The 115,343-nt window shown below is 61.6% G+C and carries 94 protein-coding genes (2 of these 94 cut by a window edge); 49 read left to right on the forward strand and 45 right to left on the reverse strand.

The window, feature by feature from the left end:
• Positions 1–4,326, forward strand: partial view of an NEL-type E3 ubiquitin ligase domain-containing protein gene (locus tag CXQ80_RS12055; protein ID WP_101319698.1) — the 3' portion only. It extends 564 nt beyond the left edge of the window; 4,326 of the gene's 4,890 nt are visible here — the last part of the coding sequence; the start codon falls outside the window, past its left edge; its stop codon occupies positions 4,324–4,326.
• Between the two features lie 8 nt (positions 4,327–4,334).
• On the opposite strand, the gene CXQ80_RS12060 is transcribed toward CXQ80_RS12055, so the two are convergent.
• Positions 4,335–6,800 carry a UvrD-helicase domain-containing protein gene (locus tag CXQ80_RS12060; RefSeq protein ID WP_101319700.1) on the reverse strand — a complete coding sequence of 822 codons (2,466 nt, stop codon included), beginning with the start codon at positions 6,798–6,800 and terminating at the stop codon, positions 4,335–4,337.
• Positions 6,801–7,023: 223 nt separating this feature from the next.
• On the opposite strand from CXQ80_RS12060, the gene CXQ80_RS12065 reads away from it, so the two are divergent.
• A complete protein-coding gene (locus CXQ80_RS12065) occupies positions 7,024–7,722 on the forward strand; it encodes a pirin family protein (RefSeq protein ID WP_101319702.1) in 699 nt (232 codons plus the stop codon).
• Between the two features lie 18 nt (positions 7,723–7,740).
• On the opposite strand, the gene xerC is transcribed toward CXQ80_RS12065, so the two are convergent.
• A complete protein-coding gene (gene xerC / locus CXQ80_RS12070; RefSeq protein ID WP_101319704.1) occupies positions 7,741–8,655 on the reverse strand; it encodes a tyrosine recombinase XerC in 915 nt (304 codons plus the stop codon).
• Between the two features lie 213 nt (positions 8,656–8,868).
• Between xerC and CXQ80_RS12075 the strand changes: the two genes are divergently transcribed.
• A complete protein-coding gene (locus CXQ80_RS12075; RefSeq protein ID WP_101319706.1) occupies positions 8,869–9,516 on the forward strand; it encodes a DUF1345 domain-containing protein in 648 nt (215 codons plus the stop codon).
• Positions 9,517–9,691: 175 nt separating this feature from the next.
• Positions 9,692–9,952, forward strand: a complete 261-nt coding sequence (locus tag CXQ80_RS12080) for a DUF1652 domain-containing protein (protein WP_101319708.1) — start codon at positions 9,692–9,694, stop codon at positions 9,950–9,952.
• On the opposite strand, the gene CXQ80_RS12085 is transcribed toward CXQ80_RS12080, so the two are convergent.
• The 9 genes from CXQ80_RS12085 to CXQ80_RS12125 form a co-directional block, all read right to left on the reverse strand.
• Positions 9,949–12,030 carry a bifunctional diguanylate cyclase/phosphodiesterase gene (locus tag CXQ80_RS12085; protein ID WP_101319710.1) on the reverse strand — a complete coding sequence of 694 codons (2,082 nt, stop codon included), beginning with the start codon at positions 12,028–12,030 and terminating at the stop codon, positions 9,949–9,951. The genes CXQ80_RS12080 and CXQ80_RS12085 overlap by 4 nt on opposite strands.
• Positions 12,031–12,230: 200 nt before the next feature.
• A complete protein-coding gene (locus CXQ80_RS12090; protein ID WP_101319713.1) occupies positions 12,231–13,721 on the reverse strand; it encodes an efflux transporter outer membrane subunit in 1,491 nt (496 codons plus the stop codon).
• Complete coding sequence (locus CXQ80_RS12095) at positions 13,718–16,825, reverse strand: efflux RND transporter permease subunit (RefSeq protein WP_101319715.1); 3,108 nt, start codon at positions 16,823–16,825, stop codon at positions 13,718–13,720. Before CXQ80_RS12095 ends, CXQ80_RS12090 begins: the two co-directional genes overlap by 4 nt.
• Positions 16,822–19,920: an MdtB/MuxB family multidrug efflux RND transporter permease subunit gene (locus CXQ80_RS12100; protein WP_101319718.1), complete on the reverse strand. Its 3,099-nt coding sequence runs from the start codon at positions 19,918–19,920 to the stop codon at positions 16,822–16,824. Before CXQ80_RS12100 ends, CXQ80_RS12095 begins: the two co-directional genes overlap by 4 nt.
• Positions 19,917–21,185 carry an MdtA/MuxA family multidrug efflux RND transporter periplasmic adaptor subunit gene (locus CXQ80_RS12105; RefSeq protein ID WP_101319721.1) on the reverse strand — a complete coding sequence of 423 codons (1,269 nt, stop codon included), beginning with the start codon at positions 21,183–21,185 and terminating at the stop codon, positions 19,917–19,919. Before CXQ80_RS12105 ends, CXQ80_RS12100 begins: the two co-directional genes overlap by 4 nt.
• A gap of 211 nt (positions 21,186–21,396) precedes the next feature.
• Entirely contained in the window at positions 21,397–21,897 is a 501-nt protein-coding gene (gene tpx, locus CXQ80_RS12110) for a thiol peroxidase (protein WP_101319724.1), read from the reverse strand.
• A gap of 167 nt (positions 21,898–22,064) precedes the next feature.
• Positions 22,065–23,357, reverse strand: a complete 1,293-nt coding sequence (locus CXQ80_RS12115; RefSeq protein WP_101319726.1) for a serine/threonine transporter — start codon at positions 23,355–23,357, stop codon at positions 22,065–22,067.
• A 216-nt stretch (positions 23,358–23,573) separates the two neighbouring features.
• Positions 23,574–24,770 carry an amino acid aminotransferase gene (locus CXQ80_RS12120; protein WP_101319728.1) on the reverse strand — a complete coding sequence of 399 codons (1,197 nt, stop codon included), beginning with the start codon at positions 24,768–24,770 and terminating at the stop codon, positions 23,574–23,576.
• A 142-nt stretch (positions 24,771–24,912) separates the two neighbouring features.
• The gene (locus CXQ80_RS12125) at positions 24,913–25,938 is read right to left on the reverse strand and encodes an Ldh family oxidoreductase (RefSeq protein WP_101319730.1); all 1,026 of its coding nucleotides are present in this window, start codon (positions 25,936–25,938) and stop codon (positions 24,913–24,915) included.
• Positions 25,939–26,082: 144 nt separating this feature from the next.
• Between CXQ80_RS12125 and CXQ80_RS12130 the strand changes: the two genes are divergently transcribed.
• The 11 genes from CXQ80_RS12130 to CXQ80_RS12180 all read left to right on the forward strand — a co-directional run bounded on the left by CXQ80_RS12130 (position 26,083) and on the right by CXQ80_RS12180 (position 38,461).
• Positions 26,083–26,955 (forward strand): MurR/RpiR family transcriptional regulator, encoded by an 873-nt coding sequence (locus CXQ80_RS12130; RefSeq protein ID WP_101319732.1) that lies wholly within the window; start codon positions 26,083–26,085, stop codon positions 26,953–26,955.
• Between the two features lie 25 nt (positions 26,956–26,980).
• On the forward strand, positions 26,981–27,733 hold the full coding sequence (locus tag CXQ80_RS12135; RefSeq protein WP_101319734.1) for a transporter substrate-binding domain-containing protein: 753 nt from the start codon (positions 26,981–26,983) through the stop codon (positions 27,731–27,733).
• A gap of 80 nt (positions 27,734–27,813) precedes the next feature.
• Positions 27,814–28,533, forward strand: a complete 720-nt coding sequence (locus CXQ80_RS12140) for an ABC transporter permease (RefSeq protein WP_101319736.1) — start codon at positions 27,814–27,816, stop codon at positions 28,531–28,533.
• Positions 28,530–29,240, forward strand: a complete 711-nt coding sequence (locus CXQ80_RS12145) for an ABC transporter permease (protein ID WP_101319738.1) — start codon at positions 28,530–28,532, stop codon at positions 29,238–29,240. The genes CXQ80_RS12140 and CXQ80_RS12145 overlap by 4 nt, the downstream gene beginning before the upstream one ends.
• Positions 29,241–29,256: 16 nt before the next feature.
• The gene (locus CXQ80_RS12150; RefSeq protein ID WP_101319740.1) at positions 29,257–30,501 is read left to right on the forward strand and encodes an FAD-binding oxidoreductase; all 1,245 of its coding nucleotides are present in this window, start codon (positions 29,257–29,259) and stop codon (positions 30,499–30,501) included.
• A 20-nt stretch (positions 30,502–30,521) separates the two neighbouring features.
• A complete protein-coding gene (locus CXQ80_RS12155; RefSeq protein WP_101319742.1) occupies positions 30,522–31,304 on the forward strand; it encodes an amino acid ABC transporter ATP-binding protein in 783 nt (260 codons plus the stop codon).
• Between the two features lie 310 nt (positions 31,305–31,614).
• Entirely contained in the window at positions 31,615–32,427 is an 813-nt protein-coding gene (locus CXQ80_RS12160; RefSeq protein WP_101319744.1) for a gamma-glutamyl-gamma-aminobutyrate hydrolase family protein, read from the forward strand.
• 357 nt (positions 32,428–32,784) lie between these two features.
• Positions 32,785–33,696 carry a 5-dehydro-4-deoxyglucarate dehydratase gene (gene kdgD, locus CXQ80_RS12165; RefSeq protein ID WP_101319746.1) on the forward strand — a complete coding sequence of 304 codons (912 nt, stop codon included), beginning with the start codon at positions 32,785–32,787 and terminating at the stop codon, positions 33,694–33,696.
• Positions 33,697–33,795: 99 nt separating this feature from the next.
• On the forward strand, positions 33,796–35,163 hold the full coding sequence (locus CXQ80_RS12170) for an MFS transporter (RefSeq protein ID WP_101319748.1): 1,368 nt from the start codon (positions 33,796–33,798) through the stop codon (positions 35,161–35,163).
• Positions 35,164–35,241: 78 nt separating this feature from the next.
• The gene (gene garD / locus CXQ80_RS12175; protein WP_101319751.1) at positions 35,242–36,795 is read left to right on the forward strand and encodes a galactarate dehydratase; all 1,554 of its coding nucleotides are present in this window, start codon (positions 35,242–35,244) and stop codon (positions 36,793–36,795) included.
• Positions 36,796–36,880: 85 nt separating this feature from the next.
• The gene (locus tag CXQ80_RS12180; RefSeq protein WP_101319753.1) at positions 36,881–38,461 is read left to right on the forward strand and encodes an aldehyde dehydrogenase (NADP(+)); all 1,581 of its coding nucleotides are present in this window, start codon (positions 36,881–36,883) and stop codon (positions 38,459–38,461) included.
• A gap of 32 nt (positions 38,462–38,493) precedes the next feature.
• On the opposite strand, the gene CXQ80_RS12185 is transcribed toward CXQ80_RS12180, so the two are convergent.
• Positions 38,494–39,243, reverse strand: coding sequence for a FadR/GntR family transcriptional regulator (locus tag CXQ80_RS12185; RefSeq protein ID WP_101319755.1), 750 nt, complete (start codon positions 39,241–39,243; stop codon positions 38,494–38,496).
• Positions 39,244–39,448: 205 nt separating this feature from the next.
• Between CXQ80_RS12185 and CXQ80_RS12190 the strand changes: the two genes are divergently transcribed.
• A complete protein-coding gene (locus CXQ80_RS12190) occupies positions 39,449–39,778 on the forward strand; it encodes a hypothetical protein (protein WP_101319757.1) in 330 nt (109 codons plus the stop codon).
• Between the two features lie 42 nt (positions 39,779–39,820).
• Here CXQ80_RS12190 and CXQ80_RS12195 read toward each other — a convergent pair whose 3' ends face one another.
• Both CXQ80_RS12195 and CXQ80_RS12200 read right to left on the reverse strand, forming a co-directional pair.
• Positions 39,821–40,747, reverse strand: a complete 927-nt coding sequence (locus CXQ80_RS12195) for a LysR family transcriptional regulator (protein WP_101319759.1) — start codon at positions 40,745–40,747, stop codon at positions 39,821–39,823.
• Positions 40,748–40,767: 20 nt separating this feature from the next.
• The gene (locus CXQ80_RS12200; RefSeq protein ID WP_101319761.1) at positions 40,768–41,742 is read right to left on the reverse strand and encodes a quinone oxidoreductase; all 975 of its coding nucleotides are present in this window, start codon (positions 41,740–41,742) and stop codon (positions 40,768–40,770) included.
• Positions 41,743–41,949: 207 nt separating this feature from the next.
• Between CXQ80_RS12200 and CXQ80_RS12205 the strand changes: the two genes are divergently transcribed.
• From CXQ80_RS12205 to CXQ80_RS12250, 10 genes are all read left to right on the forward strand, one after another.
• On the forward strand, positions 41,950–42,831 hold the full coding sequence (locus tag CXQ80_RS12205; protein WP_101319764.1) for a DMT family transporter: 882 nt from the start codon (positions 41,950–41,952) through the stop codon (positions 42,829–42,831).
• A gap of 199 nt (positions 42,832–43,030) precedes the next feature.
• On the forward strand, positions 43,031–45,214 hold the full coding sequence (locus CXQ80_RS12210; RefSeq protein ID WP_101319766.1) for a type VI secretion system Vgr family protein: 2,184 nt from the start codon (positions 43,031–43,033) through the stop codon (positions 45,212–45,214).
• On the forward strand, positions 45,211–46,098 hold the full coding sequence (locus CXQ80_RS12215; protein ID WP_101319769.1) for a DUF4123 domain-containing protein: 888 nt from the start codon (positions 45,211–45,213) through the stop codon (positions 46,096–46,098). Before CXQ80_RS12210 ends, CXQ80_RS12215 begins: the two co-directional genes overlap by 4 nt.
• Before the next feature lie 10 nt (positions 46,099–46,108).
• Complete coding sequence (locus CXQ80_RS12220; RefSeq protein ID WP_101319771.1) at positions 46,109–48,757, forward strand: T6SS effector BTH_I2691 family protein; 2,649 nt, start codon at positions 46,109–46,111, stop codon at positions 48,755–48,757.
• Positions 48,757–49,953, forward strand: a complete 1,197-nt coding sequence (locus CXQ80_RS12225) for a DUF6708 domain-containing protein (protein ID WP_178080768.1) — start codon at positions 48,757–48,759, stop codon at positions 49,951–49,953. The genes CXQ80_RS12220 and CXQ80_RS12225 overlap by 1 nt, the downstream gene beginning before the upstream one ends.
• On the forward strand, positions 49,919–50,176 hold the full coding sequence (locus tag CXQ80_RS12230; protein ID WP_101319774.1) for a PAAR domain-containing protein: 258 nt from the start codon (positions 49,919–49,921) through the stop codon (positions 50,174–50,176). Before CXQ80_RS12225 ends, CXQ80_RS12230 begins: the two co-directional genes overlap by 35 nt.
• A gap of 68 nt (positions 50,177–50,244) precedes the next feature.
• Complete coding sequence (locus tag CXQ80_RS12235) at positions 50,245–50,928, forward strand: bifunctional 2-polyprenyl-6-hydroxyphenol methylase/3-demethylubiquinol 3-O-methyltransferase UbiG (RefSeq protein ID WP_101319775.1); 684 nt, start codon at positions 50,245–50,247, stop codon at positions 50,926–50,928.
• A gap of 136 nt (positions 50,929–51,064) precedes the next feature.
• Positions 51,065–52,045: an aliphatic sulfonate ABC transporter substrate-binding protein gene (locus CXQ80_RS12240; RefSeq protein WP_101319778.1), complete on the forward strand. Its 981-nt coding sequence runs from the start codon at positions 51,065–51,067 to the stop codon at positions 52,043–52,045.
• A gap of 18 nt (positions 52,046–52,063) precedes the next feature.
• Positions 52,064–53,428 carry an LLM class flavin-dependent oxidoreductase gene (locus tag CXQ80_RS12245; protein WP_101319780.1) on the forward strand — a complete coding sequence of 455 codons (1,365 nt, stop codon included), beginning with the start codon at positions 52,064–52,066 and terminating at the stop codon, positions 53,426–53,428.
• A 133-nt stretch (positions 53,429–53,561) separates the two neighbouring features.
• The gene (locus tag CXQ80_RS12250; protein ID WP_101319782.1) at positions 53,562–54,398 is read left to right on the forward strand and encodes a bifunctional allantoicase/(S)-ureidoglycine aminohydrolase; all 837 of its coding nucleotides are present in this window, start codon (positions 53,562–53,564) and stop codon (positions 54,396–54,398) included.
• Between the two features lie 74 nt (positions 54,399–54,472).
• On the opposite strand, the gene CXQ80_RS12255 is transcribed toward CXQ80_RS12250, so the two are convergent.
• The 3 genes from CXQ80_RS12255 to CXQ80_RS12265 form a co-directional block, all read right to left on the reverse strand.
• On the reverse strand, positions 54,473–54,739 hold the full coding sequence (locus CXQ80_RS12255) for a DUF1652 domain-containing protein (protein ID WP_101319784.1): 267 nt from the start codon (positions 54,737–54,739) through the stop codon (positions 54,473–54,475).
• Positions 54,740–54,955: 216 nt separating this feature from the next.
• Positions 54,956–55,840 carry a pirin family protein gene (locus CXQ80_RS12260; RefSeq protein WP_101319786.1) on the reverse strand — a complete coding sequence of 295 codons (885 nt, stop codon included), beginning with the start codon at positions 55,838–55,840 and terminating at the stop codon, positions 54,956–54,958.
• Positions 55,841–55,948: 108 nt separating this feature from the next.
• A complete protein-coding gene (locus CXQ80_RS12265; protein ID WP_101319788.1) occupies positions 55,949–56,830 on the reverse strand; it encodes a LysR substrate-binding domain-containing protein in 882 nt (293 codons plus the stop codon).
• Between the two features lie 157 nt (positions 56,831–56,987).
• Here CXQ80_RS12265 and CXQ80_RS12270 point away from each other — a divergent pair, with 157 nt between their 5' ends.
• Both CXQ80_RS12270 and CXQ80_RS12275 read left to right on the forward strand, forming a co-directional pair.
• Entirely contained in the window at positions 56,988–57,389 is a 402-nt protein-coding gene (locus CXQ80_RS12270; RefSeq protein ID WP_101319790.1) for a MerR family DNA-binding transcriptional regulator, read from the forward strand.
• Positions 57,390–57,409: 20 nt separating this feature from the next.
• Entirely contained in the window at positions 57,410–58,309 is a 900-nt protein-coding gene (locus tag CXQ80_RS12275) for a hydroxymethylglutaryl-CoA lyase (RefSeq protein ID WP_101319792.1), read from the forward strand.
• Between the two features lie 542 nt (positions 58,310–58,851).
• On the opposite strand, the gene CXQ80_RS12280 is transcribed toward CXQ80_RS12275, so the two are convergent.
• Positions 58,852–59,373: an MgtC/SapB family protein gene (locus CXQ80_RS12280; protein WP_101319794.1), complete on the reverse strand. Its 522-nt coding sequence runs from the start codon at positions 59,371–59,373 to the stop codon at positions 58,852–58,854.
• Positions 59,374–59,500: 127 nt separating this feature from the next.
• Here CXQ80_RS12280 and CXQ80_RS12285 point away from each other — a divergent pair, with 127 nt between their 5' ends.
• From CXQ80_RS12285 to mapR, 3 genes are all read left to right on the forward strand, one after another.
• Complete coding sequence (locus CXQ80_RS12285) at positions 59,501–59,740, forward strand: DUF3203 family protein (RefSeq protein WP_101319796.1); 240 nt, start codon at positions 59,501–59,503, stop codon at positions 59,738–59,740.
• A gap of 120 nt (positions 59,741–59,860) precedes the next feature.
• Complete coding sequence (gene ccoG / locus CXQ80_RS12290; RefSeq protein WP_101319798.1) at positions 59,861–61,270, forward strand: cytochrome c oxidase accessory protein CcoG; 1,410 nt, start codon at positions 59,861–59,863, stop codon at positions 61,268–61,270.
• A 39-nt stretch (positions 61,271–61,309) separates the two neighbouring features.
• Entirely contained in the window at positions 61,310–62,719 is a 1,410-nt protein-coding gene (mapR, locus tag CXQ80_RS12295) for a GntR family transcriptional regulator MpaR (RefSeq protein WP_101319800.1), read from the forward strand.
• Between the two features lie 19 nt (positions 62,720–62,738).
• Here the strand turns inward: mapR and CXQ80_RS12300 are convergent, their stop codons facing one another.
• The 10 genes from CXQ80_RS12300 to CXQ80_RS12350 form a co-directional block, all read right to left on the reverse strand.
• Entirely contained in the window at positions 62,739–63,008 is a 270-nt protein-coding gene (locus CXQ80_RS12300) for a hypothetical protein (RefSeq protein ID WP_157831746.1), read from the reverse strand.
• 268 nt (positions 63,009–63,276) lie between these two features.
• Positions 63,277–64,023, reverse strand: a complete 747-nt coding sequence (locus CXQ80_RS12310; RefSeq protein WP_101319807.1) for an SDR family oxidoreductase — start codon at positions 64,021–64,023, stop codon at positions 63,277–63,279.
• A gap of 58 nt (positions 64,024–64,081) precedes the next feature.
• Positions 64,082–65,617: a DHA2 family efflux MFS transporter permease subunit gene (locus CXQ80_RS12315; protein WP_101319810.1), complete on the reverse strand. Its 1,536-nt coding sequence runs from the start codon at positions 65,615–65,617 to the stop codon at positions 64,082–64,084.
• Positions 65,614–66,807: an HlyD family efflux transporter periplasmic adaptor subunit gene (locus tag CXQ80_RS12320; RefSeq protein WP_101319813.1), complete on the reverse strand. Its 1,194-nt coding sequence runs from the start codon at positions 66,805–66,807 to the stop codon at positions 65,614–65,616. The genes CXQ80_RS12315 and CXQ80_RS12320 overlap by 4 nt, the downstream gene beginning before the upstream one ends.
• Positions 66,808–66,837: 30 nt before the next feature.
• Positions 66,838–67,311: a MarR family winged helix-turn-helix transcriptional regulator gene (locus CXQ80_RS12325; RefSeq protein ID WP_101323035.1), complete on the reverse strand. Its 474-nt coding sequence runs from the start codon at positions 67,309–67,311 to the stop codon at positions 66,838–66,840.
• A 198-nt stretch (positions 67,312–67,509) separates the two neighbouring features.
• Positions 67,510–69,147 carry a phosphoglucomutase (alpha-D-glucose-1,6-bisphosphate-dependent) gene (gene pgm, locus CXQ80_RS12330; protein WP_101319816.1) on the reverse strand — a complete coding sequence of 546 codons (1,638 nt, stop codon included), beginning with the start codon at positions 69,145–69,147 and terminating at the stop codon, positions 67,510–67,512.
• Positions 69,148–69,233: 86 nt separating this feature from the next.
• Positions 69,234–71,495, reverse strand: a complete 2,262-nt coding sequence (locus CXQ80_RS12335) for an ATP-dependent DNA helicase (protein ID WP_101319818.1) — start codon at positions 71,493–71,495, stop codon at positions 69,234–69,236.
• Positions 71,492–73,144 (reverse strand): VRR-NUC domain-containing protein, encoded by a 1,653-nt coding sequence (locus CXQ80_RS12340; protein WP_101319820.1) that lies wholly within the window; start codon positions 73,142–73,144, stop codon positions 71,492–71,494. Before CXQ80_RS12340 ends, CXQ80_RS12335 begins: the two co-directional genes overlap by 4 nt.
• A gap of 25 nt (positions 73,145–73,169) precedes the next feature.
• Positions 73,170–74,579, reverse strand: a complete 1,410-nt coding sequence (locus tag CXQ80_RS12345) for a hypothetical protein (RefSeq protein WP_101319822.1) — start codon at positions 74,577–74,579, stop codon at positions 73,170–73,172.
• Positions 74,580–75,089: 510 nt separating this feature from the next.
• Complete coding sequence (locus tag CXQ80_RS12350) at positions 75,090–76,112, reverse strand: zinc-dependent alcohol dehydrogenase family protein (RefSeq protein WP_101319824.1); 1,023 nt, start codon at positions 76,110–76,112, stop codon at positions 75,090–75,092.
• Positions 76,113–76,324: 212 nt separating this feature from the next.
• Here CXQ80_RS12350 and CXQ80_RS12355 point away from each other — a divergent pair, with 212 nt between their 5' ends.
• The 4 genes from CXQ80_RS12355 to CXQ80_RS12370 all read left to right on the forward strand — a co-directional run bounded on the left by CXQ80_RS12355 (position 76,325) and on the right by CXQ80_RS12370 (position 80,905).
• The gene (locus CXQ80_RS12355) at positions 76,325–77,239 is read left to right on the forward strand and encodes a LysR family transcriptional regulator (RefSeq protein ID WP_101319826.1); all 915 of its coding nucleotides are present in this window, start codon (positions 76,325–76,327) and stop codon (positions 77,237–77,239) included.
• A 1,821-nt stretch (positions 77,240–79,060) separates the two neighbouring features.
• Positions 79,061–79,714 (forward strand): methyl-accepting chemotaxis protein, encoded by a 654-nt coding sequence (locus CXQ80_RS25340; protein WP_371918930.1) that lies wholly within the window; start codon positions 79,061–79,063, stop codon positions 79,712–79,714.
• A gap of 241 nt (positions 79,715–79,955) precedes the next feature.
• Positions 79,956–80,549: a GNAT family N-acetyltransferase gene (locus CXQ80_RS12365; protein ID WP_178080769.1), complete on the forward strand. Its 594-nt coding sequence runs from the start codon at positions 79,956–79,958 to the stop codon at positions 80,547–80,549.
• Positions 80,546–80,905: a cupin domain-containing protein gene (locus CXQ80_RS12370; protein ID WP_101319833.1), complete on the forward strand. Its 360-nt coding sequence runs from the start codon at positions 80,546–80,548 to the stop codon at positions 80,903–80,905. The genes CXQ80_RS12365 and CXQ80_RS12370 overlap by 4 nt, the downstream gene beginning before the upstream one ends.
• A gap of 93 nt (positions 80,906–80,998) precedes the next feature.
• Here CXQ80_RS12370 and CXQ80_RS12375 read toward each other — a convergent pair whose 3' ends face one another.
• From CXQ80_RS12375 to pstS, 11 genes are all read right to left on the reverse strand, one after another.
• The gene (locus CXQ80_RS12375; protein WP_101319836.1) at positions 80,999–83,410 is read right to left on the reverse strand and encodes a TonB-dependent receptor; all 2,412 of its coding nucleotides are present in this window, start codon (positions 83,408–83,410) and stop codon (positions 80,999–81,001) included.
• Positions 83,411–83,495: 85 nt separating this feature from the next.
• Positions 83,496–84,443 carry a FecR domain-containing protein gene (locus CXQ80_RS12380; protein ID WP_101319838.1) on the reverse strand — a complete coding sequence of 316 codons (948 nt, stop codon included), beginning with the start codon at positions 84,441–84,443 and terminating at the stop codon, positions 83,496–83,498.
• Positions 84,443–84,952, reverse strand: coding sequence for a sigma-70 family RNA polymerase sigma factor (locus tag CXQ80_RS12385; protein WP_101319841.1), 510 nt, complete (start codon positions 84,950–84,952; stop codon positions 84,443–84,445). Before CXQ80_RS12385 ends, CXQ80_RS12380 begins: the two co-directional genes overlap by 1 nt.
• A 174-nt stretch (positions 84,953–85,126) precedes the next feature.
• Positions 85,127–86,224, reverse strand: coding sequence for a catalase family protein (locus tag CXQ80_RS12390; RefSeq protein ID WP_101319843.1), 1,098 nt, complete (start codon positions 86,222–86,224; stop codon positions 85,127–85,129).
• A 57-nt stretch (positions 86,225–86,281) separates the two neighbouring features.
• Positions 86,282–86,455 carry a hypothetical protein gene (locus CXQ80_RS12395; RefSeq protein ID WP_157831747.1) on the reverse strand — a complete coding sequence of 58 codons (174 nt, stop codon included), beginning with the start codon at positions 86,453–86,455 and terminating at the stop codon, positions 86,282–86,284.
• Between the two features lie 112 nt (positions 86,456–86,567).
• Positions 86,568–87,209: a hypothetical protein gene (locus tag CXQ80_RS12400; RefSeq protein ID WP_101319847.1), complete on the reverse strand. Its 642-nt coding sequence runs from the start codon at positions 87,207–87,209 to the stop codon at positions 86,568–86,570.
• Positions 87,206–87,907, reverse strand: a complete 702-nt coding sequence (locus CXQ80_RS12405) for a hypothetical protein (protein ID WP_101319849.1) — start codon at positions 87,905–87,907, stop codon at positions 87,206–87,208. The genes CXQ80_RS12400 and CXQ80_RS12405 overlap by 4 nt, the downstream gene beginning before the upstream one ends.
• Positions 87,908–87,961: 54 nt before the next feature.
• The gene (pstB, locus tag CXQ80_RS12410) at positions 87,962–88,723 is read right to left on the reverse strand and encodes a phosphate ABC transporter ATP-binding protein PstB (protein ID WP_217862385.1); all 762 of its coding nucleotides are present in this window, start codon (positions 88,721–88,723) and stop codon (positions 87,962–87,964) included.
• 74 nt (positions 88,724–88,797) lie between these two features.
• On the reverse strand, positions 88,798–89,691 hold the full coding sequence (pstA, locus tag CXQ80_RS12415; protein ID WP_101319853.1) for a phosphate ABC transporter permease PstA: 894 nt from the start codon (positions 89,689–89,691) through the stop codon (positions 88,798–88,800).
• Complete coding sequence (gene pstC, locus CXQ80_RS12420) at positions 89,691–90,656, reverse strand: phosphate ABC transporter permease subunit PstC (protein WP_101319855.1); 966 nt, start codon at positions 90,654–90,656, stop codon at positions 89,691–89,693. Before pstC ends, pstA begins: the two co-directional genes overlap by 1 nt.
• Before the next feature lie 67 nt (positions 90,657–90,723).
• A complete protein-coding gene (gene pstS, locus CXQ80_RS12425) occupies positions 90,724–91,755 on the reverse strand; it encodes a phosphate ABC transporter substrate-binding protein PstS (RefSeq protein WP_101319857.1) in 1,032 nt (343 codons plus the stop codon).
• Positions 91,756–92,137: 382 nt separating this feature from the next.
• Here pstS and CXQ80_RS12430 point away from each other — a divergent pair, with 382 nt between their 5' ends.
• The 3 genes from CXQ80_RS12430 to CXQ80_RS12440 are packed head-to-tail and all read left to right on the forward strand — an operon-like array spanning position 92,138 to position 95,185.
• The gene (locus CXQ80_RS12430; protein WP_101319859.1) at positions 92,138–93,388 is read left to right on the forward strand and encodes an MFS transporter; all 1,251 of its coding nucleotides are present in this window, start codon (positions 92,138–92,140) and stop codon (positions 93,386–93,388) included.
• Between the two features lie 7 nt (positions 93,389–93,395).
• Entirely contained in the window at positions 93,396–94,649 is a 1,254-nt protein-coding gene (locus CXQ80_RS12435; RefSeq protein ID WP_101319861.1) for an arsenic transporter, read from the forward strand.
• A 44-nt stretch (positions 94,650–94,693) separates the two neighbouring features.
• Positions 94,694–95,185: a DUF1543 domain-containing protein gene (locus tag CXQ80_RS12440; RefSeq protein ID WP_101319863.1), complete on the forward strand. Its 492-nt coding sequence runs from the start codon at positions 94,694–94,696 to the stop codon at positions 95,183–95,185.
• A gap of 9 nt (positions 95,186–95,194) precedes the next feature.
• Here CXQ80_RS12440 and CXQ80_RS12445 read toward each other — a convergent pair whose 3' ends face one another.
• Together CXQ80_RS12445 and CXQ80_RS12450 are read right to left on the reverse strand one after the other, a co-directional pair.
• Complete coding sequence (locus CXQ80_RS12445; protein WP_101319865.1) at positions 95,195–96,046, reverse strand: response regulator transcription factor; 852 nt, start codon at positions 96,044–96,046, stop codon at positions 95,195–95,197.
• A 33-nt stretch (positions 96,047–96,079) separates the two neighbouring features.
• Complete coding sequence (locus tag CXQ80_RS12450) at positions 96,080–97,570, reverse strand: aldehyde dehydrogenase (RefSeq protein ID WP_101319867.1); 1,491 nt, start codon at positions 97,568–97,570, stop codon at positions 96,080–96,082.
• Positions 97,571–97,811: 241 nt separating this feature from the next.
• On the opposite strand from CXQ80_RS12450, the gene CXQ80_RS12455 reads away from it, so the two are divergent.
• Both CXQ80_RS12455 and CXQ80_RS12460 read left to right on the forward strand, forming a co-directional pair.
• Entirely contained in the window at positions 97,812–99,194 is a 1,383-nt protein-coding gene (locus CXQ80_RS12455) for an aspartate aminotransferase family protein (protein ID WP_101319869.1), read from the forward strand.
• A gap of 138 nt (positions 99,195–99,332) precedes the next feature.
• Positions 99,333–100,700, forward strand: coding sequence for an APC family permease (locus tag CXQ80_RS12460; protein WP_101319871.1), 1,368 nt, complete (start codon positions 99,333–99,335; stop codon positions 100,698–100,700).
• Between the two features lie 69 nt (positions 100,701–100,769).
• Here CXQ80_RS12460 and CXQ80_RS12465 read toward each other — a convergent pair whose 3' ends face one another.
• The 3 genes from CXQ80_RS12465 to CXQ80_RS12475 form a co-directional block, all read right to left on the reverse strand.
• A complete protein-coding gene (locus tag CXQ80_RS12465; protein ID WP_101319873.1) occupies positions 100,770–101,663 on the reverse strand; it encodes a dihydrodipicolinate synthase family protein in 894 nt (297 codons plus the stop codon).
• 45 nt (positions 101,664–101,708) lie between these two features.
• Positions 101,709–102,944: an SRPBCC family protein gene (locus CXQ80_RS12470; protein ID WP_101319875.1), complete on the reverse strand. Its 1,236-nt coding sequence runs from the start codon at positions 102,942–102,944 to the stop codon at positions 101,709–101,711.
• Positions 102,945–103,091: 147 nt separating this feature from the next.
• The gene (locus tag CXQ80_RS12475; protein WP_101319877.1) at positions 103,092–104,060 is read right to left on the reverse strand and encodes a LysR family transcriptional regulator; all 969 of its coding nucleotides are present in this window, start codon (positions 104,058–104,060) and stop codon (positions 103,092–103,094) included.
• 329 nt (positions 104,061–104,389) lie between these two features.
• Here CXQ80_RS12475 and CXQ80_RS12480 point away from each other — a divergent pair, with 329 nt between their 5' ends.
• The 9 genes from CXQ80_RS12480 to CXQ80_RS12520 all read left to right on the forward strand — a co-directional run bounded on the left by CXQ80_RS12480 (position 104,390) and on the right by CXQ80_RS12520 (position 114,612).
• On the forward strand, positions 104,390–105,544 hold the full coding sequence (locus tag CXQ80_RS12480; RefSeq protein ID WP_101319879.1) for a glycine betaine/L-proline ABC transporter ATP-binding protein: 1,155 nt from the start codon (positions 104,390–104,392) through the stop codon (positions 105,542–105,544).
• A 29-nt stretch (positions 105,545–105,573) separates the two neighbouring features.
• Positions 105,574–106,527 (forward strand): glycine betaine/L-proline ABC transporter permease ProW, encoded by a 954-nt coding sequence (gene proW / locus CXQ80_RS12485; protein WP_101319881.1) that lies wholly within the window; start codon positions 105,574–105,576, stop codon positions 106,525–106,527.
• 63 nt (positions 106,528–106,590) lie between these two features.
• Complete coding sequence (gene proX, locus CXQ80_RS12490) at positions 106,591–107,613, forward strand: glycine betaine/L-proline ABC transporter substrate-binding protein ProX (RefSeq protein ID WP_224786349.1); 1,023 nt, start codon at positions 106,591–106,593, stop codon at positions 107,611–107,613.
• 57 nt (positions 107,614–107,670) lie between these two features.
• Positions 107,671–109,017 carry a dimethylsulfonioproprionate lyase DddP gene (dddP, locus tag CXQ80_RS12495; protein WP_101319885.1) on the forward strand — a complete coding sequence of 449 codons (1,347 nt, stop codon included), beginning with the start codon at positions 107,671–107,673 and terminating at the stop codon, positions 109,015–109,017.
• A 158-nt stretch (positions 109,018–109,175) separates the two neighbouring features.
• Entirely contained in the window at positions 109,176–110,186 is a 1,011-nt protein-coding gene (locus tag CXQ80_RS12500) for a GlxA family transcriptional regulator (RefSeq protein WP_101319887.1), read from the forward strand.
• A gap of 46 nt (positions 110,187–110,232) precedes the next feature.
• Positions 110,233–111,549 carry an FAD-binding oxidoreductase gene (locus CXQ80_RS12505; protein WP_101319889.1) on the forward strand — a complete coding sequence of 439 codons (1,317 nt, stop codon included), beginning with the start codon at positions 110,233–110,235 and terminating at the stop codon, positions 111,547–111,549.
• Between the two features lie 68 nt (positions 111,550–111,617).
• Positions 111,618–112,145, forward strand: a complete 528-nt coding sequence (locus tag CXQ80_RS12510; protein WP_101319891.1) for an MFS transporter — start codon at positions 111,618–111,620, stop codon at positions 112,143–112,145.
• A gap of 72 nt (positions 112,146–112,217) precedes the next feature.
• Positions 112,218–113,120, forward strand: coding sequence for a dihydrodipicolinate synthase family protein (locus tag CXQ80_RS12515; RefSeq protein WP_101319894.1), 903 nt, complete (start codon positions 112,218–112,220; stop codon positions 113,118–113,120).
• Position 113,121: 1 nt separating this feature from the next.
• On the forward strand, positions 113,122–114,612 hold the full coding sequence (locus CXQ80_RS12520) for an aldehyde dehydrogenase (protein ID WP_101319896.1): 1,491 nt from the start codon (positions 113,122–113,124) through the stop codon (positions 114,610–114,612).
• Positions 114,613–114,671: 59 nt separating this feature from the next.
• On the opposite strand, the gene CXQ80_RS12525 is transcribed toward CXQ80_RS12520, so the two are convergent.
• On the reverse strand, positions 114,672–115,343 hold the 3' portion of the coding sequence (locus tag CXQ80_RS12525; protein ID WP_101319898.1) for a benzoate/H(+) symporter BenE family transporter. The gene runs 558 nt beyond the window's last position; the window shows 672 of its 1,230 coding nt (coding positions 559–1,230); its start codon lies off the right edge, out of view — the gene reads right to left on this strand; its stop codon occupies positions 114,672–114,674.

Consider the following 115,343-nt stretch of genomic DNA (forward strand, 5'->3'; position numbering starts at 1 on the left):
CTGGATCTGGGTCGGCAGTATCAAGATCATTTGAGCAGCATTTTCGACGGCGCCCAGGCGAGCCAGCTACGGTCGGCAGCAATCAAACTGCGCCGCGATGAAATGCGCCTGCAGGCCCGTATCGCTTCTGCCAAAGGGCTGCTGAGCCGTCACGGCGCCGCTGCGCTGCACGCGCTCAGTACAGAGGGCGCAACGGCCACTTACGCCGGCAGGCCGCTGACCTGCTGGCAGATCACGCTGTTTGGCATCCCTATCAACGAAGTCATGTTCATGGCGCCGCAGGAGAGCGACAAGTATGACCCGGTCATGCTGTACATCCCAGGCGCAGAAAATCAGCTCGAGGAATTCAAATCGAAGGCCGACAGCTTTACCACACTGACGAAGATGCTGCTGGAGACCAAGGAACGCAACCGTTGGGTTGCCTTCGCCCCTCAGCGGCTGCAACCTGAGTTACGGGTCAGACTCAAGCGCGCTTTGTACGAGAACGGTAATGAGAATGACGGTGAAGCGCTGATCCCGCGCCAGACGGTTCACCTGGATACCGCCATCAAGGCGTTACCCAGCGAGCCATGGTCCACACTCGAAAGCCGGCATTTGACGAGGCTCAAAGGTGATGCCCGCGCGATCGCCGTGCCAACCGCAGACGTCGATGCCATTGTGCGCGCACAGCAACTGCAGCACTGGTTGGAACTGGGCCTGACAGTGCTCGGCGCGGCCGCGTTCTGCATCCCGGTACTCAATCCGCTGATGCTTACGTTGAGCGCGGCGCAGGTAATGGGCAGTGTCTTCGAGGGCATCAGCGCCTGGGAGGACGGCGACAATGCCGAGGCAGTCGCACAACTGGAGTCGATCCTGCTCAATATCGCAGTGGCTGGCGCCGCAGCGGGCGCAGGCGTCGCCCTCAAGAGCTCTGGCTTCATCGATGCCATGCGCAGCATCCGCATTGGCGATGAAGAGCGCCTCTGGCATCCGAGCCTCACAGGCTATGCCAGCGAAATCCGGATGCCTGCCATGCAGTTAGCCGATGAAACGGGCCTGTATCACGTGGACGGGCGAACCTTCGTTCGTATCGACGAACACCTCTACGAGACCCAGCAAGGGGCCGACGGCGCCTGGCGGGTACTGCACCCGCAGGATCGGCAGGCCTATTCGCCGATGCTTGAGCACAATGCCAGTGGAGCCTGGCGGCTGGCCTATGATTCACCGCTGGAGTGGGATCGGCCGATGCTGCTGCGACGGTTTGGGGGTGTGGCGCAGAGTGTGGACGAGATCGATCTGGAGTGTGCCTGGCGCAGCACTGGCCTGGAAGACGGGGTCTTGCAACACCTGCACGTGGCTGGCAAGAAAATGCCGGCACTGCTCGAAGATGCCTTGGCCCGTCTCGACGCGGATCGACAAGTCAGCCAGATCATCGACGCGGTGCGCCACGCGCGGCCGTTGGCAGCGCACAAGAACTTCGCCCTACCCGCTCTGCTGCGACTGCCTGGCTGGCCGCGGGACCATGTCATTCAGATCTTCGAGGGCAGTGAACGTTGGGGTGCATCGACCTTCTACCGTGGACAGGCCGAAGCCTTGGGTGAAGTGGTGATTCAAATCAGCCGCAGTGAGCTGGAAAGTGGTGATCTAGCTGCGGTGGTCCTGTCGCAGATGGAAGACCCCAGCGTGCTGAGTGATGCCAATGTTATCCCGAGCGAACGCCCGCAGGCCTTGCAGAGCCGATTGGCCGAGCAGCTCGAGGCTAGCTGGCAGGATCTGTTCGACAAGCTGTACCCCGGTGCTCAGGCACCTGCCACACGGGCAGTCGTACGGCTGCATGAACAATTTCCTGGCCTGCCCCGACTTGCATGCGAAGAAATCGAGGCCCATGCCAGTGGCCTGGAACGCCAGCTGATGAACGCCGAAACCGGTCGCATTCCACTGCGAGTGCTTGAGGAGGCCCGCCGGATGCTGGCCCGCTCGCGTCTTGACCGAGCGATTCTGGGCCTGCACCGGCCGTTTCTTGCCACTGCCGACAGCGGTCTGCTGCTCGAGGGTCTGCAGGCCCGACAACCGGGGCTGAGTGGTGCAGACTTGTTCAACGCAGCGACAGCAGACCGTGCCGAGGCCGCGCGGTTGATCGGCCAACAGCACATGCCAGCCGGTGTACGTTCGCCCTTGCGTCTGGCTGACGGCCGCATTGGCTACCCGCTGAGTGGCCGTGGAGCGCCGCGGCCTCGCGCCGCACCGCCAGCGCGCCGGCTACAAGCCCTCTACCCTGGCCTGAGCAACGGCCAGATCAGCGAACTGCAGGCTGAGTTGGCGCAAAGCGGCGATCTGGCAACTGCAATCAGACAACTGGAAGTCGAGCAGCGCACCCTTCACCGGGAGTTGGCGCAGTGGATCGACGACGCCGACGCTGACCCCCTCGACCGCGCAGAGCGCCAACAATGTGCCCAAGCGCTGCGCGCCGCCTGGCGCCGCGAAGGCGGCGCAGCACGCGATACACTGACACTTGAGCACATGCGCCTTGCCGAGCTGCCCAGGTTATCGGCGCGCTTTCCCCATATCCGCGCATTGAATATCCGCGAACTGGAACTGCAGCGCCTGGACGCCGATTATTTCGAGCGTTTCCCGAGGCTGGAACAACTCAGTATGGTCGGTCATCCGCAGTTGTCACCTGAAGCGCTTTACGCTGCGCTGCGCAGCGCGCCAGACCTGCTCGCACTCCAGGTTTCAGATTGCGGCCTGAGTGAACTTTCGAGCACGGCCCGGCAGGCCCTGGGCGCAATGCGCAGGTTGCGTATTCTGAACCTCAGTCGCAATCAACTGCACCTGGAAGACGGCCAGATGACCTTCCTGGCCACCTTGCGGATCGACGAACTGAATCTGAACAACAACCAAATCGTCCTTGATCAGGCGCTGGCTAGTCGCTTCCAGGACCTGATCAACCTGCAGGTGCTGCAGCTTGACTTCAACCCGCTGGGGATTGCCCCTGACTTGAGCTATATGGCGCGTCTCAGTCACCTGTCGCTTAACAGCTGCGAACTACAGAGCTGGCCACAGGGCTTGACCACGCTGATGAGTCAACCGCAGTACCAGCTACGCCTCCTCGAATTGTCTTTCAATCGGATCCACAACGTGCCCGACCTCGCTTCCGTGCTGCGCACGCCTTATGCCCGCGACCTCGGTGCCGGGCTTGGCGGACGTAGCTGGCGCTTCAACTACAACGACCTGCAGGCGCAGACACGTGCTCAGTTGCTCAGCATTGGCGTCAGCATTTACGAGCGAGAGCCAGAGATGGCCGAATGGCAGCTATTCTGGCGAGGCAACGCCACGCCCGCGCAGGAGCAGCTGTGGGGGGCACTGTTCGGCCAAGGGGAAAACGGCGAACTTTCTGCTGTCCTGGAAAGCCTGGTGCAGTCAGCCGAGACCCGCCGCGACCCCGAGGCCTTGAACACCCGGGTTTGGGCCCTGCTCGAACAGGCTGGCGCAGACGCCGAGCTGCGTCAGGCCCTGAACGAAGTTGCCCAAGCGTTCCCGCCGACCTGCGGAGATGCCGGCACTGACGGCTTCAGTGCCCTGGAGATCCAGGTCCTCACTCACGCCGCCAGCCGTGACGCAAGCCCGCTGGCGAGCCAATGGCGACTCTACCGCAGGTTGTTTCGGCGGGCTCAGGTCGACCGCCTGGCCGATCGCATCGCCCTGCGTCGAACGCTGCGCAAGGCAGCATTGCAAGACGCTGACACCACGGGGGATGAGATCACGCTACCCCGTCTGGACCCGCTCGACGACGTGCTTGCCGCGCCAGACACAGTGCTGTACGGGGGGCTGATCGATGACATCGAGATTCGTCTTGCGTTACGCCAGCAGTTGGCTTCGACCCTGGACTACCCAGAGCCCAGCAGTGGCATGCTGTATGAGCATGTCGCGATGCTCAATGACACGATTCGCAGCAATGTGTCCCGGGAAGTAATGCGCCTTGACCAGGATCCGCTTTCCCGGCATGCCTGGCTGCTCGAGCAGCCGGCATGGGCACAAAGCGTACGCGGGCAGAACGCAGAACAGTTTCTCGCCCTGACCGATTACTGGCGCGCGGGCCTGGATTACCTCGAACACTGCCTGGATGAAAGCAACGAACCGGTCACCAGGCTGTCTGCTTCGGTAATCACTGCGTTGCAAGAAACGCTGCAGCGACCCTTACTCGACTCGCGCGGCAGTCTGATCAGGGTCGAGCTTAACTCGGCTCAATACCAGGCTGCCATCGATGCGCTGCTACGCGAGCAGAAAGCTGTTGAGCAGGGCCTGCTGGAGAGCATTACCCGCAGCTTTGAAGCCACCAACAACTGACCGAGCCACTAGGTTCCGCGCAGGTCTTCGAAGAAGGCCTGGCGGCCGTCCACCTGGGCAGCCGCGCGTGGCAATTTCGCGATTTCGCCCCGGGCTGCTTCCACATGCCAATAGCAGTGCCTCACCGCTCGGGTCATGGCGACATAGGCGAGGCGCTGCACCTCTTGCTTCTGCGCTATGTCAAATGCTTGCGCATCGCCAGCTCGGCCCAGCCCGGCGATACGGTAAACCTGATTCTTGTAGGGAGAGCTGGTCAGGTACTGACAGTCGCCAAGCATGAACACCGTGTCTGCCTGCAGGCCCTTGGCGCTGTGATAGGTCATCAAGCGCAGCCGACGCTGCTCGGCCGGCAAACTTGAGTCCACCCTGATAGCCTGATCTATATGCTGTAGAATCAATAGCTTATCGCTACTTTTTCGAAAAAGTATCATTATTGATTCGCCGCGGCGATAGTGCTCGATCACGGTCTGGCCAAGTGCAGCCTCGTCGCGCTCAAGCACCTTCACCGACGACAGTGGCAGCGCTGCGGCAGGCCCACTGGCTCTGGCCTTCTTGCCGACGATGGTCGCCATACCTTTGACCATATGCTCTGCCGCATCGATCACATGCTGCTGACTGCGGTAATTGTCGACCAGCATTACCCGCGTGTTGGCCGGCGACGGGAACGTCTTGCTGAACTCGATGAAGTACTTGGGCGAGCTGCCTCGCCAACCGTAGATCGACTGCCAATCGTCACCCACACACATCAGTGATGCATGCTGGGCGTTGCGCCCAACGTGCATAGCCGCGCCACGACGGCGGATCTCGCCAAGGCTCGCGCGCAGCCAGCTGACTATCTGCGGCGAGACGTCCTGAAACTCGTCAATCATCAGATGCGCCAGCGGGCGCAGCAATGGGTCGGGCAACAGCCGCAGATTTTCTGGGTTGTTCTCGCCAAACAAAGCGAACATGCGGTTGTAGCTCATTACCGGCGGAGACTGCGCCAACAGATGTGACTCCAGCGCTTTCCAGAACAACGCTAGCGCCTCGAAAAACACTGCGTCGCTGTCGCCCGGAGGAAAGCTCATGGCCGTCACAGCAGCGCTGACATCCAGCCCAAGATTTTCGATGAACCCGGCAGCGCTGACAAACGCATCGAGCAACGGTGCCGGGGCAAGTTCGCCACTGACCTTGTATTCAAAGCCCGGACCTGCCACGGCATCACCCGCCAAGGTAGCGGCCAGGCGCTTCGCGCTGGCATAGTTATCCAGCCAGATCAAAGGCTTATCGCAGAAAGCTTGAAAAAGAGTGCGCTTCACTGCCCATTCTGCGCGGACGCTGAGTTTGGCTCCGGGCCGCTGATATTGGGCGCTTTCGCTTGGATCAAAGCCAAGTACCACCAGGGCGTCCTGCCCAGCCAGGCGCCCGTGCACGTGAAACTGGCTACCGCGGATCTGCACCGTTTCGCGGCAAGGCTCGATGCCCTTGATCGGCCATGCGCCCGCACCGAACCACAGATCCTCAATCACATCACACAGTTCTTCATCGCGCTGAGCAGCCAACTGGGTAACCTGCACGCGCTTTTGCACATCCGGGTGATCGGGGTCCAAGGCTTTGAGCTGCAAGGCCTCGCGGCGCAGGACCGTGATCAGCTCGACGAAGCGTGGGTTGGCACCGAGCAGGTCGCTGTAACAGCCATTCAGCTGCTGACGCTGTGCATCATTGAGGCGCAGATCGAATGGGTTGCTGTCGGCTTCGCTTGCACCCTGATTGTCATTGCCCAGATTCTCGAACGCACGTAACTGGGCAAACCCCGGCAAGCTGCGCACCAACGGCAGGATGCGCGAATGGAAGGTACGCACCAGTTCGCGCGCAGCAGCGGGCGCCAGGTTGATCTGCCAGAGGGCAAAGATCTGCTGCAGACGCTTGATGAAGTCCAGCCGTGACTCGCGGGTGAAGGTCACCACGGTCATCGCATCCAGCTCGTAGCCGAGATAGTGGCGCAACAACAAGATGCGCAGGACCAGCGAGGTCGATTTGCCGGCACCCGCACCCGCCACCACACAAGTCGACGGCGTGTCACTGAAGATCAGCTTCCATTGCGCGGCGCTGGGCTGCGCGGTCGCTGGCAGGCGCTGGGCAACGTCAGCCCTGAAGCGCTTCTTCAGCTCAGCACTGAGCGGCAGACGCCAGTCTTCGAACAGATTGGTATCCTGTCCAGGGCCCGTGCCGTGCTCTGGTCGGCTATCCCGAATCACCAGCACTTGCCGCCCGGCTTCATAGCCCTCGGCGCGGCCCTGCTCAAAGCCCTCGCGCAAGCCATCGACATGGCCACTGCGCTGCCCGGTGGCGTGGCCGAGAAACCACGAGTCGCGGTGCTGCGCCTGCAGCCGGCTCAAGCCTCGGCCCAACAGTCGTGCGGCCAAACGGCGCAACCAGGGCAACTGGGCAGGTGGAATCAGTTGGGCTGGACTTGGGGGAAGCTCGTGCGACACGGTCACTCCAGTGCGATCAATACATCGGCTTATGGTGGCTGCAACGCGTAAAAATCGCCAGCAATTGCTTGCACATCAGCCTATTAGCCGATGAATCGCATAATTGACTGCAGCTCTATACATCGGCCAAGACGATGGTTTTAAGCCGTTATTTACGCTTATATTCGATTCTTTTTAGCTGCATTATGGCGTCCATCCAACGCTTTTCAGGGAGCCGACTGTCATGCTGCACCTCAGACCTTTTGCCAGCCTGGGCCACGCCAATCACGGCTGGCTCGATGCTCATCATCATTTTTCATTCGCTGAATACTACGACCCAACGCGCATGCACTGGGGCAACCTGCGGGTCTGGAATGACGATCTGATCGCCGCCGGCAGCGGCTTCCCGCCGCATCCGCATCGGGACATGGAGATCATCACCTACGTCCGTGAAGGGGCGATCAGCCACGAGGACAGCTTGGGTAACAAGGGCCGTACCGAGGCCGGCGATGTGCAGGTCATGAGTGCTGGCAGCGGCATCGTCCACAGCGAGTACAACCTGGAGAAGGTCGACACGCGGATTTTTCAGATCTGGATCATCCCTGAACGTGTTGGCGCAGCACCGGCCTGGGACGTTCGCCCGTTTCCCAAAGGCGAACGCGGTGAAGGCTTTGTGACCCTGGCCAGCGGTCGCAGCGGCGACGAGCAGAGTTTGCAGATCCGTGCCGACGCAAGATTGGTAGCCGCCACCTTAAGGGCCGGTGAAACCGCAGGCTACAGCTTCGATGAAGGCCGCCGGGGCTATCTGGTACCCGCCAAAGGCAGTATCGAGGTCAACGGCGTGCGGGTGGAGACGCGTGATGGTCTGGCCATCGAGCAAGAGCCGGTGCTGACCGTGACGGCGCTGGAAGACAGCGAAATCGTGCTGATCGACGTCGCCTGACCTGCATAGCCAAACGCCTCAGTAGTCGAACCGATCCACCGCCCTGCGCCGCTCGTTGTCATCGCGGCGGTCGTAGGCCGCCGTGGTCTGGATATTGGCATGGTGGGCCAGCTTCTGCGCAATCGACAGATCATGCTCTTCAATGACCCGGGTAATGAACGCCCGGCGAAAATCATGCGGCATGATCTTGACCCCGACCTGCGCGCCGCGCTGGCGAGCGATGTAATAGATCGCATGCTTGGTGATGCGCGCGCGGGTAATGTGGTTGCCGCGGCGGATGCGATTGAACAGGAACTCATCATCGGCTTCGCCGACAGGTAGCTGCTCACGGCGCAAGTCCAGCCACGCCTGGAGTTTTTCGAACGCCCAGGCCGGTGCGTACTTGACCAACTGCCGGTTGCCCTTGCTCACTACCTGCAAACTGCGCTCGGTGAAATCGACCTGCGCCAGGTTGATATCCACCGACTCGGACTTGCGCATGCCGGTGCCGTACAGCAGTGCAATGATCGCAGCGTCCCGCACACCTTGCGGCCGCGAGTCGGCGGCGCAGGCATCCATCAGTTCACGAATCAGGCTGCGCCGCAGATTGCGCCCGGCCGGCAGCCGGCTGCCGGTCGCCGGTTTGACCTCACGCATGCGCAGCAGCTGTTCATGCCCTATCAAGCCCTGGCGCCAGGCTTCGTTCATCACCCCACGCACGGCATTGACGTACAGCGAAGAGGTATTGGGCGCGTAACCGTCTGTGCGCAGCGCCGCGACCAGGGCGATGATGTGCCCAGGCTCAAGGCGGTGCCAGGGCACGTCGGCGATATCACAGTCGATGAAGCCGAGCCGGTCGGCGGCGTCCTGCAGAATGTAGCGCATGGTCAGCTGACTGGAAGGCGCCAGCCGGGCGAGATACTGCAACAGGGGGTTTTGCAGAGAATCGGTCAAAACATGAATCCTATTCCTTGAACTTCAAGCTGCAATCAATGCCATCATCTTGATATGCAACAGGTTTGGCCCTTCGAGCTGCCCTGATGGTACCGGAAACACCACGCCGTTGCTGACCAGCAAGTACCCGTGTGCACCGACGCTTGCGATGTTATGCACCGCGCCCGCCCAAAGCGCTAAAGTAAAGCTCACCGCCCCTGCCAGCGAGGCCCTATGGCACTGCACCGTCTGACCCGCTCTCACCCTCGCCTGACGATCGCCACCCTTGCCGGGCTGGTTGGCGGCTGGTTGATTCCGGCCGAAACCCTGATCCAGCACCTGCTGGCCGGCTGGAACCTGGGTGTCTGGCTGTATGTGCTGCTGGTGCTGTGGCTCAGCTGGCGGGCCACACCGGCCAAGGTTCGCCAGGTCGCGCAGATCGAAGACGAGAATGCCGGCCTGGTGCTGTTCGCGGTCTGCCTGGCGGCAATTGCCAGCCTTGCTGCAGTGGTGCTGCAACTGGCAGCCAGGCAAGACCTGCACGGTAGCGAGTTGACGCTGCACTACCTGTACACCGGGCTGACCGTAGCCGGCTCCTGGCTGCTGATCGGCTGCATCTTTAGCCTGCATTACGCGCGACTGTTCTACACCTCGGCACTGCCAGAACCGCCCCTGCGCTTTGCCGATGGCGAGCGCAACCCGGACTACTGGGACTTCCACTACTTCGCTTTCACCCTCAGCGTGGCCGTCCAGACCTCCGACGTCGGCGTTGCCGACCGCGGCATCCGCCGGGTGGTTCTGGCGCAATCTCTGGTGGGGTTTGTCTTCAATACGGCGATTCTGGGGATCACCATCAATATCGCCGCGGGCTTGTTGGGCTGAATATGCCGACGAAAACGTTTGCCTCAATGCGCCAGCCGTGACCGAGGTCAAGCATTGGTATAAATGTCATCTTTTGTACGAGAAACTACCGCCTCAGGTGCTAAGGTTACAGTCCTTGGCGCCAATTGACAGCGCAACACTCAACCCTTTCCTACACAAGGTCGAGGAGGCAAGCATGAACAAGATAACGTTTCCCAATGCTTGCCAGGTGATGCGCTGGCACTTCCATCCTTTGGGCTTTGAAGCCAGCATGGATGCCCCGCGCAGCATGATTGTGCGCCTGTTCGATCGCGAGTCGGGCGAAACCGTGCTGGCCATCGCCGGTATCCCCTGCAGCGCGATCATGGCCGCCAGCGATGTCGAGCGCATCATTGAAGCTGTCGAAGATGAAATGGCCGCTTTCATCCCCGCCTTTGTCCTGCGCACTGCGGTCTAGCTGACCCGAGGCGCTTCGCGCGGCGCGAGCCCTGCCATGAATTGCTCTGCCGGCACCGGTCGGCCCATCAGATAACCCTGCAACGAGTCACAGCCCAGACGGGTGAGAAAATCCTGCTGACTGTCGGTCTCGACACCCTCGGCAACGATACGCAGGCCCAGCGCCTGGCCTAGAGCCACGATTGCCGAGACGATCGCTGCATCGTCGCTGTCATGCTCCAGGTCGCGGACGAAGCCGCGATCGATCTTCAGCTCATTGGCCGGCAGACGTTTGAGGTACATCAGGCTCGAGTAGCCGGTACCGAAATCGTCGATGGAAATATCCACGCCCATATCGGACAGCCTCTGCAATATCAGCAGGCTGGCATCCGCGTCACGCATGGCGGTGGTCTCGGTGATCTCCAGGGTCAGGTTGTTGGCGGGCAGCTGATTGCGCTGCAATGCCTGGGCAACCCCGTCGACCAGACCGGCGTAGCAAAACTGGATGGCCGACAGATTTACCGCGATGCGCCAGTCTTCATGCCCCTGCTCGAGCCATTGACGCATCTGCCGACAGGCTTCGCCAAGCACCCATTCACCGATCGGAATGATCAGCCCGGTTTTCTCGGCCAGGCTGATGAAGCGGTCCGGGTACAGCAGGCCATGTTGCGGATGCTCCCAGCGCAGCAAGGCTTCGGCACCGATCGGCACCCGCCGGACGGCGTCGAACTTGGGCTGGTAATGCAGGCGGAACTGGCCCTGTTGCAGCGCGACACGCAAGTCCTGCAGCAACTGCAACTGCTGGCGTGCATCGCTGTTCATCGAGACGTCGAAAAAGCTGTAGCCGTTCTTGCCAGCGTTTTTGGCGTGGTACATCGCCGCATCGGCGTTGCGCAGCAGCTCGTGCTGATCCATGCCGTTGCCTGGATAAAGCACGATACCAATGCTGGCAGTCAACTGCAGGTCGTGTTCCGCCACTCGATACGGCCGCGACACCAGGTTCACCTGCTTGATTGCGACGCCCATTGCGTCACCCGGCTCTTGCAGCTCGACCAGCAGCACAAACTCATCGCCACCGATGCGCGCCAGCGTGTCCTGGCTGTGCAAGTGGCCACGCAGGCGCTCGGCCACGGCCTTGAGCAACTGGTCGCCGACATGATGGCCGAAGGCATCGTTGACTGGCTTGAACCCGTCCAGGTCGATGAACATCAGGGCAAAGCAGGTGCCCTGCTCGCTCGCCTTGCCGATGGCCTGCTCGATGCGGTCAGCCAACAGCGTGCGATTGGGCAGGCCGGTGAGGATATCGTGCAGGGTCAGCTGGGTCAGCTCCTGGTTGGCCAGCGTCAGCGAGCGGGCGAGTTCGGTAGTCCGCGCAATCAGGCGTGCATCCAGCACCGACGTGAGCAAGGCCACTGCAATTACGGCGAGGGTGGTGATCAGTACCAGGTAGACCAGACCATCGCCTTTCAGGCCTGTGCCAAGCGCGCCGCAGTAACTGCCCTCAGGAAAGCTTGCCGCGGCCATGCCGGTGTAGTGCATGCCAACGATCGCAATGCCCATCAGCACGGCCGCAGCGCCGCGGATTTGCCGCACGTAAGGGGTCTGCCGGCGCAGGCGGAAAGCGATCCACAGCGCTGCTGCGGATGCACATACCGCAATCGCCAGTGAAGCGCTGAACAATTGAGGATCGTAATCGATCCCTGGTTGCATGCGCATCGCGGCCATGCCCATGTAATGCATGCTGCTGATGCCGGTGCCCATGATCAACGCGCCGCAGGCCAGTTGCAGCAGAGGCAGGCTGGGTTGGTTGATCAACCACAGGGCAAAACCTGAGGACAGCACCGCGATCAGCAACGACCCCAGTGTCAGAGTCAGGTCGTAGCCCAGGTCGATCGGCAGGCTGAAGGCGAGCATACCAATGAAATGCATCGACCAGACCCCGCTGCCCATCGCCAGCGCCCCGCCGCACATCCACAGATGAACGGCGCGACCTTTGGCAGTGGCAATGCGACCGGTCAGGTCTAGAGCGGTATAGGACGCAAGAATAGCCACGCACAGTGAAATCAACACCAGCGCAGGTGAATAACTACCGATGAGCATTTTGGTTCCGGCATCGGGCGCAGGAAGGGCCCGGAAAAGCCGCTGATTGTACTCAAGCCATGGCTAAACGCACGGCATTTCGTGGGTATCACTGCGCCGCTTATCGCCCCATTTGCCATCCTAATGCCAGCATTGGCAGAAGGCGTGTCGATACCCGTAAAAACGCCGCACACATGGTGTCGATCCGCCTCATGATTGGCCTACTGCTGCGCCTGGCTGAACGCCTGCTGGCTGTCCCAGCCGCCGCCCAACGCGGCGATCAATTGCACACTGGCGATCAGTCGGCCCTGCAACAGATTAAGCACGCTGCGCTCATTGCTCAGCGCAGTGGCCTGCACATTGACCACGTCCAGATAGCCAATCAGGCCGGCCCGGTACTGGTTTTCGGTCAGGCGCAGCGACTGGCGTGCGGCCTCCAGCGCTTCCTGGCGTACGACTGCTTCATCGCCATAGACCTTTAGCTGGACCAGGTAGTTTTCCACTTCCCTGAAGCCATCGAGCACGGTCTGCCGATACTGCGCCACGGTCTGGTCGTACACCGCGACGGTGCGGTCCACTTCGGCGCTGCGTTTACCGGCATCGAACAAGGTCATGGCCAATGACGGTCCGACCGACCAGAAGCGGTTCGGCAGCTCGATCCAGTTGCTGAAGCTGCTGCTCGAGTAGCCGCCGCTCATGCTCAGGCTCAAGTCCGGGAAATACGCCGCGCGGGCCACGCCGATGCTCGAATTGGCAGCCATAACACTGCGCTCCGCCGAGGCAATGTCAGGGCGCCGTTCGAGCAATTGCGACGGCAGCGCCAGCGGCACCTGCGGCAGCGCCGGGATCGACTTGCTGTCAGCCAGGGCAAAGTCCGCGGGGGCCTTGCCCATCAGCACGGCAATTGCGTTCTCATACTGGGCGCGCTGCCAGATCAGGTCGATCAGGTCGGCCTGGGTGCTTTTGAGCTGGGTGAGCGCCTGGGCGACCGCATCCGGCCCGGACACGCCAGCTCGGTACTGGTTTTCGGTCATCTTCAACGAGCGCTCGTAAGCGGCCACGGTGGCCTCGAGCAAGCGCTTCTGCTCATCGATCACACGCAGTTGCAGATAGTTCTGCACCAGCTCCGACTGCAAGCTCAGGCGCATCGCTGCCAGCTCGGCAAAGCTCGCCTCGGCACTGGCTTCGTTGGCATTGAGGGTTTCACGCAGCTTGCCCCACAGGTCGATCTCCCAGCTCACCCCGAGCTGAGTGGTGTAGGTGTTGCGGATACCGCTGCTGTTGTTCGACAGGCTCGAGCTACTGCTACCGGTGCCCTGCGCCGAACGATTCTTGCCTGCCGACAGATCGAGGCTGGGGAACAACGAGGCGCGGCTGCTGCGGATCAATGCGGTGGCCTGACGATACTGCGCTTCGTACTGGGCAACGGTCTGGTTACTGCGGTTGAGCTCCTCGACCAGGCTGTTGAGCTGGGCATCACCGTACAGCTCCCACCAGGCGCCACGGGCAATCGCATCGGACGGTTTGGCCTGAGTCCAGCCTTCGGCCTGCTTGAACTGGGCAGGCGTGCTCAGCTCGGGCCGCTGATAATCCGGGCTCAAGGTGCAGGCACTGAGCATCAGCACGCAGAGGCTGGCGCCAAACAGGCGCGAGCCACGGCCGCGGCCCAGCAGCTGCAAGGCACGGTGAAGCGGAGTTTGGGCAAAATTCATAGCGGGGTATCCAGTGCAGCGTCGGTACGTACACCGCGCCAATGGTTGAATCGGTGGCGCAGGCGATCGAGGTAGAGGTAGACCACAGGCGTTGTATAAAGCGTCAGCACTTGGCTGAAGACCAGCCCGCCGATAATCGTCAGGCCCAGCGGTTGGCGCATCTCGGCGCCTTCGGCATTGCTCAGCAACAGCGGCAAGGCGCCGAGGATGGCGGCAATGGTGGTCATCAGGATCGGGCGCAGGCGTAGCAGGCAAGCACGCCGGATCGACTCTTCCGGCGATAGGCCTTCGTTGCGCTCCAGTTGCAGAGCCAGGTCGATCATGAGGATGGCGTTTTTCTTGACTACGCCGATCAGCAGGAACAGCCCCAGCAGCGAGATCAGGCTGAACTCGCCGCCTGTTACGTACATCGCCAGCAGTGCACCCACGCCAGCAGATGGCAGGGTCGAGAGGATGGTCAGCGGGTGGATGTAGCTTTCATAGAGAATCCCCAGCACCAGATACACCAGCACCAAGGCGCCGAGGATCATCAGCGGCTGGCCTTCCTGAGTCTTGCTGAACGCGTCGGCGGTACCGCCAAGCTTGGCGATTACGTCTTCCGGCAGGCCCAGCCGGGCCACTGCCCGCTCGACCGCGGCCATGGCCTGATCGGTGCTGTAGCCCTCGGCCACATCAAAAGCGATGTCTTCCGAGGCGAACTGGCCCTCGTGGCTGACTCGGTCGTTGGCCAGACTGTTCTCGTAGCGGGCAAAGGCTGACAACGGCACCCGCGCGCCGTCGGCGGTGATCACCTGGACTTGCTCCAGCGTGCTTGGGTCCCAGGCATACTTGGGATTGATCTCAAGCACTACCTGATATTGGTTGAGGCTGTCGTAGATGGTCGAGATCTGCCGCTGGCTGTAGGCGTTGTTGAGCACCGTGGTGACCATGTCCATATCAATGCCCAGGCGCTTGGCCTGATCACGATCGACCACCAGCGTTACCTGCTGAGTGCCGGCACCGTCATGGGCGTCGATGGCGGTCAGCTCGGGCAGCGCGCGCATCGCCGCAGTGACCTTGGGGAACCACTCGCGCAGCGCAGCCAGATCACCGCTCTGCAGGGTGTACAGGTACTGCGAAGAGGTCTGGTCGCGGCCACCGCCGCCCAGTTGCAGGTCCTGGTCGGCCATCAGGAACAAGCGCCCGCCGGGTACTTTGGGCAGCTCCTTGCGCAAGCGCTCGATCACCTGTTGGGCATTGATCTTGCGTTCGCTGATCGGCTTCAGGCGCACCAGCACCATGGCATTGTTGGTGCCGCTGTTGCCGCCGATGAAGCCGGCCACGCTTTGCACCGCCGGGTCGGCCAGCAGTGCCCGCCGGTAGATTTCCATTTTCGGCTGCATCACGCTGAACGACAGGCCATCGTCGCCACGGACAAAGCCCATCAGTTGGCCAGTGTCCTGCTGCGGCATCAGCGTCTTGGGCACCACCACGTACAGCAGCACATTGACGCCGATGGTCAGCAACAGGCTGAACAAGGTCAGGCGACGATGGCGCAGGACCCAACCCAGGCTGCGGTCGTACCCGGCGACCATGCGCTGATGCTGGCGGTCGCTCCAGCGCTGCAGGCGATTGGGCTGTTGCTCGTGGGGCTTGAGCCAGCGCGCGCAGAGCATTGGCGTCAGCGTCAGCGAAACGATCAACGAGACGATTATCGCCGCCGCCAAGGTGATCGAGAACTCCTGGAACAGGCTGCGCACGATGCCGCCCATGAACAGGATCGAGACGAACACCGAGACCAGCGAGACGTTCATCGACAGCAGGGTAAAGCCCACCTCTTTGGCGCCGAGAAACGCCGCGCGCATGGGCGGTTGGCCGTTCTCGATATGGCGGGAGATGTTCTCCAGCACCACGATGGCGTCGTCGACCACCAGCCCGGTGGCCAGGATCAGCGCCATCAGCGACAGGTTGTTCAGCGAGAAGCCACACAGATACATGACCGCAAAGGTGCCGACCAACGACACTGGCACCGCAAGGCTTGGGATCAGCGAGGCACGCAGGTTGCCAAGGAACAGGTAGACCACCAGGATCACCAGCACTACAGCAATCAGCAAGGTGTGCTCGGCTTCCTTGAGCGTCGCGTTGATCACCGGCGAGCGGTCCATGGCGATGTCCAGCTTGACGCTGGCGGGCAACAGCGACTGCAGCGCGGGCAGTTGCTGCTTGATCTGCGCCACGGTCTCGATGATGTTGGCGTTGTTCTGCCGGTTGATCACCAGCAGCACCGCGCTCTGGTCGTTGAAAAAACCACTGTTGTAGCGGTTCTCGACGCCATCGGTGACCGTACCGACGTCCGACAGACGCAGGATGGCGCCGTCCTTCTGGCGAATCACCAGCGACTGATAGTCCTTGGCTTTTTCCAGCTGATCGTTGGCGCGCACCTGCCAGTTGCGCTCGGCATCCTCGACAAAGCCCATGGGCCGGCGCTGGTTGGCATTGCTCACCGCCGTGCGCACCTCATCCAGCGACAGGCTGTACTGGTTGAGCAGCTGCGGCTCGAGCGCGATGCGTACCGCCGGCAGCGAGCTGCCGCCGATCTGCACTTCCCCTACTCCACTGACCTGGGCCAGGCTCTGCGACAGAATGGTATCGGCCAGGTCGTACAGCTGCCCCTTCTGCAGCACGCTGGAGGTCAACGCGATGACCATCACCGGCGCCTGCGACGGGTTGATCTTCTTGTAGGTGGGCATGCTGCGCATACCGCTGGGCAGCAGGTTGCGGGTGGCGTTGATCGCCGCCTGCACTTCCCGCGCGGCACCATCGATGTCGCGGCCCTGCTCAAAACCGATAATGACCCGGGTCGAGCCCTGGTTGGAACTGCTGGTCAAGGTGGTAACGCCAGCAATGGCACCAAGCTTGCGTTCCAGCGGCGTGGCTACGGTGGAGGCCATCACCTCAGGACTGGCGCCGGCCAGGTTGGCCGAGACCACGATTACCGGAAAGTCCATCTGCGGCAGCGGCGACACCGGCAGCAGACCAAAACTGACCCCGCCCAGCAGCATGATCGCCAAGCTCAGCAGCATGGTCGCGACCGGCCGGCGAATGAATGGCCCGGACAGGTTCATGCTTGCGCCTGCTTGGCGTCATCGCGTGGCCGCCAGCGCTGGGCCAGGCGGTCGAAGTACAGGTAGATGACCGGTGTGGTGAACAGTGTCAGCACCTGGCTGACCAGCAGCCCGCCAACCATCACCAGCCCCAGCGGCTGGCGCAGCTCGGCGCCGGAGCCGGTGGCAAGCATCAACGGCACCGCGCCGAACAACGCCGCCAGCGTAGTCATCAGGATCGGCCGGAAGCGCAGCAGCGCCGCCTGGTAGATCGCATCGTGTGGGGTCATGCCTTGGTTGCGTTCGGCCTCCAGGGCAAAGTCGATCATCATGATCGCATTCTTCTTGACGATACCAATCAGCAGGATGATGCCGATGATGGCGATCATGCCCAGGTCATTGCCGCTGATCAGCAGCGCCAGCAAGGCGCCGACCGCCGCCGACGGCAGGGTCGAGAGGATGGTGATCGGGTGGATGTAGCTCTCGTAGAGCACGCCGAGCACGATATACATCGTCACCACAGCCGCCAGAATCAGCAACAAGGTGCTCGACAGGGATGCCTGGAAGGCCTCGGCAGCACCCTGGAAGCGGGTCTGCACGCCAATCGGCATGGCGATCTCCTGCTGCACCTGCTCGATCGCCGCCACCGCCTCACCCAGCGCCACACCGGGTGCCAGGTTGAACGACATCATCACCGCCGGGAACTGACCGATGTGGGAGATCGCCAACTGCGCCTGGCGCTGCTCGATACGTGCCAGTGCCGACAGCCGCACCTGACCGCCATCACTGGCCTTGACGTGAATCGACTCCAGCGCCGCCGGGCCGATATTGGCGGCGTTCTGCGACTGCAGGACCACTCGGTACTGGCTGGCCTGGGTGTAGATGGTGGAAATCTGCCGCTGACCGAAGGCGTCATACAACGCGTTGGTGATCTGCGAGACGTTGATGCCCAGCCGGCTGGCCATATCCCGATCGATCACCAGGTACACCTGCAAGCCCTGGTCTTGCAGGTCGCTGGCGACGTCGCGCAGTTCGGGCCGCTGTTGCAGGGCCTGAACCAGTTTGCCACTCCAGGTGGCGAGCATGCCGGCGTCTGGCGACGACAAACTGAACTGGTACTGGGTACGGCTGACCCGGTCTTCAATGCTCAAGTCCTGCACCGGCTGCATGAACAGGCGGATGCCGACCAACTTGTCGACTTGCGGCTGCAGGCGTGCGATCACTTCAGTGGCGCTGACGTCGCGCTCACCGTGGGCTTTGAGGTTGATCAGCAAGCGGCCACTGTTCAGCGTGGCATTGTCGCCATCCACGCCAATGTAGGACGACAGGCTTTGCACCGAAGGGTCCTGCAGGATGATCTTGCTCAGCGCTTGCTGCCGCTCGCTCATGGCGGCGAACGAGGTCGACTGCGGCGCTTCGGAGATGCCCTGGATCACCCCGGTGTCCTGCACCGGGAAGAAGCCCTTGGGCACGGCCATGTACAGCACCACGGTCAGCACCATGCTGGCGATGGCAACCAGCAGGGTCAGCGGCTGGTGCCGCAATACCCAACGCAGGCCGCGGCTGTAGTGCTCGATCAACCAGTCGATCCAGGCGCCGCTGGCGCGATAGAAACGGCTCTGCTCTTCTTCCTTGGGCTCGCGCTTGAGCAAGCGGGCGCACATCATCGGCGTCAGGGTCAGCGATACCACTAGCGAAATCAGGATCGCCACCGCCAGAGTGATGGCGAACTCGCGGAACAGGCGGCCGACCACGTCAGCCATGAACAGCAGCGGGATGAGGACGGCAATCAGCGAGAAGGTCAACGAGATCAGGGTGAAGCCAATCTGCCGGGCGCCCTTGAGCGCGGCCTGCATCGGCGTCTCGCCCTCCTCGATATGGCGGGAAATGTTCTCTAGCATGACGATTGCGTCATCGACGACAAAGCCGGTGGCGATGGTCAGCGCCATCAACGTCAGGTTGTTGATGGAAAAACCCGCCAGATACATCACACCAAAGGTACCGATAAGCGACAGCGGTACGGCAATCGACGGGATGATGGTGGCACTGACCCGGCGCAGGAACACGAACGTCACCATCACCACCAGCACGATGGCAATCAGCAACTCGTGCTGTACATCGGTAACCGCAGCGCGGATGGTCTGGGTGCGGTCAGTCAGCACCATCACATCCAGGCCTGCCGGCAGGTTGTCGGTGATCGACGGCAGCAGGTCCTTGATGCGGTCGACCACTTCGATGACGTTGGCGCCGGGCTGACGCTGAATATTCAGCAGTACGGCCTGGTTCTCGTTGGCCCACGCCGCGAGGCGTTCGTTTTCGGCGCCATCGACGATTTCAGCCACGTCTTTCAGGCGCAGCGGTGCACCATTGTTGTAGGCGAGGATGAGGTTGGCGTATTCCTCGGGCGAGCGCAGCTGGTCGTTGGCATCAAGCATCGACACCCGGGTGGGGCCGTCGAAGTTACCTTTGGGCTGGTTGACGTTGGACGCGCCGATCAAGGTGCGTACGTCTTCCAGGTTGAGGCCGTTGGCCGCCAGGGCATCGACGTTGACCTTGATCCGCACGGCCTGGCGCTGGCCGCCGGCAATGCTGACCATGCCCACACCGCTGATCTGGGCAAGCTTCTGCGCAACCCGGGTATCGACCAGGTCGTTGAGCTTGGGCAACGGCATGATCTTGGACGAGATTGCCAGGGTCAGTACCGGCGTATCAGCCGGGTTGACCTTGTTGTACACCGGCGGCGCTGGCAGGTCGCTGGGCAACAGGTTGCTGGCGGCATTGATCGCGGCCTGCACCTGTTGCTCGGCAACGTCCATGTTCATGTCGAGGCTGAAGCGCAGGGTCAGCACCGAGGCGCCGCCGGAGCTGGTCGAGGCCATCTGGGTCAGGCCCGGCATCTGCCCGAACTGGCGTTCCAGCGGCGCAGTGACGGCGCTGGTCATGACCTGCGGGCTGGCACCGGGATATAGAGTCATGACCCGGATGGTCGGGTAATCGACCTGGGGCAAGGCCGCTACCGGCAACAGCTTGTAGGCAATCAGGCCAGCCAGGACCAACGCCAGCATGCTCAGCGTGGTGGCGACCGGGCGCAGGATGAACAGCCGCGAGAGGTTCATGCGCCCGCCTTGCCCGACGTGCCAGCCTCGCTGGTGCCGCTGCCATCCTGGCCTTGCAGATGCTGACCGGGGGTGGTCGGTACTTGCGAGCTGTCCTCCACCACTTCTACCGCGCTGCCTTCACGCAGGCGATCGGTACCTTCCAGTACCAAGCGGTCACCGGCGACCAAGCCGTCGAGGATCACACTGCGCTCGCCATCACTCGGGCCAACCTTGAGTTTGCGGATATTGACCTTGCTCTCTGCGTTGACCACATAGGCAAAGCTGCCATCGTTGCCGAACTGGATCGCAGCCGCTGGGGCCATGACCACCTGTTTGAGGGTGTCGGCGAGCAGGCGCACGTTGACGAACTGGTTGGGGAACAGCGCCTGATCCTTGTTGGCAAAGCTCGCCTTGAACTTGAGAGTACCAGTGGTGGTGTCGATCTGGTTGTCCAGGCTGCCGAGCACGCCACTGGACTGCAGCTTGCTCTCGTTGCGGTCCCAGGCCTCGACGGGCAGAACAGCGCCGCTGCGATAGCGCTCGAGCACGGTGGTCAGTTCGGTTTCCGGCAAGGTGAAGGCGACGCTGATCGGCTCGGTCTGGGTGATCACGACCAGCGCCGTGGTGTCGTTGGCCGCGACCAGGTTGCCCAGGTCGAGCTGACGCAAGCCCAGGCGGCCGCTGATCGGTGCGCGGATCTGGGTGAAGTCGAGGTTGAGTCGGGCATCGCTGACTGCGGCCTGATTGGTCTTGATCAGGCCCTGGAACTGCGCCAGCTGCGCCTCGGCGGTGTCCAGGGTCTGTTTGGCTATGCTGTCTTCGGCGTACAGGCCTTTATAGCGGGCCACGTCAACCTGGGCGTTTTTCAGCTGCGCCTGATTCTGCGCCAGGGTGCCTTCGGCCTGCTGCAAAGCGATGCGGTAGCTGCGCGGGTCGATCTCGGCGAGCAGGTCGCCGGCCTTGACCAGCTGGCCTTCCTTGAAGTGGACCTTGACCAGCTCACCGGCGACGCGGCTGCGCACGTTCACCGTGTTGTTGGCGGTCACGGTGCCCAGGGCCTTGTAATACAGCGGGAAGTCGCCCACCTGCACCGGCTCTACCCGCACTGGCACGGCCTCGGCAGAGCTGCCAAAACCAGGCCGGCCGCTATTGCCCGCGCGCCCGGCTTGATCCTTGGGCGTCGACGCGGCAGGCCACAGCCACCAGGCCAACAGGGCCACCAAGACCAGGATCAGCAGGCCAAACAGCCAGCGACGGGGGGAGCGGGAGACAGGAGCTTGCATGGCTTGAACGAACCTTGTTCGGAAACGGCGACTTGGGAGGGTGAACGATAAGCACTGATATCGGTCTAGCAAAGCAGCTTTACAGGGCATTTACCTTGGGCTGACGTTGCTAACGCGATGAACTATAAATGAAAACGGCCTGGAGCAGGATCCAGGCCGTTTCAGGGTATTGCTTGTTGCGTGCGCGGACCGCAGAGCGGCCACGCTGCGCTTACTTCAAGACAGCCAGGACCGCCTCGTAGTTCGGCTCTTCGGCGATTTCGCCAACCAGCTCGCTGTGCAGCACTTTGTCGTTCTCGTCGATGACGACAACAGCGCGTGCCGCCAGGCCAGCCAGCGGGCCGTCAGCAATCGCTACGCCGTAGTTTTCGAGGAACTCGCGGCCACGCAGGGTCGACAGGTTCTGGACGTTTTCCAGGCCTTCGGCACCGCAGAAGCGCGCCTGGGCAAACGGCAGGTCGGCCGATACGCACAGCACTACGGTGTTGTTCAGCTCGTTGGCCTGGGCGTTGAACTTGCGCACGGAAGTCGCGCAGGTTGGCGTGTCAACGCTTGGGAAGATGTTCAGCACTTTGCGCTTGCCGGCGTAGTCTTGCAGCGACTTGTCAGCCAGGCCATCACCAACCAGCGAGAACGCAGGTGCCTGAGCGCCAGCTTGCGGGAGGTTGCCTTTGACCTGAACCGGGTTGCCTTTGAGGGTCACTTGAGCCATGAGCGGAATCCTTATGCGGGTGTTTGAAAAGGACACCGAGTTAAGCATGAAGAGGCGCTCAAGCCTATGGGTAGCGATGAAATTGTTCGACTGCCGGGGAATTCGTGTGAACAAAAAAATGCCCGGAGCGCAGCAGGCGGTCCGGGCATCCTCTTATATAGAAGCCATCACCAGCCGAGCACGCTGGCGGCCAGCGAGTAGACTACCGAGCTGATCGCGACCAGGCCGACGAAGACCACAAACAGGTTGGACATCGCCCCGCTGTACTTGCGCATCGACGGCACCTTGCGGATGGCGTACATCGGCATCAGGAACAGCAGCGCGGCAATGATCGGCCCGCCAAACGATTCGATCATGCCCAGGATGCTCGGGTTGAGGGTGGCGACAATCCAGCACACCACCAGCATCAGCGCTGCGACCATGCGGTCCAGAGCCTTGGCCCCGGGGCGCAGGCCAGTCTTGCCGATAATGCCTTTGAGGCCTTCGCTGGCACCGATGTAGTGGCCCAGGAACGACTTGGCGATGGCAATGAAGGCAATCAGCGGTGCAGCAAAGGCAATGGTCGGGTTGCTGAAGTGGTTGGCCAGGTACGACAGGATCGACAGGTTCTGCGCCTTGGCTTCGGCCAACTGGGCGCTGTCCAGGGTCAGCACGCAGCTGAACACGAAGAACAGCACCATCGCCACCATCAACAGGTGCGCACGCGACAGGATCTGCCCGCTGCGCTCGTCGGCGTGCTCGCCGTAACGGCGCTTCTGGTCGACAGCAAACGCGGAAATGATCGGCGAGTGGTTGAACGAGAACACCATCACCGGGATTGCCAGCCACACGGTGTGCAGGAACGCCGAGCCCGATGGCACCTGCATCGCGGTATCGAGAATACCGCCACTCCAGTGCGGCACCAGGTACAGCGCCAGCAAGGCCAGGGCGACGATGAACGGGTACACCAGCAGGCTCATGACCTTGACCGTGGCCTGTTCACCGCAACGCACGATGGCCAGCAGGCCGAGGATCAAGCCAAACGACAACAACACCCGCGGTGGCGGGGTCATGTGCAGTTGATGCTCCATGAAGCTGCTGACGGTGTTGGTCAGGGCCACGCTGTAGATCAACAGGATCGGGAAGATCGCGAAGAAGTACAGCACGGTGATCAGCGCGCCAGCCTTGAGGCCGAAATGCTCCTCGACCACCTCGGTGATGTCGCCGCCACGCCCGGACAGCACGAAGCGGGTCAGGCCGCGGTGGGCGTAGTAGGTCATCGGGAACGCCAGCGCGGCGAGGATCAGCAGCGGCCAGAAACCGCCCAGGCCTGCGTTGATCGGCAGGAACAGGGTGCCGGCGCCAATCGCGGTGCCAAACAGGCCGAGCATCCAGGTGGTATCTTGTCGTGCCCAGCTGCCGAGGGTGGCACTGGTGGTTTGTTCGAAGCGTTGTTCAACGCTTGAGGCCTGCTCATTCATCCGGGTGCAACTCCACTCGCAAGACTGCAACAGGCTGAGCGTGGCGAAACACTAGGCTCGCGCACCTCAACCGAAAAAGAGGGGCGCGATTGTGCACTGAAAGGTAGCGCTTGCGAAGCCCTGTCCGAGCGGCGGTTGCACTTGTCATGACAACCAAGGGGCAACCCCGTGTTGCCAGACCGGCTGAAAGGGGCCGATTGCCGGCCCCTGCCCTGATTAGCGCTGGACTGCGGCGAACGCCTCGGCAACCTGGCGCAGGTTGCTAGGACGCAGGCCGGACATGCACACCCGGCCACTGTCGATCAGGTAAACGCCGAACTCGTCACGCAGACGCCGGACCTGCTCGACGCTGAAGCCGGTGTAGCTGAACATGCCGCGCTGTTCGAGGAAGAACGTGAAGTCCTGCCCTGGCAGCAGCTCGCCGAGCAGGTCGACCAAACCTTGGCGCATCTCAAGGATACGCAGGCGCATCACTTCGACTTCTGCTGCCCACTGTGCATTGAGGCTGGCATCGCCGAGCACGCCGGCAACCAGTTGCGCACCGAATGCTGGTGGGCTGGAGTAGTTGCGCCGCACGGTTGCCTTGAGCTGGCCAAGCACGCTCTGGGTGCTGGCCTGGTCGTCGCACACCACCGACAGACCGCCAACGCGCTCGCCGTACAGCGAGAATATCTTCGAGAACGAGTTGCTGACCAGGCACGGCACGCCGGCACGGGCCATTTCGCGGATGGCGTAGGCATCCTGCTCCAGGCCTTCGCCGAAGCCTTGGTAGGCAATGTCGAGGAACGGGATCAGCTCGCGTGCCTTGACCACTTCGACAACCTGCTGCCACTGGTTCTGGTCCAGATCGACACCGGTCGGGTTGTGGCAGCACGGGTGCAGCAGCACCACGCTGTTTGCGGGCAGAGTCTGCAACGCAGCCAGCATGCCGGCGAAGTCGACGCCACGGGTGGTGGTGTCGAAGTACGGGTAGGTATTCACCTTGAAACCCGCACCTTCGAAGATGGCGCGATGGTTGTCCCAGGTCGGATTGCTGACCCAGACTTCGGACTGCGGGAAGTAACGCTTGAGGAAGTCGGCGCCGACTTTCAACGCGCCCGAGCCGCCTACGGTCTGCACGGTAGCCACACGGCCGCCGGTCACTGCCGGGTGGTCGTTACCAAACAGCAGCGCCTGGATCGCCTGGCGATAGCTGGCCAGACCTTCCATTGGCAGGTACAGCGAAGCCTCGTGAGGCTGGTTGGCCAGGCGTTTTTCAACCTCGGCCACTGCCGCCAACTGCGGCACGATGCCGGCAGCATCGTAGTACAGGCCGATGCTCAGGTTGACCTTGGCCGCACGCGGGTCGGCCTTGAAGGTTTCCATCAACGAGAGGATCGGATCGCCGGCATAGGCATCGACATGTTTGAACACAGCGGACAGCTCCTTGGATCAGCACAGTTCGGAAAAGCTTGAGCGAGGATACCCGGAGTCGGGGCAGAGAAACATCACCTTGCTGCAACGGGTCTGTGCAAGGTTGCACGGCCCAGGTATTTCAACCCATGCAACATGACGATCAGCCGAGCAATTGGCGCAGGCCCTGCAGCTCGGTTTCGCTCAGTGCGACACCTTCGCGCTCGGCCGTGGCACGCTCACGATAGCGCCGCTCGCCGGGCATGCGTGACAGGCCGGCCGCCTGCATCTGCTCCAGCAAATGACGGCTGCGCTGCGCAAAACGCTCGCCTTCGGCCTTGCTCGGGTCGATGACGATCAGCAGTTGCCCGGTCCATGGCGTCTTCGCCCCGGGATGCGCCGACCAGTCGAACTCCCAAGAGAAGTTACCGCCGGTCAGCGCCGCCGCGAGCAACTCGACCATCATCGACAGCGCGGAGCCTTTGTGGTCGCCAAACGGCAACAGCGCGCCGCCGTCGAGAATCGCCTGCGGGTCGGTGGTCGGCTGGCCCTTGGCGTCTACCCCCATGCCCAGCGGCAGTTGCCGCCCTTCGCGGGCCGCGATCTGGATATCGCCATGGGCCATGGCGCTGGTGGCCATGTCGAACACGATCGGGTCATGCTCGGCGCAGGGCGCGGCAAAGGCAATCGGGTTGGTGCCGAACAACGGCTGGCGAGCACCGTGCGGGACTACACAGGTCATGCTGTTGACCACGCTCAAGGCCACCAGGCCTTCATCGGCGAACGGTTCGACGTCCGGCCACAGCGCCGCGAAGTGATGCGAGTTATGGATCGCCAACACCGCGATCCCGGCACTGCGCACCTTGGCCAGCAGCAACGGCCGCGCCGCCGCCAGCGCGGGCTGGGCGAAGCCACCGCCGGCATCGACGCGAACATAGCCGGAGGCGACGTCGGTCACCGCGGGCAGCGCCTTGCCGTCAACCCAGCCACTGGCCAGCGTCGATACGTAGCCCGGGATACGAAACACCCCATGGCTATGAGCGCCGTCGCGTTGGGCACTGGCACAGTTGAATGCCAGCGCTGCCGCCACCGGCTCACTGCAACCGTGCTTTTCAAGGATCGCCTGCAATAACGTCTGCAGTTCGGCAAAGGGCATGCGCACGGTACCGCTGGTGGAGGATGCAGACATCAGGAGCTCCTTGTTGAAATTGTTTGGCTCGGAGTGTGCCACGGGTGAAAACTGTCAGCCACATGACAGCTATCTGTCAATTGTTGACTTGATGACAGAAAACATTCATTTTCTATTCCACGCCCTACCCGACCGGAGTCCGACATGAGCCAATCGATCAAGCAACGCCTGGAGAACAGCCTGCACGGCGCAGCTGCCTCAGGCCGCACGATCGCCAGCTACATGCTCGGCAACCTGCATGAAGTGCCGTTCCAGACCTCCGCCAGCATCGCGGAAAAGCTCGGAGTGAGCGAATCCAGCGTAGGCCGCTTCTGCCGCTCGCTCGGCTACGCCCACCTCAAGGCGCTCAAGCAGGACCTGCAGAACGACCTCGGCGACGGGCCGTGGCTGGTCGGTGACCGCTTGCAGGAATACCGCCAGCAGCACGACGACAGCCAGAGCGCCGGCAGCCTGGAGCTGGAAATCGCCGCACTGGTGCGCGTCCATGAATACAGCCGTAGCGAGGCCTGGCACCGGGTTGCTCAGCGCCTGGCGCAGCGGCCACGGGTATTTGTCGCAGGGTTTCAGACCGAACGCGGCGTCGCCCAGTGCATGACCCATTTGCTGCACTACCTGCGCGATGGCGTACAGGCTGTGGATGGCAGCGCCGGGCACTTTGGCGACGTGCTGCTGACCCGCCCCGAACACTGCGCGCTGGTGGTGTTCGAGGCCCGCCGCTATTCGCGCCATGCCCTGCTGCTGTGCCAGAAGGCACGCCAGGCAGGCATCCCGGTCACGCTGGTGACCGACACCTTCTGTGACTGGGCCGATGCCAACGCCGATGAGGTGTTCCGCATCCCCACCGAATTCAATCTGTTCTGGGAATCCACCTCGGCGATGCTGTCGTGGGTGCACCTGATGGTCAACGAGGTCTGCAAGAAGCTCGGGCCGGATGTTGAAAAACGCTTGGAAGCGACTGCCGCTCTACATAACGAGTTCGTCGGCTACACCTCGTGGCCCGCGGACAAACAACAATAGCAAGAGTGCAACCCAGAGGTGCGAGATGAACAAGACCATGGCTATGGTGGGTGCGTGTGCCCTGCTGCTGGCGAGTGCGGCCAGCGCCGAGACCCTGCGTTTCGCCACAGAGGGCGCTTATCCGCCCTTCAACTATGTCGATGCCGATAACAAGCTGCATGGCTTTGACATCGACATCACCCACGCCCTGTGCGGGCAGATGAAAGTCGAGTGCACGCTGGTGGCGCAAGACTGGGAAGGCATCATTCCGGCACTGATGGCGAAAAAGTACGATGCCGTAGTCGCCTCGATGATCGACACCGAAGAACGGCGCAAGAAGATCGCCTTCACCGACCACTACTACCGCACACCACTGTCCGTGGCGGTCGCCAAGGACAGCCCGATCACCGATGCCCAGACCGACTTCAAGGGCTACACGGTCGGCGCCCAGTCGTCCTCGACCCAGGCTATCTATGCCGAGGACGTGTATGGCCCGGCGGGCGCCAACGTCAAGCTCTACCCGACCATGGATGAGGCCAATGCCGACCTGGCTGCCGGCCGCCTGGACGGAGTCATCGCCGACAAGTTTCCGCTGCTCGACTGGCAGCAGAAAAACGGCAAGGACTGCTGCAAGGTGCTCGGTGACGTCAACCAGACCAAGGCCAATGCGGCAATTGCCGTACGCAAGGACGATCAGCAACTGCGCGAGCGGCTGAACAAGGCGCTGAGCGAGATTGTCGCCAACGGCACCTATCAGAAGATCGCCAGCAAGTACTTCGCCTTCGACATCTATAACTGATCGGTCAGCGCAAGGCAGGCTTCGCGCCGTGGGCGCCCTGCCTTGCGCGCCGCCTAGTTCACCTGGCTGGGGAAACACCCATGCTCGATCAATTGTCTTTGTTGTCTTTTGCCAGCGGTGGTTGGGGCCCGGCGTTGCTGGCCGGCGCGCTGGTCACGGTGTCACTGGCGCTGGCCTGCCTGCCGATCGGCTTACCGCTGGGACTGCTGGTGGCAATGGCCGCGCGCTCACGCAAGCGCCTGCCGCGGGCCTGGGCTACCACCTTTTCTACGGTGTTTCGCGGCCTGCCTGAACTGCTCACGCTGCTGATCATTTATTACGGCTGCCAGATCGCAGCGCAAAAGCTGCTGGCGGCGATGGGCTATGAAGGTGAGGTGCTGATCAATACCTTCCTGGCGGCCATGATCGCCTTCAGCCTGGTGTTTGCTGCGTTCTCCAGCGAAATCTGGCTGGCGGCGTTCAAGACCCTGCCCAAGGGCCAGCTCGAAGCCTGCTCGGCCCTGGGGCTGAGCAAACGCACCGGTTTTTTCAAGGTGGTACTGCCGCAACTGACCCGGATCGCCCTGCCCGGCCTGTCCAACAACTGGCTGTCGCTGCTAAAGGACACGTCGTTGGTCTCGACTATCTCGCTGGTCGACCTGATGCGCCAGACCAACCTCGCCGTCAGCGTGACCAAGGAGCCGATGTTCTTCTATGGCGTCGCCTGCCTGGGCTATCTGCTGTTCTCGGCGTTGTCCGGGCGCGTGTTTGCCTTCATCGAACGGCGCTATAGCCGCCACCTGCAAGGAGCGCGGGCATGAGCTTCGAACAATTACTGGCGCTGGTGGTCGACCCCGACCTGTTGCAGCGCTATGGGCCGCGCTTCATCGATGGTCTGCTGGTGACTGCCAAGCTGGTGGCGATTTCGTTCACCCTCGGCGCCGTGCTTGGCCTGCTACTGGCGCTGGCGCGGATCTCCAACAAGACCGTGCTCAATCGCATGGCGGCTGGCTATATCTACTTCTTCCGCGGTTCACCACTACTCGCGCAGCTGTTTCTGCTGTATTACGGCCTTGGCTCGTTCAAGAGCTTTTGGCAGGACGTCGGGCTGTGGTGGTTCTTCCGTGAGGCCTGGTACTGCGCGCTGCTGGCATTCACCCTGAACACGGCCGCCTATCAGGCCGAGATCTTCCGCGGCAGCCTGCTGGCAATCGCCCCAGGCCAATTCGAGGCCGCCCGCGCGCTCAACCTCAAGCGCTCGACCACGTTCTTCAAGGTGGTCATGCCGCAATCGCTGCTGGTCGCCATCGGCCCGCTGGGCAATGAGCTGATCCTGATGATCAAGGCCAGCGCGATTGCCTCGCTGGTCACCATCTACGACCTGATGGGCGTGACCAAGCTGGCGTTCTCGCGCAGCTTCGACTTCCAGATCTACCTGTGGGCCGCCGTGCTCTACCTGCTGATCGTGGAAATCGTCCGGCGCACCCTGAAATACCTGGAAGGCCGCCTCGGCCGCCACCTGAACTGACCCAAGGATACGCTCCATGCATTGCCAAACCATTGTTCTGGGCGCCGGGATCGTCGGTGTCAGCACCGCGCTGCAGTTGCAAGCGCGCGGCCGCCAGGTCGTTCTGATCGACCGTGACCAGCCAGGCAGCGGCACCAGCCATGGCAACGCCGGCCTGATCGAACGCTCCAGCGTCATCCCCTATGCCTTCCCGCGCAACGTCGGCGCACTGCTGCGCTATGGCCTGAACCGTCAGCCGGATGTGCGCTACAGCCTGTTGCACCTGCCCAAGGCGGCGCCCTGGCTGCTGCGTTACTGGCGCCAGTCAGCACCCGGCCGGCTGGCCGGCGCCGCCGCCGATATGCTGCCGCTGGTGCAGCGTAGCGTCGAGGAACACGACGCGCTGATTGACGCTGCCGGGCTGAGCGAACTGGTCCAGGCCAAAGGCTGGATCGAAGTGTTTCGCGACCCGAGGCTGTTCGTTCAGGCCAAGGAGGACGTAAAAAACCTGGCGCGCTATGGCCTGCAGTACGAAATCCTCGAACGTGACCAACTGCAGGCCCGCGAGCAGCAACTGGACGGCGGCGTGGTAGGCGGCATTCACTGGCTCGACCCGAAGACCGTGCGCAACCCTGGCGGCCTGACCCGCGGCTATGCCGCGCTGTTCGTCGAACGCGGCGGGCAGTTCCTCTATGGTGATGCGCGCAGCCTGCGCCAGCTTGACGGTCAGTGGCAGGTGCAGAGCCAGCGTGGCGCGGTCACGGCCGACGAGGTGGTGGTCTGCCTGGGGCCGCAATCGGCCGAGCTGTTCGGCCCGCTGGGCTATCGGTTCCCGCTGGGCATTAAGCGCGGCTATCACATGCACTATGGCACCCGCGGCGACGCGCAACTGCAGCATTCGATCTGCGACACCCAGGGTGGTTATGTGCTGGCGCCGATGGCGCAGGGCATCCGCCTGACTACCGGCATCGAGTTTGCGGCCAGCGACGCCCCGGCCAACGAGATCCAGTTGCAGCGTTGCGAAGCCCTGGCTCGTCGGCTATTCCCCGCGCTCGGCGAACGCCTGGATGAGCAGCCCTGGCTGGGCCTGCGTCCCTGCCTGCCGGACATGCGCCCGATAATCGGCCCCGCACCGCGGCACAAGGGCCTGTGGTTCAACTTTGGCCACGCCCATCACGGCCTGACCCTGGGCCCGGTGACCGGCCGTCTGCTCGCCGAGATGATGACCGGCGAGCAGCCGTTCACCGACCCAGCGCCTTACCGCGCAGCACGCTTTGACTAAACCAGCGGGAGAACAACAACATGACCGCACCTTTGAACCTTGCCAGCCTTGCCCCTGAAGCCGATAGCCGCCCAGTGCTGATCGACATAAAAGGCTTGAACAAACACTACGGCGCCTTCCACGTGCTGCGCGATATCAACCTGCAGGTCCGCGAGGGTGAGCGTATCGTCCTCTGCGGACCCTCCGGTTCGGGCAAATCGACCTTGATCCGCTGCATCAACCGCTTGGAGATCGCCGAGCAAGGCAGCGTTCATGTCGACGGCATCGACCTGGCCAAGCCCTCGCGTCAGGCCGCTCAGGTGCGCAGCGAAATCGGCATGGTGTTCCAGCACTTCAATTTGTTCCCGCACATGAGCGTGCTCGACAACTGCCTGCTGGCCCCAACCAGCGTGCGCGGGCTGTCGCGCAAGGACGCCGAAGAGCGGGCACGGATGTACCTGAGCAAGGTCGGCATCGCCAGTCAGGCCGACAAATACCCCAGCCAGCTCTCCGGCGGCCAGCAGCAGCGCGTGGCGATTGCCCGCGCCCTGTGCATGAAGCCGCGGATCATGCTGTTCGATGAGCCAACCTCGGCGCTCGATCCGGAGATGGTCGCCGAGGTCCTGGATGTGCTGGTGAAGCTCGCCGGCACCGGCATGACCATGCTCTGCGTCACCCATGAAATGGGCTTTGCCCGCCAGGTGGCAGAGCGTGTGCTGTTTCTTGAGGGTGGCCAGATCATCGAAGACAGCCCGCCACAGACGTTTTTTGGCCAACCCAAAACTGCCAGGGCCCAGGCATTTCTCAAGCAGATTCTGCACTGATAAGCCGCAGTGCAAGGGCTGGATCATTGCAGCGCTGCAATGATCCAACTGCGTCGTTAATTATATTTACCAAAACCCCTGCCAAACCCTTGCCAGCCAAGGCTCCGCTTCCCTCAAGCGCCCTGAAACCGGCGCCAAAGCGCTCACGCCTCGTTTGACATATCGAACGGCTCTGGCAAGCTAGAGACAAGCCCCGACCGGCATCGTCTCCTTCAGCGAGCCGGCAGTGCTCGGGGCTCCAGGCCGCACACAAGGCCCAGGCCGTGCGCCTGCACAATATCGACAGGAAGCACCTGTCCCAAGGTGACATATGTCCAACAGCAACATTGGCAACAAGCAAACTTCCCTGCGCAAACCCGTCGTCCTGATGACCATGGGCAGCCAAGAGCGTAAAGGCCATGACTATCAGGTCATGACCCACAAATACATTACCCCCCTGGTCGACTTCGCCGACTGCCTGCCTGTGCTGGTTCCGACCTGCTGCGGCACCGATGACCTCGAGCGTTATCTGGATATGGCCGACGGCGTCTATCTGACCGGCGCTGGCAGCAACATCGACCCGGCCCTGTACGGCCAGGAGAACGAGACGCCAGGCAAAGGCCAGGACAAGAACCGCGATCTGTTCGACATCCCGCTGGTCAAACTGGCTCTGGCCCGTGGCCTGCCGATCTTCGGCATCTGCCGCGGCATGCAGGAAATCAACGTCGCACTGGGCGGCGATATCTACCAGAAGGTGTACGCCGAGCCGGGCTTCAACGATCACCGGGAAAACCCCGAGGATCCGGTTGAAGTGCAATACCAGGCCGTGCACAGCGTCACCATCAAGCCAGGCAGCTGGCTGCGGGATGCCTTGGGCACTGACCAGATCCGGGTCAACTCGTTGCATGGTCAAGGCCTGCGCAAACTGGGTGACGGCCTTGAGCCGATCGCCCAGGCTGAAGACGGTTTGGTCGAAGCCATCCACGGCCCGAGCATCTCGCCCTTCCTGTTCGCTGTGCAGTGGCACCCCGAGTGGCAAGCGGCGAAAAACCCTGACTCGATCAAGATTTTCGAGGCGTTTGGCGATGCTTGCCGTGCTCAGGTCCGCAAGTCTCAGGCCAGCAAGCGCAACCAGGCTGCCTGAGTCCCTGCTTCGTTAGTTTGATCGCGGGGCGGCGCAATGCCGCCCCCGCTTCCCCGGTCACCCTCTGCTGGTCCCAGAACACCTACCGTGGCAGCGCGGGGCGGGCGTGTGCCTGTCCCCGCGATCCTTTTTTCTGCCATCCGTGCAGAGATATGATGACTAACGGCTGCTTTATTATTTCCCTCCATCCCGCGCCCTGACCCACACCTATCCCCCTGCGAGTATCTGCCGCATTTGTGCGGAAAGCGAATACGAGAAAAAATCTGTGGCAAGGGACTAGTCATTTCTTAGGTTGTACGATAACTTACCTCTCAGATTGATTCACCACCCCAAAAGCGCCACAGGAAACCAATAACAATGAATCCACTAGAGCTGCAGTCCATCCTCTCCCACGGTCTGCTGTCGTTCCCGGTAACCGACTTCAATGCCCAGGGCGACTTCAATCAGGCGGGCTACATCAAGCGTCTGGAATGGCTTGCCCCGTATGGCGCGACTGCGCTGTTCGCCGCCGGCGGCACCGGTGAGTTCTTCTCCCTGGCCGCCAGCGAGTACAGCCAGGTGATCAAGACTGCAGTCGATACGTGCGAGCATTCGGTACCAATTCTGGCCGGCGTCGGTGGTTCTACTCGCCAGGCCATCGAGTACGCCCAGGAAGCCGAACGTCTGGGTGCCAAAGGTCTGTTGCTGCTGCCGCACTACCTGACCGAAGCCAGCCAGGACGGTGTAGCCGACCACGTTGAAGCCGTGTGCAAGTCGGTCAAGATCGGTGTAGTGGTCTACAACCGTAACGTCTGCCGCCTGACCGCGCCGCTGCTCGAGCGCTTGGCCGAGCATTGCCCGAACCTGATCGGTTACAAGGATGGCCTGGGCGATATCGAGCTGATGGTGTCGATCCGCCGCCGCCTGGGCGATCGCTTCAGCTACCTCGGCGGCCTGCCGACCGCTGAAGTGTATGCAGCTGCCTACAAGGCGCTGGGTGTGCCGGTGTACTCTTCGGCGGTGTTCAACTTCGTGCCCAAGACCGCGATGGACTTCTACCATGCGATCGCTCGCGAAGATCACGCCACCGTCGGCAAGCTGATCGATGACTTCTTCCTGCCGTACCTGGACATCCGTAACCGCAAAGCCGGCTATGCCGTCAGCATCGTCAAGGCCGGCGCCAAGATCGCCGGTTACGACGCAGGCCCAGTGCGTTCGCCACTGACCGACCTGACCGGCGAAGAGTATGAAATGCTCGCCGCCCTGATGGACAAGATGGGCCCGCAATAAGCGACTCCGCGGCCTGCCAATGCCGCAACCGGAGCGAGGCCACGCCCGCTCCGGTCTTATCGATCCCCGCACAAAAATAACTAGTGGGAGTACACCTTCATGCAAGCGACGAAAAAAACGCATGTACGTTATCTGATCTTGTTCATGCTCTTCGTCGTGACCACGATCAACTATGCAGACCGAGCGACCATTTCGATCGCCGGCTCCAGTCTGCAGAAAGATTTAGGGATAGACGCGGTCACCCTCGGTTACATCTTCTCGGCCTTCGGCTGGGCCTACGTGCTCGGGCAAATCCCCGGCGGCTGGCTGCTCGACCGCTTCGGTTCAAAGAAGGTTTACGCCTTCAGTATCTTTACCTGGTCGCTGTTCACTGTGCTGCAGGGCTTTGTCGGTTACCTACCGGTGGCCAACGCGATCATCGCCCTGTTCATGCTGCGCTTCATGGTCGGTTTTGCCGAGGCGCCGTCGTTCCCCGGTAACGCCCGCATCGTGGCGGCCTGGTTCCCGACTGCTGAACGCGGCACCGCATCGGCCATCTTCAACTCGGCGCAGTACTTCGCCACGGTCCTGTTCGCACCGCTGATGGGCTGGATCGTCCACGCCTGGGGCTGGGAACACGTATTCGTGGTCATGGGCGTACTGGGTATCGCCTTCTCGGCGGCCTGGATGAAGCTGATCTACAACCCTAAAGAACACCCGATGATCAGTGCCGAAGAACTCGACCATATCGAGCGCAACGGCGGCCTGGTCGACATGGATAAACCCAGGGCAGCCGGCGCCAGCGGGCCGAAGTGGGCCTACATCAAGCAACTGCTGAGCAGTCGCATGATGGTCGGTATCTATCTTGGCCAGTACTGCATCAACGGCATCACCTACTTCTTCCTGACCTGGTTCCCGGTGTATCTGGTGCAGGAACGCGGCATGTCGATCCTCAAGGCGGGCATCATCGCCTCGTTGCCAGCGATCTGCGGCTTCGTCGGCGGTGTATTGGGTGGCGTATTGTCTGATGGTCTGCTGCGTCGTGGTCATTCACTGACCTTCGCCCGCAAGGCGCCGATCGTGGTCGGCCTGTTGCTCTCTACCAGCATGGTCATCTGCAACTACGTCGACGCCGAATGGATGGTGGTGGCGATCATGGCCCTGGCGTTCTTCGGCAAAGGCCTTGGTGCACTGGGCTGGGCGGTGGTATCGGACACCTCGCCCAAGCAGATCGCCGGGCTGTCCGGCGGCATGTTCAACACCTTCGGCAACATCGCCTCGATCACCACGCCGATCATCATCGGTTACATCATCAGCGCTACTGGCTCGTTCAAGTGGGCACTGGTGTATGTCGGTGCCAACGCCCTGATCGCAGTGCTGAGCTACCTGGTGATCGTCGGCCCGATCAAACGTATCGAGCTGCGTGACGTGCCCAACGATGAACCGGCTCAGCCGGCCAGCAGCGAACTGGCCAGCTCGCGCCACTGAGTGATTGCGCCTGCACCTGCTGAAGCGGGTGCAGGCGTCTCGAACAAAGCCTGAGATAACTACAAGAAGGGCCTGAACATGCAGCTGATCGAAACTTCCGACTCGCCCCGCTACGTGCGCCTGCACGAGGATGACAACGTAGTGGTGGTGGTCAACGACGGTGGTTTGGGCGAAGGCGCCCGCTTTGCCGACGGCCTGACCCTGGTTGAAGCAGTACCACAAAGCCACAAGGTTGCCACGCTGGATATCGCTCAGGGCGAACCGGTGCGGCGCTACGGGCAGATCATCGGCTATGCCTTGGAACCGCTGCGCAAAGGCAGCTGGGTGCAGGAAAGCCAGCTGGCGATGCCCGCTGCCCCCGAACTCGACAGCCTGCCGCGCTGTGACGCCGTCCCTGCCCCTCTGCCGCCGCTGGAGGGTTTTACCTTTGAAGGGTTCCGCAACGCCGATGGCACCGTCGGTACGCGTAATATTCTTGGCATCACCACCACCGTGCAATGCGTGACCGGCGTGCTCGACCATGCGGTCAAACGCATCCGCAGCGAGTTGCTGCCCAAATACCCCAATGTCGATGATGTGGTGGCACTGACCCACAGCTATGGCTGCGGCGTGGCAATCAATGCCCGTGATGCCTACATCCCGATCCGCACCGTGCGCAACCTGGCGCGTAACCCGAACCTTGGCGGCGAAGCCCTGGTTATCAGCCTGGGCTGCGAGAAACTGCAGGCCGGCCAAGTCATGCATGAAAACGACCCCTCGGTAGACCTCAGCGACCCATGGCTGTACCGCCTGCAGGACGCCAGCCTCGGTTTTGTCGAAATGATCGAACAGATCATGGCGCTGGCCGAAGCGCGTCTGATCAAGCTCGACCAGCGCCGCCGCGAGACCGTGCCGGCCGCAGAGCTGATCCTGGGCATGCAATGCGGCGGCAGCGATGCCTTCTCCGGTATCACCGCCAACCCCGCGCTGGGTTTTGCCGCCGACCTGCTGGTGCGCGCCGGTGCCACCGTGCTGTTCTCGGAAGTAACCGAAGTCCGCGATGCCATCTACATGCTTACTTCCCGCGCGCAAACACCGGCCGTAGCCGATGCACTGGTGCGCGAGATGGACTGGTACGACCGTTACCTGGAGCAAGGCGCGGCCGACCGCAGCGCCAATACAACCCCGGGCAACAAGAAAGGTGGCCTGTCGAATATCGTCGAGAAGTCGCTGGGCTCGATCGTCAAGTCCGGCAGCGGCGCCATTCAAGGGGTGGTTGGCCCGGGTGAACGGGTCGAGCGCAAGGGCCTGATCTTCTGCGCAACCCCTGCCAGCGATTTTGTCTGCGGCACCCTGCAACTGGCGGCGGGGATGAACCTGCACGTGTTCACCACCGGCCGCGGTACGCCGTACGGGCTGGCCATGGCGCCGGTGGTCAAGGTGTGTACCCGTACCGAGCTGGCCCAGCGCTGGCCAGACCTGATCGACATCGACGCCGGGCGCATCGCCACCGGCCGCTCGAGCATCGAAGAGTTGGGCTGGGAGCTGTTCCATTTCTACCTGGACGTGGCCAGCGGCCGCAAGCAGACCTGGGCCGAACAGCACCGCCTGCACAACGACATCACCCTGTTCAACCCGGCACCAATCACCTGATCGCTTTGCCCTCTGCCGCTGCGCTTGCAGCGTGGGCCGCAGAGGGATCTGTCCTATCCATTGTGTACTTCAACAGGAGCAAGACATGCCTGAGATTCTTGGCCACAACTTCATCAACGGCCAGCGCAGCGCAGCTGGCAACCAACGCCTGCAAAGCCTGGACGCCACTACTGGCGAAGCGCTGCCCTACAGCTTCGTGCAGGCCACCGAAACCGAAGTGGACCAGGCCGCCCGCGCTGCCGCCGCAGCATTCGTTGAATTCCGCCAGCTGGCACCTGCCCGTCGCGCCGAGTTCCTCGATGCCATTGCCGCCGAGCTGGACGAACTGGACGACGCCTTTGTCGCCATTGTCTGCCGCGAGACCGCCCTGCCCGCTGCCCGGATCCAGGGTGAGCGCGGCCGCACCAGCGGCCAGATGCGCCTGTTTGCACAGGTGCTGCGCCGTGGCGACTACCTCGGTGCGCGCATCGATCTGGCCCTGCCTGATCGTCAACCCTTGCCGCGGGTCGATCTACGCCAGATGCGTATTGGTGTCGGCCCGGTCGCGGTGTTTGGCGCAAGCAACTTCCCGCTGGCCTTCTCCACCGCTGGCGGCGACACCGCAGCAGCATTGGCCGCAGGCTGCCCGGTGGTGTTCAAGGCGCATAGCGGCCACATGGCCACGGCCGACCTGGTCGGTTGCGCGATCACCCGCGCCGCCGAGCGCACCGGCATGCCCAAAGGCGTGTTCAACATGGTCTTCGGTGGCGGCGTGGGTGAGTGGCTGGTCAAGCATCCGGCGATCCAGGCGGTTGGCTTCACCGGCTCGCTCAAAGGCGGCGACGCACTGTGCCGCATGGCCGCAGAACGTGCGCAGCCAATCCCGGTATTTGCCGAGATGTCGAGCATCAACCCAGTGATCGTCCTGCCGGGCGCGCTGGCCAAGCGTGGCGAAGCCATCGCCCGCGAGCTGGCAGGCTCGGTGTGCATGGGCGCGGGGCAGTTCTGCACCAACCCAGGCATGCTCATTGGCCTGCGTTCTGCTGAGTTCAGCACTCTGCTGGCCAATGTTGGCGAGGCGCTGGACGCTCAGGCCGGGCAAACCATGCTCAATGCCGGCGGCCTGCGCAGCTATGTCAGCGGCCTTGAGCATCTACAGGCGCATGCCGGCATCGAGCACCTGGCGGGTCAGGCGCAGGAAGGCTCACAGGCGCGTGCGCAGCTGTTCAAAGCGGACGCCAGCCTGCTGGTCAATGCCGATCCACTGCTGCAGAAAGAGGTGTTTGGCCCGGCCACCGTGGCGGTCGAGGTGCAGGACAACGAGCAACTGCGCGCAGCCCTGCAAGGCCTGCGTGGCCAGTTGACCGCAACCCTGATCGGCGAGGCAGAAGACTTCGAGGCGTATGCCTGGCTGGTCCCGCTGCTGGAAGAGAAAGTTGGCCGGATCCTGGTCAACGGCTATCCGACTGGCGTTGAGGTCTGCGATGCGATGGTCCACGGCGGGCCATATCCGGCAACTTCGGATGCGCGCGGGACCTCGGTGGGGACATTGGCGATCGATCGCTTCCTGCGGCCGGTGTGCTACCAGAACTACCCGCAGGCGTTGCTGCCTGAGGCGCTCAAGGATGGCAATCCGCTGGGGTTGCGTCGGTTGGTGAATGGGCAGTGGAGTGACGGCTCGCTTTAAGCTTTTTGGGGCCGCTGCGCGGCCCCAGAAATCTACACCCCTTGCGCCTCTGCCGCCTCATGCGCCTGGCGCAGCCGCTCACGGCTATTGGACAGATGCATGCGCATCGCCATCTTCGCCCCTTCGCTATCGCCCCGCACAATCGCCTCGTAGATCGCTTCGTGCTCGTGGCGCAGACGGCTCATGTAATGCGCCTGGTCATCCTGGGCAATACGCGCCGAATTGAGCCGCGTGCGCGGGATGATGCTGGTGCCGAGGTGATTGATGATGTCGGCGAAATAATGATTGCCGCTGGCCTGGGCGATCCGCAGGTGGAACTGGAAGTCTGCCGATACCGCATCGGACGCGTGCGCAGCGCCTTCGTTGATCTCATCCAGGGCCGCACGCATCCCGCTCAACTGCTCGTCGGTACGGCGCTGCGCCGCCAGCCCGGCAGACTCGATCTCCAGAGCGATGCGTAGCTCCAGCACCGCGAGCACTTCACGCAGGGTGACCACGGTGGCGGGATCGATGCGAAAGCCACTGCCAGGTGAGGCCTCGAGCACGAACGTGCCGATACCGTGACGGGTCTCGACCTGCCCGGCAGCCTGCAGCCGCGAGATAGCCTCACGCACTACGGTGCGGCTGACGCCTTCCTCAGCCATGATCTGTGACTCGGTCGGCAGCTTGTCGCCGCGCTTGAGCTGACCACTGCGGATGCGTTCGGTCAGCACCGTGACCAATTCCTGGGCCAGACTGCGCGGCTTGCGCCGGGTCCTTGCCTGTACCTGCTGCTCTGTCATGCCCTGTAGTTCACCTTGAGAGACAGGCACCATGATAGCGCAAGCAGTTGTACGATCACATACGCAGACTGCGGGTTTTTATTGATACTTTGGCACTGCCTGTTTCGTACCTCGGCGTCCGTGCTGGATGGCGGCAAATTGCTGGCCCCCAAACCTCGAAAGCGAAGGCAAACTTCGTTTTCCTTCAGAAGCTTAGGACAGCATCATGCGGGTATTTCTAGCAACCATGGCCGGCTGCCTGCTGGCGACCTTCGCTATCACAGCCCAGGCCAAAGCCTTGAGCCAGAACGATCGCAACGTGTGTAGCTGGGGGTCGCAGATTGCCGCTGAGGCGCAGCAAGCCAAGCTTTCCGGGGTCAACGTGTACGCCACGCGCAAGCGCCTGCAGGCGCGCAAGTTCCCCAAACCGTGGATGCGCATGACCGCCTTCGGGATCACGGAACAGACCTACAACAGCCGCTCCCGACTCAAGCCTGCGGCCATCAAGAAAACCTATTATGACCAATGCGTGCAACACGCTATCGCCAAGCGATAACGCCATAAATCAGTAACTTATAAGAACTTCCTGATAAATATTCTAGGCCTTGATTTGCCATGGTGGCCCTGAATGGAATGAGCGCTGCAGCCAGTCCTTGAGTGCGCCGACGGCTGCAGTGTGCAATCGCGCCGAGGGCCGTACCAGGTAGATTCCGGCCGTAACATCCAGTTGCCAGTCTGGCAGCACGCGTACCAGCCTGCCGGCGGCCAGGTCTTCGATCATCAACCAGTCGCCGCCAGCGATAATGCCGACACCCCGGCGGGCAGCCTCCAGCAAGGCTTCATTGTCATTGCTGCGCAGTGAACCTGAGACCTTGACGCTTACATGCCGCGCGCCGGCCGTTAGATTCCATTCAGGAAACGAGCGCAAGCCACTGAAACCCATGCAGTTATGCTCGGCCAGGTCAGCAGGGACTTGAAGCGTGGGATGTTTGGCCAGGTACTCCGGCGATGCGCACAGAATGCGCAGATGATCGCAGAGCTTTTTTGCCACCAACCGGCTGTCCGCCAGCTCACCGATACGGATTGCCGCGTCAAAACCTTCAGCCACCAGATCGACAAAACGGTCTGAGTACTCGACCTCCATCGTTACCTGCGGATGCGCCAGGACGAAGTCGGCCAGCAGCCCACTCAGCCAGCGCCTGCCCATCGCCGCCGGCAGCGCCAGGCGTAGACGCCCCCGGACGGTCGCAGCGCCCTCGGCCGCTTCCTGCTCGGCTTCATCGATCAAGCGGCTGGCTTGGCGCAGCCGCTGCACCAGTCGCTCGCCCTCATCGGTGAAACGCAACTGGCGGGTAGTGCGTTCAACCAGACGAATTCCCAGGCGCTGTTCGAGCGCACTCAAACGCCGCGACAGCACCGACGGGTGGCGGTCGAGCTGGCGCCCGGCAGCGGCGAATGAACCTTGCTCGTGCAAGGCCAGCAAGCTTGCCAGTTCATCCGCGCGGCGGCTGTCGAAGGCGTCCATGGGCAGGCTCTCAAACAAGGTCAAGGGATCAGTATCAGCGCCCCCTCGGAACGGCCCTGCTCCAGGTCCGTATGAGCCTGGGCAACATCAGCCAGCGGGTAGCGGCGCCAGATACGCGGCAGGATGATACCTTGGCTGACAGCCTCCAGCACGTCTGCCGCGCGCTGCTGATATTCCTCGGCAGTCTGGGTATGGGCGGCCAGCGATGGCCGTGTCAGGTACAGCGAGCCCTTGGCATTGAGCGTGCTCACCTCGATGGGCGCAGGGGCACCCGAGGTCGCCCCGAACGACACCAGCAGCCCGCGCGTTCGCAGACTGTCCAGTGAGGCCTGCAGCGACACTTTACCGATGCTGTCATACACCACGTCCACGCCCTGCCCCGCAGTCAGTTCCTTGACTTGGGCGGCCAAGGTCGCCGCATCAAATACCAGCACGTGCGCGCAGCCTGCCTCTTGTGCGCGACCGACACTTTCAGGCCGGGACACAACACCAATCACCGTCGCCCCCAAGTGCCTGGCCCACGCCACCAGCAACTGGCCCACCGCGCCACCAGCACCGTAGACCAGCATCTGAGTGCCGGGACCTACTGAATAGGTAGTCTTGATCAAGTACTGTGCGGTGATGCCCTTGAACAACACTGCGGCGGCCTGTTCATCACTGACCGAGGCCGGCAACTTGACCAGACGCTCGGCCGGGTACAAGCGGCCACTGGCGTAGCTGCCAATCGGGCCGGTGGCATAGGCAACCCGATCGCCAACCTGCAATGAGGCAACGCCCTCGCCCACAGCCGTTACCCGCCCTGCACCCTCCAGCCCCAAGCCACTTGGCAGCACCAGCGGCGCAGCACCTTTGCGTTGCAGCAGGTCGAGCGGGTTGACGCCGATGGCCGTCTGTTCAAGCCAGACCTGACCCGGCCCCGGCTGCTGCGGTTGCACAGTCTCCAGTTGCAGTACATCGGTGGTGCCGGTGTCGATCAGAACGATTCGTGCGGACATGGCCAATTTCCTTGGTTGATGGAATGCCGTTGCAGCTTAGATAGCCATCTGCCGTCGAGCAATCAGGCCTGGCACAGATGATTCGTGCACCTGACGAAGCAATACATCTCGAAAGTACCGTTGCGGTCCAGCCCAAGCCCGGCAAGACTACGTCCACGACCACCCGACGCAGGCTTGCTCGCCAAGCCGTTCAGGCCACTGTTGCTTATGCACGACAAGACCACGTTCAGCGTGCCGGTAACCCACCGATCGCTGCTGCTGCCCATTCTTCTGAGTTTGCTGGCGTTTGCCGCCAACTCGGTATTCTGCCGTCTGGGCCTGCGCGACGGCGCCATTGATGCCACCGCCTTCACGGCGATCCGGCTCGGCAGTGGCGCGCTAGTGCTCGCCGCATTGGTGTACTGCACTCGGCGGCCTCGCAATCCGGCAGGCAGCTGGGCCGGAGGACTGGCCCTGTTCGCCTATGCCTGGCTGTTCTCGCTCGCCTACCTGCAACTGGGTGCAGGCACCGGCGCGCTGATTCTGTTCGGGGCAGTACAGATCAGCATGTACGCTTTCGGCATGTGTCGAGGCGAACTGCTGCAGCGCAAGGTGCTGCTAGGGATGTTGATTGCCTTCGCCGGACTGCTTGCATTGCTGTTACCCGGCACCGACGCACCGCCGCTTGCCAGCGCGTTGGTCATGCTTACCGCAGGCATTGCATGGGGCGCGTATTCACTGCTGGGCAAAGGGTCAGCCGACCCGCTGGCGGCAACTGCAGGCAACTTCCTGCGCAGCTTGCCGCTGGTGCTTGGCGCTGTTGTGGCAATGGCGCTGAGCGGCGCATCGCTGCACTGGAGCGGCGAAGGCGTGCTGTATGCGCTCGGATCCGGCGTGCTGGCCTCCGGTGCCGGTTACAGCCTCTGGTATAGCGTGGTCAGGTGCATCAGCTCGCAGCAGGCGGCGACCATGCAGTTGAGTGTGCCGGTGCTGGCAGCGCTTGGTGGGGTGTTGTTGCTCGGCGAGCCACTGACCTGGCGCTTGGGCCTGACTTCGCTGGTGGTGCTCGGTGGGGTTGCGTTGGCGTTGCTGCCGACGCGTCGGGCCTAGGTAGCCAGCCGGGTAGCCTTTCACCCTCGATAGCGAATTTTCCTACGCCCTTCTCAGAAGCCGGATAGGTCCCTCAAAAGCCCTACCCCGGTATGGTTGGCAGGCAATCAAAGCCGTGAAAACAGCGGCCCCGCCCCAGCCCCGTCGGCAACTCATCGGCCCTACCGGCGACGCTTGCAGACGCTGAAAAGGACGTCCCATGCCCAGCCAATCCGACCTGAGCTTCCGCTTCGAGCCTCTGGCCAGCCGCACGCCGTTCGAAGTGGTGTCGTTCACCCTCGAAGAAACCCTCAGCACGCCTTTCAAGCTCACGCTGGAGCTGATCAGCTACCGAGCTGAAGTCGATTTCGCCGAGCTGATTGACAAGCCAGCGCTGTTCACCATTTGCCGCGACCAGCAGCCAGTACGCTACGTGCACGGTTTGATCAGCAGCCTTAGCCAGGGCGAAAGTGGTTTCTATCGCACCCGCTATCAAGCTGTCATCGAACCACAACTGGCACGCGCACGCCTGCGCTCCAACTGGCGAATCTTCCAGCAGCAGAGCGCAGCGCAGATCCTCGAGGTCATGTTCAAGCGCCAAGGCCTGACCCAGATCGAATTCAGCACCACGTGCGACCACCAGGTCCGCGAGTTTTGCGTGCAAGCCGGCGAAACCGACCTCGACTTCATTGCACGTCTGGCTGCAGAAGAAGGCTACATCTACAGCTTTGACCACAGCGCTACTGCCCACACCCTGCGCGTGACCGACCGGGTGATGAGCCTCGGGCAGATCAACAGAAGCGTCATCAAGCCCGCAGACGATCTACGCAGCTATGCCGAGGATGGCACCGCCGACCCGCTCAGCGTGCTGTATCACTCCAACAGTGGCGGCGATCCCGCCGGCCCTTGCCTGCGCAGGCTTCGCTATTGCGAGCAGGTGGCAACCACCCACCAGCAGCAGCGCGACTATACCTTCCTGCGGCCAGCCTACCGCCAACAACACGGGGTGGTTGCCAGCCAGTGGAAGCTGCCCTGCAACAAGTACGAACGCTTCGACTATCCCGGCCGCTACAACCTCGATGTGGTTGGCAAGCCGTTCACCCAGACGCGGCTGACCGCACGCCGCCACGCGGTGCGCCTGGCTGAAGTCGAAGGCGACGATGTTCGTCTGCAACCTGGGCTGAGCTTCAATCTGATCAATCATCCCCGTGAGGACCTCAACGCCCACTGGCGGGTGATCAGCGTGCGTCACGTCGGCAGCCAGTTCACCAGTCTGCAGGAAGAGGCGGCGGATGCCGATCAGGGCACACACTATGTCCAGCATGCTGAGCTGATACCGGGCCGCATCGACTGGAAGCCCGCTTTGTTGGCCAGGCCGCGCATTGACGGGCCGCACATGGCGACGGTGGTCGGGCCGCCCGAGGAAGAGATTTATTGCGACCAGTGGGGGCGGGTCAAGGTCAGCTTTCCCTGGGACCGAGAAAGCAAGGACAACCAGTTCAGCTCGTGCTGGATCCGCGTTGCCCAGGGCTGGGCTGGTGGCAGTTGGGGATCGATGGCCATACCGCGAGTCGGCCAGGAAGTGATCGTTCAATACGTCAATGCCGATCCCGATCAGCCACTGATTACCGGCCGCACCTACTGCGCCAACCAGCTGCCGCCCTATGATTTGCCGCAGCACAAGACCCGTATGACCATCAAAAGCCAGACCCACAAAGGGCAAGGCTTCAATGAGCTGCGCTTCGAGGATGAGCTGGACCGGCAAGAGGTGTTCATTCACGCCCAGAAAGACCAGAACAACGTGGTCCGGCACAACGAAACCACCAAAGTCGGCAATGATCGCGCCGAGCAAGTCGAGCGTGACGAAACCCTCAGCGTCGGCCATGACCGCACAGAGTCGATCGGCAATGATGAAAAGGTTTCGATTGGCCAGGATCGTCAGCATCAAACTGGTCGCGATGACGTCCTCGAAATCGGCCGCCACCACAGCATCACTATCGCTCAGGACCGCATCGAGCAGGTCGGCAACCACCGCCGCGACAGCACAACTGCCAACCACACCGTCGATATCGGCGGGCACCTCGAACAACAGATCGCTGGCCACGTCGACCTGAAAGCCGGCCAAGCGATTCGCTACCAGACCCAGGACTTCGAGATCGAGGTCGCTGGCAGCTTCTCGATCAGATCGCCGGGCGGCACGTTACGCCTGGATGCTTCCGGGATAACCCTCGACGGTGTCGCGATAAATTTCAAAGGCCCTATCGGTCAAGCACCTGAGGGGAGTTCCTACGCCTTCAGCATCAGCGGCAAGCCTGAGCCGGGTGAGCCTGTCTGCGTGAGTTGCCTGCTCAAAGCGATTCAAGAGGGGCGCAGTGTTGTCCGCCTCGAAGGGGTCAACGCATGACCACAACGGCCACCAATCTTGGAAACGAGATCGTCGAAGTACTGCGCAACCCGCGTTACCGCCTGACTGGCATCGTCGAGATAAGCCGCTTGAGCGAGCGAGATCGCAGCGAACTGCTGCGCCGTATCAAGGAATACGCGCTGCCATTACTTCAGCAGCCCGAATTCGCCAACCTGCAGGCGCTTGGACCACGGTTGATCACTCCAGCGCCCGACTATGGCCTGGACGGTCAGTGGGGCAACTACTGGGATGTCGAACACTACGGCAAAGAGGGCATCTGCGCGTGGATCGTCAGTGCGATGCCGCCGCCAGAACTGCTCGTGCACCTGAGCCAGGCCAATCGCACGGTCGCGCCTGATGGCAATAGCTACCTGCTGCGTTGGCACATCGCACGCAGTCTCCAGGCTCTGCATGCACGGCGCGACTTGCCGGCGGTACGCGAGTGGCTCGCGCCTATCCATAAAATATGGCTACCGGTACCTGACCCAGGTCGCGAGCGCTGGGTATGCCTCGAGGGAGAGGATCGCGCGCCGATCAGCCAAGGCAACGCCTTCGAGCTGGACTCCGCGTGCTGGCAGGCGCTGACCGGCGACCCGCTGGAATACACCTTGGCCGACGCCATCGGCACAGCGATGGCAGCTGCGGGCATGACCGGCCAATGCCACGCCATTCGCCTAGGCATTGCTCGCGCGCATTTGAGTGCAGCTCGCAAAGCTGGCCTGAGCCGCCAGCAGGACCTGATCAGCTACGTGACCATGATGACCCTCAACGGCGATGCGCTGGCTGAGTCGGCCGCATGGACGCAGGCCGTTGCCGAAGCAAGCGAGCTCAAACGCCCGCTGGCAGACGCCCTGCAAGCGCCCCTCTCCTGCCAGCCTCGATAAGGACACCACCATGATCAGCATGGACAAGCTCTTCGCTATTAATCGGGCTGCCTGCGAGGCCCTCAGCGTACCGTTAGCCGCAGGCCCTGCAGTCAGCTGCACCCGCAGCTTCACCATTCTGCCACTGCGCTACGCTGCCGTCGGCGGCAACTCCGCCTTACGCGAGCGCCTGCCGCAATTGCCAGACAACCTGCATCACGCGCATCAGGCTGGCGCCTTGACTCAGGCTGCCTACGCGATACGGCCACTGCGTGAAGGATTCCTTTACGTCATGGAAGCTCGCCGAATCGGCAACAGGTTGTTATTTCTTGACCCGTTCCGCATTTCGGCAGATGGCTCACTGGCCATCTCCAGCTTCGATGCCCCCTGGCAAGCCCCGCCGGCCTCGCTGACGGCGCAGGACGTGATGCGCAACCTGGCATGGGCTCTGACTATCCACGATGTCGATGACCTGATCGGGCTGCGGCTGTTCTACAGCCCTGACCCGCTGAGCAGGGCTACGCTAATGCGCCTGTTCCACCAGGCTTCCAGCGTGCCGGCTGTGAACGTGGCCAAGTATGCCGCCCCTTCCTGCTCAGTCCCTGAGTCCCATGTACTGACTTACGGTCAACTCGACCTGGTGGCCGATTTCGCCGCAGAGAACGATCCAGACCTGCGCAAGATGCTTGACGCACAACTGTCTTCGACGCCGAAGATCATGTCGCTGCTGGCCTCTCGGCAGATGCTCAAGCCAAAGCCAAACAGCGATACGCCGCGAGGTATCGCCATCGTGGTGGAAGACGCGATCGGCATTACCCAGGATCTCAATGCCTGGCGCAACGCGGGCCTGGAACACCTCAAAGGCTGGCTGGAAACCACCACCCCCGGCGCTGAACCAGAGCAGCCGGGGATCAGCAACGAGCGCAAGGTGCTGGTGGCACAAGCGTTCACTCAACTGCACGCCGAGTTCAGTGAGCGCAAGGTCGGCGCGCTGCTGAGCCGCCACACGCAGAGTCTGCGTGAGTACCTGACAGATGGCGCACAAAGCCTGCCGCCCGGTCCAACCCGCGAATGGTGGGCGCACACACGCGAAGGCATTCTTGAAGTTGATGCACAGTTCAAGCGCAAGGATCTCGAAGCGCGTGCTGCCACTGGCGAGTTTGCCAAGGCTTTCGAAGAGCGCTACTTGCCAAGGGTCGATCTGCCCGCCATGCACGTTCAGCTGGGCTGGTTCGAGACCGTCAGCCGCGAAGCGCAACGCCAGGCTGATGCCCGGGCAGGCGACCACCTGATATGGCTGCAGCATCCGCGCCTGCTTGCAGCACTGGATCTCTATGACCAGGAAGACCTCACCAGCGGTCTGTGCTTTGCACACCAGACCGGCCTCTGCGTGCTGGGTATGGAAGGCACCGTCAAAGGCGCGCAATTGCTCAGCCGCTGGTGGCAGAGCGGCGAAGTTGAAGCGAGCAACTTGGCCATGCGCGCTTATGTGTTCAATCAGAAATCGGTTGCCGAGGTACTGGCAAAGACCCAAAGCGATATGCGCATTCTCCACGGGCCAGCGGACGACTGGCAAAAACTGGAAACCGCACTGCAACAAGCCAAGGCACTGGCGGCCCAATTCAGCGCAATCGACGGCCATCTGGAGCGGTTAGCCCAACATGGCCACGTCAATACTGCCGGCGCACTGGCCTGGATTGGTCATTTAGGGCGTGAAGCCCTGAGCGCCGGTGCACCCAACGCTGTAGACCGAGCACTGCATAGGCGTCTGGTAACTCTCCTTACTGCTTCGCTGGGTGAGCAAGCACTCAACTTGCGCATGGCCGAACACGCGCAGGCCGGCCACACACCCTCACCGGGCCGCGTTGCCGCACCGATCATGCGCCGGCTTGATCAGGCCTATGTCGACAGTCTGAACGGTGCGCACAGCAACAGCTTCTACCGCCTGCGAGTCAGCAGCGCGCTGCTGTTGCTGGAAGCGAGTCTCTTGCTGCTGCAAGGCAGGCGAGAGGATAAGGATCGACGGTTCTGGAGCGAGGTGGCTGCGGGGGCGTTGACGAGCGCGGCGGCGGGGATGGAGTTGTTGGCGGTGGGGACAGAGCAGGTATTAGCAACTCTCGGCCAAAGGAGCGCATCAGCGCGGGGAGCATATATCAGTTTGGGTCGTTATCGCTTTTGGGGGGCAGCGATGGCAAACGCCGGCGGGCTGATAAGTATTTGGTGGGATATCCAAGACAGTATAAAACTAGCAGGAGAGGCGAGCACTGATCTAACACCGAGAAAAGGTTTACTTTTCACTGCATACGCGTCCAGAGTGACAGCGACCTTTTTATTACTAGGCGCACAAAGCACTCTGGCTTTCTCTCAAGCTGGACCGCTGTTCACATGGTGGGCATCTAGAACAGGAAACCCCGCACTCACAGCAGTAATCCAAGGTCTGTCAAACACTTCTGCGCGTCTAGCAGCCAATCGTGTAGCTCTAACACTCCTCGGCCGAATAGGCTGGCAAGCAGGTTTGATCATCCTCGCGGCCACTGTAATCATAATAGTGCTGGATGATGATGCTTTTGAGAAGTGGTGCGACAGATGCTGCTTCAGCGCAAAAAAAGAAGTGGACAGATACAAGAAAGACTCGGATGAGTTGTCAGCATTATTCAACGCCACTAGCGAGCTCTTATAATGTACCTTATTGAGTGGATGATGTGGAAAAGCATTTTAGAGCCAGCAGAAACTCGAAAAAAATACGAGCATATCAGCACCCAGCGCATCCCAGATATTTATGAAAGCGATGAGGCTGAAGCGCTTGAAGCCGCTCGAAAAGTTTTGAGCAAGACTCCAAAAAGTCGAGGTCCGGTGTACATTTTCAACGACTACGCACTCGAAATTAGATGCGGTATGTGGGAGAGCAAAAGAGGGCTGATTACAACGATCTCCGCGCCACTTATCGCTGCACTAATCCTAGGAGGCGTGGGGGCGGCCGATTTTCTAATCACCGCGATTGATATCCTATACGAGCAGAACAGATGGTCGTTCATGCACTGGTACGTTTCAGCGCTCCTAACTATTCTTGTTTCGTTCGCCTCATGGCTTTATGCGAAATATGGGTTTACCTTTACCTGCCTTGAATTACTCACTTCCCGCCACTTATTGATTCGTTTCAATCGAAAAACACAGCAAGTACACTTGCATCGCCCGGTCAATTGCGGCGGGATCGTGACTTTGCCCTGGGCCGGAATTAACACCTCAGCTACTGACAAGATACATTTCACTGATGACAGTATCGGAATGCCCCTTGCGCTTCACTGGCTCCCGCGCTGGACTGGAACCTTACATATAGAAACTGCTTGGGTTGGTAAAGCCGCCAACAGTCAGGCTGAATTACGACATGAATGGGAATTCATCCGCCGTTTCATGGATGAAGGCCCCGATGGCCTACCCCGCCCACGCATCACTTCACACTTCCCTTGGCCCTGGCAGGCATTCACTCCGCAGTTCGAGGGCCTTACCCACTATTTCTGGAATTCGTCGCGGATCATCAAGTTAGGCCTCATTCTTATTTCGCCCGCCTTCCTCATTCTCGGCCTGGGCCACTGGCTAAGCCTGCTGCTGTGCTGGAAACCGCGCTGGCCAAAAATCATCCGCGAAGCAGGACTGCCCGGCAAACCCATCCCGCCGCTAACCACTTTGGCCGACAGGCCGCCTCATATCCAGGAGCGCCTGCGTGCGAACGCCCATCTGTGGGCCATACGCCCGGGCCAGCGGCCGGCGAAAAAACCACGCGCTACCCGTAGGCGAGCCAAGCCCGGCAACCAGTCCACTACAGCCAAGGAGTCCTCCACCGATGAAACCCATTGTGCTGATCGGCCACAAACATGACTGCCCAATTCACGGCATCGGCGAAGTGGTCTCGGGCACTTCTGCGACAAGGGTCGGCGAGCGCGAGGTTGCTTGTGTTGGCGACCGCATAAGCTGCGGCGCCGGCATTGAAAGCGGCTCGCCAAGTTATGCCATCGCAGGCAAGGCCGTGGCGCGACTTGGGGACACCACTGACCATGGCGGCACGCTGATCGAGGGCGACAGCGGCTGGCTGGTCGGCTGAAGTATCGATGTCACTGGGCCCAGTGCACCGCCTAAGCTTGTACCTATCTGTCACTGCCGGAGCCAGCCATGTCCTCCCCTGCCCCTGAAACCCGCCTCCAGCAAAGCTGGCATGACAACGCCCACGCCTGGATCGAAGCCGTGCGCAGTGGCAGTATCGAAAGCCGCCGCCAGGTCACCGATCAAGCGATCCTGCTGGCCATCCTGTCACGCCAGCCACAGCGGGTTCTCGACCTAGGCTGCGGTGAGGGATGGCTGTTGCGCGCCCTCACTGCTCGGGGTATCGAAGCCGTAGGCGTGGATGGCGACTCAACCCTGGTCGAGGCAGCACGCGCAGCCGGCTCAGCACCCGTCCACCACTGCAGCTACGAACAACTCGCCAGCGGCGATGTGGGACTCGGCAAATGCTACGACGCGATTTGCGCCAACTTCGCACTGCTTCATCAGGACATCATCCCGCTGCTGAGCGCGATGACCACCTTACTGGCGCCGGGCGGCGTGCTGGTGATCCAGTCGCTACATCCATGGAGCGCCGCCAACGGTGATTATCAAGATGGCTGGCGTGAAGAATCCTTCGCTGGGTTCAAGGGTGATTGGAGGCCGATGCCGTGGTACATGCGCACGTTGACAAGCTGGCTCGCGGCGTTGGACATGGCCGGACTAACCCTCCTCCAACTGCAGGAGCCGCAGCATCCACAAAGCCCCGTGCCGCAATCGCTAGTACTGGTCGCAGGGCTGAAACACAAGGGATAAAGCTGAAACCCGATAAACACAAAAGGATATAAAAAGAACAAAACAATCTAACCAAATGGAATTAAAAATTGAAAGCTCTGAGCCGCCTCCCTTACGCTGGAGCCCACATTCCAGCCTTCGCTCAGGAGCACCCGCCTTGTCCAACCGTGCCTTTTCTCCCCTCCGCCGTCTCTTGCTCGGCGGCCTGCTGGCCAGTGTCGTCGGCTCCCTACTGCCTTGGTCACAAGCCATCGCCGACGATGCCAAGACCTTGCGCATCGGCTACCAGAAATTCAACAGCGTAAACATCCTCAAGGGCACGGGCGCCTTGGAAAAGGCGCTCGCTGCACAGGGCGTGAAGGTCAGCTGGCACGAATTCGCCGCCGGCCCGCAACTGCTAGAAGCGCTGAGCACCGGTGCGATCGACCTAGGTCACGCCGCTGATGCACCGTCGGTGTTCGCCCAGGCCGCTGGCAAGCCTGTGGTCTATCTGGCGGCTGAACAGCCCTACCCGCGCGGGATTGGCCTGGTGGTACGCGAACAGGATCACATCACCAGCGTGCAGGAGCTCAAGGGCAAGCGAGTTGCCACTGGCCGTGGCTGGAATGCCCAATACCTGCTGGCCGTGGCGTTGCAGCAAGCTGGCTTGAGCTATCAGGACATTACCCCGGCATACGTCAACAACGCCGCCGATGCGGTCGCCGCGCTGCAATCAGGTAGCGTGCAGGCTTCGACGCTGTGGGACCCGTTCCTGGCAGCAGCCGAGCAGCAACCGGGCTTGAAAAACCTGCGCGACGGCAGCGGCCTGACCAACAACCGGACCTTCTATCTCTCCACCGCGAGCTTTGCCGACCAGCACCGCGAATGGCTGAAGACCTTCTTCAGCGAGCTGGCCAAGGTCAGCCAGTGGGCCAATGCCAAGCCAGCGGAAGTTGCCAGCCTGCTGGCACCGCAACTAGGGATCAAGGCTGAGGTGCTGGAAGTGGCCAGCGAGCGCCGCAATTACAACGCCGTGCCGATTACCCCGGCAATCGTTGCCGAACAGCAAAAACTGGCCGACACCTTCCAGGGCCTGGGTCTGATCCCACACAAGTTGATCGTGGCTGACGCGGTGTACCCGACCGCCGTCCTGCCCTGACGCCAAGGAACGCCTCGCATGCCCCGCCCGATTCGCTTCAACGCCTTCAGCATGAACGCCGCCAGTCATCAGTCCCCCGGGCTGTGGCGCCATCCGCGCAATACCAGCGTGGCGTTCAACCAGCTGGATTACTGGACTGACCTGGCTCGTCTGCTTGAACGTGGCCTGTTCGACGCGCTGTTCATTGCCGATGTCATGGGCATCTACGACGTCTACCAAGGCGGGCCCGAAGCGGCCCTGCGTGGGGGCGTGCAGGTCCCGGTCAACGATCCCCTGCTGCTGGTCCCGGCCATGGCCGGGGTTACCGAGCATCTGGGCTTCGGCGTGACCTTCTCGCTGACCTACGAGCACCCGTACCCGTTCGCCCGCCGCATGTCGACCCTGGACCACTTGAGTAATGGCCGGGTCGGCTGGAATATCGTCACCGGCTACCTGGACAGCGCTGCACGCAATCTCGGCCTGGCTCGGCAGTTGGGCCATGACCAGCGCTACGACCTGGCCGATGAATACCTGCAGGTGCTGTACAAGCTCTGGGAAAAAAGCTGGGATGACGATGCCGTATTGCTGGATCGCGAATCGGGCCGCTACATTGAACCCTCGCGGGTCCATCCGATTGGCCATCACGGCGAGCATTTCCAGGTCCCCGGGATGCACCTGTGCCAACCCTCGCCGCAGCGTACGCCTGTGCTGTTCCAGGCCGGCGCCTCCGCACGCGGTCAGGCCTTCGCTGCGGAGCACGCCGAGTGCGTATTCATCAGCGGACCGACGCCGACGGTGCTGCGCCGCTATGCCGACGGCGTGCGCCAGGCCAGCGCCGCGGCGGGACGCGGCCCTGACGAGGTGCTGATTTACGCGCAGGCGCTGTTGATCGTCGCGGACAGCCGTGAGCAGGCGCAGGCGCGCTTTGCCGAATACCGCAGTTATGTGGATCTTGACGCCGCGCTGGCGCTGCTGTCCGGCTGGACCGGCATCGACTTCGCCGGCCTCGATCCGGATGCGCTGATTGAATATGTCGAGAATGATGCTGGCCGCGCAGCCCTGGCCGCCTTTACCGCGGCCGACCCAAGCCGGCAGTGGACGGTGCGCGAAGCCGCCGAATTCATCGGACTTGGCGGCCGCGGCCCAGTCTTGATCGGCTCCGCCAGCGAGGTTGCCGACCAACTGGAGCACTGGCTCGACCAGACCGGTGTCGATGGTTTCAACCTCACTTACGCCGTACAACCGGATGATTTGAGCAATGTCGTCGAGCTGCTGATTCCAGAGCTACAACGGCGCGGCCGCTACCCTGTGGCCTACGCGGAAGGCACATTGCGCCACAAGCTGTTCGGCCAAGGTGATCGCTTGCCCGAGAGCCACGCGGGGCGCAAGGTGAGCATTCAGTAATCGAATAGCGGGTATTTCAACATTTAATTTGTGGATGGCTGTGCACGGACCCTATCCTGTCCGTGCATCCCCTGCGGCGCACCGGCCGGTGCGGTTTCCGGCACGGGGAGAGAACAACAAGTCGAGACTGTCCATGTCGAACCATTCCTACTTCGCCCCTCACGGTGGGCACCCCGCTCAAACCGAGCTGCTGACTGACCGTGCCATGTTCACCGAAGCCTATGCCGTTATCCCCAAAGGCGTGATGCGTGACATCGTCACCAGCCACCTGCCGTTCTGGGACAAGATGCGCATGTGGGTTATCGCTCGCCCTCTGAGCGGCTTTGCCGAGACCTTCTCGCAGTACATCGTCGAAGTCGCTCCGGAAGGCGGCAGTGAGCGTCCAGAGCTGGACCCGAACGCCGAAGCGGTATTGTTCGTGGTCGAGGGTGAAATCGACATCACCCTGCAGGGCAAGCATCACACCCTGGCTCCTGGCGGTTATGCGTTCATTCCACCAGGCGCCGAGTGGAGCCTGCGTAACCACAGCAAGGCCAACGTCACCTTCCATTGGCTGCGCAAGCATTACCAGCGCGTCGAAGGCCTGGATATTCCAGAAGCGTTCGTCACCCACCGCGACAATGCGACCAAGATCGAGATGCCGGGCACCAACGGTGGCTGGGTCACAACGCGCTTTGTCGACATGGCCGATATGCGCCATGACATGCACGTCAACATCGTCACCTTCCAGCCCGGCGGCGTGATTCCGTTCGCCGAGACGCATGTGATGGAGCACGGTCTTTACGTGTTGGAAGGCAAAGCCGTGTATCGCCTGAATCAGGATTGGGTTGAAGTTGAAGCTGGCGATTTCATGTGGCTGCGCGCGTTCTGCCCGCAAGCTTGCTATGCCGGCGGCCCGGGTCCGTTCAGCTACCTGCTGTACAAGGATGTCAACCGTCATGTGCACCTGACACTCAATCCGCAGCGCTGAGTCAGCACAACGGGGCCGCTTAGCTGCGGCCCTTTGCCGCGATCGGCGCCGCAGCACACATCGACGACTCGCTGTCAGGCGATCCGCTTGGCTGCAACCGGCTGCTGTGCCTGACGTTGCTGAGCGCGCAGCTCTGCAACCAAACCCACCAGATCGCGGCAACTGTTAAGGCTGTCGATCGGCACATCAGTCAGGGTTACGCAGTGCTTCAAGCTTTGGCCCTCGCCCAGCCGGATGGTCAGGCTGGCACCATCAGGGCAACTGACCTCGCACCGATCAGGCAGGCAGGCCTGTTCGATGATTTGCCGCATTTCCAACATTGAAACACCTATCAACGACATGGTACGACCCTCTTCATGGGATGGCCTGTTGTCTTTGAGTGCACCGTCAAGGGCGAGGCGTCAGCTGAGGTTGCTCAATTTCAAGCGGCGGTCCATTCGCGAGAACACCCACTGCCCAGCCACCCACTAGCACCTTAGTGGAAGATCGCCGAGCCATGACGACCGTTCGATCTGCCATCGCCCTCGCGCGACGGGCGGTCCGCCTATGCCTGCCGCTCAGTGGGCGGCGCCATGCCTACCACCCATACGTCCAAATCGACCCGCTTGAAAGTCATCCAACGCCTCGGCAATCTGCGCTTGGCTATTCATTACAAAAGGCCCATAGCCAACGATTGGCTCGTCGATCGGTTCACCGCTGAGCAGCAGCAGGACGGCACCCGCCTGCGCCTCGAGGTGGACCCCCGCGCCGGCTCGGTCAAGCAGCACCAAACTGGCCGGGCCGGCTGCGCGGTTACCATTGACCGTTACGCTGCCGCGCAGCACGACTATGGCGGCGTTGCGCCCAGTGGCGACCGGCAGTTGCAGCGTTGCGCCGGCGTTGAGGCGGACATCCCAGACATCCATCGCGGTGAATGTGCGCGCCGGGCCCGCGGCGCCCTCGAACTCGCCGGCAATGACTCGCAGGCTGCCGCACTGGTCTGCCAGCGGCACAACCGGAATATTCGCTGCCAGCAGTGTCTGGTAACCCGCCGGGGCACGCTTGTCCCGCGCCGGCAGATTGACCCACAGCTGCACCATCTCCAGTGCTCCGCCGCTGCGGGCAAACGCTGGCGAATGGAATTCTTCATGGATGATGCCATCGGCAGCGGTCATCCACTGCACATCCCCCGGCCCGATCAAACCGCCGGCGCCCGTGGAGTCGCGATGCTCGACTTCGCCCTGGTAGACGATGGTCACGGTCTCAAAGCCGCGGTGCGGGTGTTCGCCAACGCCGCGCCGAGCGGTGGTGGGCGCAAAATCGTGCGGGCCGGTGTAGTCCAGCAGCAGAAACGGACTGATATGCCGAGCCAGTTGGTCATAAGTAAACAGGCTGCGCACCGGGAAACCATCGCCCACCCAGTGCCCGGCAGGGGCTTGATGAACGCCCAGAATGTCTTTCATGAGAGGTCTCCTTTTTGACTGGGTACAAGCTTACCTGCGGTGATAATCGAGCAATAGACGGTGTAAACAGCACTGATTGTCTCGCTGACAGGACAATCTGCGTGCCTGTCAGATGGCATGGACCATCAGAAGCTCTGTCAGCACCTGCGCCAACGAGCGCACCATCTGCTCGGCAGTTGGCCTGTGCACTATGACAATCTCGTAGCTGTCGACCTCCGGCAAGCCGTGCTCGGTACCCAGTACGCGGTGTTCAGCCGTCGCAGCCCGCGGCGGCAGCAGGCTCACACCCATACCATCGGCAACCGCCGCTTGAATCCCGCTCAGGCTGGAGCTGGTGAAGCTGATGCGCCAGCGCCGGCCCATGCCTTCGATGGCGTTGATCATGTCATCGCGGTACAGCCCACGCGGGGGGAAGGTCACCAGAGGAATTGGATCGAGTTCGAACGCCGGCAGCCGCGCACTATCGATCCACTGCAGGCGCTCGGGCCAGCAGGCCACCCCTTCGCGGCTGTTGCGCCGCTGTTTGAGCAGCACCAGGTCCAGCTCACCATTGTCGTAGGCTTGGCTTAGGTCGCGACAAAGCCCGCTGGTCACCTCGAGTTTGACCTGCGGATGGCGCCGGCTGAAGTCAGACAGCGCATTGGTTGTGCGCCCGCCGACGAAATCCTCCGGCACCCCAAGCCGCACCGTAGTGCCGACCATCGCGCCGGCCAGGGCTTCGAGCATCTGATCGTTGAGCGCCAGCATGTGCCTGGCATAGCCAAGCAAGGTCTGCCCGGCATCGGTAGGCAACACATCACGATTGCCCCGCACCAGCAGGCGATGGCCGACCATTTCTTCCAGCCGCCTGACTTTTTGACTGATGGTCGATTGAGTCGAGTGCAAGCGGGCTGCGGCAGTTGTGAAGCTGCCGCAATCGGCCACCACAACGATCGCCCGCAACAAGTCGAGATCGAACAACGCCCTATTCGATTTAACGCTGATAGACATCAGAGGATTCAATTTATAAATGATCAGTCTGACTTTTAGCATGCCTGCCAGCGCTGAACCAGCCACGTGCTCCGCCAAGGGCGGATAAGCCCAGGATGCCTTGACGTAAACGTAAAGCTCCCAGTAGCTTAGTGCGATAAATCTTCCGAGCCCAAGCATGAGCACCCAGACCTACAGCATCTCCGACCTGTCCCGTGAGTTGGACATCACTACCCGGGCCATCCGCTTCTATGAAGAGCAAGGCCTGATCAGTCCTGAGCGGCGCGGGCTGGAGCGCATCTACAGTGCCCGCGACAAAGTCACGCTCAAGCTGATTCTGCGCGGCAAGCGCATCGGCTTTTCTCTGGCCGAGTGCCGCGAGCTGATCGAGCTCTATGACCCGAGCGGCGGCAACTTCAAGCAGCTCAACAGCATGCTGGTGAAAATTGCCGAGCGGCGCGCTCAGCTGGAGCAGCAGATGCTCGATATTGAGCAGATGCACCTTGAACTGGATACTGCTCAGGAGCGTTGTGAGCAAGCGCTTGCCGCCACGCCCAAACCTTCCGACAGCACGTGCTGACTCGCCACAGGAACCCTGCCATGTCATTGCCAACACACGTTCGCCTGGTTGAAGTCGGCCCGCGCGACGGCCTGCAGAACGAAGCCCAGCCGATCAGCGTCGCCGACAAGGTGCGCCTGGTCGATGACCTGAGCGAGGCCGGTTTGTCCTACATCGAGGTGGGCAGTTTCGTCTCGCCCAAGTGGGTCCCGCAGATGGCCGGCTCGGCCGAAGTATTCAGCGCGATCAAGCAGCTTCCTGGGGTCACCTACGCAGCGCTGGCGCCGAACCTGCGTGGTTTTGAAGACGCGGTTGCTGCGGGTGTCAAAGAGGTAGCTGTATTCGCCGCTGCTACCGAGGCGTTCTCACAGCGCAATATCAACTGCTCGATCAGTGACAGCCTGCAGCGCTTCGAACCGATCATGGAAGCAGCGCGCAGCCATGGTGTGCGGGTGCGCGGGTACGTGTCGTGTGTGCTTGGTTGTCCTTATGAAGGCCGGGTCAGCGCCGAGCAGGTTGCTCCGGTCGCCAAGGCGCTGCATGACATGGGCTGCTATGAGGTATCGCTGGGCGACACCCTCGGTACCGGCACTGCCGGTGACACACGCAGATTATTTGAAGTGGTCTCGGCGCAGGTGCCGCGTGCACAACTGGCCGGGCACTTCCATGACACCTATGGCCAGGCCCTGACCAACGTCTACGCGAGCCTGCTGGAAGGTATCCAGGTGTTTGACAGCTCGGTCGCCGGGCTTGGCGGCTGCCCTTATGCCAAGGGCGCTACCGGCAACATCGCCACTGAAGATGTGCTGTACCTGCTGCAGGGGTTGGGGATCGAGACCGGCATAGACCTCGACCGGCTGATCGCCGCCGGCCAGCGCATCAGCCAGGTGCTGGGGCGACCGACAGGCTCGCGTGTCGCGCGGGCCCGAAGCGCACAATGAGTCACACTAATGTCATCAATGTGTGGGCCTGGTGTTACCGCCCCCACGTTGCGCAGCGGAAATTCGGGTAACAGGGAAACAATTCGACAGAATTTCCCGCAGTGAAAAGATGCAGAAAATAGACAAGCCATTGATTTTCAAGGGATTTAAAAAGTTGGCACGCCACCTGCTATATCTCTGACATAACAAGAACAAAAACGTGACACCCAATAAAAACAACAGGTAACGGCTCTGACATAACAAGAACAACACGGCAGAGGCGTAGCAAGCAGATTTTTTTGGAGTAGAACTGGTTTCCTGGGGGTAAACCCCGCGGCCTGACACAGAACAACAAAACTACCTCCAGGTAGCCACAGTCACGGTCGGATCAACATGATGAAAGCAGGTCAGCGCTCAAAAAAATACGTTTGCTCTTGACCCCGCATGGGGGTTGCTCGCAGCACCGAGGCAGGCTTACAAAAACAACAAAAGGCCCGTCTTCAATAATAACAACAGAGCAGGCAGCAACGATTTGAGGGGAGCTTCGGCTCCCCTCAGTGCTATCAGCCCTCTTCTTCCCGCTGCTTCTGATCGTTGCCTCCTTCGACCTTGTCTACCAGCTTGGGCATGGTGCTCAGCACCAGCAGCGCCAGGATCGTACTGATCAGCGCAGTTGCCTCCCGCCCCATCCCGGCAGCCGTCCCAATGGCTGCGGTCATCCATAAGCCCGCCGCAGTAGTCAGCCCCTTGACGTGGCTGGGATCCTTGCCATTGCCTTTGAGAATGGTACCCGCACCCAAAAAGCCGATACCTGCAACGATGCCCTGGATTACCCGGCTCAGCGCCTGAGCATCTGCGCCGGCCATACTCGGCGCCAGCACGAACAGTGCTGCACCCACGGAGACCAGCATGTGCGTACGCACGCCAGCAGACTTGCCGCGGTGTTCACGCTCAAAGCCCAGCACGGCGCCCAACACCGCGGCCATCAGCAAACGCACCAGAATGCGTGTGACCTCCTCGACGTTGGTCACATCGGCAAACTCGGTCTGGATAGTAACCAGAATCCTCTCCCAGCCGCTTTCCATCAACACCCTCCTCTGCCCGTGTTGACGGTTGACCCCTCAGCCCACGCCGAAGTGCCGTTCGATCAGCCAATGCAGCAACCCGGGCAACCGTGCGGTCACTAATAGCAACCACCCAGAGGACGCTGACATGCCTATAGAAGTTGACCAGAACAGCCGCCACTGCACGCTCATCAGCGACAAGCTGCGGATCGAGGGCACTGGCCCGGAAGTCGAGATCGTCACTGACGAGCAGCTGCGCATGTCCGTCGCTGTGCTTGCCGGGGAGCGCATACCGATCACCGAAGCGGAGGCTGACGCGCTCACTGTTATCGGTGCGGTAGATAGCCGCAGGCATCTGAAGGCAAGTGAGCCTGGCTCGGTAATCTAAGGGTTCGCCGCGGCCCACGAGATAACTGATACGGTTTTTATCGCCTTAGCTGAGTCTGTGCTGCAAACAGTCACCGGCCCATAGTGCCCGGGTCTGTTGAAGCCTGATGAGCCACGCGACATGAGCGATAAGATTCCGTACCACGTGATTGAGGTAACACCCCCAGCAGCCCAAAGAGGCAGCGGTTACAGCGGCGGCGCCGTTCACACGCGCAGCTTCAGCGGCATCTACCGCAATCTTCGGATCGGTTTTGCCGGTGCCTTGTTTGCCTTGTTCTTCGGTACGGCCTGGCTGGACTGGGATGGCCGCCAGGCAGTGCTGTGGGATCTTGCTGACAGTAAATTTCACGTATTCGGTACCACCTTTTGGCCGCAGGACTTCATCCTCCTGTCGGCGCTGCTGATCATCAGCGCCTTTGGCCTGTTTGCCATCACCGTCTTCGCAGGCCGAGTCTGGTGCGGTTACAGCTGCCCGCAGAGCACCTGGACCTGGTTGTACATGTGGTGCGAAAAAATCAGCGAAGGCGATCGCAATCAGCGCATCAAGCTGGCGGCGGCGCCATGGAGCGTAAACAAAATTGCCCGGCGGAGCTTGAAAAACGCGCTGTGGCTGGCCATTGCCGTACTTACCGGGCTGACTTTTGTCGGCTACTTCACCCCTATCCGCCCCCTGGCGCAGGAGCTGCTGAGTTTGCAGCTGACGGGGGTTGCCCTGTTCTGGGTGCTGTTTTTCACCGGCGCCACGTACCTCAATGCCGGTTTTCTGCGCGAAGCCGTGTGCATGCACATGTGCCCCTACGCGCGCTTTCAGGGTGTGATGTTCGACAAGGACACCCTGGCCGTCGCCTATGACCCGCGTCGCGGCGAAGCGCGAGGCCCACGCAAGAAAGGCAGCGACCCGCGCGCGCAGCAGCTGGGCGACTGCATCGACTGCACGTTGTGCGTGCAGGTCTGCCCGACCGGTATCGATATCCGCCAAGGCCTGCAGATGGCCTGCATCGGCTGCGCCGCTTGCATCGATGCCTGCGACGGGGTGATGGACAAGATGGGCTACCCGCGCGGGCTGATCGGCTACAAGTCCGAGCACACCTTGCAAGGCGGCTCCACCCACTGGCTGCGCCCACGCCTGCTCGGCTATGTAACCGCGCTGGTGGTCATGATCGGCGCCCTGGTGCTCGCCCTGCAGGAGCGGTCGATGGTGTCGCTGGATGTGATCAAGGACCGCGGCTTGTTCCGCGAAAACGCTTTGGGCCAGATCGAGAACATCTACTTGCTCAAGGTCATCAACAAGACCCAGCAGCCACAGCGCTACCAACTGCGCCTGGTGGATGCGGACGGCTTCGAGCTGCACGGCAGCACCGAATTCACCTTGCGCGCCGGCGAAATGGGCGAGCTGCCGGTATCGGTCGCGATGCTTGCAGAGCGGCCTAGCAGCAGCGCCCAGGACCTGACCTTCGAGATCCAGGACAGCGACGAGCCAAGCATTCGCAGCAGCGCGCGCAGCCGCTTCGTCGCGCCGTTGAACCGCTGATCCCTTACACTGAGCCATCACCATGCCTGCCGACCGCCCATGAAACGCTACGAACGCTTTGCCGATGACATTGCTGAACTGATCCGCTCCGGGGTACTCGGCCCTGGCCAGCGGGTGCCCTCTGTGCGCTACGCCAGCCAGACCCACGGGGTCAGCCCGTCGACAGTGTTTCAGGCCTACTACCTGCTCGAGCGGCGAGGTTTGATCCGTGCCAGACCGCGCTCAGGCTATTTCGTCAATGCGCATGCGCCGCAGCAGATGAGTGAGCCGCAGATCATGGCGCCAGTCAGCGAGTCAACCGAGGTTGACGTCAGCGGGCTGGTATTTTCCATCCTCGACTCGATCAAAGATCCCAATACGGTTGCGTTTGGCTCGGCATTCCCCAGCCCTGCGTTGTTCCCACTGCAACGCCTGTCGCGCTCATTGGCCAGCGCCAGCCGCGCAATGGACCCGCGCATGGCGGTCACCGACCTGTCGCCCGGCAACCCGCAACTGCGCCGGCAAATCGCCCTGCGCTACATGGTCGCCGGGCTGATGTTGCCGATGGAAGAGCTGTTGATCACCAATGGCGCGCTCGAGGCCTTGAACCTGTGCTTGCAGGCAGTCACCGAGCCAGGCGACCTGGTGGCCATCGAAGCGCCGGCATTTTATGCGTGCTTGCAGGTACTGGAGCGGCTCAAGCTCAAGGCTGTGGAAATCCCCGTGCACCCGCGTGAAGGGATGGACCTTGGGGTGCTTGCACAGACCCTGGACAAACACCCGGTCAAGGCGGTGTGGTGCATGACCAATTTTCAGAACCCGGTCGGTGCGAGCATGCCTGAGCACAAGAAGCAGGAACTGGTAGAACTGCTCCGGCAGCATCAGGTGCCGCTCATCGAAGACGACGTATATGCTGAGTTGTACTACTCGCAGCAAGCGCCCAAACCGGCCAAAGCCTTCGACACCGATGGCCTGGTAATGCACTGCGGCTCGTTCAGCAAAAGCCTGGCGCCGGGGTATCGCATTGGTTGGGTCGCGGCCGGGCGCTTTGCGCAGAAGGTAGAGAGGCTCAAATTGATGACCTCGCTGTGCGCATCCATGCCTGCGCAGGCGGCCATCGCCGATTACCTGCAGCACGGCGGCTATGACCGTCACCTGCGCAAGCTTCGTTATGCGCTGGAGGGTCAGCAGGCGAGCATGTTGGCAGCAATTGCGCGCTACTTCCCGGCGCAGACGCGGGTCAGTCAGCCCTCTGGTGGATATTTCCTGTGGCTTGAGCTGCCAGAACAAATGGATGCGCTGAAGCTGTTTCACATGGCTGCCGCACAAGGCATCAGTATTGCCCCTGGGCCGATCTTTTCGCCGACCCGGCGCTTCGGCAACTGCATCCGCTTGAACTACGGCAGCCCATGGGATACGAGCGCCGAGCAAGCCATGGAAACCTTGGGGCGAATTGTGCGCTCGTTCTAGCGGTGACCGACCAGTCAAGCTACAGTTGCGCAGTGAGATATAGCGCAGGATGCAAATATGCACGACCCCTCAACTGCGCGCCTTGCTCCAGCAACTGGACGCCTTGCAGCAACGCAACAACGCCCTTGAAGCACAACTCGCGCAGCGCCAGTGAAGCGAGCAAAGTCTTTATCGCTTTGTATTCGACACCATGGACATGGGCTGTTGCATCATCGAATTCTTCGACGGCCCAGCAGGCCCGCTGAGCGACTATCGGCATGTACTGACTAATACAGCTTGCTTCACCCATGCCGGGATCGACCCACTGGGCAGAACTATTCGCCAGTTGCCCCCGTCAGGCGGAATTCTGGGTCGAGTTCTACGGCCAGATCTTGCGCTCAGTTGAGCCAAAGCAGCTCGAGCAGACGCTGGACGCGACAGGCACCGACAACGGCACAGGCATGAATTCGCAGATACTGCTCAAACCTTTAGACCTTAAGACCTTGGCCCAACGCGTCAGTCAACTGTTGGCGGCGTCAGCACCATCGCAAGCCGGTCCTGAATGACGGGGATTTCGGCTAGCGCCCGCCGCCTAGTTCGATAAAGCTGCCGGTCGAGTAGGACGCCTTATCCGACAGCAGCCAGAGAATCGCCTCGGCGACTTCCTCTGGTTGGCCGCCCCGCCCCATCGGCAACCCTGCCTCAAGTTTGTGCACGCGCTCGGCATCACCGCTGAGCGCATGAAAGCCGGTGTGAATATAACCGGGCCGCACCCCATTGACGCGCACGCCTTCGCCGGCCACCTCTTTGGCCAAGCCAATGGTGAACGTATCCAACGCGCCTTTCGACGCAGCGTAATCAACGTACTCCGCAGGTGAACCAAGGCGCGCCGCCAACGACGACACATTGACGATCGCCCCACCCTGGCCGCCGTGCCGACGGGCCATGCGCAGCAAAGCATGCTTGGCACACAGCATCGGCCCGACCACATTGGTTTTCATCAGGTTGAGCAGGCGGAACTCGGACATGTCTTCCAGGCGGCTCTGCGGGCCGATGGTACCAGCGTTGTTGACCAGTGCCGTTACCGGCCCAAGCTCATGGTCAACGCGCTGGAACAGCTGGATGACCTCGTCCTCGACACTGGCATCGGCACGCACGGCAATCGCTTCGGCACCGCGCTCGCGGACCTCGGCAAGGATGCGCTCGGCTGCCTGGTCGTCAGCATGATAATTGATGCAGATACGATAGCCTTGCTCAGCGGCAAGCCGCGCTGAAGCAGCGCCGATGCCACGGCTGGCGCCGGTAATCACGATAACCTTGTCCATCGATTGCCCCTGGGCGACTGATGGCACAAGGCTAACGCTTGCTTGCCTGAGTTGACAACTAATGTCCCGCTGAGGCCGGCCCGGCCTTGGCCGTAAACGGCGGCTTGGCAAACCATACCAACAGGATCAGGCCGGCGAATACCCAGGTCATCAGGGTGAAGTAGTCCACCGTCGACATCATGTAGGCCTGGCTGTTGACGATCTGCTCAAGCTGCGCGTAGCTCTGCGGGCTGGCGCCCCCCAGTTGCTCAAGCGTATGCCGAGTGGCGGGATCGTACTGGCTGATGTGCTCGCTCAAATAGGCGTGATGCTGATCGGCCCGGCGAATCCAGATCCAGGTTGTCAGCGATGCCGCAAAGCTGCCGCCCAGGGTCCGCAGGAATGTCGCCAGGCCTGAGCCATCGGCGATCTGCTGCGGTGGCAGGTCAGACAGCAGAATGCTCAAGGTCGGCATGAAGAACAGCGCCACGCCGATGCCCATGAACAGCTGCACCAGGGCAATGTGCTGGAAGTCCACCTCGCTGGTGAAGCCGGCGCGCATGTAACAGCTGGCGCCGATCGCGAGAAATGCCAGGCCGGCCAGCACCCGCAGGTCGAAGCGGTGCGCATACTTGCCCACGAAAGGCGACATGATCACCGGCAGCAAGCCAATCGGCGCCACGGCCAGCCCGGCCCAGGTGGCGGTATAGCCCATCTGCGTCTGCAGCCATTGCGGCAGGATCAAGTTGATGCCGAAAAAGCCTGCGTAGCCGCCAACCAGCACGATGGTGCCGACGCGAAAGTTGCGATGGGCAAACAGCCGCAGGTTCACCACCGGGTGGCGGTCGGTGAGCTCCCAGATGATGAAGATGGCCAGGAACACCACCGAGATCAGGCTGCCCATGATGATGAACGACGACTCGAACCAGTCCAGGTCGTTACCCTTGTCGAGCACCACCTGCAACGCCCCCACCCCAATGATCAAGGTGATCAAACCGATGTAGTCCATCGGTTGCCGGCTGGTCACGACCTGTCGCGTGCGCATCTGCTGGCGCACCACGGCAGCGGCGAACAGGCCAATTGGAACGTTGATGAAGAAAATCCACGGCCAGCTGTAGCTGTCAGTAATCCAGCCGCCCAAGATCGGCCCGGCAATCGGTGCAACAACCGTCACCATCGCCAGCAGCGCCAGCGCCATCCCCCGCTTGGCCGGTGGATACACTGCAATCAGCAAGGTCTGCGTCATCGGGTATAGCGGCCCGGCGACCACCCCCTGCAGCACGCGAAAGCCAACCAGCTCAGGCATCGACTGGGCGATCCCGCACAGAAATGACGCCATCACGAACAACAGCGTCGCCCAGATGAACAGCTTGACCTCACCAAAACGCCGGCTTAGCCAGCCGGTCAGCGGCAAGGCAATCGCGTTGCTCACCGCAAACGAGGTGATCACCCAGGTGCCCTGCTCGTAACTGACACCGAGGTTGCCGGAAATGGTCGGCAAGGCGACGTTGGCGATGGTTGTATCGAGTACCTGCATGAACGTCGCCAGCGACAGACCAATGGTGGTCAGCAGCAGGCTTGGCGGAGTGAACTGCGCAGCGCCGTTGTTGTTCATCGCTGCGCCGTCTTGCCTGCGGCGCTGTTGTCATGGATCAAGCGCGCGATCAGCCGGTCGGCATCGACCAGTTGGCGCTCATACACCTGGGTGCTGTAGCTGGCTTGTTGCGGAGGCTGTTGCGCCAGGGTCGGGCCGGTCTGATCGTGCAGATCGACTTCAACCACCGTCGACAAGCCGATGCGCAGCGGATGATCGCGCAGTTGCTCGGGGTTAAGGTGCACACGCACTGGCACCCGCTGGACGATCTTGATCCAGTTGCCGGTGGCATTTTGCGCAGGCAGCAAGGCAAACGCACTGCCGGTACCGGCGCCGAGACTGTCGATGGTGCCGTTGTACTTGATGTCGCTGCCATACAGGTCGGCGCTGATCTCTACCGGCTGGCCGATGCGCATATTGCGCAGCTGGGTTTCCTTGAAGTTGGCGTCGATCCACACCTCATCCAGCGGGATCACGGCCATGGTCGCAGTGCCCGGTTGCAAGCGCTGGCCCAACTGCACGGTGCGTTTGGCAACATAGCCTGTAACGGGTGCAACCAAGGTAGTGCGAGCGTTATCCAGATACGCTTGGCGTACATCGGCAGCGGCAGCCATCACCTCCGGGTGCGAGGCCAACAGCGTGTCGTCGACCAGCGCAGTACTGGTGTTCAGCTGCTGCTGGGCGCTGTCCAAGGCACTTTGCGCGGAACTCAGGTCATCCTGGGCATGGGAGATCTCTTCGCGGGAGATCGCCCCGCTGTCGGCCAGGACCTTGCGCCGGTTGTAGTTATCGCGGGCTTTCTTCAATTCCGCAGCGCGGCTTTGCATCTGTGCCTTGAGCGAGTCGACGTTACTGTACAAGCCGCGGACCTGGCGCACGGTACGCGCCAATTTGGCCTCGGAGGACTGCAAGGCAACCTCGCTGTCGGCGGGATCGAATTGCAGCAAGACCTGGCCGGCCTGCACCAGATCGCCATCGTCGGCGCCGATACTGGTAACGGTGCCGGTCACCAGCGGGGTGATTTCCACCACGTTGCCGTTGACGTAGGCGTCATCGGTGCTCTCGTGCCAGCGCCCGACCAGGCTGTACCAGGCCCAGGCAGCAGCGCCACCGAGTATCACCAGCAAGAGCACGGCCAGCAGCCAGGTCTTGCGCTTGCGCGAATTTTCCGGAGCCGGGGAAGATTGGGTTGTGTCCGCAGGAGTGGCCATGACAGTACCTTGGGGAATTCGTAACAGGGATCAACGATCGCCGAAGCGGCGGATCGTCAGAGGGTCGCCGGCATTGAGCAGGACCTTGGCCAACAGGCCTTCGAGGGTCTGCAATTCTTCAGGCTGGAGCACGCCGACCAGTTCGTTCATTGCTGCTGCGCCCACTTCGGGCACGCGATCGGCCAGGCGCTGACCGTCGGCGGTCAAGGCCAGGCGCACCTGACGGCGGTCGTCCGGGCAGCGATTGCGCAGGATCAGCCCTTTGTGTTCGAGGCGGTCGAGCATGCGCGTCATCGAGCCGCTGTCCAGGCCCAGATAGCGACACAGCTCGGCCGGGGTGTCGACCTGGTACTGAGTGACGATGATCAGCACCTTGAATTGCGCGGCCGTAACCCCTTCGCCCTCGAGATGCGCGTCAAGAATGCGGTCCTTGAGCAGCGCCGCTCGGCCCAGCAGCATGCCGATCGTGCAGGTCTGGAAGTTTTCAGGACTGAAATGCGACATCGGCTTGCGGCCCAGCTCAGACAAATGTGTGTGCAAATATTACTGCTTAGGCAGTGAATGTCAAAGCTTTGATTAGGGGGCTATGTAAATTGCCGATGATTGGCGGCAATGCCTTATCTCTCAAGACCGCAAGGCTCGCCCACAAAAAAGGGGCACAAGGCCCCTTCTCTGCTTTCGATATTCAACTCAGCTCGCTGGTCAGGCGATAGCTGCATCCACCAGCACCTGAGCCTCCTTGACCAGGCGCTGCAAGTGCGCCTCGTCGATGAAGCTCTCGGCGTAGATCTTGTAGATGTCTTCGGTGCCCGACGGCCGCGCGGCAAACCAGCCATTGGCCGTCATCACCTTGAGCCCGCCGATCGCCTGAGCGTTACCCGGCGCGTGACTGAGGATCTGCTCGATTGGCTCGCCCGCCAGTTCAGTCGACGTCACCTGCTCCGGCGCCAGCTTGCTCAGCAGGGCCTTCTGCCGAGGATCGGCCTTGGCCTCGACTCGGGTTGCGTAGGGCTTGCCCAGCTTCGCAGTGAGGTCGGCATAGATCTGGCTCGGGTTACGTCCGGTGCGGGCAGTCATCTCCGCGGCAAGCAAGGCTGGAATAAGCCCGTCCTTATCCGTGGCCCAGACCGATCCGTCGCGACGCAGGAACGAGGCGCCGGCACTTTCTTCGCCGCCAAAGCCTAGCGAGCCGTCGAACAGACCCGCAGCAAAGTACTTGAAACCGACTGGCACTTCGTAAAGGGTGCGGCCAAGCGCTGCAGTCACGCGGTCAATCAAACCACTGCTGACCACGGTTTTGCCCACTGCAGCATCGCTGCGCCATTGCGGGCGGTTGCGGAACAGGTAGTCGATGGTCACGGCCAGGTAGTTGTTGGGTTGCAACAGGCCATCGGCGGTGACGATGCCGTGGCGGTCGTGATCAGGATCGCAGGCAAAGGCCACATCGAAGCGGTCGCGCAGGCCGATCAGGCCCTGCATGGCGTACGGCGAGGACGGGTCCATGCGGATCTGCCCGTCCCAGTCGACGCACATGAAGCGGAAGGTCGGGTCGACCTCGGTGTTGACCACTTCCAGGTTCAATTGGTAGCGGTCGGCAATCGCCTGCCAGTAACGTACCCCGGCACCGCCCAGCGGATCGACGCCCAGACGCAGGTTGGCCGAGCGGATTACCTCGAAATCGATCACGTTTTCCAGGTCGGCGACGTAATTGCCCAAGTAGTCGTGACGCTGGGTAGTCGGCGCTTGCAGCGCTTGCGCATAGTCCATGCGCTTTACCCCAGCCAGATCTGCGCCAAGCAGTTCGTTGGCCTTGGCCTCGACCCACTTGGTCACGTCGCTGTCGGCCGGCCCGCCATTGGGCGGGTTGTACTTGAAGCCACCGCTCTGCGGTGGATTGTGCGACGGCGTGATGACAATGCCATCTGCCATGCCGCTCTGGCGGCCGCGGTTGTAGCAAAGGATCGCGTGCGACACCGCAGGCGTTGGCGTGTATTCATCGTCCTTGGACAGCATCACCTGCACACCGTTGGCGGCCAGCACTTCCAGCGCGCTGGCGGCCGCCGGCGCGGACAACGCATGGGTGTCGGCACCGATGAACAGCGGCCCGTCGATGCCTTGCTGCGCACGGTACAGGCAGATGGCCTGGGTGATCGCCAGCACATGCGCCTCGTTGAAGCTCAACTCCATCGACGTACCGCGATGCCCCGAGGTGCCGAAGGCCACGCGCTGGGCTGCCACGGACGCATCAGGGCGGCCGGTGTAATAGGCGGTCAACAGGCGGGGAATATCGACCAGCACACTGGCCGGAGCCGGCTTGCCTGCCAAAGGACTGAGCGTCATGCAGAAACCTCGAGTTCAACGAATGTGAGTGTTGGAACACGCAGTGTACTGGGAGTTGCAATGCCGTGCGATGGGGCCTGCGGGGATTATTCGCTAGCTATCTGCCACCATTTGGGAAACATCTGCTGAACGCGTGTTTCAGCGAAGCGCTCGTCGATCAACAGCAACACGCCGCGGTCCTGATCGCCACGAATGACCCGCCCTGCGGCCTGGATTACCTTGCGTACGCCGGGGTACAGATAGGCGTAGTCAAAGCCGGCGCCGAACTGCCGGCCCAGGCGTTGCTTGAACTGCTCATTGATCGGGTTGACCTGTGGCAAACCCAGCGTGGCAACAAATGCTCCGATCAAGCGGGTTCCCGGCAGGTCGACGCCCTCTCCAAATGCGCCGCCAAGCACCGCAAAACCAATGCCCTCGCCATCCGGGACAAAGCGCGCCAGAAACGCTTCGCGCGCAGCTTCGTCCATGCCGCTGGCCTGCTCCCAGCGCGGCAACTGCGGATAGCGCTCGGCAAGCAGTGCGGCCACCTGTTGCAAGTACTCGAAGCTGCTGAAAAAGGCCAGGTAGTTGCCAGGCTTGCTGCGGTACTGCTCGGCGATCAGCTCGACGATAGGCGCCAGTGACGCCTGCCGTTCGCGGTAACGCGTCGACACATGACTGATGATGCGTACCTGCAATTGCTCGGCCTGGAACGGCGCGGCAACATCGAGCCAGGCCGTGTCGGCCGGCATCCCAAGCAGATCGGCATAGTAATGCCGAGGGCTGAGCGTGGCAGAAAACAACGTGACACTGCGCGCAGCGCTCATGCGCGGCCCAAGCAGGCGGGCCGGGACCACATTACGCAGGCACAGCGTGCTCAGGCGTCTGTTACGCGGGCCATTACGCACGCTGACATCAAACAGAAAGTGCTCGTCGAACAGCTCGGCAATGCGCGTGAACTGCAGTGCCTGGAAAAAAAACTGCAGCAGCAGCGGATCAATGCCCAGCGGCGATTGGTTGAGCTGCTCCTGGATCAAGCCAACACATTGCTGCAACGCCCCGATAAAGGCTTCTGGCAGGCGCTCGCCGGCTTGATACGGGACACGCTGGTCTTTATGCAGGGCATTCCATTGGCGGTTGAGCCGATCCAGCGCGCTGCTCAGCCCTTGCGGTTTGCTTTGCCGAAGCGTCAGCAACTGGCCCTGATCGAAACTGGCGCTGTACATCGCCCGACCACGCTCGACCAGGTTGTGTGCTTCGTCCACCAGCACTGCCACGCGCCACTGATTGAGCTGCGCGAGGCCAAACAGTAATGCGTGGGCATCAAAGTAATAGTTGTAGTCCGCCACGACCACGTCAGCCCAGCGCGCCATCTCCTGACCCAGATAATAAGGGCACACCTGATGCGCCAGCGCGACCTCGCGCAACGCTTCGCGATCCAGCAGCGGCACAGCGCCAGCGGCCTCGCGGGCAGCCGCCAGGCGATCGTAAAAGCCTTTGGCCAGTGGGCACGACTCGCCATGGCAGGCGTTGCCTGGATATTCACAGGCCTTGTCCCGCGCGATCAGCTCAAGGCTGCGCAGAGCCGGCTGCGGGCTGGCGGCGGTGAGCTGGCGCAGGGCATCCAGGGCCAGTGCCCGCCCCGGGGTTTTGGCTGTAAGGAAGAACACTGTGTCGAGCTGCTGCGGCACCACCGCCTTGAGCAATGGAAACAACGTGCCGAGTGTCTTGCCGATGCCGGTACTGGCCTGAGCCATCAGACAGCGACCGGTGCTAACGGCCTTGTACAGTGTCTCGGCCAACTGGCGCTGGCCCTGGCGAAACTGCGGGTAGGGGAAACCCATTGCCTGCAAGCCCTGGTCGCGCGCTTGCAAACGTTGCTCCTGTGCCTGGGCCCAGGCAAGAAAGCGCTGGCATTGAACCTCGAAAAACAGCTGCAGATCTGCTGCGCTGTAGTGCTCGCTGATCAGCGTTTGGCGGTCGCTGTCGACATCAAGATACACCAGCGCTATGTCGATGCTGGGCAACTGCCGCGCCTGGCACAGCAACCAGCCGTAGACCTTGGCCTGCGCCCAATGCAACTGGCGATGGTTGGCAGGCTGGCGCGCCAGATCACCGCGGTGGGTCTTGATTTCTTCGAGGCGGTTGCGCGCCGGATCATAACCATCGGCGCGGCCACGCACCTGCAGGCTGAGGTATTGGCCTTGCAGGCTGACTTCAGCTTCATAACCCACCTCGCGGCGTGCCACTACCCGGCGATGGCCGGCGATGCCCTCCTGCGCAGTGGGTGATGGGGTAAAGCGCAGGTCGAGGTCGCCGACCTTGGCGCTGAATTCGCACAAGGCGCGCACGGCGACGGTATAACTCATGCCTGGGCAGCCGCCCAACGCACATGGCAGACGGTAACCGGCAGGCCGTGTTCGCGGCAGAATTCGATCCAGCGCAGCTGATTGTCCTGGAGCCGATCGCCCGGTCCTTTGACCTCGATCATGCGATAGCTGCCCTGCTCCGGCCAGAACTGGATCAGGTCAGGCATGCCTGTGCGGTTGTTGCGGATGTCCTGCAGCAAGCGCAGGAAGCACTGTTTCAGATGCATTGCCGGCAGGCAGCTCAGGGCCAGTTCAAGCAGCTCCGTGGGCAGCATCGACCAGAACACGAACGGCGACTGCAGGCCATATTTGGCCTGATAACACGCGCGTATCAACTCGCCATGGCTGGCATCATCGAGCCGCCCCAGGCAGCTGTCGAACAGCGCGCTGCGGCGCTCGCGAAAGTCAGCGTCATGCAAGTCCTGCGGCGCGCTCTGAAACGGGTGAAAAAACGCCCCGGTCACGGGCGCGAAGATCGGCTCCCAGCAGAGCAGCCCGAACAAGCTGTTGAACAAGGTGTTCTCGACGTAGTGCACCGAGCCACCCTCCTGTGCCAGGTGCTCCTGCACGGCCCGCTCGACACCCAGCGCAGCCATCTCGGCGGGCAGTTCGAGTTCGAGGAGGGTAACCGCACCAACCCGCCGCCGCGGCGTCGGTGGCCCGCCGAGCTTGCGTGCCAGGCGCGGCAGCATGCGCGCCAGGGCCTGTGTTTCGAGCGGGTTGGCAGGCGCACTGGCCATCTGCTCAGCAAGTCTGTACGCCTTGCTCCACTGCTCGCTGCGCTCGTGTACACGCACCTGGCGAATACGTGCCTCAGGGTGCCGGCTCTGCTCGTAGACCGCCAATGCCAGATGCCATTCGGCCAGGCGTTCGCAATGCTGACCAACGCTGAACAACAACCGCGAGCGCCGCCGCGCCAGCCAGGGGTTGTCACTGTGCAGGCCGTCGAGCTCCGCCAGCAAGGTTGCCGGCGCCTCGCCCTGCTCCAGGCGCTCGGCGCAGTGATGCAGGGCCATGGCCAGGTCGACTTCGGCACGTTTGCGCAGGGCGCGCGAGTCATCACTGAAAGGGACTTTTTCAAAGCGCAGCACGCCGGTATCGGCGAGCACGAAGTCCGACCAATCCTGGTAGAGGTTGCCAAAAAACAGCAGACGCAACCGATCACACAGGGGCTGCAATCGCCAGTGGATGACCTTCACGTCAAAGCCGGCGAACCATTGGACCAGCGGCCTTGGCTCCAGCTGCAGGGCTTGCAGCTGCAGCAGCAGATCAGCCTTGGGTGCCCGTGGCCTGACCAACTGCGCGGCAAAGCACGCTGCCAGTTCGTCTTTGCGCAGCAAAGCAAACAACTGCTCGATCGTCAGTGGCGCGCGCTCGCAGATCCAGCCCAGCTCCCCCAGCGGTCGCAGGGCTGAGTGGGCATCACCAATCTCGGCATAGGTCAGCTTGTCAGTGCGAAACAGCTCACCTTTGCGCATCACCATACGTACCAGCAGCGCCTGGGCGGGCTGCGGCAGGCGCTCGAACGCAATCAGAAAAGCCTGCTCGGACTCATCGAGCAGATCGTGGTAACGCTGGGCGACCCACCCCAGCACCTGGCGAAAATTATGCAGGTAGTAGAGCGGGTCTTCGACGGAATGGGCAATCACGGTACGGGTCAGGCAGCGGGGACAGCTACTGGTTATACATACAGACAGCTGATCCTGGCAAGCACTCCGGATCAGTGGTCGTCAGCTCATCGGCACTGCGCAGCAAGCACAGGGCCATGTCGCGTCGGGCCAGGTACTCCAGCATGCGCCTGGCGGGCTGACCCACCTGCCGCCCATACACCGCACGCAACTGCACCAGGCTCAAGCCGCTTGCCTCGACCAGCCAATGCAGGACGCCATCGGGGCATGTTTTGCCCAGCAGGGCCCGATGCAGGTAGGGCATGGCCACCAGCATCCCCGGGTGATAGCACTCGATAAAGCTCACCAGGCCAGCACCGTGACCGGCAAATGGGGCATGCAGCAAACAGATCAACTGCTTCTCGGTCAGTTCCAGCACCTGCATCAGACGCGCTTGCGCCATTTCGTCGGCGGCCTGTTCTGTGCGTGGTTTAAGGCCCAGCCGCAGGTTTGCGCCCTTGACCCGACGCTGGACAATGCGCTCGCGCAACTGGCGAAGCTGGATCAAGGCATCCACCTCAAAGCACACCGCCAGCGGTGGCAAACACTCAGCCGCGACGAGGGGCGCTTTCAACAGCCGCTCGAACTCAAGGTCTGCCGGCCTTTGATCGAGCAGGTCGCCAACTGCGATCACCTGCAAGGACGCACCATCGCTGCTATCGGTAGGCGCAAGCGCAGCTTGCGACGGCGTAGCGACAACGTCATGCAGCCAGGCCAGCGCCCTGATCAGGTAGGCGATATCCAGCGAGAGCGGGTGCAAGCCGGGCTCGTCAGCCAGGCGTAAACAACGCCGGCACCACGCCAGGTAGCGGTAGCGCTGGCGGGGCGGCAGCATGGTGATCAGTGCCAGTACGCCTTGCGCATCGCTCAGCACCTGGTTACACGCGCTGGCCATCTGCAAATGCAGGCGGCTGCCAAGCAGCGCCTCTGCCGCGCCGCCATTGAGATGCCCAAACAGCAATAACGCATCGCGGGTCGGTATCCAGTCCGCGTGCTGTGTTTGCGGCCTGCGGCTGAAGGGCACCAGGTGCTGGCCCTGGATCAGCAGCAACTCCACGCGCGGATCGTCCTGCAGAAACAAGGTGCTGAAACACCGCTCGTGATAGTCCAGCACGGCCTCGCTGGCCGCCGGCAGCGAGGCAACCAGCACTTTCAGCCTGAACGTCTGCGGCGCACGCTGGGCGATGGTCAGCTGAGCTGCGCGCAGCGTGCTCAGCAACAAAGCGCTGTCACGGTCTGCGCCGTGAATCACCAGCAGTTGAAACTGGCCAAGACAGTCAACCCCTCCCGCTGCGACCATCAGCCGTTGAATCAGCAGCTGCATCGAGGCGCGCAGTGCTTGCGACATATGCTCCATCAAGTGTTCAAGCACTTGCGTGTAGACATATTCCAACGCTTGTTCATGGATATTGCTCATGACGGCACTCCCTGTTTCAGACCACTCATCCTCGAACTACCGAGTATGAGCAATCTCAATGTGTCGATAAACTTTTGGGAAATTTCCCACAAGCAATTGCGAAACCATGGCTTAGTTGCTGAGCTTCACATCCTCTAGGCACAAGCGCTCGCTCGCCCCTCCTCCGGACCAGCGCCTGAGCGTCTGTGACTGCGGCGCGAGCTGTGAGCCTTGCAAGCTGATGAGTTCGTCCTGGGCGATTAACGCCAAAGTTCTGGGAATAAACGCTTCATTCAAGAATTAACGAGAAAACCATCAGCAAGCAAGCACAACAATCAAGCAGCTCCATCGTAAATTAGACGGAGAAGTTTCAGCGACAGGGTAAGCTGTAGGATATTTACTTAAAGCGTGTAGGATTTATCCGAAGTAACGCTTTGATACGGAATTAGCCGCAATCAACAACGAAAAAGGGCCGCAATGCGGCCCTCTCAAAGGTGGGACTGATTACCGCCAGCCTGGCGGCAGCAGGTTTCAAACCTGGCCCATGTCCAGTACCACCCGGCCACCGCATGGGCACTCGTCCATGTAGCGATGAGCCTCGACCACCTGGCTGAACGGATACACCTTGATGATCTGCGGCGTCAGCAACTGGTCAGCCGTGAACTGGTTGATATCGCGTAGCGCGCGCTGCAAGGCGACCTGGTCCTGGCTGATACCCAGCTCCGGCTTGCCGATGAAGTTGCCGATGCAGTGCACGTAGAACTGGATGTTCTTCTGAAACGCCGCGCACGCTGGGAACGGCGTCTGGTTGCCACCTTGCAGGCCATACAGCACCAGGCTGCCACGCGGCGCCAGAACATCGCCCAACAGCGACATCTGCGGCCCACCCAGGCCGTCGAGGACCATGTCCACGCCGCGCCCGTCGGTGTACTTGCCGATCTGCATGAGCAGATCCTGCTCCTCGGTGACGATGACCTTGTCAGCGCCCAGGCCCAAGAGGTATTCGCGCTGTTCCGGGTCCTTGGTTGCAGCAAACACCTTCAAGCCCAGCGCCTTGCCCAACTGGACAAATGCCGGCCCGGCGCAGTGGCTGGCATCAGTGACCAGCGCGGTCTGGCCGGCCTTGGCCCGCGCCAGATCAACGTAGGCGAAGTAGGCGATCAGCAGCGGCGTGTAATGCACGCTCGCTTCGACCGGAGAGAGAATATCCGGGTAGCGGGTGATCGCCGTGCGCGGCAAGACGATAACGTCACCGTACACCGGATGATCGTTGGCGCTGGTGGCCGGGAAGCTCGCTACCCGATCACCAACAGCTATATCGTCGACGCCAGCGCCTACTGCGGTGACCACGCCGGCCATTTCCTGGCCGATGCCGGCTGGCAAGCGCGCCTTGGACGGTGCCAGGTTCTGCCGCCAGAGCACGTCATACCAGCTGACGCCAATCGCTTCGACGCGGATCTGCAGCTCGCCGGCAGCGGGCGACGGCGCGCCCTGCTCCTCGATGCGGAGCACATCGGCGGCGCCGAAGGAGTGGAATCGGATCATGCGGGACATCGCATACCTCGCCTGTGTGAATCTCGTATTACCACGAACTTTATCCGGGCTTTCACCGTTAGACCATCAGTGGCGATTAATAGTCGACATGCCTGTCATTGATTGGGCCCCCTGCAAAATCGCAGATTGGCTCCCGGAAATCGGTGCAGGGTAACAGCCTTTGGCCGTAAGATTCACCCCTGCCCACCTCTGGCGATAGGCTAAGCGCATCGATGAACCGTAACGACCTGCGTCGTGTAGACCTCAACCTGCTGATCGTGTTCGAGACCCTCATGCACGAACGCAGCGTGACCCGCGCCGCCGAGAAGCTGTTCCTCGGCCAGCCCGCGATCAGCGCTGCGCTGTCGCGCCTGCGCAATCTGTTCGACGACCCGTTGTTCGTGCGTACCGGCCGCAGCATGGAGCCTTCGGCGCGTGCTCAGGAAATCTTCGCCCTGCTCTCCCCCGCGCTCGACTCGATCTCCACCGCCGTCAGCCGCGCCGCCGAGTTCGACCCGGCTACCAGCACCTCGGTGTTTCGCATTGGTTTGTCCGACGACGCCGAATTCGCCCTGCTGCCGCAACTGCTCAAACGCATCCGCGCCGAGGCGCCAGGTATCGTGCTGGTGGTGCGCCGAGTCAACTACCTGTTGATGCCGACCCTGCTCGGCTCAGGCGAAATTTCGGTAGGAGTGAGCTACACCAATGACCTCCCGGCCAACGCCAAGCGCAAGGTGCTGCGGCGCAGCAAGCCCAAGCTGCTGCGTGCCGACAGCATGCCCGGCAGCATCACCCTGGACGACTTCTGCGCTCGCCCGCATGCGTTGGTGTCGTTCGCTGGCGACCTGTCCGGGTTCATCGATGAAGCGCTGGATGAGCTTGGCCGCAAGCGCCATGTGGTGCTGGCGGTGCCGCAGTTCAATGGGTTGGGGAGTTTGCTGGGCGGGACCGACATTGTCGCTACGGTGCCGGATTACACCGCCGCAGTGCTGACAGCAGGCGGTGGGTTGCGGGCGGAGGATCTGCCGATTGAGGTGCAGAGCTTTGAGCTGCACATGGCTTGGCGTGGAGCGCAGGATAATGACCCGGCAGAGCGGTGGTTGAGGTCGCGGATACAGATGTTTTTTGGGGATCCGGACAGCTTGTGACTGAAATCCCGGGGGATTCAGGTAGCGTGCGATTTCGATTTTGCAGCACGGTCGTAATCGGTAGCAAATGGAGCACGCTTGCAACAGCCCCCACACACAACCTTTCACTCGCTCATCAACCAGCATTTTTCAGTGCATGCAGAGCTCCTGCGCACCACGTTGAAGCACCCAGGCTCATAGGCTCAAGCGCGCGCAACGCTGCCGACCGCAGACGATCCTACGATTAAGGCAATTGGTAGGGTGCTTACGACTTGGCTTGCTATTTGCTATCAATTTGCCATCCGAGTGTCGCGGTTGGAGAGGCAAATGTCGCTTTCAAGTAAAGTCATGCAGTTATCCTCTAACGAAAAGAACTGGCTACCCTGGTTCGGCAAAACAGGAAAGATTGCGATGGGGTGGTCATGCCGGCTGAATCGGTCGGCTTATCCTGTGATCGAACAAACCTTTGAAGCCATTGCACAAACCCGCGTGCAGTTGCTACACAACTGGACCCGCGAGCAATGGGAACACCTCGCGGAACTGGCGGAAACGCTCGGTCGTGATATTGCCCATACCGACAGGTATGCGCTGATGGACAAGCTCAGCCAAGCCGAAGATTTTTCCGAGCTGTTTGTTGTGGGTGTCGACGGGAAAGTCATCACCTCTACCTGGAGCGGACGCTGCAACAATAAGCTTGAGAACACCCGCGCCTTGGCCGAAGGGTTGAAAGCACCGTTTCTACATGGCCCCTACATCGATCCATTGACGTTGCAGATCGGTCCATCGACTTCACGCTTTCACGATGAAGTCACGTTGATGTTTTATCAGCCATTGATGGCCGATGGAAAAGTTCTAGGCTGCCTTTGCGGTCGTGTGCCAAACGATGTCTTGGGCGATCTTATACAACGTGAGGCCGGGCACATCTATGCCGAGTCGGGCGACAATTATCTGTTCATGGCGCAATCACGTTTCGATCCTGCGGTCGCAGCGGGAACCGCGTTGTCGCGTTCACGTTTCGAGGACGGCACGTTTACCCACGCAGAGAATCTGAAAAGTGGCGTACGCACGCCCTACAAGACCGTGCAGATTCAACGGCACACTGAGTTGGAACTGCGCTTCACCGACCCGGCGACCCAAGAGTTGCACCCAGGTGTGCGCGAAACAATCCGCATGGGCTCCAATCTGTTCGTGACGTATCCCGGTTATTCGGACTATCGGCACATCCCGGTGGTGGGCAAGGGAGTTACGTTCCAACTGCCAGGCTCACCTGATCGCTGGGGAATGATGTGCGAGGCCGATCTGGAGGAAGTTTACCGTCGACGCTCACTCAGTTATGGCTTGATGAAACCTTATCTCGCAACCATGACAGGGCTCTTTGCCTGCAATTACACGATTCAACATTACAGCGGCCTGGCACAGGGCATGATCGATGCCCTGGAGGTTTTGGGCATGGTCTGCGCCGCTGCGCTGTTCAGCCTGTTGGGGCCTAAACGGCTTGCGCAACGGTTGAGCGAGATGACAGGCGTGATCAGGACCATTGCCGAGGGCGAGGGCAACCTTCGTCAGCGTCTGGACACCGCGCGAATGGCCAACGACGAGACCGGCGACATGGGGCGTTGGATCAACAGCTTCATCGATAATCTGGACTCGGTGGTCGGCCAGGTAGTGAAGGCCAGTCGCACCGTCGGCGCCACCAATCAGATGATGCTGGGGCGCAGCCAGGAAGCCGGCATCACCTCGGCCGAGGTGGCCGAAGCGGTGCATTGCATGATGATCATCGTTGAAGAGCAACTGGGTGAAATTCAACAAGCCTCTGCCAGTGCCGAACAAATGAAACAGGCGATGGACGAAGTCGTAACCCGGGCTCGCGAGCAGTTTCTCGCGGTGCAGACAGGCACCCAGTCGATTCGGGATGTGGTCGAGCGCTCTTCCGCAAGCGTGCAGTTACTCGACAGCCGCATGACGCAAATCGGCAACATTACCGGGCTGATCAGTGACATCACCAACCAGACGAACCTGCTGGCACTCAATGCTGCCATCGAAGCCGCGCGCGCAGGCGAACATGGGCGAGGTTTTGCCGTGGTTGCCGATGAGGTACGTAGCCTCGCCTCACGTACCTCTCGGGCTGCCGATGATATTCGGCAGATGGTCGAGGGCTTGCAGAATGAAACACAAACCGCCGTCAGCTTCATGAAGGAAGGCGTCAAGGACGTCGATAACAGCTTGCGCCTGGCCGAAGATGCGTCCTCGGAAAACGTGCAGTTGCATCAAGCGGTGGAAAGTATGTTTGCGGTCATTCAGCAGTTGAACAAGCGCAGCCTTGACTACGGCAAGACAATCAAACAGGTCGACCACTCTTCGGCGCAGATGCGTGAGACGGTAGTGGTGTTGCAAGGCAGTGCCGAGACCGTGCGGCTCAATGCCAACAAACTGCAAAAACTGGTGGGGCAGTTTGAAGTGAGCAGCATCAGCAACGGACAGGTGGCGGCTGCTTGATAACGCCGCAAGGGCGCCAGCAATGCAGCGAAACCCATTGATGTGTCCAGCCACGGCCCAATCAGATGATCAACGATCACGACGCCGTGGCCGACAACCATGAGCATGAGCGCAACGTCGCAGGTCGTGCTGACGGTGTTCGCCCAGAGCATGATGGGTAGCGTCCAAATCGCCTACCCTGCCCGCTGCTAAAGGCGCAATCCTTCAAAACTAACCACCCGAGCCCATGGAAGCACCCCACATGTCTATCGACTTCAGACCCGCTCACGCCTCGGACGCGCACGACATCGCGCGCTTCTTTCAACTGACTTCGGAGGGCATGGCCGACTACATCTGGAGCAAGCTCGGCGCACCAGGGGAAGCGTTGCTGAGTGTCGGTGCGGCACGCTATGCCCGGGAGCAAGGCGACTTCTCCTACAAGAACTGCCTGATGGCCACGTCCGACGGGCGCGTCATCGGCATGATGCATAGCTATGCGTTGCGCGCGAGCCCTGACGCGCCTGCCGAGACCGACCCGGTCCTCGCGCCTTATGCCGACATGGAAATACCCGACACCTTGTACATCTCCAGCCTGGCGCTGGATGAGGCATGGCGCAGCCAGGGGCTGGGCGTCGAGTTTCTCCGCCACGCGCAGCAGCGCGCCGACGACGCTGGGCTGGATGGGCTATGCCTGATCGACTATGCGGAAAACCACGGTGCCCGCCGCTTTTACGAACGTCACGGTTTTCAAATCGTCAAAACCTGCCAGATCGTTGCGCACCCGATGCTGCGCGTGAGCGGTGAAGCCCATTTGATGTATCGCCCTATCCACAACGTGCCCGAGAACAATCAATGAACAAGAGTCTCACCGTATTCCGCGAACTGGATATCCAACCGGTACGCGACCTGCCCTTTTTCGAAGAAGTCCTGGAAGGCACCCCGCACACCCTGACGTCCAAGTACTACCACGATGAACAGCAAGGTCGCATTTGCGGGGAATGGCAAGCCAGCATCGGCGCGTGGCGCATCGACTACAAAGTCTGGGAGTTCTGCCACGTCCTGAGCGGCCGCTGCGTCATCGAGCTTGAGGGCTGCGCCCCGGTCACATTGGCCGCTGGCGACACGTTCATTATCGAACCGGGCGCCAAGGGCAAGTGGACTGTGCTGGAAGACATGAAGAAGAACTTCGTGATTCTGGTGCCGGCGGGCTAGGTTCTGCACGAAAACCAACCTGACCACGACTCGGTCACGGACACCCGCCCGGCGCCACACTCCCGCGCCGGGCCAGCCCTTCAAGCCTATCGATCAAAACCCAACAGTCGCCGAAACCAGATACGTCCGCGGCGTTGACAAGCTCAACCCAGGCTCACTGTCATCCGACGCCCCGGCCGAAACCCAGTAGCGATCATCCAGCACGTTCTCGACGCTGGCTCGCACCGTCACATCCTTGTCCGAAACCTTGAAGGCGTAGCGCGCACCGAGGTCGAAGCGCTCCCAGCCGTCGATCTTCTTGCTGTTGGCCTGGTCGAGGTACTGCGAGCTGGAGTGAATAGCGCGCGTGGTCAGGGTCAATCCTTGCAGCGCAGGTACGTCCCACTCGGCGCCCAGGCTGACATTGTATTCAGGCGTGGCCGGGGCGCGGTTGCCGTCGGCAATGCCGCCGACCGTGCCGGTCAGCTCGCTGTCGATGAACATCAGGCCACCGAGCAGGCGGACGCCCTCGAGCGGCTCGCCGAACACACTCAGCTCGATGCCCTTGTTTTCACGCTTGCCGTTGGGGCCAAACACGCGCGTGGCAGCGTTGGTTTCGTAGGCAGGTTGCTTGATGCGAAAGGCGCTGGCGGTCAGGCCGAAGGTACCGAGGTCGTACTTTGCGCCTACCTCGATCTGGCGGCTGATGAAGGGCGCGAAGATGTCGTCAGAATTGCGCGAGGTCGAGGGGGCGATCTTGCCCTGGCTCAGGCCTTCCATGTAGCTGGCGTAAAGCGACAACTGCTCGCTGAGCTTGAACACCACACCACCCGACGGCGAAAGCTTTTCCTCGTCATAGCCGGTGAGGCCCTTCGCGCCATTGCGCCAGTCGTCGACTTTGACCCGCTGCCAGCGCGCGCCCAGGGTCAGCAATACACGGTCGTCGAAAAAGCCTAGCGTATCGGCCAGGGCTATGCCGGTGAACCGGTTTTCGGTGTACACCTCGGCATCAGGGCGGGTCGGGGTGCCGGGTGTTGGGATGGCGTCCGGGTTGTACAGGTTGCTGGGGCTTGCAGCGTAGCGTGCGCCGCCGTTGGTGAAGTCCATGTAGAAGTAGCTGGCTGACAGGTTCAGCTCATGGCTGACCGGGCCGGTCGTGAACCAGTTGCGCAGTCCGGCCATTGCAGTGCGCACCGATTCGTCGCGGGTAAAATCGCGCGGCAGCACACTGAAATCGCCGGCGTCATTGCTGACCGGCACGTTGTGGCGCAAAAAATCGTGGTTGCTCTCGCGCGCGCCGAACGCGGCGTAGGCCATCAGCGAATCGCTCAAGTCATATTCGCCGTTCACCGTGCCGAAGGTGTCCTCGGTACGCGCCTTGGTCCAGGCCTGGGCGTAGTTGCGGTGTACATCCCTGACGTCTGGCACCTTGGCATCGGCACCGATCAGCACTCGCTCCTGCGGGGCGTCGGTGTCGCGCTGGGTGTGGCCAAGGTCGGTCGACAGCCGCAGCCGCTCACCGCGAAAATCCAGGCCCAGCACGGCCATTTCACGGTTGACACTCTGGTGATCCCAGGTGGTGTCACCGGACTGCTTGACCGCGTTGAAGCGCAAGCCGAACTGATCACCCTCACCAAAGCGTCGGGCGATATCCACGGCGCCGCCCGCCTGGCTGTCCGAGGCGTAGCTGCCGGTAAACTCGGTGAGCGGTTTGTCCCCTGCCCGCTTGGGTACGACGTTGATGCCCCCGCCGACGCTGCCACGCGGCGAAATGCCATTGATCAGTTGGCTCGGGCCTTTGAGGATATCGACGCGGTCGGCCATTTCCATGTCGATGGAATACGTTGGCAATACACCGTACAAGCCGTTGTAGGAAACATCGCTGTTGAACAGGCTCAGGCCACGGATGGTGAACTGCTCGAAGCGGCCACCTGCAGGGTTGGTCGCGCGCACCGAGGGGTCACTGGCGACCAGATCGTTGAGGGTGCGCGCCTGCAGGTTCTTCACCGTCTGGCTGGTGTAGGTGGTCATGCTGAACGGCGTGTCCATGAAGTCACGCGAGCCAAGCAGGCCCTGCGAGTTGCGGCGAGCGACCTGGCCACCGGCGTAGGGCACGCCGTCATCGGCCACGTGCCCACTGCTGATCGTGGTCGGCGCAATTTCCAGGGTACTGGCATCCTGCGTTACTGGCACCACGGTGTACGCATCAGCGCCTGTCGACTGCAGCCGCAATCCGCTGCCTTGCAGCAATTGGGCGAAGCCTTCCTCGACGCTGTAGCTGCCCGAAAGCCCGGCACTGGAGCGCCCATTGACCAACTCAGGGCTCACCGACAGGCTCACCCCTGATTGCGTGGCAAAACGGGTCAGCGCGACACCCAGGCTACCAGCTGACACTGCGTAACTGCGCCGGTCAACGTCATCGGCCCAACTGACCGGGACGAAAAGTGGTGTAGCACTCAGGCTCAGCACCAGGCTTACGCGCAACAAAGACTCACGGCCTGAACGGCCAGGCATCACGACGGACATAGGGGGCAAGCTCTCGTTTTCAGTTCACTTACCTGGAATGACCGGTGAGGCGAAAAAAAGGGACATGGGTTACGCCTGAGTTTTGTTACACATGAGCGTTGAGGGGCATCAAGGTGACCCAATAGCGGGTGCGTGACTTCACCTCGAGCGGCAGGCTCGCCGCCAGCAGAGACAGCACACGGTCGGTATCGTCCAGGCGAAAGCTGCCGATCACCCGCAGGTTTTCCAGTTCAGGCGCCCAACGCAACAACCCCGGGCGGAAGCGCCGCAGCTCGCGCAGGAAATCGCCCAGCGGCTGGTTCTGGGCAATCAGCACACCCTCGCGCCATCCGGGCAGCGAAGCATCGAAGCGGCCGACCTCACCCGCCCCGCCAGGCCGCAACCTGACCTCCTCACCTTCACGCAAGAACAGCGCCGGCCCCTGCAACGGGTGTAATTGGGCTGCACCGCTGGCGACTTTGATCTGGCAGTCGCGGTCATTGAGGCGCACGCACACATCACTGCGGTCAACCACAACCCGACCGTACGGCAAGTGAATGGTCAGCCCAGCGCTGTCATTCACCCTGAGTGCCATCTCACCGCGCACCAAGGTCAGCTCACGCTTACTCAGGTCGACGTTGACCGCGCTGTCGGTGTTCAACTGCAACAGGCTGCCGTCGGCCAGTTGCAGGGTTTTCTGTTCGCCGATGGCGGTGTGCACATCGGCCAGCCACACCTGCACGGGCACCTGCCGGGCGATCAACCAGGTGGTTGGCAAGACTGCGGCAATAGCCAATGCGCGCTTGATTGCGGCACGGCGCGCAAGGTCGGGACGATCCAGTGAAGCCATGGCCAAGGCCGGCGGCAGCGCTTCAAATCGCTGGCGCAGTTGCTGCGCTTTCTGCCAGATGTGTTCATGGTTGGCGCTGCTGTTGCGCCAGTGCTGGAGGCGGATGTGATCTGCTTCGGTGGCCGTGCCTGACTCCAGCAACGCCAACCAGCGCGCCGCTGCGCGGGCAACCTCTTGCATCTCGCTGGTGGGCGCGGTGCGCATCAAAGCTGCACCAGCAAGCAGTGTTCGTAGGCTTGTGCCATATAGCGCTTGACCGTGCGCTCCGACACGTCGAGCCGCTCGGCGATCTCGCGATAGCCCAGGCCGTGCAATTGGCTCCAGAGAAATGCCCGACGCACCAGCCGTGGCAGGCCATCCAGCAGTTCGTCCAGCGCCTGTAGCGTTTCCAGCAGCAGCCAGCGCTGTTCTGGAGACGGCACGCACTCCTCAGGCAGTTGCGCCAGCGCTTCGAGGTAGGCCGCCTCCAGGCTACGCCGGCTGTAGAAGTTGCTCAGCAGACGCTTGCCCACGGTCAGCAGATAGGCCCGTGGCTCGCGTAACTCTTCGAGCTTTTGCGCACTGGAGAGCACCCGCAGGAAGGTATCCTGACTCAGATCGGCCGCATCCCAGCTATTGCCGACGCGGTGGCGCAACCAGTTCTCCAGCCAGCTGCGATGCTCGCGGTACAGGATGCTCAGGCACTGATCGGGTGGCGTTACGGCGTCAACCATGGGGTGAGGCTCTGCACTTCAATGAATGGTATTGATTCTATTTAACAATAGAGTCGGTTACCAGATCATTTCCTCCACCGGGTCAGCTACTCAACCAGGGCGGTAAGCCGGATGCTCATGCGCTGCTCGCTGGTAGCCCGCACTGATGCAGTGCTACCAGCGCGTACAGCACTTCTAACGGGGTTCGTGAATAGGACAGCCGTTATGGCTACCCCTGAACTCCGACGACATCTCGTACGAAGGCTTGCGCACTCGCATTACGCCCCCGAGCGGACGATGGGCAGCCAGACCATGCCAAGGACTGAAAGCCATGCCATCGTCGATTTCATGAACCTTGGCGTCATCCCACGAAGGCTGCGCTTCGACCTCCAGTCGAGCGACCGTGAGATACGGGCTGAGATCCTCAGGCCATTCAACCGAAGCGTCCTCGATGGGCATTTTATCCAGATCGGTCGCCAGTTGGACACGGATCTCCCAGACCCCGCCGTGTGTATTGAAGTGCTCGGCAACAGCCGCACGCAGGCCGTCAGGGTTGTCGTCCAGATCTACCTTCAGATTGGTCAATGCCGTCAACTCGGGCGAAACAGGCACTATGGCAAGCTTGGCATAATAAGGACCGTACAGCACCGGCACCACAGTGGTGAAGGTCTCACCGAGGACATGAGTCTGCGGATGGCCGCCGAGGCTCTTTAGTGTGCCGCTCTCCCCGCCCATGGCCTCGACCACCGACTCGACGCCGCGCAAAACCGCTGAAAGCGCTTTCTTCATGCCTGGCGCTCGGTCAGTAGTCTTGGCCAGAAGTTTCAGCGTCTTGAGAAACGCCTTTGGGTCAGCCGCAGTGAAAGCCTTGGCGTTCTGCATCACGAAATCCTGAGTCACCTCGCCCTCACTACCAGGCAAACGAGGTCCATCAACGCCGACAATCTTCAGCGCCAACCCTCTGGGAGTGGACACCTTGTCGTCGAGGATATCGCCGGGGTTGGTCGAGAACCGCAGATAGGCAGAATAACTGCCAGCGCGAGCGAATGCGCCTTGAGCCAAGGCAGGCGGTAAGTCGCCAATTACGACCACGCGCCCGCGCAGCAAGCCATGGGCCTTGGCGTGGACACTGCGGTTGGCGTGGCCCTCATCGGCGAAAGTTTTTTCCATGATGTCGTGAAGCGTCTGCGCCAGTTCCTTGCTGGTCTGCGCCTCGTCGTCGGGGATCTGCTCGAACGAGGGCTGGAACATGAGCGGCGCAGTGGCGACAGTTACTTTGGATTGATCACTCATCACAATTCTCCGGCCAAGCTCACGGCTGAAACTTGGCATTTTCATAGAGCCAAAAGTTTACTTGCCCAGATCAGCCTTCAACCGCTGCCCAGCATAGGCTTGCGCCTCGGCGGCTTTTGTCACCACTGCAGCGGTGCCGAAAAACTCGTGTGTCACGCCATCGGCGTATCTCTGGTAGAAAGGCGTATTCGTACTGGACTGAGCTGCAGCCAGCAAAAGCTTGTTCTGCATGGTGACCTCCAAGGTTGAGGCGAAAATGCTCGCCTCTACTAACCTCAGGGCCATAAGCGGGAATGACGTTCAATTATCCGACGTTGACTCAGACGAATGGATGCTGCTCGATCTACTGCCCAAGCGACTGATTTGCAGACCACTGCGGCTCCACACTTTGGCGAGTCAGCTGGCCGTAGCGCTGCGGTTGATGCCAAGCCAGCTGCGCATGCACCTTGGCAGTGGCCTCCAGGACCTTCTGCGTCCAGTTGTCATCCTGCGGAGAGACGACCACGACGCGGAAACCGTGATCGATACCCTCAGCCCGAACCCCGTCAGAATCATCCACATGCAGATCGATGTCGAACAGGCCCGGATGCTTGGACGGTGGCCGTGACAGCCCATGCTCGGCCATCACATGCAAATGCCGGTCATTGTTGACCACGCCGTCGACGCGGATGCCATACAGCAACAGCCAGCGCTTGATATAGGCCGGGGTGCGGCCAGACGAGGTATAGATCCACACGCTGCAATTCTGCCGGCGCAGATCGCGAATCAGCTCACGAGTACCAGCACGCAGCGGTTCACCCAGCCAGTCATGCATGAACCCTGGCAGCTTGCTGCTCTCGGCTGGGCAATTGTGGTGGTGGCAGGCCAAGGTGTCGTCGATATCAAACGAAATACGAACCTGTGGGCGGCCCAGCAGGCGCGTTGCCGCTTGCCAGCCACGAACGATGCCGGCCTGGCACTGTTGCAGCACTGGCGAGCGGCTCATCGGTGAGTCCCCTGATAACGGCGCGCAGGCGGCGTGTTGAGGAAGAACACCGTAGCGGCCGGTGCTTTGGCCTCGAGGAAGGCGGCGTACTTCTTTTTGATCTTGGGCAATTCGTACAAGGCTTTGACACCGTGTTTGGCGGAGTTGCGGATGACCGAGGACGGGTTGAAATAACCCTCGGCGTTGTCCAGCGTCAGCACAAACGGCGGCAGCCCTTCGCGCATCAACAGGTAACTGACCAGGAGCGAGCCCGTGCGGTTGTTACCTTCGATAAACAGCTGCGGCTTGCTGAGGATGCGCACATACACGCCGGCTGCGCGCTTCCACACCGAATCGCTGTGGTACGAGCAGTACCAGTTGTACAAATCCTTGATGCCGCCTTCGACGTTGTTGAAGAAGTGTTCTTCAGTTGCAGCCAGGTGCTGAGCGAACTCCACCCGCCGTGCCGGGTCACTGCCACAAAGCACGGTGGCGTTGATCTCGAGCATCAGGTTCAGCTGCTGCAGGTCGAACAGGTCGATGCCGCGGGCAACATAATCGTCTACCAGGGCATAGCCTTCCAGCACATTCTGCAGCACCTCGTCGGTGAACGGATCGCGCTGCTCGGTGAAGTGCTGGCTGAGCTCGCCGAAGCGGCTCTGCACCTCCCGCAGTGCGCGCTCTATAGCGCGTAGATCAAGACGACGTGTTGCAGACATTGGCAATCCCGAGAAACAATTTAACAAAGGCGACAGCGCTGAGACTGGCTCGAATCAACTGAACTTGCCGCTGATGTAGTCATTGGTCAGCTGCTCACGCGGGCTTTCGAAGATCTGCGTGGTCGGCCCCATCTCGACCAGATAACCAGTGCGTGTGCCTTGGGAAATGTCCACCGAGAAGAACGCCGTGGTATCAGCCACACGGATCGCCTGCTGCATGTTATGGGTCACCAGGGCAATGGTGTAGTCCTTCTTCAGCTCGACCATCAACTCTTCCACCCGGCGGGTTGCAATCGGGTCCAGCGCCGAGCACGGTTCATCCAGCAGCAGCACTTCAGGCTCGGTGGCAATGGCACGGGCAATGCACAGCCGTTGTTGCTGGCCACCGGACAGCGACAGGCCGCTGGCCTTTAGCTTGTCCTTGACCTCGTCCCACAGCGCAGCGCCCTGCAGCGCGTGCTTGACGCGATCGCCGAGGTCACCCTTGTAACGATTCAAACGCAGACCGAAGGCAACGTTGTCGAAGATGCTCATCGAGAACGGGTTGGGCTGCTGGAACACCATGCCGATGTAACGGCGCACTACGACCGGGTCGACGCCTTTGCCATAGACGTCCTGGCCAAGGAAGTGCACGTGGCCTTCGAAGCGGAAGCCTTTGACCAGGTCATTCATGCGGTTGAGGCTACGCAACACAGTACTCTTGCCACAGCCAGACGGGCCGATGAAACCGGTGATCTTGTTCTTCTCGATCGGCACGTGGCTGTCGCGCACAGCGAGGAAGTTGCCGTAGAAAATCTTGTCCAGTTTGCAGTCCATTACCACGGGTGCCTGGCTGACAAACGGAGCGGCTTTTCGCGCAGTGGATACGTTCAATTCAGTTGCTCCTGAGTTCAGTACTTGGGCTTGCCAAAGATACGGCTGACGACATTGACTACCAGCACGATCATCACCAATACCAACGAGGCGGCCCATGCCAGTTCGAGCTGATTGTCGAAGGGCATGCCGGAGAAGTTGTAGATAAGTACGGCAAGCGATGCCGTCGGGTTCATCACGGCCAGGCTGCCGTCATGGTAGATCCAGTAGTTGCTGAACAGCGCCGTGAACAGCAGCGGTGCGGTCTCGCCGGCAGCGCGGGCAACCGCCAGCATGACGCCGGTGAGGATCGCCGGCAGGCCGGTGGGCAGGACGATCTTCCAGACCACCTGGGCGCGAGTGCAGCCCATGCCGTAGGCGGCGTCTTTCATGATCTTGGGCACCATCTTCATGGCTTCTTCAGCGGTCAGCACCACGATCGGCAGCATCAGTACCGCCAGTGCCACGCCACCGGCAGGCGCCGAGTAGGTGCCAGTGGTCATGACCACCAGCGCATAGGCAAATACCCCAGCCAGGATCGACGGCAGGCCGGTGAGCATCCGCGCAGCAAAGCGCGAGGCGTTGGCCAACTTGCTCTCAGGGCCAAGCTCGGCGAGAAACACAGCGGCGATGATGCCCACTGGCACTGCGATGGCTGCGGCGATGCCGACCATGACAAAGGTACCGGCCATGGCGTTACCGAAACCACCGCCCATTTCGAAACCGGTGGGTGGCAGCTCGGTGAACACTTCAAGATTCAGGCGAGCACCGCCACGCATGATCAGCATGTACAGCACGGAAATCAGCGGCACGCTGGCCAGAAACGCTGTGCACCAGACCAGCGTGGTCAGGCTCAAGCTGCGCAGGGCGCGCCCTTCGAACCGGCGTTGCAGGCTTGGCACTGCAGCTGTTGGCGACGAGAGGTCAGTCATTATTTGTTACCCCGTTGCGCGTAGAGCATGATCATCGAGCCGAGCACGTTCACCAGCAGGGTGATGAACATCAGCACCAGTGCGGCGTACATCAGCACCTCGACCTCGTTCGGCCCGGCTTCCGGGAAGTTCAGCGCGAGCAAGGCGGCCAGGGTGTTGGCCGGGGCGAACAGCGACAGGGTGATGGTGTTGGCGTTGCCCACCAACATCGCCAAAGCCATGGTTTCACCCAGGGCGCGGCCCAGACCAAGCACCAGCGAGCCAAAGATGCCGGTTGCAGCGGCTGGCACCATCACCTTGAGGATGGCCTCCCAGTGGGTGGTACCCATGCCGTAGGCGGCCTGCTTGGTTTTCATCGGCACGCTGGTCAGGGCGTCCTGGGACACAGCGGCAATGGTCGGCAGAATCATGATGGCCAGTACCAGCGCCGCAGGCAGCAAGCCTGGGCCGCTCAGGGACGAGCCGAAAAAGGGGATCCAGCCCAGTTCGCTGTTCAGCCACGCGGTCAACGGACGGATCGCCGGGATCACCACGTAGATGCCCCACAGGCCGTAGACGACGCTGGGGATCGCGGCGAGCAGCTCGACGATGGTACGAAACACCGCTGCAAGCTTTGCAGGGAGGAAGTCCTGGGTCAGGAAAATGGCCATGCTGACGCCGAAAAAGCCTGCGATCAGCAAGGCGATCAGGGCGCTGTAAAGCGTGCCCCAAATAGCGGGAAGAATGCCGTACTTGCCTTGGTTGACATCCCAGACGGTGCCGAACAGCACGTCGAAACCGTGCTTCTCCATGCCGGGCAGTGCCTTGCGGCCGACTTCGAAAACCAGCGCAACCACCAGCGCCAGGATCAGCACCACGCCAATGCGGGCGAGCGCACGGAAGGCGCGGTCAACCAGAAAGTCCTTGGTGGACGGTGGCCGGCACGCTGAGTCGGGGTTATCCGGTATGGCAAAAGGTGTGTTCATTGGCGAGTTCCGGGACAGGGAGCAAACGCTGCGGGCTGAACGCTCAGTCCGCAGCGACCTGGCAGTGTTACTGGATGTTTGCGGAAGCTTTGCGTACTTGCTCTACAACCGACGGCGGCAGCGGGATGTAGCCCATCGAGTCAGCAATCTCCTGACCCTTGGTCAGGCTGTACTCGACCATTTCACGCATCGCCTTGGCCTTGGCCGGGTTGCCGTTGTCCTTGCGGAACAGCATCCAGGTGTAGGAAGTGATCGGGTACGACTTGGCACCGTCCGGATCCGGCAGCCAAGCGACCAGGCTTTCCGGCATTTTCACCGCAGCCAACGCTTCGGCACCGCTCTCGGCGTTTGGCACGACGTATTTGCCGGCTTTGTTTTCCAGCTGGGCGAAGTCGACCTTGGCCAGTTTGGCGAAGCCGTATTCGATGTAGCCAATGGCGCCTGGGGTCTGGCGAACAGTAGCGGTTACGCCGTCGTTTTTCGGCGACTTGATGAACTTGTCAGTGGCTGGCCAGTTGACGGTGTTGCCTTCACCCAGTGCTTCTTTGAACGCAGGGTTGATTGCCGACAGGTGTTTGGTGAACACCGCGGTGGTACCGCTGGAGTCAGCACGCACAACTACGGTGATCGGCGTGGCAGGCAGCTTCAGACCCGGGTTGGCGGCAACGATCTGTGGGTCGTTCCACTGGGTGACCTTGCCGAGGAAGATGTTCGAATACACTTCACGCGACAGTTTCAGCCCCTTGGGATTGCCTGGCAGATTGTAGGCCAGAACGATTTCGCCGGCGGTCATTGGCAGCATTTGTACGCCTTCGCCGACCTTGGCGATGTCTTCGTCTTTCATCGCCGAGTCACTGGCGGCGAAGTCGACGGTCTTGTTCAGGAAGTCCTGAACCCCTGCCCCGCTCCCCTTGGATTGGTAGTCAACGGTGACGCCAGCAGTGTTCTTGCTGAAATCCTTGAACCAAGTCAGGTAGATCGGTGCTGGGAAACTGGCGCCGGAACCGGTCAGGCGCACGTTTTCTGCGGCGAAGGTTGCCGAAGTGGCGCTAAGAGATACCGCAACGGCAAGTGCAGCAGACTTCATCAGGCGTATCATGGAAAAGCGCTCCGTGTGATGGCCCGCACACATTGCAGCACTCTTGTTACAGCTTTGTGACGATTGAGTGGCATACGAAGTGTTTATCGCTGAAACAGGCGTTTCAGAGGTGCTGGGGTAGGCCGAGACTCGCGCCATCACGCAGACCTGTGTAGGAGCGGCCTTGTGTGGCGAAAGGCCCGCAGAGCGGGCCCGGAGATTTCGGCGGCGAAGCTGAGATCTGGGGCCGCTGCGCAGCCTTTTCGCGACACAAGGCCGCTCCTACAGGCGCTGTGGGTCTGGAACCTATTGCTCATTACACCAGTCATTCTGCTCAAGTGAGGTGTGATCTGACGGGTGTCGATAACGCTTCATCCCCACACCCCCCTGCGAGACTCAAACCTTGGACAACCTCCGGCAAACCGACTCTCATGATCGTGCGCTCGACTGGCTGAACTTCTTTCTGGCTGATGTTCGCGATGGCCTGGGGCCGTATCTGGCGATCTATCTGCTCGCGGTGCATCAATGGCAGCCGGCAAGCATCGGCCTGGTCATGACCATCGCCGGGATCACCGCGCTGCTGGCGCAGACACCGGCGGGTGCATTGATCGACCGCACGCCCGCCAAGCGCGCCGTGGTGGCGATTGCGGCACTGCTGGTTACCGGGAGCTGTTTGCTGCTGCCGCTGATCTCATCGTTCGGGTTGGTGGCCTTGACCCAGACCATCAGCGCGATCGCAGGCTCCGTGTTCGCCCCGGCAATTGCCGCCATTACCCTGGGTATCACCGGCCCGAAGGCTTTCACCCGACGCGTGGGGCGCAACGAAACCTTCAACCATGCCGGCAACGCCTGCTCGGCGTTGCTCGCCGGCGGCCTGGCCTACCTCTATGGACCAGTCGTGGTGTTCTACCTGATGGCCGCGCTGACCATCGCCAGCATTATCGCCGTCAAACGGGTGCCAGCAGCGGCCATCGACCACCAACTGGCCCGTGGCCTGTCCCACACGCCAACCGGCGACACTCAGCCAGCCGGACTGAGCCTGCTGCTGCACAACCGCACACTGCTGCTGTTCGCCGTGTGCTGCGCGCTTTTCCACCTGGCCAACGCAGCAATGCTGCCGCTGGTAAGCCAGAAGCTGGCCCAGGTGGACCTGCGCCTGGCCACACCGCTGACCTCGGCCTGCATTGTCGCGGCGCAACTGGTGATGGTGCCGATGGCACTGCTGGTTGGCGCCAAGGCCGAGCAGTGGGGGCGCAAGCCGTTTCTGCTGGTGGGATTCTTGATCCTGCCTCTACGAGGCGCGCTGTACGTCCTCTCGGACAATCCCTTCTGGCTGGTCGGCGTGCAGCTGCTCGACGGCATCGGCGCGGGGATCTTCGGCGCGCTGTTCCCGATCGTGGTCAAGGACCTGACCGAGGGTACCGGGCGCTTCAATGTCAGCCTCGGCGCACTGACCGCGGTGTTCAGCCTCGGCGCTGCACTAAGCCCGGGCATCGCTGGTTTGGTGGTACAGTCGGCCGGTTATGACGCAGCCTTCCTGACCCTGGCTGGCATCGCCGCTGCGGCGTTCGTGCTGGTACTGGTCGCGCTGCCGGAAACCTCCTCCCGCTCGGCCGAAGCGCCGACGGTCGTCCCTACTGTGGCAGGAAGCTGAATCCACCATGCCTGTTGTTGATACTGCGCTGATCATCTGGTTGGTGGCTGCCCTCGCCACCTGTGGCGTCATCCTGCGTCCCTGGCGTATCCCCGAATACGTCTGGGCTATGGGCGGCGCGCTGCTGCTCACCGTGTTCGGCCTGATTGCGCCACAAAAAGCCTTGGCTGCGATGGCCGAAGGGGGTGATGTATACCTGTTTCTGATCGGCATGATGGTGCTGGCCGAACTGGCGCGTCAGGAAGGCTTGTTCGATTGGCTGGCGCGCTATGCCGTAAGCCACGCCCGCGGCTCCGGGCAGCGCTTGTTCGACCTGGTGTTTCTGGTCGGCACCCTAGTCACCGTATTCCTCTCCAACGATGCCACCGCCGTGGTGTTGACCCCGGCGGTGTATGCGGCGTGCAAGGCGGCCAAGGCCGAGCCCCTGCCCTATCTGTTCATCTGCGCATTCATCGCCAACGCCGCAAGCTTCGTCCTGCCGATTTCCAACCCGGCCAACCTGGTGGTCTTCGGCAGCCAGATGCCGCCGCTGCTGGAGTGGCTGAGGCAGTTCAGCCTGCCTTCGCTGGCAGCCATCAGCCTGACCTACATAGTGCTGCGCCTGACCCAGCGTAAACAGATCATGCAGCCACTGGCCCTGACCGTCGACTCGCAGCCGCTGACTCCCGGGGCCAAGCTGTGCGCGCTGGGCATTGTCCTGACCGGGGCACTGCTGCTGACCGCCTCGGCGCTGGACACTGCGCTGGGCCTGCCAACCTTTTGCGCTGGCCTGACCACCACCGCCTTGATTCACCTGAGCCAGCGCCGCAGCCCGATGCCGGTGCTGCGCCATGTCGCGTGGGGCGTACTACCTTTGGTGGCCGGGTTGTTCGTGCTGGTCGAAGCCGTGGCCCAAACCGGCGTCATCGATCATCTGGCGCATGCCCTGGCGGCACTCGCCGAACAGTCGCCAGCGCAAGCCAGCTGGGCTGCCGGGGTCGCTGTGGCGATTGCCAGTAACCTGATGAACAACCTGCCCAGCGGGCTGATCGCAGGCTCGATGGGGCACATGGTGCAGTTGCCTGGGCAAACCACGGCGGCGCTGCTGATTGGCGTCGACCTGGGCCCCAACCTGTCGATCACCGGTTCGCTGGCGACCCTGCTGTGGCTGGTAGCCATCCGCCGTGAGGGGGAGAATGTCAGCGCCTGGCGCTTCCTGCGGCTGGGCTTGCTGGTCATGCCGCCGGCATTGGCGGCTGCGCTGTGGGCCGTGACGTTTTGAGCGGGCGCTGGCGAAAGCCGCAGCGCCCAGCACGAGGATAATTCATGCTTTACGTTGTCATGCTCGGCGGGCGCCATCCGCGCGCCAGCATCGAAGTTCACGATGTAGTCTTTGCCCAGGGCGACTCGCTCGAGCAGCTCTACCCTGAGCTACGCAATGCCTGGTTCGGCAGCCTGAAAGGGCTGCATATCGACTCCTGGCTGGAAGTGCACGGCATCGACAATTACCGCGTCGAGTTCAGCCAGGCAGCGCCGCAACCCGGCGCACTGCGCTTGTTCTTCCTCAATCTGGGCGGTTACGAGCGGCAGGTATTCGGCGAAGCGCACCGTTATCTGCTGGTGGCTGCCAGGGACAAAGCCGAGGCCAAGCAGTTGGGTAAACGGCGCATGGCCGCTGGCTGGTTGAAGCCGCATACCGACGCAATACTCGACGTTGATGATTGCCTGCCGATCGACCTGTTGGCTGGGCGCTATGTGCATCTGGTCGAGGGCGAGCATCAGGGCATTCGCCAGCGCAGCGACTACATCCTTATCTAAGCCACCCGCTCAGGGCCGACGGCGCAGATAGCTTTCCAACGGGTCTTTGCTCAACCCTTCCTGCGCCTGCGCGACCGAGGCGATAAACAGCGAGAACAGCTCGGACTGCTTGCCGATGTCGAGCTTGGCGTACAAGTGCTTGCGATGGGTCTTGACCGTGTCCTCGCTGATACCCAGTCGCTCTGCCAATGAGCGTATCGAGTGCCCACGCAGCATGTACTGCGCGACCAGGCATTCGCGCTCGGTCAGCAACGACGAGCCAAACTTCACCAACGCTGCATTGATCTGCCGCCCCAGCGCACTCTCGAAACGCCCGCCAAGCATGTGCGCATCCAGGTCGCCCCAATGCCGACGCACCACCGCCAACACCCACGGTGCGATGCGCTTGAGTTCGGCAACTTGCTGCCTGCTCAATCGCGAGGTGCTGGCCAGCACAACGGCGATGGTCAGCTTCGGCCCGAGTGGCACCAGGTAATTGATCTCTTCCTCCAGCCGCGCATGCTGATAGAACGACAGGTAGTACTCACTGCGCTTGAAGTGGTCCGGCGCGACATCGCTGAGGCGATAGCAGCCGGGCGCAATGCCCTCCAGGCTCGCGCGGTAGAACGGGCACAGCAGATAGAAGCCTTCCAGATACTTGCGCACGTTACCCTCAGGCATCCACGGCCCCTCATCGTCGCGCTCGAACAGCGTCGACGGCAGGCCTTCATGGGGAAACAGAAACACCGTGATGGCATTGGCCGGCGCCAGCAGGTTCAGCGCCGAATACAGCGACTCGACAAAGGCCGAGGTGCCGATGCAATCGGTCACCTGTGCCATGTGCTGAAACCACTGTTCGGATCCAAGCCGGTCTGTACTCATCACGGGCGTCTCGTGTGCGCCTTGGGCCAGCGCTTAACGCAGCTGGAACCAGGTGGTTTTCAGGTGGGTGTACTTGTCGAATGAATGCAGCGACAGGTCACGGCCAAAGCCGGACTGCTTGCCGCCACCGAACGGCACGCTGACATCCAGCGCGTCCATGGTGTTGACCGACACCGTACCAGCCTTCAGCGCCTTGGCAACCCGGTGCGCGCGGTTGAGGTCGTCGCTCCACACCGAGGCCGCCAGGCCGTAGACACTGTCATTGGCCAGCGCAACCGCCTGCGCCTCATCGTCAAAGGCAGTGACGGCCAGCACCGGGCCGAAAATCTCTTCACGGGCCAGCTTGCTGTCCGGTTTTACCTCGGTAAATACAGTGGGCTGGATAAAGTTGGATGAGCCGTTGAACGTCAGTTGCTGGCCTCCGCAACGCAGCTGCGCGCCCTCCTCCTGCGCTTGCCCGATAGCACGCATGATCCGCGCGGTTTGCTCGCTGTCGACAATGGCCCCGGCGGCACTCGCGGGGTTGAGCGGATCACCCGGCAGCCACGCCTGCGCCTTGGCCATCACCCGCTCGACGAACTCGTCGTGGATAGCTCGCTGCACGTACAACCGTGAATTGGCCGAGCACACTTCGCCTTGATTGAAGAAGATCCCGAACGCAGCTTTTTCAGCTGCCAGATCGAGATTCTGGCAGTCGGCAAACACCAGATTCGGGCTTTTGCCACCGCACTCCAGCCAAACCTGCTTGAGGTTGGACTGGGCCGAGTACTGCATGAAGTACTTGCCCACCTGAGTCGAGCCGGTGAACACCAGGCAATCGACATCCGGGTGCAGCCCCAAGGCTTTGCCGGCTTGCTCGCCGAGGCCCGGGACAACGTTGAGTACCCCTTCTGGAATGCCCGCTTCCAAAGCCAACTGGCCCAGGCGCAAGGCGGAAAACGGCGACTGCTCGGCAGGCTTCAACACCACGCTGTTCCCGGCAGCCAGTGCCGGCGCGAGCTTCCAGGCCGCCATGTCCAAGGGGAAGTTCCACGGCACCACCGCAGCGATCACGCCCAGTGGCTCGCGGGTGATGGTGGCCAGCGTGTTGGCAGCCGTCGGCGCGACCTGATCGTAGAGTTTGTCCAGCGCCTCGCCATACCAGGCAAACACCCCGGCTGCGCCCGGCACATCAATGTTGTAGGCGTCCATCACCGGCTTGCCCATGTTCAGCGAGTCGAGCAAGGCCAACTCTTCACGGTGCACCAGCAGCAGCTCGGCCAGTTTCAGCAGGATCTTCTTGCGCTCACCTGGCGCCATGCGTGCCCACGGCCCCTGGTCGAAGGCCTGGCGCGCAGAACGCACTGCCAGGTCCACTTCACGCTCACCGCAGGCGGCAACCTGCGCCAACACCTGATTGGTTGCGGGGTTGATAGCGGTAAAAGTCGCCCCTGCAGACGACTGCACCGCCCGGCCGCCGATGAGCGCGGTGTCGATGAAGGTTTGGCGCTGGGCCTGCTGTTGCCAGTAGTTGAGGTCGAACACGCTGCACTCCTCTTGCGACCGTTTGCCGGTCCGTTGTTATTGACTGGAGACAATCGTGCGCCACTCGCAGCGGCAGGCAAATTCGCAAAAATGTGGTCCGGACCCATGAAAAAGCTCTGCAGCCAAACCAGCTCGCAGCTCACCCCAAAGGGTGATTTCGGTGGTTTTCGAGGTGTGGGAGCATTTCCGGGACTTCAGTTGCATCCGCCCTGCGCGACTCCCAAAAAAGAGAACAAACGTCATGAACGCACCCTTCATCCCGCAACGAAACACCCAGGACTATCAAAAGGCCGACGCGGCCCACCACATCCATGCGTTTCTCGATCAAAAGGCCCTCAACGCCGAAGGGCCGCGGGTGATGGTCCGCGGCGAGCGTTTGAATTTGTGGGACAACGACGGCAACCGTTATCTGGATGGCATGTCCGGCTTGTGGTGCACGCAACTGGGCTACGGCCGCAAGGACCTGACCAGCGCCGCTGCCGCGCAGATGGATCAGTTGGCGTACTACAACATGTTCTTCCACACCACTCACCCGGCGGTAATCGAGCTGTCCGAACTGCTCTTCAGCCTGCTGCCGGGCCATTACAGCCACGCGATCTACACCAACTCCGGCTCCGAAGCCAACGAAGTGCTGATCCGCACCGTGCGCCGTTACTGGCAGGTGCTGGGCAAGCCGCAGAAGAAGGTCATGATCGGCCGCTGGAACGGTTACCACGGCTCGACCCTGGCCGCCACCGCACTGGGCGGGATGAAGTTCATGCATGAGATGGGCGGGATGATCCCCGACATCGCCCACATCGACGAGCCGTACTGGTACGCCAACGGCGGCGAGCTGACCCCGGCCGAATTCGGCCGACGCTGCGCGCTGCAGCTTGAAGAAAAAATCCTCGAACTGGGCGTGGACAACGTCGCTGGTTTCATCGCCGAGCCGTTCCAGGGCGCCGGCGGCATGATCTTCCCGCCTGAAAGCTACTGGCCCGAGATCCAGCGCATCTGCCGCCAGTACGACGTGCTGCTGTGCGCCGATGAGGTGATCGGCGGCTTTGGCCGTACCGGCGAATGGTTCGCCCACCAGCACTTCGGCTTCGAGCCCGACACCCTGTCCATCGCCAAGGGCCTGACCAGCGGCTATATCCCCATGGGCGGGCTGGTGTTGAGCAAGCGCATCGCCGAGGTGCTGGTCGAGCGCGGCGGTGTATTTGCCCACGGCCTGACTTACTCCGGCCACCCGGTTGCCGCAGCGGTGGCGGTGGCCAACCTCAAGGCCTTGCGCGACGAAGGCATCGTGCGCCAGGTCAAGGACGACACCGGTCCTTATCTGCAGCAACTCCTGCGTGAGTCGTTTGCCGAGCACCCCCTGATTGGCGAGATTCAGGGCACTGGCCTGCTGGCGGCGTTGCAGTTCGCCGAGGACAAACCAACCCGCAAACGCTTCGCCAATGAAAACGACCTGGCCTGGCAGTGCCGCACCTATGGCTTTGAGGAAGGCGTGATCATCCGCTCGACCCTGGGCCGCATGATCATGGCCCCGGCGCTGATCGCCAGCCGCAGCGAGCTTGATGAGCTGGTCGAAAAAACCCGCCTGGCCGTCGACCGCACCGCGCGCAGCATCGGCCGCCTCTGACCCGAGCGCAACGCCCAGCCCGATCCGGCTGGGCGTCTTGCGTGCAGCGCTGCGCACCCTCTCGACACGGCTTCATCACCGGTAGCGAGTACACCTCGCCTACTGCAGCGTCCTGTATTCGCCTTCCAGGAGTTCGCAATGACTATAACAACAAGCTCAGCCGACACTCACTGTGCGCAAGCCCCGGCGGCTCGCCGCTTTCGCCAATCCATGGGCCTGCCCGCACTGGTGCTGTTCGGCCTGGCCTACATGGTCCCGCTGGCCGTGTTCACCACCTATGGCCTGGTCACCCAGATGACCAAAGGGCACTTGCCCACGGCCTATCTGCTGACCCTCGGCGCGATGCTGCTGACCGCCTACAGCTACGGCCGCATGGTCCAGGCCCATCCCTATTCTGGCTCGGTGTACAGCTACACCCGTAAAGCCTTCGGCAGCTACTTCGGCTTCATCGCCGGCTGGACCTTGCTGCTCGACTACATCTTCCTGCCGCTGCTCAGCTACCTGCTGATCGGCATCTACATGTCCGAGTACTTCCCGGCGGTGCCGGCCTGGGTCTGGGTGCTCGGCTCGATCAGCCTGGTGACCTTTCTCAACCTGATCGGCATCGAGTCGATCACTCGGGTCAACTGGATTCTGGTAGTGGTGCAGTTGGTGTTCATCGTGGTCTTCGTGGCGCTGTCGGTCAGCAGCCTGAGTGGCCAGGGCGAGCCAGTGTCGCTGCTCAAGCCGTTCTACCACGACGGTTTCAGTGTGCCGCTGGTGATGACCGGCGCGGCCGTGCTGTGCCTGTCATTCCTCGGCTTCGATGCGGTTTCAACCATGGCTGAGGAAACCAGCAACCCGCAGTACCGCATCCCGCTGGCGATCATGGTGGTGTCGCTGGTCGGCGGCCTGCTGTTCTTGCTGGTTTCGTATTTTGCCCAGCAAGTGTTCCCCGACTGGGCCAGCTTTGCCGACCCCGACTCGGCCTCGGTGGATGTCATGCGCCGGGTCGGCGGCGAGCTGCTGGTCAGCGCCTTCACTGCCACCTATGTCGCCGGCTGCTTTGCCTCGGCGATGGTGTCCCAGGCCAGCGTGTCGCGGGTGCTGTTCGCCATGGGCCGCGACGGCGCGCTGCCGCGGGTGTTCGGCCGGTTGCGGACGAAAAAGCGGGTGCCGGCCAGCGCCATTCTGCTGGTCAGTGTGATGTCGTTACTGGCACTGGTGCTGACCCTGGACACGGTGGCCAACATGATCAGCTTCGGCGCGCTGTTTGCCTTCTCGGCGGTGAACCTGGCGGTGGTCAAACACTACCTGGTCGACCAGCAACTGCGCGGTACGCGCAATTACCTGCTGTACGGTGCCATCCCGGCACTGGGTTTTCTCAGTACCTTGTGGCTGTGGAGCAGCCTGTCGAGCATGTCATTCGTGATCGGCTTAAGCTGGATGGGGTTGGGCTTGCTGTGCCTGCTTGGGCTGACTCGGGCGTTCCAGGTGAAATTGCCTGAGTTGCAGATGGCTGAATAGCCGAAGGACAAGACTACCAACGGTGCCGTTTAGCGGGCACCGTTGCGATCTCTCTACGACCAGGATGGATCAGCCGTTGACGCGTTCATGCGCCAGCAACGGAGCCACTGCACTTTCCAGCGCGGCAAGCTTGTCGGCAGCCAGCCGCGCCAGTGGCCGACGTGGATCGCCAGCGCCGTAGCCGGTCAGCGCCGATGCCGCATACACCGACTGCACATAGTCGCCCTGCCAGATCAGCGACATCAACGGCTCAAGATCCCGCCACAACTCGCGAGCGAGCTCCCATTGACCCGCCAGCGCAGCGTCGACAAAACGCACACAGGAACGCGGGGCGATATTGGCCCCACCCCAGATCAGCCCAGCGCAACCTGCATACAGCGCATACGGCACCAGCGGGTCGGCGCCGTTCATGGTCGGCAAGCCGGTTCGAATCAGCGAAGCCTGCGCGGCCAGGTCGCCACTGCTGTCCTTGACCGAGACAAAATTGGCGATCTCGTTGAGCTTGGCGAATAGCGCCGGGGTGACTTCTACCCCGACCGCCTGAGGCACGTTGTAGCCAATAATCGGCAGGCCGGCAGTGGCCACGCTGCGATAGAACGCGACAATGCTGTCGTCGTCGGTCGGCCCCTCGAAAAACGGCGGCAGCACCATGACCCCGTCCGCGCCACATTCGGCTGCATGTCGCGTGCGTTCCAGCACCTCGTCAAGCACCAACGCGGAAGTCTGCACGATGATCCGCGCCCGGCCAGCAATCGCCTTGGCGCCGAAAGCGACCAGTTGCCTGGATTCTTCTTTGCTCAGGTACACGTGCATACCGGTGCCGGAGCTAAGGACAAAACCCTTCACCCCAGCTTCGAGGTAAGCCTCGATCAGCTGGGCAAAACGCGGGTAGTCGATCTTGCCATCACCCTCAAAGGGCGTGGTGATCGCAAGGTTGATCCCGGCAAACTGAAATTCAGACATCGAACCCTCCATGGGTGGATGGACCACGTTGAGCAACAGGCCGGTTCAGCCCACGGACTTGAGCGCAGTCGGCCCTTGCAGGCGCGTCAGCATGGTGTCGCAGTACCAGTCATCGAACTGGCAGACGCCATTTTCAGCGTTCTCGGAAAACGGTCCGGGCTCATAAGTCGGCGACGACACGCCGGCCTGGGTGCCTTCAACCAGACGCCGGTCCTGATCATTGGTCGCCAGCCAGACCTTGGTCAGACGCTCGATGTCGTAGTCCACCCCTTCAACCGCGGTAGCCGGCACCAGCCATTTGGTCGTGACCAGGGTTTCAGTGGCGCTCAACGGCAGGATGCGGAAGCTCAAGGCATGGTCGCCGAGAAAGTGGTTCCAGGTAGACGGGTAGTTGAAGTAGAGCAAGGCGCCGATATCGGCCTCTGCGCTCTCGTCGAGCCGGCCAGCGACTGCCGGCTGGCCATCCATGGTGTAGCTTACAGCCCCTGCCGACAACGGGATGCGGGTCATGCGATAGCGGCCCTGCGGATCCATCAGCAGGCGGCTGGGCATGCCGGCCTTCTCGCAACGGTCCCAGTGAGCGGTGAGTTCAGGGTCTTCAGCAGTCGCCACACCCGCCACCGAAAGGTTTTCCACGAAAGAGTTCATTAGTTCCGGATGGGTGCCGTCACAGTGGAAACACTCGCGATTGTTCTCGAATACCAGCTTCCAGTTGCCCTTCTCGATCAGGTTGGACTCGAACGCCACTTTGCAGTTTTCCAACTGGTGCGGGGCGATAAAGGGGCTTACCGCGTTGCGGAAGCTGGTGAAATCAGGGGCTTTGTCGGCGACGCACACGTAGATATAGCTGTGCACGACTTCACAGTGAACTGGCTTGAGGTTGTATTGGCTTTTGTCGAAATCAGCGCCCATGCTGCCGGCGAACAGCAGGCTGCCATCCAGTTCGAACGTCCACTTGTGATACGGGCATACCAGCTTTGCCACCTTGCCCTGGGCATGCTCGCAAACTTTGGCGCCGCGGTGCCGGCAGGCATTGTGAAATGCCCGGACCTGGCCGTCCTTGCCCTTGACCACCGCAACGGGGTAGTCGCCGATCTGCAGGGTGAAATACTGGCCTGGCTTGTCCAGTTCGATGGTGTGCCCGGCGAAGATCCAGTCCTTGTGCCAGATATGTTCCAGATCCTGGCGGTAGACCTCGTTGTCGGTATACAGCTCACGCGGTAATGCATGCCGCGCTTTGCGCTTGTGGATCAGGCCAACCACAGATTGCTGACTGTTCATTATTATCTCCATCCACCAGCCCCTAACGGCACTGCTCGCATGCCGTATGAATGAGGCAAGGCTACGGGACGGTCACAACAGCCCACAAACTACATTTTCAGCGAGCAAAGGATAAAGGCAGGTTATCAATCACACGGCTGCAGTGCGCTACACGCACCACCGCGAAAACTTCGACAGTACCCAATCGCGCACCCGTCGAGAGGCTTCCTCGCAATTGCTGTTTTCTCTGCAAGCCAGGTAGTGCAGGCTGTTGCGCAGGGTCACCTGCTGTTGCAGCGGCCGCACCAGCAGGCCCTTTTCCACCAGCCCGCTGACCAGCTGATTCCAACCTAGCGCAATGCCCTGATGGGTCAGCGCCATGTTAATGATCAAGTTGTAGTCATTGGCATGAAACACCGGTGGGCTGGCCGCTGGACGTTCATCGATGTCGACATTCTGGAACGCCAGCCAGACGCTCCAGTCGACGTGCTCGGCGACCCCGGCACGGCCATACGGACTAAGGTCGAGCAAGGCGCAATCGCGCAGGCCTTCGAGGCTGGCGATCTCGGGATGTGCAGCCAGATACGCCGGCGAACAGACCGGATAGATAACGTCATGACACAGCGGGTAGATCTTGTAACCTTCGCCCACGTTACTGATCTTGGAGATGACAATATCCGGATCCACCCCAGGCTCGCGATTGACGAAGTTCTGCGTAGTGATCAAGTTGAGTTCGATGTCGGGGTTGTTGGCGCGAAACTCGGGCAAGTGATCGGAAAACCACAATGCGGAAAACGCCGGCGAGCAACAGATAGTCAGTACATGTTTCTGCGTCGGCGCTGAGCGAATACGGTCGGCCGCCTGGGCGATATTGACAAAGGACAACTGTGCCGCTTCGAAGAAGATCGCACCGGCTGGAGTAAGTTGCACCGTGCGCCCAACCCGCTCGAACAACTGCGCACCGAGAAACTCCTCCAGTTCGCGAATCTGCCGGCTGATGGCCGCTTGCGATACACACAGCGCCTCGGCGGCGCGGGTGAAGCTTGCGTACTTGGCGGCCGCCACAAACGCCTTGACCGCCCGCAACGAAGGCATCCTCATGAGCAAGGTGTCTGGATCAGCGTGTCTGTTAAGCATGGTAGCCAGCCTTCTGTAGGTTTTTATAACGCCACGCAGCCTAACTCAGCACCCCGGTGGCATCCACACAGGTGTCGCAAACGTCGCAGGATGGTCGGCCTGACAGCGATCAATAACCTTAGGTTATCTATAATGCCCTGTAAATGTCGTTGGATTTGCCGTGGGTTAGCTAATAGATTGGATGAAAGCCCAGTTCCTGGGGCTAACAATAAAAAATAGGAAATTGTCATGCATCGATATCCCTCTGGGTACTGCCCTTCCGTATTACCAAGCTGGCGACTCGCACGGAGTACGCAGGCTTGTAATTTCGCACGCACAGGAGGGGCGCAATGAGCCGCGCAGATGAAATAATTTCCGTTAACAACATCTATAAAGTGTTTGGCAACCAACCCGACGTCGCTATGAATATGCTGACGTCGGGTGCAACTAAAAACGAAGTATTTGAAAAGACCGGCCAGGTCATTGGTGTGTTCGACGCAAGTTTCGCGGTCAAGCGTGGCGAGATTTTCGTGATCATGGGTTTGTCCGGATCGGGCAAGTCGACCATGGTGCGCCTGTTCAACCGCCTGATCGAACCCACCGCCGGGCAGATCTACCTCAATGGCCGTGAAATCACCGGGTTGTCCGATAAAGCCCTGCTGGACGTGCGCCGCAAGGAAATGGGCATGGTGTTCCAGTCCTTTGCCCTGATGCCGCACATGAGCGTGCTGGAAAACACTGCCTTTGGCCTGGAGATTTCTGGCGTCAGCGAGCAGGAACGCCACAGCCGCGCCCGCGAAGCACTCAGCCAGGTCGGCCTTGCTGGTCAGGAACACAGCTACCCGCACCAGCTTTCCGGCGGCATGCAGCAGCGCGTCGGCCTGGCCCGAGCGCTGGCCAATGATCCCGCGATTCTGCTTATGGATGAGGCGTTCTCGGCGCTGGACCCTTTGATCCGCCACGAGATGCAAGGCGAACTGATCCGCCTTCAGGCCGAGCAAAAGCGCACCATCATCTTCATTTCGCATGACATCGAAGAAGCCATCCGTATCGGCCATCGCATCGCAATCATGGAAGGTGGTCGCGTCGTCCAGATCGGCACCCCGCAGGAGCTGATCAATCAACCGGCCAACGACTATGTACGCACATTCTTCAAGGGCTTCGACAGCTCGCGGGTGCTCAAGGCCGGCGACGTTGCCTCGTTTGATCCGGCAGCGGTGTGCCGGGTCAACGGCAAGGCGCCGCAGTTCCAGCTCGGCGTGCCGTTCGGCTATCTGCTCAACGAGCGTGGCGCTCTGCTGGGCGTAGTCGATACAGCCGCTGCAGGTACACCTGCACCGTGCAACCAGCATCAACTGCAACCGGTTTACACCGACACGCCGCTGCATGAAGTGCTCGATATCGCCGCCAGCCTGCCCTACCCGGTGCCGGTGCTGGACCGCGCAGGTGCCTTCCAGGGCACCGTTTCGAAAAACCAGCTGCTGCAGACCCTGAGCCGCCACTGAGCGACTGCGCCCCAACGAGGTAAGCCACCATGTCCGAGTTCAGTCTGTTGGACCCGTTCCAGTACGCCACTATTCCCTTGGGCGACTGGGTCGAAAGCACCCTGAAATTTCTGGTGCACAATTTCCGTGATGTGTTCCGTGCGATCCGCTGGCCAATCGATCAGGTGCTCAACGGCATCGAGTTCACCCTGCAGAGCATCCCGCCTAGCATTGGCATCATCCTCTCGTCCCTGCTCGGCTGGCAGCTGGCCGGCAAGCGCATGGCCGCGCTGAGCTTCGTCACCCTGACCCTGCTGGGCCTTATCGGCGTGTGGTCGGAGTCGATGACCACCTTGGCGCTGGTGCTGACCTCGGTGTTCTTCTGCGCGGTGATTGGCGTGCCGCTGGGCATCGTCTGCGCCCGCAGCAACCGCCTCGAGCAGGTCATACGTCCGCTACTCGATGCCATGCAGACGCTGCCCGCATTCGTCTATCTGGTGCCCGTGGTGATGCTGTTCGGCATCGGTAATGTGCCCGGCGTGCTTGTCACCATCGTCTTCGCCCTGCCGCCGCTGGTGCGCCTGACCAACCTGGGTATCCGCCAGGTGCCCGAGGACAAGATCGAAGCCGCCCGCGCCTTTGGCTGCACACCGCGGCAGATGCTCACCCGGGTACAACTGCCGCTGGCAACCCCGACCATCATGGCCGGCCTCAACCAGACCCTGATGCTGTCGCTGTCGATGGTGGTGATCGCCTCGATGATCTCCGTAGGTGGCCTGGGCCAGATGGTCCTGCGCGGCATCGGCCGGCTGGACATGGGCCTGGCCACGGTGGGCGGTGCCGGCCTGGTGCTGCTGGCGATCTTTCTCGACCGCCTGACCCAGGCCATGGGCGCCAGAACCAGCGCTGATCCAAGCCTGCGCTGGTACCAGACCGGGCCCGTTGGTGTGGTGCTGCGCCTCTGCGGCAGCGCTAAACCAGCAGAGCGGCGCAAGACCGCATGACCTGACCGATTCGACCTGCCGCACTTGATGCTAATAACCAGAAGAAGGTACGCGACGATGTCCATGCCCATGCTCCCCCGCAGTTTGCTCCAGTGCGCCAGCGCGCTGACCCTGGCCGCCGCTGCGCTGTGCGCGCACGCCTCGGCTGACAAGCCCGGTGACGGCGTCAAGGTCACCCCGATCTTCCCGGCGATCGCTGAAGAGCGTTTTCGCGGCGAGGTCGCCATGGAGGGCCTGCGCGAGCTCGGCTACAAGGTTCAGGAGCCCAAGGAAACCGAATATGGCGTGATGATGATGGCACTGGCCAGTGGCGATGCCGACTTCACCGTGCACCTGTGGGACAAGCTGCACGACAAGTTCTACCAGCAGGCCGGTGGCGACGACGTCATGGTCAAGGCCGGCGATATCATGCCGGGTGTTCTGCAGGGCTACCTGATAGACAAGAAAACCGCTGAAGCGCACAACATCAAGTACATCACCGATCTGAAAAAACCGGAGATCGCCAAGCTGTTCGACACCGACGGCGACGGCAAGGCCGACCTGACGGGCTGCAACCCTGGCTGGGGCTGCGAGCTGGTGATCGACCATCACATGAAAGCCTATGGCCTGGACAAGACCGTCACGGTCAACCAAGGCTCGTACTTCGCCCTGATGGCCGACACCATCACCCGCTACAAGGAAGGCAAGCCGATCCTGTACTTCACCTGGGTTCCGCAGTGGATCGCCACCGTGCTGGTCGAGGACAAGGACGTCGTCTGGCTGGAAGTGCCGAAAACCGACCTGCCGGACGGCAACAACAGCGTCGACACGATGTACAAGGGCAAGAACCTCGGCTTTGCCGTGGACAAGATCGTCGCGGTGGTGAACAAGGAATTCGCCGAGGAAAATCCGGCGGCGCTGAAATTCCTCTCGGTGGTGCAGATCAGCACCGCTGATGAGAGCTCACAGAACCTGCGCATGCAGCAAGGCGAGAAGAAGCCGGCTGATATCACCCGCCACGCCAAGGAGTGGGTTGCGGCCCACCGCCAGCAATTCGATGCCTGGCTGCAGACAGCGCGCGCTGCGGCTACCCAGAAGAGCAACTGACCTCAGCCGTGAACGGCGCGGCAGGTTCGCCTGCCGCGCCAAGGATGACCCCAGCGCATGATGACCTCACCCTACTCGATTGCCAGCAACGCCCGCCGTATTGACCCGACCAGGCGAGCTGCCAGTGCCTTCATGGCCGACGGCTCGGTTGCTGATAACGACCGCGTCGAAACCGGCCCGACTGCATTGGCCTTCGTCGAATGGGCGCAGCTCGGCCTGCAGCCGCCGCACCTGGCACGCATGCGCGAATACCGCTTGCGGCGGGTCCAGGAGCAACTGGTAGCCCGCGACCTGGGCGGTATCCTGCTGTTCGACCCGCTGAATATCCGCTACGCCACAGACAGCAGCAACATGCAGCTGTGGACCACGCACAACCCGGCGCGGGCCTGTTTTGTCGCTGCCAGCGGCCATGTCGTGCTGTGGGACTTTCATGGCTGCGAGCACCTCTCGGCGCACCTGCCGCTGGTCAGTGAACTGCGCAGCGGCGCCTCGTTCTTCTACTTCGAAACGGGCGACCGTACCGACGAGCATGCGCGGCGGTTTGCCGATCAACTTGAACAACTGTTGCGCCAACACGCAGGCAGCAACCGCCGCCTCGCCGTCGACCGCATCGAAGTAGCCGGCCTGCGGGCCCTGGATGCGTTGGGTATTGAGGTGTGCAGTGGGCAGCAAGTCACCGAGATGGCCCGCCTGATCAAAGGCCCCGATGAAATCAGAGCCATGCGTTGTGCAGTGGCGTCGTGCGAAGCGGCGGTGGGCGAAATGCACACGGCGATGCGCGCAGGTGTCAGCGAGAACGACGTCTGGGCTGCCTTGCACGCCGGCAACATTCGTCGCGGCGGCGAATGGATCGAGACGCGCATCCTCAGCTCCGGCCCGCGCACCAACCCCTGGTTCCAGGAATGTGGCCCGCGGGTACTGAGCGATGGCGACCTGCTGTCGTTCGATACCGATCTGATCGGCGTATATGGCATGTGCGTCGACATGTCGCGCAGTTGGATTTGCGGCGGCCTGCAGCCAAGCGCCGAGCAGAAACTGCTGTATCGGATTGCCCATCAGCACATCAGCCATAACATGGCCTTGGTCAAACCGGGCGTGCGTTTCAGCGAGTTGAGCGCAAATGCCCATCGCCTGCCCGAAGCCTGCCGCGCCCAGCGCTACGGCGTGCTGTTCCATGGGGTTGGCTTATGCGACGAATACCCCAGTATCCGGTACCCAGAGGACGTCGCTGCGTATGGCTATGAAGGTGAACTGCAAGCCGGCATGACTTTGTGTGTCGAAGCCTATATTGGCGAGGTCGGCGGGCGCGACGGTATAAAACTGGAAAATCAACTACTGGTCACCGAAGCAGGACATGAACTGCTGACCCACTATCCGTTCGATGAGAGTTTCCTCAGCGACTGACTATCTTCCCCGTGCGGATTTATAACGGCGGGTTATCCATAGTTGTCCGGAAATGTCGTTGGACGCTGCATTCCATGAAGCATAACTTTGTCATCAGCCGTAGCGCCTGAGCCAATCGCCTGCGTGCTACTGGCCACTTAGTCTGAGCGTTAGTCATCATGAAAATAATAAAGACCTTCAGCAGTACGTTCGCCGAGCGCAATCTGCAGTCGCTGTCCACGCGCGATGAATGCATGCAAAAGGCCACTGTCGGTTTCCTGCTTCTGGATAACTTTTCCCTGCCGTGCTTCACCCAATCGCTCGACGTGCTGACCACCGCCAATCTGCTCAAACCAGGTTCGGTCAGGGTGCACACGTTCAGCCATGACAACAGCGCGGTCATGAGCGACCTGGCTATCCCGATCCAGCCGAGCACACCGCTGACCGACGTGCGTATCGCCGACCTCGACCTGATGATCATCTGCGGCGGCCTGCGCACGCCCCGCGTGGCCCCACAGTGGTTGACTGCCTTGCTGCAGACCCTGGCGCGGTTGCCGGTGGCCTTGGGTGGCCTGTGGAATGGCGCGTGGTTCCTCGGCAAGGCCGGCCTGCTGGATGGCTACCGCTGTGCCATCCACCCTGAGCAACGCACAGCCTTGGCCGAGCGCTCGCCGAATACCAATGTGTGCTTCGACAGCCAAGTCTGTGACCGTGATCGCCTGACCGCTGCAAGCCCTGCCGGGGCGTTCCAGATGACTATCCAGTGGTTGCGCCAGTGCACCAGTACAACCCTGACCGATGCTGTCCTCGACATGCTTGATTATGACCAGTCACGCTTTCGCAGCGCGCTCAACAAGCGCCAGCCGCGCCTGAGTGCACCGCTGCGGGAAATCATCAGCTTGATGGAAGCCAACCTCGAAGAACCGTTGGAGCCTGAGCAACTTACTCACTACGTGAAGTTGTCGCAACGGCAAATGCAGCGCTTGTTTCGTGAACAATTGGCGACCAGCCCACAACGCTATTACCTGCAACTAAGAATCACCGAAGCACGGCGCCTTATTCAAAACTCCGGTGGCGCCCTGATTGATATCGCAACGGCCTGCGGCTTTGTCTCATCCAGTCACTTCAGCAAGTGTTACAGCGCCCTGTTTGGCTACCCACCTTCCAAAGAAGCGCGCTTTGAACTTTAACGGAAGGCACCGCCTTCACTCGGTTGAATCAAACAGGATGTCCACCATGAAAGTAGCGTCATTACCGGGCGATGATCAAACCTGTGGCTGGTATCACCTGAGCAAAGGCCGCACGGTGCGCCCTGCCCATACAGGGCACAGCCGCGCCCGTTGGGTAATCGTCGGCGCAGGCTTCACCGGGCTGGCAACCGCCCGCCAGCTGGCGACGCACTTCCCCGACGAACACATCGTGCTGGTAGATGCCCAGGAAGTCGGCTTCGGTACTTCGGGGCGCAACGCAGGCTTTGTCATCGACCTGCCCCATGACATCGGCGCGCCGGACTACATCGGCGATATCGCCACCGCAAAGACCACCATGCAGCTCAACCTCAGTGGTAAAAATTACCTGACCGAGCTGGTCGAACGCTTCAATATCGACTGCCAGCTGAGCCACTGCGGCAAGTACCAGGCGGCCGTCGAAGATCGCGGCATCGCCGTGCTCGAGGCCTATCGCTCTGGGCTGGACAAGCTCGAGCAGCCGTATCAGATGATCGACGCCGAGGCACTGCCCGAGCACATCGGCACGCGCTTCTACCGTAAGGCGCTGTTCACCCCAGGCACCTCGCTGATCCAACCGTCGGCGCTGGTCAAGGGCCTCGCCGACAGCCTGCCGAGCAACGTTACCCTGTATGAGAACACGCCAATCAGCGAAGTCGAGTACGGCGCCCGCAGCGTGCTCAAGCACGCAAATGGGTCGATCACTGCCGACAAGCTGATCCTCACCAACAATGCCTTCGGCATGAGTTTTGGGTTTCTCAAGGGGCGCATGTTGCCGGTGTTCACTTACGCCAGCCTGACCCGGCCGATGACCGCCGACGAGCAGGCCCGATTGAGCGGCAAGGCGTACTGGGGGGTGATCCCGGCCGACCCGTTCGGCACCACCGTACGCCGCACGCCTGACCAACGCCTGCTGATCCGCAACAGTTTCAGCTTCAACCCGGACGGGCGCAGCGACCCCAAATATCTGGCGCGTTTCGCTGCCCGCCATCGCGCCTCGTTCGAGCGCCGCTTCCCGATGCTTACGCAATTGCCGTTCGAATTCACCTGGGGCGGCGCCCTCGCCCTCTCTCGCAACCACGCGGGTTACTTCGGCGAGCTGGCTGGCAACGTCTACGGCGCACTGTGCTGCAACGGCTTGGGCGTGACTCGCGGCACGGCTACCGGCAAGTTGCTGGCGGACTGGCTGGCGGGTGAGCGATCCGAGTTGATCGATTTTGTCCTGCGCTCGCCTGGGCCAAGCGCCAACCCCCCGGCCGCGCTGGTGTCGATGGGGGTCAACCTGAACCTGTTGTGGGGCCAGTACCGCGCAGGGCAGGAAGGCTGAGCGCACGCAGTGCGGCGGTGCGTCCGCCGCTGCCGCGGCAAACCGAACACGCATGATCAGGAACAACAATGACAAGCCTTGCTCTCTCAGTGGAAGAAGTCCCGCTCAGCCCGTTCCATACACTGCTCACCTGGCCCTCCGGGGGCGGCTCGTTCGTCGATGGCTATGTGCTCAGCATAATCGGCGTGGCCCTGGCACATATTTCCAGTGCACTGGCCATGACCACGCTGTGGGAAGGCTTGACCGCAGCCTCTGCCCTGATCGGGATATTCTTCGGTGGCTCTCTCGGCGGTTGGCTGACCGATCGCCTCGGCAGGCGGCGGCTGTTCTTCGCTGGCCAGGTATTGTTCGTGCCGGCTTCAGCGGCGCAGTTCTGGGCAGACAGCGCACTGAGCATTCTTCTGCTGCGCCTGGTGATCGGCATCGTGTTCTGGACCTGCTGCCTCATCCCGCTGCCTATCTCGCTGTACACCCTGGGCATAGCCCAAACCATGTACAGCGCGGCGCTGATCACCCTGATCGGATTGCTGCTGTCTTGGCTGCTGGCACCGGAAACACGTTCGCTCAACCTGCAGCAAGCCGCCGCGCTTGGCTGATACCGCATGCTGCGCTGGCCGTATCGGCCCGCATCGTCTCACCGCTAGTGACACTACCTGGGAGCACCATCAATGAAGTTCGAAGGCATCTATACCCCGGCCATCACCCCTCTGGACGCAGACGGCAACATCGACAAGGCCGCCTTCGCCGAGGTCCTCGAATACCTGGTCGAGGCCAAGGTCCACGGCATCATCATCGGCGGCTCCACGGGCGAGTATTACGCTCACACCGCTCAGGAGCGCTTCGACCTGGCGGCGCAGGCCAAGGATGTTTTGCACGGGCGCCTGCCCTTGATCGTTGGCACCGGCGCTATCCGCACCGAAGACTCGGTGGCCTACGCTGAAGCGGCCAAGGCGATCAAGGCCGACGCCCTGCTGGTCGGCTCGCCACCGTATGCCCTGCCGACCCAGCAGGAAGTCGCCGAGCACGTCCTCGCAGTCGACCGCGCCGCGGGCTTGCCGATCATGCTCTACAACTATCCAGCGCGCATGGGTGTGCACATGGGCCCGGAGCTGTTCGACGCGCTGGCGGGTTGCCGCAACATCGTCGCCATCAAGGAAAGCTCCGGCGACATGGCGCAACTGCACCGCCTGGCGACCAAGCTGCCACATATCGCCCTGTCTTGCGGCTGGGACGATCAGGCCCTGGAGTTCTTCGCTTGGGGCGCGCGTAGCTGGGTCTGTGCCGGCTCCAACTTCATCCCGCGTGAGCATGTGGCGTTGTACCAGGCGTGCGTGATCGAAAACGATTTCGTCAAAGGTCGGCAGATCATGGCGGCGATGATGCCGTTGATGGACTTCCTTGAAGGCGGCAAATTCGTGCAGTCGATCAAGTACGGCTGCGAGCTCAATGGCCTGCGCACAGGCGGTGTTCGAGCTCCACTGAAAGGCCTGCAAGACAGCGAAAAGGCCGAGCTGAAAGAAGTCGTTGCCACTCTCAAGCGCGCTGTTGCACACATTAATGGAGGAGTCTGAGATGAGCGAGTTGCTGAGCAAAGAAGAGTACGCCGCGATCGCGGCGGACATGCAATACCGCACCCAGGCGTTCATCGACGGGCGCTTCTGCGCAGCCCAGAGCGGCAACACCTTCGTTACCAGCAACCCTGCGACCGGCGCCAACCTGGCTGAAATCGCCTCTTGTGATAGCCGCGACGTAGATATCGCCGTTGCCGCCGCCAAGGCTGCATTCGCCGATGGCCGCTGGCACAAGCAAGCACCAGCTGCACGCAAACAAGTGCTGCTGCGCTTTGCACAACTGCTGGAAGACAATGCCCATGAGCTGGCTGTTCTCGAAAGCCTGGACAGCGGCAAACCGGTCAGTGAATGCCAGACAGTCGATGTGCCAGAAACCATCAACACTTTGCGCTGGCACGCCGAGCTGATCGACAAGGTCTACGACAGCACCGCACCAACCGGGCATGGCGCGGTGACCCTGGTTGTGCGCGAAGCAATCGGTGTGGTCGGCCTGGTGCTGCCGTGGAACTTCCCGTTGCTGATGCTGGCCTGGAAAATCGGTCCCTCGCTGGCCGCGGGGTGCTCGATCGTGGTCAAGCCGGCCAAGGAAACAACCCTCACCGCTCTGCGCGTCGCCGAGCTGGCGCATCAGGCCGGCGTACCGGCTGGGGTATTCAACGTGACCCCAGGTGGCGGCCGCGAGGCTGGCGAGCCGATTGGTCGGCACATGGACGTTGCCATGGTCAGCTTCACCGGTTCGACCGACACCGGCCGGCTATTCCTGAAGTATGCCTCCGAGTCCAACCTCAAGCGCGTGGTGCTGGAGCTGGGCGGGAAAAACCCGGCGGTGGTGATGAATGACTGCGAAGACCTCGAGCAGGTCGCCGAGTACGTCACTGCCGGTGCGTTCTGGAACATGGGTGAGAACTGTTCGGCAACCTCGCGGTTGATCGTTCATGAAGACGTCAAGGACGAGCTGCTGAGCCTGATTGGCAAGCAGTTGCACAACTGGCAACTGGGCGACCCGCTCGATCCGCAGAACCGGCTAGGTGCGATGGTCAGCAAAGCGCATTTCGACAAGGTGCGCAGTTATCTCGATTACGTTGCCGAGCACAACTTGGAGGTGGTCCAAGGCGGCGCAACACAAGCCGGCGTGTTCGTGCAGCCGACCATCGTCGATGGCGTTGGCCGAGACAGCCCGCTGTTCATCGAAGAGATCTTTGGCCCAGTGCTAAGCGTCACCAGCTTTGCCAGCCTGGACGAAGCCATCGAGCTGGCCAACGACACAGTCTATGGCCTGGCGGCCTCAGCCTACACCGGCAGCCTGCGTAATGCGCTGCGCTTGTCACGGGAAATCCACGCGGGCGTGGTGACCGTCAACTGCTTCGGCGAAGGCGATGCCTCGACGCCGTTCGGCGGCTATAAGCAGTCCGGGTTTGGTGGTCGCGACAAGTCGATCTGGGCGCATGATCAATACACCGAGCTTAAAACCATCTGGATCGATGCATCCTGAGTAGCTGAACCTGCTCACAGCCAAGCGCCGCTGCGAGGCGGAGCTCGGCTGGCAAGTTTTCAACGCGTAGCAGCTGGATTGCTGACCCGCGCGGGCGCATCGGCTTTGTTGAAGCCGTTGAGCAGCGCATGCGCAGCAAGACCAATCAGCAAGCCCCAGAACGCACCGCCAATACCCAGCAAGGTAATGTTGGCGGCAGCGGCCAGAAAGGTGATCAACGCCGCTTCGCGGGTTTTCGCATCGGCGGTAGCGCTGGCCAGGCTGCCGCCGATGGTGCCCAGCAAGGCCAGCCCGGCCAGGGTGGCGATGAAGCTTGCCGGCAAGGCCATGAACAGCGCCGCCAGGGTCGCCCCGAACATCCCTACCAACACATATAGCAAGCCAGCGGCGATGCCGGCGATCCAGCGCTTGGACGGCTGTTCGTGGGCTTCCTTGCCGGTGCAGATGGCCGCGGTGATCGCTGCCAGGTTGAACGCATGCGAGCCGAACGGCGCCATCAACAGCGAACCCAGCCCGGTCACCGTCACGATGGGACTGGCGCTGGTGTCGTAGCCATCGTTGCGCAACACCAGCATGCCCGGCATGTACTGCCCGGTCAGGGTGATCAAAAACAGCGGCAAAGCCACACTCAGCAGCGCATTGAACGAGAACTGCGGCACGGTGAACACCGGCTCGGTCAGTTGCCAGTGCAGGCCGGACAGGTCAAGCCGGCCCTGCACCAGCAAAAAGCT

Source organism: Pseudomonas sp. 02C 26, from assembly GCF_002843585.1.
GTDB lineage: Bacteria > Pseudomonadota > Gammaproteobacteria > Pseudomonadales > Pseudomonadaceae > Aquipseudomonas > Aquipseudomonas shirazensis.

Bases quoted from the DNA above. Each gene is read 5' to 3' on its own strand.
- CXQ80_RS12065 (WP_101319702.1), top strand. From the start codon at position 7,024: ATGCTGCACCTCAGACCTTTTGCCAGCCTGGGCCACGCCAATCACGGC.
- CXQ80_RS12075 (WP_101319706.1), top strand. From the start codon at position 8,869: ATGGCACTGCACCGTCTGACCCGCTCTCACCCTCGCCTGACGATCGCC.
- CXQ80_RS12080 (WP_101319708.1), top strand. From the start codon at position 9,692: ATGAACAAGATAACGTTTCCCAATGCTTGCCAGGTGATGCGCTGGCAC.
- CXQ80_RS12085 (WP_101319710.1), bottom strand. From the start codon at position 12,030: ATGCTCATCGGTAGTTATTCACCTGCGCTGGTGTTGATTTCACTGTGC.
- CXQ80_RS12090 (WP_101319713.1), bottom strand. From the start codon at position 13,721: ATGAATTTTGCCCAAACTCCGCTTCACCGTGCCTTGCAGCTGCTGGGC.
- CXQ80_RS12095 (WP_101319715.1), bottom strand. From the start codon at position 16,825: ATGAACCTGTCCGGGCCATTCATTCGCCGGCCGGTCGCGACCATGCTG.
- CXQ80_RS12100 (WP_101319718.1), bottom strand. From the start codon at position 19,920: ATGAACCTCTCGCGGCTGTTCATCCTGCGCCCGGTCGCCACCACGCTG.
- CXQ80_RS12105 (WP_101319721.1), bottom strand. From the start codon at position 21,185: ATGCAAGCTCCTGTCTCCCGCTCCCCCCGTCGCTGGCTGTTTGGCCTG.
- tpx (WP_101319724.1), bottom strand. From the start codon at position 21,897: ATGGCTCAAGTGACCCTCAAAGGCAACCCGGTTCAGGTCAAAGGCAAC.
- CXQ80_RS12115 (WP_101319726.1), bottom strand. From the start codon at position 23,357: ATGAATGAGCAGGCCTCAAGCGTTGAACAACGCTTCGAACAAACCACC.
- CXQ80_RS12125 (WP_101319730.1), bottom strand. From the start codon at position 25,938: ATGTCTGCATCCTCCACCAGCGGTACCGTGCGCATGCCCTTTGCCGAA.
- CXQ80_RS12130 (WP_101319732.1), top strand. From the start codon at position 26,083: ATGAGCCAATCGATCAAGCAACGCCTGGAGAACAGCCTGCACGGCGCA.
- CXQ80_RS12135 (WP_101319734.1), top strand. From the start codon at position 26,981: ATGAACAAGACCATGGCTATGGTGGGTGCGTGTGCCCTGCTGCTGGCG.
- CXQ80_RS12140 (WP_101319736.1), top strand. From the start codon at position 27,814: ATGCTCGATCAATTGTCTTTGTTGTCTTTTGCCAGCGGTGGTTGGGGC.
- CXQ80_RS12145 (WP_101319738.1), top strand. From the start codon at position 28,530: ATGAGCTTCGAACAATTACTGGCGCTGGTGGTCGACCCCGACCTGTTG.
- CXQ80_RS12150 (WP_101319740.1), top strand. From the start codon at position 29,257: ATGCATTGCCAAACCATTGTTCTGGGCGCCGGGATCGTCGGTGTCAGC.
- CXQ80_RS12155 (WP_101319742.1), top strand. From the start codon at position 30,522: ATGACCGCACCTTTGAACCTTGCCAGCCTTGCCCCTGAAGCCGATAGC.
- CXQ80_RS12160 (WP_101319744.1), top strand. From the start codon at position 31,615: ATGTCCAACAGCAACATTGGCAACAAGCAAACTTCCCTGCGCAAACCC.
- kdgD (WP_101319746.1), top strand. From the start codon at position 32,785: ATGAATCCACTAGAGCTGCAGTCCATCCTCTCCCACGGTCTGCTGTCG.
- CXQ80_RS12170 (WP_101319748.1), top strand. From the start codon at position 33,796: ATGCAAGCGACGAAAAAAACGCATGTACGTTATCTGATCTTGTTCATG.
- garD (WP_101319751.1), top strand. From the start codon at position 35,242: ATGCAGCTGATCGAAACTTCCGACTCGCCCCGCTACGTGCGCCTGCAC.
- CXQ80_RS12180 (WP_101319753.1), top strand. From the start codon at position 36,881: ATGCCTGAGATTCTTGGCCACAACTTCATCAACGGCCAGCGCAGCGCA.
- CXQ80_RS12185 (WP_101319755.1), bottom strand. From the start codon at position 39,243: ATGACAGAGCAGCAGGTACAGGCAAGGACCCGGCGCAAGCCGCGCAGT.
- CXQ80_RS12190 (WP_101319757.1), top strand. From the start codon at position 39,449: ATGCGGGTATTTCTAGCAACCATGGCCGGCTGCCTGCTGGCGACCTTC.
- CXQ80_RS12195 (WP_101319759.1), bottom strand. From the start codon at position 40,747: ATGGACGCCTTCGACAGCCGCCGCGCGGATGAACTGGCAAGCTTGCTG.
- CXQ80_RS12200 (WP_101319761.1), bottom strand. From the start codon at position 41,742: ATGTCCGCACGAATCGTTCTGATCGACACCGGCACCACCGATGTACTG.
- CXQ80_RS12205 (WP_101319764.1), top strand. From the start codon at position 41,950: ATGCACGACAAGACCACGTTCAGCGTGCCGGTAACCCACCGATCGCTG.
- CXQ80_RS12210 (WP_101319766.1), top strand. From the start codon at position 43,031: ATGCCCAGCCAATCCGACCTGAGCTTCCGCTTCGAGCCTCTGGCCAGC.
- CXQ80_RS12215 (WP_101319769.1), top strand. From the start codon at position 45,211: ATGACCACAACGGCCACCAATCTTGGAAACGAGATCGTCGAAGTACTG.
- CXQ80_RS12220 (WP_101319771.1), top strand. From the start codon at position 46,109: ATGATCAGCATGGACAAGCTCTTCGCTATTAATCGGGCTGCCTGCGAG.
- CXQ80_RS12225 (WP_178080768.1), top strand. From the start codon at position 48,757: ATGTACCTTATTGAGTGGATGATGTGGAAAAGCATTTTAGAGCCAGCA.
- CXQ80_RS12230 (WP_101319774.1), top strand. From the start codon at position 49,919: ATGAAACCCATTGTGCTGATCGGCCACAAACATGACTGCCCAATTCAC.
- CXQ80_RS12235 (WP_101319775.1), top strand. From the start codon at position 50,245: ATGTCCTCCCCTGCCCCTGAAACCCGCCTCCAGCAAAGCTGGCATGAC.
- CXQ80_RS12245 (WP_101319780.1), top strand. From the start codon at position 52,064: ATGCCCCGCCCGATTCGCTTCAACGCCTTCAGCATGAACGCCGCCAGT.
- CXQ80_RS12250 (WP_101319782.1), top strand. From the start codon at position 53,562: ATGTCGAACCATTCCTACTTCGCCCCTCACGGTGGGCACCCCGCTCAA.
- CXQ80_RS12255 (WP_101319784.1), bottom strand. From the start codon at position 54,739: ATGTCGTTGATAGGTGTTTCAATGTTGGAAATGCGGCAAATCATCGAA.
- CXQ80_RS12260 (WP_101319786.1), bottom strand. From the start codon at position 55,840: ATGAAAGACATTCTGGGCGTTCATCAAGCCCCTGCCGGGCACTGGGTG.
- CXQ80_RS12265 (WP_101319788.1), bottom strand. From the start codon at position 56,830: ATGTCTATCAGCGTTAAATCGAATAGGGCGTTGTTCGATCTCGACTTG.
- CXQ80_RS12270 (WP_101319790.1), top strand. From the start codon at position 56,988: ATGAGCACCCAGACCTACAGCATCTCCGACCTGTCCCGTGAGTTGGAC.
- CXQ80_RS12275 (WP_101319792.1), top strand. From the start codon at position 57,410: ATGTCATTGCCAACACACGTTCGCCTGGTTGAAGTCGGCCCGCGCGAC.
- CXQ80_RS12280 (WP_101319794.1), bottom strand. From the start codon at position 59,373: ATGGAAAGCGGCTGGGAGAGGATTCTGGTTACTATCCAGACCGAGTTT.
- CXQ80_RS12285 (WP_101319796.1), top strand. From the start codon at position 59,501: ATGCCTATAGAAGTTGACCAGAACAGCCGCCACTGCACGCTCATCAGC.
- ccoG (WP_101319798.1), top strand. From the start codon at position 59,861: ATGAGCGATAAGATTCCGTACCACGTGATTGAGGTAACACCCCCAGCA.
- mapR (WP_101319800.1), top strand. From the start codon at position 61,310: ATGAAACGCTACGAACGCTTTGCCGATGACATTGCTGAACTGATCCGC.
- CXQ80_RS12300 (WP_157831746.1), bottom strand. From the start codon at position 63,008: ATGGGTGAAGCAAGCTGTATTAGTCAGTACATGCCGATAGTCGCTCAG.
- CXQ80_RS12310 (WP_101319807.1), bottom strand. From the start codon at position 64,023: ATGGACAAGGTTATCGTGATTACCGGCGCCAGCCGTGGCATCGGCGCT.
- CXQ80_RS12315 (WP_101319810.1), bottom strand. From the start codon at position 65,617: ATGAACAACAACGGCGCTGCGCAGTTCACTCCGCCAAGCCTGCTGCTG.
- CXQ80_RS12320 (WP_101319813.1), bottom strand. From the start codon at position 66,807: ATGGCCACTCCTGCGGACACAACCCAATCTTCCCCGGCTCCGGAAAAT.
- CXQ80_RS12325 (WP_101323035.1), bottom strand. From the start codon at position 67,311: ATGTCGCATTTCAGTCCTGAAAACTTCCAGACCTGCACGATCGGCATG.
- pgm (WP_101319816.1), bottom strand. From the start codon at position 69,147: ATGACGCTCAGTCCTTTGGCAGGCAAGCCGGCTCCGGCCAGTGTGCTG.
- CXQ80_RS12335 (WP_101319818.1), bottom strand. From the start codon at position 71,495: ATGAGTTATACCGTCGCCGTGCGCGCCTTGTGCGAATTCAGCGCCAAG.
- CXQ80_RS12345 (WP_101319822.1), bottom strand. From the start codon at position 74,579: ATGAGCAATATCCATGAACAAGCGTTGGAATATGTCTACACGCAAGTG.
- CXQ80_RS12350 (WP_101319824.1), bottom strand. From the start codon at position 76,112: ATGTCCCGCATGATCCGATTCCACTCCTTCGGCGCCGCCGATGTGCTC.
- CXQ80_RS12355 (WP_101319826.1), top strand. From the start codon at position 76,325: ATGAACCGTAACGACCTGCGTCGTGTAGACCTCAACCTGCTGATCGTG.
- CXQ80_RS25340 (WP_371918930.1), top strand. From the start codon at position 79,061: ATGGACGAAGTCGTAACCCGGGCTCGCGAGCAGTTTCTCGCGGTGCAG.
- CXQ80_RS12365 (WP_178080769.1), top strand. From the start codon at position 79,956: ATGTCTATCGACTTCAGACCCGCTCACGCCTCGGACGCGCACGACATC.
- CXQ80_RS12370 (WP_101319833.1), top strand. From the start codon at position 80,546: ATGAACAAGAGTCTCACCGTATTCCGCGAACTGGATATCCAACCGGTA.
- CXQ80_RS12375 (WP_101319836.1), bottom strand. From the start codon at position 83,410: ATGTCCGTCGTGATGCCTGGCCGTTCAGGCCGTGAGTCTTTGTTGCGC.
- CXQ80_RS12380 (WP_101319838.1), bottom strand. From the start codon at position 84,443: ATGCGCACCGCGCCCACCAGCGAGATGCAAGAGGTTGCCCGCGCAGCG.
- CXQ80_RS12385 (WP_101319841.1), bottom strand. From the start codon at position 84,952: ATGGTTGACGCCGTAACGCCACCCGATCAGTGCCTGAGCATCCTGTAC.
- CXQ80_RS12390 (WP_101319843.1), bottom strand. From the start codon at position 86,224: ATGAGTGATCAATCCAAAGTAACTGTCGCCACTGCGCCGCTCATGTTC.
- CXQ80_RS12395 (WP_157831747.1), bottom strand. From the start codon at position 86,455: ATGCAGAACAAGCTTTTGCTGGCTGCAGCTCAGTCCAGTACGAATACG.
- CXQ80_RS12400 (WP_101319847.1), bottom strand. From the start codon at position 87,209: ATGAGCCGCTCGCCAGTGCTGCAACAGTGCCAGGCCGGCATCGTTCGT.
- CXQ80_RS12405 (WP_101319849.1), bottom strand. From the start codon at position 87,907: ATGTCTGCAACACGTCGTCTTGATCTACGCGCTATAGAGCGCGCACTG.
- pstB (WP_217862385.1), bottom strand. From the start codon at position 88,723: ATGGACTGCAAACTGGACAAGATTTTCTACGGCAACTTCCTCGCTGTG.
- pstA (WP_101319853.1), bottom strand. From the start codon at position 89,691: ATGACTGACCTCTCGTCGCCAACAGCTGCAGTGCCAAGCCTGCAACGC.
- pstC (WP_101319855.1), bottom strand. From the start codon at position 90,656: ATGAACACACCTTTTGCCATACCGGATAACCCCGACTCAGCGTGCCGG.
- pstS (WP_101319857.1), bottom strand. From the start codon at position 91,755: ATGATACGCCTGATGAAGTCTGCTGCACTTGCCGTTGCGGTATCTCTT.
- CXQ80_RS12435 (WP_101319861.1), top strand. From the start codon at position 93,396: ATGCCTGTTGTTGATACTGCGCTGATCATCTGGTTGGTGGCTGCCCTC.
- CXQ80_RS12440 (WP_101319863.1), top strand. From the start codon at position 94,694: ATGCTTTACGTTGTCATGCTCGGCGGGCGCCATCCGCGCGCCAGCATC.
- CXQ80_RS12445 (WP_101319865.1), bottom strand. From the start codon at position 96,046: ATGAGTACAGACCGGCTTGGATCCGAACAGTGGTTTCAGCACATGGCA.
- CXQ80_RS12455 (WP_101319869.1), top strand. From the start codon at position 97,812: ATGAACGCACCCTTCATCCCGCAACGAAACACCCAGGACTATCAAAAG.
- CXQ80_RS12460 (WP_101319871.1), top strand. From the start codon at position 99,333: ATGACTATAACAACAAGCTCAGCCGACACTCACTGTGCGCAAGCCCCG.
- CXQ80_RS12465 (WP_101319873.1), bottom strand. From the start codon at position 101,663: ATGTCTGAATTTCAGTTTGCCGGGATCAACCTTGCGATCACCACGCCC.
- CXQ80_RS12470 (WP_101319875.1), bottom strand. From the start codon at position 102,944: ATGAACAGTCAGCAATCTGTGGTTGGCCTGATCCACAAGCGCAAAGCG.
- CXQ80_RS12475 (WP_101319877.1), bottom strand. From the start codon at position 104,060: ATGCTTAACAGACACGCTGATCCAGACACCTTGCTCATGAGGATGCCT.
- CXQ80_RS12480 (WP_101319879.1), top strand. From the start codon at position 104,390: ATGAGCCGCGCAGATGAAATAATTTCCGTTAACAACATCTATAAAGTG.
- proW (WP_101319881.1), top strand. From the start codon at position 105,574: ATGTCCGAGTTCAGTCTGTTGGACCCGTTCCAGTACGCCACTATTCCC.
- proX (WP_224786349.1), top strand. From the start codon at position 106,591: ATGCCCATGCTCCCCCGCAGTTTGCTCCAGTGCGCCAGCGCGCTGACC.
- dddP (WP_101319885.1), top strand. From the start codon at position 107,671: ATGATGACCTCACCCTACTCGATTGCCAGCAACGCCCGCCGTATTGAC.
- CXQ80_RS12500 (WP_101319887.1), top strand. From the start codon at position 109,176: ATGAAAATAATAAAGACCTTCAGCAGTACGTTCGCCGAGCGCAATCTG.
- CXQ80_RS12505 (WP_101319889.1), top strand. From the start codon at position 110,233: ATGAAAGTAGCGTCATTACCGGGCGATGATCAAACCTGTGGCTGGTAT.
- CXQ80_RS12510 (WP_101319891.1), top strand. From the start codon at position 111,618: ATGACAAGCCTTGCTCTCTCAGTGGAAGAAGTCCCGCTCAGCCCGTTC.
- CXQ80_RS12515 (WP_101319894.1), top strand. From the start codon at position 112,218: ATGAAGTTCGAAGGCATCTATACCCCGGCCATCACCCCTCTGGACGCA.
- CXQ80_RS12520 (WP_101319896.1), top strand. From the start codon at position 113,122: ATGAGCGAGTTGCTGAGCAAAGAAGAGTACGCCGCGATCGCGGCGGAC.